At 49.4% G+C, this 80,811-nt stretch carries 70 protein-coding genes and 1 pseudogene; 38 read left to right on the top strand and 33 right to left on the bottom strand.

Annotated features, from left to right (window positions below; genetic code table 11):
- Window positions 1–44 precede the first annotated feature (44 nt).
- The 3 genes from BZG75_RS08585 to BZG75_RS08595 are packed head-to-tail and all read left to right on the top strand — an operon-like array spanning window position 45 to window position 4,839.
- Window positions 45–1,412: an NADH-quinone oxidoreductase subunit L gene (locus BZG75_RS08585; RefSeq protein WP_077576730.1), complete on the top strand. Its 1,368-nt coding sequence runs from the start codon at window positions 45–47 to the stop codon at window positions 1,410–1,412.
- Complete coding sequence (locus BZG75_RS08590) at window positions 1,412–3,859, top strand: DUF2309 domain-containing protein (RefSeq protein WP_077576731.1); 2,448 nt, start codon at window positions 1,412–1,414, stop codon at window positions 3,857–3,859. The genes BZG75_RS08585 and BZG75_RS08590 overlap by 1 nt, the downstream gene beginning before the upstream one ends.
- Window positions 3,860–3,867: 8 nt before the next feature.
- On the top strand, window positions 3,868–4,839 hold the full coding sequence (locus tag BZG75_RS08595) for an L-threonylcarbamoyladenylate synthase (RefSeq protein WP_108742905.1): 972 nt from the start codon (window positions 3,868–3,870) through the stop codon (window positions 4,837–4,839).
- 10 nt (window positions 4,840–4,849) lie between these two features.
- Here BZG75_RS08595 and BZG75_RS08600 read toward each other — a convergent pair whose 3' ends face one another.
- The 7 genes from BZG75_RS08600 to BZG75_RS08630 form a co-directional block, all read right to left on the bottom strand.
- On the bottom strand, window positions 4,850–5,260 hold the full coding sequence (locus BZG75_RS08600) for a PaaI family thioesterase (protein WP_077576732.1): 411 nt from the start codon (window positions 5,258–5,260) through the stop codon (window positions 4,850–4,852).
- Window positions 5,253–5,768 (bottom strand): NifB/NifX family molybdenum-iron cluster-binding protein, encoded by a 516-nt coding sequence (locus BZG75_RS08605; protein WP_077576733.1) that lies wholly within the window; start codon window positions 5,766–5,768, stop codon window positions 5,253–5,255. Before BZG75_RS08605 ends, BZG75_RS08600 begins: the two co-directional genes overlap by 8 nt.
- 338 nt (window positions 5,769–6,106) lie before the next feature.
- The gene (locus BZG75_RS08610; RefSeq protein WP_021023566.1) at window positions 6,107–6,388 is read right to left on the bottom strand and encodes a DUF134 domain-containing protein; all 282 of its coding nucleotides are present in this window, start codon (window positions 6,386–6,388) and stop codon (window positions 6,107–6,109) included.
- Window positions 6,389–6,515: 127 nt separating this feature from the next.
- Window positions 6,516–7,964 carry a decarboxylating NADP(+)-dependent phosphogluconate dehydrogenase gene (gene gnd / locus BZG75_RS08615; protein WP_077576734.1) on the bottom strand — a complete coding sequence of 483 codons (1,449 nt, stop codon included), beginning with the start codon at window positions 7,962–7,964 and terminating at the stop codon, window positions 6,516–6,518.
- A gap of 11 nt (window positions 7,965–7,975) precedes the next feature.
- A complete protein-coding gene (gene pgl / locus BZG75_RS08620; RefSeq protein ID WP_077460713.1) occupies window positions 7,976–8,701 on the bottom strand; it encodes a 6-phosphogluconolactonase in 726 nt (241 codons plus the stop codon).
- A complete protein-coding gene (zwf, locus tag BZG75_RS08625) occupies window positions 8,698–10,200 on the bottom strand; it encodes a glucose-6-phosphate dehydrogenase (protein ID WP_077460712.1) in 1,503 nt (500 codons plus the stop codon). The genes pgl and zwf overlap by 4 nt, the downstream gene beginning before the upstream one ends.
- 236 nt (window positions 10,201–10,436) lie before the next feature.
- The gene (locus BZG75_RS08630) at window positions 10,437–11,363 is read right to left on the bottom strand and encodes a LysR family transcriptional regulator (protein WP_077576735.1); all 927 of its coding nucleotides are present in this window, start codon (window positions 11,361–11,363) and stop codon (window positions 10,437–10,439) included.
- A 217-nt stretch (window positions 11,364–11,580) separates the two neighbouring features.
- Here BZG75_RS08630 and BZG75_RS08635 point away from each other — a divergent pair, with 217 nt between their 5' ends.
- The gene (locus BZG75_RS08635; protein ID WP_077576736.1) at window positions 11,581–13,212 is read left to right on the top strand and encodes a glycoside hydrolase family 13 protein; all 1,632 of its coding nucleotides are present in this window, start codon (window positions 11,581–11,583) and stop codon (window positions 13,210–13,212) included.
- 122 nt (window positions 13,213–13,334) lie between these two features.
- Here BZG75_RS08635 and BZG75_RS08640 read toward each other — a convergent pair whose 3' ends face one another.
- The 3 genes from BZG75_RS08640 to BZG75_RS08650 all read right to left on the bottom strand — a co-directional run bounded on the left by BZG75_RS08640 (window position 13,335) and on the right by BZG75_RS08650 (window position 16,257).
- Window positions 13,335–13,856, bottom strand: a complete 522-nt coding sequence (locus tag BZG75_RS08640; RefSeq protein ID WP_021023572.1) for a GNAT family N-acetyltransferase — start codon at window positions 13,854–13,856, stop codon at window positions 13,335–13,337.
- Between the two features lie 184 nt (window positions 13,857–14,040).
- A complete protein-coding gene (locus BZG75_RS08645; protein WP_077460709.1) occupies window positions 14,041–15,348 on the bottom strand; it encodes an ATP-grasp domain-containing protein in 1,308 nt (435 codons plus the stop codon).
- A 138-nt stretch (window positions 15,349–15,486) separates the two neighbouring features.
- Window positions 15,487–16,257, bottom strand: coding sequence for a putative zinc-binding metallopeptidase (locus BZG75_RS08650; RefSeq protein WP_199878876.1), 771 nt, complete (start codon window positions 16,255–16,257; stop codon window positions 15,487–15,489).
- A gap of 474 nt (window positions 16,258–16,731) precedes the next feature.
- On the opposite strand from BZG75_RS08650, the gene BZG75_RS08655 reads away from it, so the two are divergent.
- The 5 genes from BZG75_RS08655 to BZG75_RS08675 all read left to right on the top strand — a co-directional run bounded on the left by BZG75_RS08655 (window position 16,732) and on the right by BZG75_RS08675 (window position 24,310).
- On the top strand, window positions 16,732–18,735 hold the full coding sequence (locus BZG75_RS08655; RefSeq protein ID WP_077576737.1) for a hypothetical protein: 2,004 nt from the start codon (window positions 16,732–16,734) through the stop codon (window positions 18,733–18,735).
- 365 nt (window positions 18,736–19,100) lie between these two features.
- The gene (locus BZG75_RS08660) at window positions 19,101–20,930 is read left to right on the top strand and encodes a M4 family metallopeptidase (RefSeq protein ID WP_077576738.1); all 1,830 of its coding nucleotides are present in this window, start codon (window positions 19,101–19,103) and stop codon (window positions 20,928–20,930) included.
- A gap of 264 nt (window positions 20,931–21,194) precedes the next feature.
- The gene (locus BZG75_RS08665; RefSeq protein WP_021023577.1) at window positions 21,195–21,932 is read left to right on the top strand and encodes a substrate-binding periplasmic protein; all 738 of its coding nucleotides are present in this window, start codon (window positions 21,195–21,197) and stop codon (window positions 21,930–21,932) included.
- Window positions 21,933–21,997: 65 nt separating this feature from the next.
- A complete protein-coding gene (locus BZG75_RS08670) occupies window positions 21,998–23,551 on the top strand; it encodes a methyl-accepting chemotaxis protein (protein WP_021023578.1) in 1,554 nt (517 codons plus the stop codon).
- A gap of 27 nt (window positions 23,552–23,578) precedes the next feature.
- Window positions 23,579–24,310: a substrate-binding periplasmic protein gene (locus BZG75_RS08675; RefSeq protein WP_077576739.1), complete on the top strand. Its 732-nt coding sequence runs from the start codon at window positions 23,579–23,581 to the stop codon at window positions 24,308–24,310.
- 96 nt (window positions 24,311–24,406) lie between these two features.
- Here the strand turns inward: BZG75_RS08675 and BZG75_RS08680 are convergent, their stop codons facing one another.
- The 4 genes from BZG75_RS08680 to BZG75_RS08695 form a co-directional block, all read right to left on the bottom strand.
- Window positions 24,407–25,174, bottom strand: coding sequence for a substrate-binding periplasmic protein (locus tag BZG75_RS08680; RefSeq protein WP_158009974.1), 768 nt, complete (start codon window positions 25,172–25,174; stop codon window positions 24,407–24,409).
- A gap of 65 nt (window positions 25,175–25,239) precedes the next feature.
- Window positions 25,240–26,304 (bottom strand): efflux RND transporter periplasmic adaptor subunit, encoded by a 1,065-nt coding sequence (locus BZG75_RS08685; RefSeq protein WP_077576741.1) that lies wholly within the window; start codon window positions 26,302–26,304, stop codon window positions 25,240–25,242.
- Window positions 26,301–29,609 (bottom strand): efflux RND transporter permease subunit, encoded by a 3,309-nt coding sequence (locus tag BZG75_RS08690; protein ID WP_077576742.1) that lies wholly within the window; start codon window positions 29,607–29,609, stop codon window positions 26,301–26,303. The genes BZG75_RS08685 and BZG75_RS08690 overlap by 4 nt, the downstream gene beginning before the upstream one ends.
- A gap of 135 nt (window positions 29,610–29,744) precedes the next feature.
- Window positions 29,745–30,083 (bottom strand): ArsR/SmtB family transcription factor, encoded by a 339-nt coding sequence (locus BZG75_RS08695; RefSeq protein ID WP_021023582.1) that lies wholly within the window; start codon window positions 30,081–30,083, stop codon window positions 29,745–29,747.
- Between the two features lie 214 nt (window positions 30,084–30,297).
- Here BZG75_RS08695 and BZG75_RS08700 point away from each other — a divergent pair, with 214 nt between their 5' ends.
- The 3 genes from BZG75_RS08700 to BZG75_RS15620 all read left to right on the top strand — a co-directional run bounded on the left by BZG75_RS08700 (window position 30,298) and on the right by BZG75_RS15620 (window position 34,134).
- Window positions 30,298–30,489 carry a YgaP family membrane protein gene (locus BZG75_RS08700; RefSeq protein ID WP_077460700.1) on the top strand — a complete coding sequence of 64 codons (192 nt, stop codon included), beginning with the start codon at window positions 30,298–30,300 and terminating at the stop codon, window positions 30,487–30,489.
- A gap of 10 nt (window positions 30,490–30,499) precedes the next feature.
- Entirely contained in the window at window positions 30,500–32,200 is a 1,701-nt protein-coding gene (locus BZG75_RS08705) for an FAD-dependent oxidoreductase (RefSeq protein WP_077460699.1), read from the top strand.
- Between the two features lie 191 nt (window positions 32,201–32,391).
- Window positions 32,392–34,134 (top strand): PAS domain S-box protein, encoded by a 1,743-nt coding sequence (locus tag BZG75_RS15620; RefSeq protein WP_077460698.1) that lies wholly within the window; start codon window positions 32,392–32,394, stop codon window positions 34,132–34,134.
- A 69-nt stretch (window positions 34,135–34,203) separates the two neighbouring features.
- Here the strand turns inward: BZG75_RS15620 and BZG75_RS08715 are convergent, their stop codons facing one another.
- A complete protein-coding gene (locus tag BZG75_RS08715; RefSeq protein WP_077460697.1) occupies window positions 34,204–35,685 on the bottom strand; it encodes a putative bifunctional diguanylate cyclase/phosphodiesterase in 1,482 nt (493 codons plus the stop codon).
- Window positions 35,686–36,076: 391 nt separating this feature from the next.
- On the opposite strand from BZG75_RS08715, the gene BZG75_RS08720 reads away from it, so the two are divergent.
- Together BZG75_RS08720 and BZG75_RS08725 are read left to right on the top strand one after the other, a co-directional pair.
- Window positions 36,077–36,502: a YeeE/YedE family protein gene (locus BZG75_RS08720; RefSeq protein ID WP_077576743.1), complete on the top strand. Its 426-nt coding sequence runs from the start codon at window positions 36,077–36,079 to the stop codon at window positions 36,500–36,502.
- 15 nt (window positions 36,503–36,517) lie between these two features.
- Window positions 36,518–36,955 carry a YeeE/YedE family protein gene (locus BZG75_RS08725; RefSeq protein WP_077460695.1) on the top strand — a complete coding sequence of 146 codons (438 nt, stop codon included), beginning with the start codon at window positions 36,518–36,520 and terminating at the stop codon, window positions 36,953–36,955.
- Between the two features lie 62 nt (window positions 36,956–37,017).
- Here the strand turns inward: BZG75_RS08725 and BZG75_RS15680 are convergent, their stop codons facing one another.
- The 3 genes and pseudogenes from BZG75_RS15680 to cysM all read right to left on the bottom strand — a co-directional run bounded on the left by BZG75_RS15680 (window position 37,018) and on the right by cysM (window position 39,573).
- On the bottom strand, window positions 37,018–37,416 hold the full coding sequence (locus BZG75_RS15680; protein WP_408642360.1) for a methyl-accepting chemotaxis protein: 399 nt from the start codon (window positions 37,414–37,416) through the stop codon (window positions 37,018–37,020).
- Between the two features lie 138 nt (window positions 37,417–37,554).
- A pseudogene (locus BZG75_RS15685) lies at window positions 37,555–38,316 on the bottom strand (PAS domain-containing protein); the annotation flags it as partial.
- A gap of 366 nt (window positions 38,317–38,682) precedes the next feature.
- Entirely contained in the window at window positions 38,683–39,573 is an 891-nt protein-coding gene (gene cysM, locus BZG75_RS08735) for a cysteine synthase CysM (protein ID WP_077460694.1), read from the bottom strand.
- 226 nt (window positions 39,574–39,799) lie between these two features.
- Between cysM and cysP the strand changes: the two genes are divergently transcribed.
- The 7 genes from cysP to BZG75_RS08770 all read left to right on the top strand — a co-directional run bounded on the left by cysP (window position 39,800) and on the right by BZG75_RS08770 (window position 46,115).
- Window positions 39,800–40,804 (top strand): thiosulfate ABC transporter substrate-binding protein CysP, encoded by a 1,005-nt coding sequence (gene cysP, locus BZG75_RS08740; protein ID WP_077460693.1) that lies wholly within the window; start codon window positions 39,800–39,802, stop codon window positions 40,802–40,804.
- A 58-nt stretch (window positions 40,805–40,862) separates the two neighbouring features.
- Window positions 40,863–41,699 carry a sulfate ABC transporter permease subunit CysT gene (gene cysT / locus BZG75_RS08745; protein WP_108742907.1) on the top strand — a complete coding sequence of 279 codons (837 nt, stop codon included), beginning with the start codon at window positions 40,863–40,865 and terminating at the stop codon, window positions 41,697–41,699.
- A gap of 10 nt (window positions 41,700–41,709) precedes the next feature.
- Window positions 41,710–42,618, top strand: coding sequence for a sulfate ABC transporter permease subunit CysW (gene cysW, locus BZG75_RS08750; protein ID WP_077460691.1), 909 nt, complete (start codon window positions 41,710–41,712; stop codon window positions 42,616–42,618).
- A 4-nt stretch (window positions 42,619–42,622) separates the two neighbouring features.
- Window positions 42,623–43,750 carry a sulfate/molybdate ABC transporter ATP-binding protein gene (locus BZG75_RS08755; RefSeq protein WP_077460690.1) on the top strand — a complete coding sequence of 376 codons (1,128 nt, stop codon included), beginning with the start codon at window positions 42,623–42,625 and terminating at the stop codon, window positions 43,748–43,750.
- A 628-nt stretch (window positions 43,751–44,378) separates the two neighbouring features.
- Window positions 44,379–44,510, top strand: a complete 132-nt coding sequence (locus tag BZG75_RS15630) for a hypothetical protein (protein WP_274532497.1) — start codon at window positions 44,379–44,381, stop codon at window positions 44,508–44,510.
- 113 nt (window positions 44,511–44,623) lie between these two features.
- A complete protein-coding gene (locus tag BZG75_RS08765; RefSeq protein WP_077460688.1) occupies window positions 44,624–44,824 on the top strand; it encodes a hypothetical protein in 201 nt (66 codons plus the stop codon).
- 127 nt (window positions 44,825–44,951) lie between these two features.
- Window positions 44,952–46,115, top strand: a complete 1,164-nt coding sequence (locus BZG75_RS08770; RefSeq protein ID WP_077460687.1) for a DEAD/DEAH box helicase — start codon at window positions 44,952–44,954, stop codon at window positions 46,113–46,115.
- A gap of 63 nt (window positions 46,116–46,178) precedes the next feature.
- Here BZG75_RS08770 and BZG75_RS08775 read toward each other — a convergent pair whose 3' ends face one another.
- Window positions 46,179–46,805 carry a DsbA family protein gene (locus BZG75_RS08775; RefSeq protein WP_077460686.1) on the bottom strand — a complete coding sequence of 209 codons (627 nt, stop codon included), beginning with the start codon at window positions 46,803–46,805 and terminating at the stop codon, window positions 46,179–46,181.
- Window positions 46,799–47,668 (bottom strand): MBL fold metallo-hydrolase, encoded by an 870-nt coding sequence (locus BZG75_RS08780; RefSeq protein ID WP_077460685.1) that lies wholly within the window; start codon window positions 47,666–47,668, stop codon window positions 46,799–46,801. Before BZG75_RS08780 ends, BZG75_RS08775 begins: the two co-directional genes overlap by 7 nt.
- A gap of 168 nt (window positions 47,669–47,836) precedes the next feature.
- Here BZG75_RS08780 and BZG75_RS08785 point away from each other — a divergent pair, with 168 nt between their 5' ends.
- Complete coding sequence (locus BZG75_RS08785) at window positions 47,837–48,739, top strand: LysR family transcriptional regulator (RefSeq protein WP_077460684.1); 903 nt, start codon at window positions 47,837–47,839, stop codon at window positions 48,737–48,739.
- 55 nt (window positions 48,740–48,794) lie between these two features.
- Here BZG75_RS08785 and BZG75_RS08790 read toward each other — a convergent pair whose 3' ends face one another.
- The 6 genes from BZG75_RS08790 to BZG75_RS08815 all read right to left on the bottom strand — a co-directional run bounded on the left by BZG75_RS08790 (window position 48,795) and on the right by BZG75_RS08815 (window position 54,098).
- Window positions 48,795–49,274 carry a YaiI/YqxD family protein gene (locus BZG75_RS08790; RefSeq protein WP_077460683.1) on the bottom strand — a complete coding sequence of 160 codons (480 nt, stop codon included), beginning with the start codon at window positions 49,272–49,274 and terminating at the stop codon, window positions 48,795–48,797.
- Between the two features lie 112 nt (window positions 49,275–49,386).
- Window positions 49,387–50,460: an alpha/beta hydrolase family protein gene (locus tag BZG75_RS08795; protein WP_077576744.1), complete on the bottom strand. Its 1,074-nt coding sequence runs from the start codon at window positions 50,458–50,460 to the stop codon at window positions 49,387–49,389.
- A 27-nt stretch (window positions 50,461–50,487) separates the two neighbouring features.
- A complete protein-coding gene (locus BZG75_RS08800; RefSeq protein WP_158009975.1) occupies window positions 50,488–51,246 on the bottom strand; it encodes a MipA/OmpV family protein in 759 nt (252 codons plus the stop codon).
- Window positions 51,247–51,321: 75 nt separating this feature from the next.
- The gene (locus tag BZG75_RS08805) at window positions 51,322–52,611 is read right to left on the bottom strand and encodes a sensor histidine kinase (protein ID WP_077576746.1); all 1,290 of its coding nucleotides are present in this window, start codon (window positions 52,609–52,611) and stop codon (window positions 51,322–51,324) included.
- Window positions 52,608–53,282, bottom strand: coding sequence for a response regulator transcription factor (locus BZG75_RS08810; RefSeq protein ID WP_077576747.1), 675 nt, complete (start codon window positions 53,280–53,282; stop codon window positions 52,608–52,610). The genes BZG75_RS08805 and BZG75_RS08810 overlap by 4 nt, the downstream gene beginning before the upstream one ends.
- Window positions 53,283–53,411: 129 nt before the next feature.
- Window positions 53,412–54,098, bottom strand: a complete 687-nt coding sequence (locus tag BZG75_RS08815; RefSeq protein ID WP_077576748.1) for a type 1 glutamine amidotransferase domain-containing protein — start codon at window positions 54,096–54,098, stop codon at window positions 53,412–53,414.
- Between the two features lie 273 nt (window positions 54,099–54,371).
- On the opposite strand from BZG75_RS08815, the gene BZG75_RS08820 reads away from it, so the two are divergent.
- The 6 genes from BZG75_RS08820 (at window position 54,372) to BZG75_RS08845 (ending at window position 61,377) form a co-directional block, all read left to right on the top strand.
- The gene (locus BZG75_RS08820) at window positions 54,372–54,914 is read left to right on the top strand and encodes a copper resistance protein NlpE (RefSeq protein WP_077576749.1); all 543 of its coding nucleotides are present in this window, start codon (window positions 54,372–54,374) and stop codon (window positions 54,912–54,914) included.
- A gap of 454 nt (window positions 54,915–55,368) precedes the next feature.
- Window positions 55,369–56,556 carry a M24 family metallopeptidase gene (locus tag BZG75_RS08825; RefSeq protein ID WP_021023431.1) on the top strand — a complete coding sequence of 396 codons (1,188 nt, stop codon included), beginning with the start codon at window positions 55,369–55,371 and terminating at the stop codon, window positions 56,554–56,556.
- A 177-nt stretch (window positions 56,557–56,733) separates the two neighbouring features.
- The gene (gene doeB / locus BZG75_RS08830) at window positions 56,734–57,729 is read left to right on the top strand and encodes a N(2)-acetyl-L-2,4-diaminobutanoate deacetylase DoeB (RefSeq protein WP_077576750.1); all 996 of its coding nucleotides are present in this window, start codon (window positions 56,734–56,736) and stop codon (window positions 57,727–57,729) included.
- 10 nt (window positions 57,730–57,739) lie between these two features.
- Window positions 57,740–58,228 carry an Lrp/AsnC family transcriptional regulator gene (locus BZG75_RS08835; protein ID WP_021023429.1) on the top strand — a complete coding sequence of 163 codons (489 nt, stop codon included), beginning with the start codon at window positions 57,740–57,742 and terminating at the stop codon, window positions 58,226–58,228.
- Between the two features lie 153 nt (window positions 58,229–58,381).
- The gene (locus BZG75_RS08840) at window positions 58,382–59,941 is read left to right on the top strand and encodes an NAD-dependent succinate-semialdehyde dehydrogenase (RefSeq protein ID WP_021023428.1); all 1,560 of its coding nucleotides are present in this window, start codon (window positions 58,382–58,384) and stop codon (window positions 59,939–59,941) included.
- A gap of 32 nt (window positions 59,942–59,973) precedes the next feature.
- Window positions 59,974–61,377 carry an aspartate aminotransferase family protein gene (locus BZG75_RS08845; RefSeq protein WP_077460674.1) on the top strand — a complete coding sequence of 468 codons (1,404 nt, stop codon included), beginning with the start codon at window positions 59,974–59,976 and terminating at the stop codon, window positions 61,375–61,377.
- A 75-nt stretch (window positions 61,378–61,452) separates the two neighbouring features.
- Here the strand turns inward: BZG75_RS08845 and BZG75_RS08850 are convergent, their stop codons facing one another.
- The 3 genes from BZG75_RS08850 to BZG75_RS08860 form a co-directional block, all read right to left on the bottom strand.
- Window positions 61,453–62,997: a BCCT family transporter gene (locus BZG75_RS08850; protein ID WP_077576751.1), complete on the bottom strand. Its 1,545-nt coding sequence runs from the start codon at window positions 62,995–62,997 to the stop codon at window positions 61,453–61,455.
- A gap of 186 nt (window positions 62,998–63,183) precedes the next feature.
- Window positions 63,184–63,615, bottom strand: coding sequence for a hypothetical protein (locus BZG75_RS08855; protein ID WP_077460673.1), 432 nt, complete (start codon window positions 63,613–63,615; stop codon window positions 63,184–63,186).
- 119 nt (window positions 63,616–63,734) lie between these two features.
- Window positions 63,735–64,034 carry a DUF6916 family protein gene (locus tag BZG75_RS08860; RefSeq protein ID WP_021023424.1) on the bottom strand — a complete coding sequence of 100 codons (300 nt, stop codon included), beginning with the start codon at window positions 64,032–64,034 and terminating at the stop codon, window positions 63,735–63,737.
- Window positions 64,035–64,262: 228 nt separating this feature from the next.
- On the opposite strand from BZG75_RS08860, the gene BZG75_RS08865 reads away from it, so the two are divergent.
- From BZG75_RS08865 to BZG75_RS08880, 4 genes are all read left to right on the top strand, one after another.
- Window positions 64,263–64,868 (top strand): TetR/AcrR family transcriptional regulator, encoded by a 606-nt coding sequence (locus tag BZG75_RS08865; RefSeq protein ID WP_101494592.1) that lies wholly within the window; start codon window positions 64,263–64,265, stop codon window positions 64,866–64,868.
- Window positions 64,869–65,068: 200 nt separating this feature from the next.
- Window positions 65,069–66,226, top strand: a complete 1,158-nt coding sequence (locus BZG75_RS08870) for an iron-containing alcohol dehydrogenase (protein ID WP_021023422.1) — start codon at window positions 65,069–65,071, stop codon at window positions 66,224–66,226.
- 28 nt (window positions 66,227–66,254) lie between these two features.
- Window positions 66,255–67,277 (top strand): NADP-dependent oxidoreductase, encoded by a 1,023-nt coding sequence (locus tag BZG75_RS08875; protein WP_021023421.1) that lies wholly within the window; start codon window positions 66,255–66,257, stop codon window positions 67,275–67,277.
- A gap of 248 nt (window positions 67,278–67,525) precedes the next feature.
- Complete coding sequence (locus BZG75_RS08880) at window positions 67,526–69,505, top strand: sensor histidine kinase (protein ID WP_077576753.1); 1,980 nt, start codon at window positions 67,526–67,528, stop codon at window positions 69,503–69,505.
- 17 nt (window positions 69,506–69,522) lie between these two features.
- Here the strand turns inward: BZG75_RS08880 and BZG75_RS08885 are convergent, their stop codons facing one another.
- Complete coding sequence (locus tag BZG75_RS08885) at window positions 69,523–70,458, bottom strand: aminoimidazole riboside kinase (protein WP_077576754.1); 936 nt, start codon at window positions 70,456–70,458, stop codon at window positions 69,523–69,525.
- A gap of 27 nt (window positions 70,459–70,485) precedes the next feature.
- Window positions 70,486–71,919 (bottom strand): sucrose-specific PTS transporter subunit IIBC, encoded by a 1,434-nt coding sequence (locus tag BZG75_RS08890; protein WP_077576755.1) that lies wholly within the window; start codon window positions 71,917–71,919, stop codon window positions 70,486–70,488.
- A 284-nt stretch (window positions 71,920–72,203) separates the two neighbouring features.
- Between BZG75_RS08890 and BZG75_RS08895 the strand changes: the two genes are divergently transcribed.
- The 6 genes from BZG75_RS08895 (at window position 72,204) to BZG75_RS08920 (ending at window position 78,914) form a co-directional block, all read left to right on the top strand.
- Entirely contained in the window at window positions 72,204–73,196 is a 993-nt protein-coding gene (locus BZG75_RS08895) for a LacI family DNA-binding transcriptional regulator (protein WP_077576756.1), read from the top strand.
- 101 nt (window positions 73,197–73,297) lie between these two features.
- Complete coding sequence (locus tag BZG75_RS08900) at window positions 73,298–74,995, top strand: glycoside hydrolase family 32 protein (RefSeq protein ID WP_077576757.1); 1,698 nt, start codon at window positions 73,298–73,300, stop codon at window positions 74,993–74,995.
- A 117-nt stretch (window positions 74,996–75,112) separates the two neighbouring features.
- Window positions 75,113–76,081, top strand: coding sequence for a calcium/sodium antiporter (locus tag BZG75_RS08905; RefSeq protein WP_077576758.1), 969 nt, complete (start codon window positions 75,113–75,115; stop codon window positions 76,079–76,081).
- Window positions 76,082–76,364: 283 nt separating this feature from the next.
- Window positions 76,365–77,705, top strand: a complete 1,341-nt coding sequence (locus BZG75_RS08910) for a hypothetical protein (RefSeq protein WP_242413593.1) — start codon at window positions 76,365–76,367, stop codon at window positions 77,703–77,705.
- A gap of 4 nt (window positions 77,706–77,709) precedes the next feature.
- Window positions 77,710–78,090 carry a hypothetical protein gene (locus BZG75_RS08915; RefSeq protein WP_108742906.1) on the top strand — a complete coding sequence of 127 codons (381 nt, stop codon included), beginning with the start codon at window positions 77,710–77,712 and terminating at the stop codon, window positions 78,088–78,090.
- Window positions 78,091–78,218: 128 nt separating this feature from the next.
- Entirely contained in the window at window positions 78,219–78,914 is a 696-nt protein-coding gene (locus BZG75_RS08920; protein WP_077576760.1) for a VC0807 family protein, read from the top strand.
- Window positions 78,915–78,929: 15 nt separating this feature from the next.
- Here BZG75_RS08920 and BZG75_RS08925 read toward each other — a convergent pair whose 3' ends face one another.
- Window positions 78,930–80,168 carry a DEAD/DEAH box helicase gene (locus BZG75_RS08925; protein ID WP_077576761.1) on the bottom strand — a complete coding sequence of 413 codons (1,239 nt, stop codon included), beginning with the start codon at window positions 80,166–80,168 and terminating at the stop codon, window positions 78,930–78,932.
- Window positions 80,169–80,286: 118 nt separating this feature from the next.
- Entirely contained in the window at window positions 80,287–80,502 is a 216-nt protein-coding gene (locus BZG75_RS08930; RefSeq protein WP_077576762.1) for a TIGR02450 family Trp-rich protein, read from the bottom strand.
- Between the last annotated feature and the right edge of the window lie 309 nt (window positions 80,503–80,811).

Raw genomic sequence — 80,811 nt, forward strand, 5'->3', positions numbered from 1 at the left:
AAGTTTTCACAATGGTTTGCATAACTATTGCTGTGAGGTAAGTCATGTTATCCCTATTTCTCGTCACGCCGCTCAAACTGGTGCTGCTGGCACTGGTTGCGCTTCTTGGCGGTGTTATCTGGCGATACAGTGCCACCGCGTTTGCAGGCCAAACCGACAAACACCGTTTTCTTTTATCCTTACTGCTCACCTTGTCGGCAGTCTTATTGGTTTTAGTCAGCAATCACCTGTTGCTGTTTTGGCTTGCTTGGGTGGCGGTTAGCCTCTCATTGGGTCGCTTAATTCTTTTCTATCCGCATCGGCCTCGCGCCCAACTCGCGGCACACAAAAAAATGCTGCTCGCCCGCTTTAGCGAATTGCTACTCGGTGGCGCATTTTTACTGTTATTTTTCCACTACCAAACCGCGCAGATTGACCAATTGATGTTTCAAGTCAGCCAGCAGCCTCACACGCTGACTGTAAGCATCGCCGCCTTTATGCTGGTGGGTGTGGCGCTCATTAAGTGCGCGCAACTGCCCTTGCACGGCTGGCTCATTCAAGTGGTGGAAGCACCTACGCCTGTCTCTGCCTTGTTGCACGCCGGTATTGTGAATCTTGGCGGGATCTTATTGATGCTGTTCGCGCCAGTGCTCGCGGCGAGCCCCAGTGCCAGCTTTGCACTGCTGGTTATCGCCGGTGTCAGTACCCTGGTGGCAGGGCTGGTGAGCCTGACACGCGTGAGCATTAAGGTAAAACTGGCGTGGTCGACCGTCGCACAAATGGGTCTGATGTTAGTTGAAATCGCCCTAGGCCTTTATGAGTTGGCACTGCTGCACTTACTGGCGCACTCTTTCTACAAGGCGTTCTCTTTCCTCAACAGCGGCAATGGGGTGAATCATTGGCTAGCAACCCAACTGGCCGACGCCTCAGTTCCGCGTCGCTGCCATTGGCTTGCCGCGATGGCCACCACCGCCGGTTTGATTGTCGCCGTGCACCTGAGTGTCGGTATTTTAAATAGTTTTGCAGCCGGTTGGTTGCTGTGGATGGCGATGACCATGCTGCTATTACCGGCCTTTACCCGCCCAGGCGCTGCTCGCCCGACACGCGTGCTGCTCAGTAGCGTGTTTGCGCTTGGCCTGCTCGGGCTCTACGCCGCCATTAAACATAGCTTGATTGTGTTTGTCGCGGGTGGAAATGCCACCTATTTATTTGCCGATGCCTTTGCGCTGGTGCTGTTTATCACGCTGTTTGCTCTATCACTGGCGGTCCAGTACTGGCCTCACAAAGCGTGGGTCAACCGCCTGTTTATTTGGCTGAACGCCGGGGCTTACCTTGATGAGTGGGCGACGCGCCTAACACTCAAATGGTGGCCGAGTGCTTCTTTAATCCAACTACAAACGACCCAATGGCAACCGCATAAGGAGACGCGTTAATGATTGCGAAAACGCCCAACGTATCTGCACACCCTGAGTCCCTCGATGTGAGCGATTTTCGCGATGCCACCCAGCAAGCAGTCGTAGCGATTGCGCCAAGCTGGCCGTTGGATCAAATGATTGCGGTGAACCCATGGTGGCCGCAACGCTTTACCCCCATTGAGCAAGTCTTTGCTGAGCAAGCGGTGTTAAGTGGCCACTGTCCGCTAATGCCGTCGGCGTACTATCTGTCGCATTGGCAATCGCCCATTAGTGAGGCACACCTTGCCGAGGCCATTTCAACCTCTGGCAGCGCATTAACAGTGAGTGATTGTCTGCGTGCACTGCGCATTCATAGCAGTAACCTCCCGCGTTGGAAGCCATTGGCTGAGTTGTGTGACCGCACTCGGGAAACACAAGAAGGCTTATCGTGGCAGCAAGAAATCCAGCAGCAAGTGAGCCAGTTTCTCGCGCTTTATCACCAATACCCACAGCGCTTTGATGCCCAAGGCCAAGGCGGTGAACACCTTTATCAATGCTGGTTGAGTGTGGTGAGCCAAGATAAAGGCATTAAAACCCTCACTGGCGTGGATTTGCTCGCCGATTTCGCCGCACTGCCTATCCAAATGGATGCCCTGATCGCTGAAGCGGCCGCCTTTTGGCAACCGATCCTTCATGACCCAAACGGTAACTTGGCCTATTGCCACGCGCTGATGCATGGTTTATCAGGTTGGGCAAGCTGGCAGGCTTGGTTAGATTGGCAGCAACAGCTCAGTGACAGTGAACAACAAGATCATGGCATGGGCCTATTAGCGATTTTACTCGCTTGGGATACAGTGCTGGCACGCTGGCTTGCTAAACACCGTGAAGCGGCGTGGGCAAGCATTCGTCAGTCCATGCACCACCAAGCGGTGAATGTGCGCCATTGGTATCACCAAGCACAACAACAGCTCGCGCCACTGTGGATTTGGCAGCAAGCGCTGGAAATCAGTCAGCAGCGCCCTTGGGCACACGCCTTGTCCGCGCAGGCCAGTGTCGACACTCTCGCCACCTCGCCTACGCTGCAAGCTGTGTTTTGTATCGATGTGCGCTCTGAACCGATGCGTCGCGCGTTAGAAGCACAATCTGATCGGATTCAAACCCTTGGCTTTGCTGGCTTTTTTGGCTTGCCGATCGCCTATCAACCCACTGATAGCCAGATTCAACGCCCGCAACTGCCCGGCTTATTGGCACCGGCGATCACCGCCTCACAAACCCATGCCACCCCCGAACGCTGGTTGCGGATGACCAAGCTCGGCTGGCAACGTAGCCTTGATGCGCCCGCCGCCAATTTAGGCATGGTCGAAGCCGGTGGCATGCTGAAACTGGTGAGTTTGTTAAAGCGCGCATTGCGCATTTCTGGCACCGAAAACCCGCTAAATCGACTCAGTCATACTGACAGTGATTGGGCGCTCACCCTTGACAACATGCCGTTAAGCGCAGCAGAAAAGGCAGAGCTAGGCGCTGGTATCTTGCGCGCCATGGGCATTGCTGACCATTTAGCCGATGCCGTCTTGTTGGTGGGTCATGGCAGTGAAACCTGTAACAACCCTCATGCAGCAGGGCTTGACTGTGGTGCTTGCGGTGGACAAACCGGTGAGGTGAATGTCCGCGTACTCGCACAGCTTCTTAACGATGCCGACGTGCGTGATGCCATGGCACAGCAAGGCGTAACGATTCCCGCCAGCACCCGTTTTTATGCCGCCATGCACAACACCACCACCGACGCACTGGATGTCTTTCACGCTCCAGAGCATGCCCAATGGCAAACGTGGCTTGCCGCTGCGAGCGAGCAAGCACGTGCAACCCGCGCCAACCAGTTTGATCAAACGCCTACCCAGCCATCCAAGCTCAAACGCTTCTTTGCTACACGGGCCAAAGATTGGGCACAAATGCGCCCTGAATGGGGACTGTGTGACAACGCCGCGTTAATCGTGGGCCCGCGCACCCTGTCTCGACAGATTAATTTGCAAGGTCGCAGCTTTTTACACGACTACGACTGGCATAGAGACAGTGACTTTAGCCAGCTTACGGCAATCCTCACCGCGCCCATGGTGGTGACCAATTGGATCAACTTGCAGTACTTTGCTTCTGTTACCGCACCGGAAAAATTCGGCAGCGGAAACAAATTGCTGCACAACATCGTGGGTGGCCATATTGGGGTGTTTGAAGGGAATGGTGGTGACTTGCGAATTGGCTTATCGCATCAATCCGTGCACGATGGCCGTCGATATCGCCACCAGCCAGTGCGATTAAGCGTATTTATCGCTGCCCCTCGGGAGGCAATTGATAGTATACTTGCACGCCATAACGATATAGCCGCGCTGGCGAATCACGGCTGGCTGTACTTGATGCAAATTGATGCGCAAGGTGCAGTATGGCAACGCGATCGCTCGGGTCAGTGGTATCACCTGAACGTAGCAACATAAAACGGAGCATGTCGTTGAAAACGCAACTTCTCTCAGCGCAGTGTTCAACGGACCTAACACAAGCCGCCGAGCTGCTGAAAGCCGGCGAACAAGTCGCGGTGCCCACAGAAACCGTGTACGGTCTGGCAGCGGATGCCAGCAATCCAGACGCCGTCGCGGGCATTTTTACCGCCAAAGGGCGACCCGCCAATCATCCTTTGATTGTGCATCTCGGTGACGTCGCATCGATCACCGAGTGGGCAACGCAGATCCCTGATGAAGCATATAAGCTGGCGAATGCCTTCTGGCCAGGGCCGATGACGCTGCTGCTGCCACGAGCCGAGCATGTTTCACCGGTAGTCACGGGTGGATTGGATACCATTGGGCTTCGCGTGCCCGCGCAACCTGTGTTATTGGACCTGCTCGCCACCCATCAACTTGCCGTTGCCGCCCCGTCAGCGAACCCGTATAAAAAGCTCAGCCCCACCACGGCAGAGCAAGTGGTGCATGGTTTAGGCGGAAAAATTGCGGCAGTCATTGATGGCGGCCCTTGCCAACATGGGCTGGAGTCGACCATTGTCGATCTTACCAAGCGCCCCTTCCGCGTACTTCGTGCCGGTCCAATCACCGCCAGCGAGCTGAGCGCCGTATTGGGTGAAACCGTGGAAGCGCCCGAGCAGCACGATAGCGTGGTGCCTGGCAATGTCGGTAGCCATTACCAACCTAACACCCGGTTGCAAATGGTGGCCGCAGATCTGTCCGATCTCCCAGCGCCTAATTCTGAAAAGCGCGCGGCCTTACTTCACTTTGGCGACGCCCCAACACGGGATGATCTGGTCTGTATTGCCATGCCGGATGACGCCGCACGCTATGGGCAAGCGTTATATCACCAACTCGCCCAAGCCGACCAACTGGGCGTCGATGAAATCTGGCTCGCCCAGCCCCCTCATGGCGAAGCGTGGCTTGCGGTCCATGATCGCCTGCGCCGCGCGGTCAGCTAGTTTTTGACGCTCACAACGCGCGTGTTTGCATAAAGCTTGCCGTTGCAGTGGCACACACAGTGTCTGCAACGGTAAGTGTTGCCTCCAACTGACTCATTCCGTGTTTCGCTTTCACACACCAAGCACGTACCTCAGCCTCAACGGCAACGGGCACTGGATGGTGATAGCGAATATTAAGTGACGCTGTCACACTTTGCGGGGCAAACAAGAAGGTACAATGGGTCAACGCCGCATCCAAAAGCGTGGCAATGACCCCACCGTGCAGCTGGTTTTGATACCCCTGCCAAGCGCTTTCTAACCACACTGTTGCGGTGACGGCATTGTTATCGTCTTGATAAAATTTAAAATTAAATAGCCCGTTGTCACTGCAAGCCACACACTGATGATGGGAATCCGGCGGGATAACAGGTTGCTTATTCATGGCAACCGCAACCCTTTCCACTATCGCGACCGTCTTTACCTTGCCTCTTACCACACCCTCGATGTTGACCACCTAGACCGCTACCTTGCGCGCCACACCCTCTTCCACGTCCTGAATGACACGCTGCTTTCCGTTGTTGTGGTTGTTGCTGTTGCTTCATTCGCTGCAACGCCGGCCGCCCTTGACTGGCCTCCGTCAGTGGTTTCCAGTACGCAGGCGACAACCACTGGGTAGGATTTAAACGGCCGTTGGTCAACTGATAAACATCGACATCCGCGGCCAACAATCCCGCTAAGGCATGTTCGCCAATATGACGGGTCACCACACGTGTCACCTGGTTGGCTTTTAACATCGCTATCAAGGCGTTTTTGGCACCACAACCTTCGGCAGCGCGCGGATTAGCAAAGCAGGCTATCGCTTGGCCATCGTCGTCAAACAGCGCGAAATGTTCTGCTTTCATAAAATGTCCCGCAGGACGGTCTTGGTTCATCGCAATAGCAATTGTCATCTTCCGTTCTCTCTTTATATAAATGGCATATGCTAAAAATACGCCTGATTTATGGCATATGCAAACTATTCTGTGAGAGAAAAATGAAGAAAGTCACGTCAAGACGTGGAGAGTGTTCGAATCAAGCTGCAACGTCGTGCGACAAAATACTTTTTCGAACACGCGCTCATCCTTGCTAAGTCGCATGATGAATGACAATAACTAAATGGAAGCATTAGTTTAAAAATACCTATTTTCACGGCAATCATTGACGTGAAAATACAGTTTAGTAAACCATAAAAGCACCTTGGTTAGTCACATACAGCACAGACCTTTTTTTGTAAATGATTAACCCAACACTACTCTTCTGACTCAAACACCAGTGCTTTGCCTTCTACGAGGCAGGCGGTGGTTTTGGCGCGGGCGCGTTTAACCAGGTTGGCTAACGTTTGACGAGATACGCCCATGACTTCCGCGGCTTGCAGTTGCTGCATCCCCTGATGATCAACAAGGCGCATGGCTTCGAATTCATCCAAACCTATGGTCACCGTCTCTAGCTCACTGAGTGGAATGGCGTTGGGTTTAAAACAATTGGTATGCGGTTTTCCGCAGATACGGCGGGGCATTTTAGGGCGCGGCATAGGTTCTCCTTTTTCGCCTATGCTAAGTGAGTTTTTTGCTTATGCCAACAAAAAGGGATACCAATGCATCCCTTTTCTATTTATTGCTACGAGCAGTGACTTAGCCTGTCACGTTACACGCCGTACGTTACACGTCGTACGTCGTCGAGGCGGTGTTACCGCCAGTGCCTGTCCAGTTGGTGTGGAAGAACTCACCACGTGGCTGATCAAGACGCTCATAGGTATGCGCACCGAAGTAGTCACGCTGCGCTTGCAGCAGGTTGGCTGGCAAACGTGCTGTGGTGTAGCCATCCAAGAAGGTTAGCGCCGATGTGGTACATGGCATTGGGATACCGGTTTCCATCGATTTCGCCGCCACTTTACGCCATGCGGCTAAGCAGTTATCTAAGATCCCTTTAAAGTACGCATCTGAGCCCAAGAAGGCCAAGTCAGGATCCTTGTCATACGCATCGCGGATGTTACCCAAGAACGCAGAGCGGATAATACAACCACCGCGCCACATCAGCGCGACGTTACCGTAGTTCAGATCCCAGCCATTCTCATTAGACGCCTCACGCATCAGCATAAAGCCTTGCGCGTAAGAGATAATTTTTGACGCCAGCAGTGCTTGACGCAGCGCATCAACCCACTCGGCTTTGTCACCATCAACCGGCTGGATATGTTTTTCAAATAGCTTCTCTGCCGCGACACGCTGATCTTTCAATGCTGACAAGCAACGCGAAAATACCGATTCAGAGATCAGGGTCAGCGGAATGCCAAGATCCAGCGCGTTAATCCCAGTCCATTTACCGGTGCCTTTTTGACCCGCGGTGTCGAGGATTTTCTCAACCAAAGGCTCACCGTCTTCGTCTTTATAACCCAAGATGTCCGAGGTGATCTCGACAAGGTAGCTATCCAACTCGGTTTTGTTCCAGTCGGTAAAGACTTGCTGCATCTCATCATGGCTCATGCCAAGGCCGTCTTTCATGAACTGATACGCCTCGGTGATCAGCTGCATATCGCCATACTCGATACCGTTGTGCACCATTTTCACAAAGTGGCCCGCGCCATCACGGCCGACCCAGTCACAACATGGCTCGCCGGTATCGGTTTTCGCTGCAATACCTTGGAAAATAGGCTTCACCGCTGGCCACGCCTCTTCTGAGCCGCCTGGCATAATAGACGGCCCGAAACGTGCGCCCTCTTCACCGCCAGACACACCGGCACCAATGAAGTGAATACCTTTTTCACGCAGCGCTGCCACACGACGGTTGGTATCTGGATAGTTGGTGTTACCGCCATCAATAATGATGTCGCCTTTCTCAAGCAGTGGCGTCAGTTTGTCGATAAAGGTATCGACCACATCACCGGCACGAACCATCAGCATCACTTTACGTGGCGTTTCTAGCTTCTCAACCAGTTCTTCCAGCGAATAAGCGCCAACGATGTTAGTGCCCTTGGCTGGGCCTTCAAGAAACTCATCGACTTTGGCCGCGGTACGGTTATGTGCCACGACTTTAAAGCCGTTGTCGTTCATGTTGAGGATAAGGTTTTGGCCCATGACTGCCAAACCAATTACGCCAATATCACCTTTCATCGTGCTCTCCATTAATTCTGTCCTGGTAATTTTTTTGCTGCCGCGGCATCGAGTACCCATTCCGTCGTGCCTTTGGCACTGCGGATATTGGCGGCAGGATATGGCAGTTGAGTGGGCTCGTGCGTGGCGATCTCATTCACGATCGCTTGCTTGCCCTCACCCAACACCAGATAACTGATTTTCTTCGCCGCGCGCAGCACACGGGCGGTTTTTGATACACGCTTTTGACCCGATTCAGGATGCGAGGCCACCAGCGCCAGTGCGGTATTGTCATACTGAGGATCGTGCGGGAATAGCGAGGCGGTATGGCCATCGCCACCGACACCCAGCAAGACCCAATCAAACACAGGCGTGCCGTTTTCGCTTGGGATCAGCGCTTGCATTTCCGCACTAAAGCGCGCGGCTTCCACGTCCGGATCGTCTTCACCACGAATGCGATGAATGTTCTCTTCTGGAATGCGAATCTGGCTAAACAGTAGTTTGTCGGCTTCGCCAAAGTTGCTCTCGGCATCATCCGGTGCCACACAGCGCTCATCGCCCCACCAAAAATGCAAGTTTTGCCACTGAATCGCCGTGGCGTAGTCATCACTGGCTAAACGCTTAAACAGCATTTTGGGCGTGCTGCCACCCGATAGCGAGATGTGTACGGCACGATCTTGCTCGCTGAACGCTTGCATCGCGTCAGCTAAGTGATTGACCACCGCGTCGGCGTCATCAAAAATACGGGCATTGATCATAGTTCGCAGTATTCCGTGTCTGTGAGGTTTTTGCAGGGGAAACGCCACGCATGGTCGTCTCGCGCCAGCAAGTGGTCGGCTTCTTTCGGCCCCCAAGTGCCACAGGCATAACCATATAGCGCTTTGCCATTATCCTTGTATTGGAGAATTGGCTCAACAAACTGCCAGCAGGCTTCCACCGCGTCACTGCGGGCAAACAAGGTCGCATCGCCTTTTAAGGCATCAAGCAATAAACGCTCGTAAGCCGTCAGCATCTGGGTTTCTTCCAGCGACGTATAATGAAAATCCATGTTTACCGCTTTGGCGTTAAAGCCAGCACCCGGCTCTTTCAGGCCGAAACTCATTTGAATGCCTTCGTCGGGCTGAATACGGATCACCAAGCGGTTTTCGGGCGCATTTTTGCCGAATACGGGATGCGGGGTCTGTTTAAAGTGGATCACCACTTCGGTCACGCGCGTCGGTAAGCGTTTACCGGTGCGCACGTAAAATGGCACCCCATTCCAACGCCAGTTGTTGATAAACATCTTAAGACCAACGTAGGTTTCTGTGCGCGAGTCTTCCGCCACACCTGGCTCATCACGATAGCTGGGTAATGCTTTGCCGCCAACTTGCGATTCAGTGTACTGGCCCAGCACCAAGTTATTGTGCAAGTCGTCTTCAGAGAGCGGCTCAAGCGATTGCAGCGCTTTAAACACCTCATCACGCATTGCATCAGCATTGATCTGTGCAGGCGGCTCCATCGCCACGAGCGACAACACTTGCAATAGGTGGTTTTGGAACATATCCCGAACCGCGCCCGACTGGTCGTAATAACCACCGCGACCTTCTACGCCAAGATGCTCCGCACCGGTAATTTCAACATAGTCAATGAAGTTGCGATTCCAAAGCGGCTCGAACATCGCATTGGAGAAACGGAAAACCAACAGATTCTGTACCGTTTCTTTGCCTAAGTAATGGTCAATACGGTAAATCTGATGCTCTGCAAAGTAGGCGTGAATGTCTTTGTCTAACTGACGAGCGGAGGCTAAGTCGTAACCAAACGGCTTTTCGACCACCAAGCGTTTCCAACCGTTACTTTCATCATTCAGGCCATGTGCGGCTAGACAGGCAGGAATAAAGTTGTACAGCTTCGGCGGCGTAGCAAGATAAAACAGCGTATTACGCTGGGTGAAACCATATTGTTCGGACAATTCGTCTAAACGCCCTGTTAGCGCGCCATATTCGTGGGTGTCAGAGATATTGAACGATTGATAATGCACGTGCGCCATAAAGGCGTCGAGCGTGGCAGGATCGGTTTCTTCAAGCTCTTGCATCGAGCGACGGAGCTTGTCACGGAACGACTCGTCACTATAGAAGGTGCGGCTTGCGCCAAGAATTGCGAAAGACGCAGGCAGCTGTTTGTTCGCATACAAATGATACAGGGCTGGGATCAGCTTGCGGAAGGTGAGATCGCCAGATGCACCAAAAATAACAATACTGCTGTTTTCTGGAATTACCATCATCTTTCCTTTGATAATAAAGGTACTGCATGTGATTTGCGCCACAAATTAGCAGCGCAGTGGCCAAATTGGTAATTGGCCCTACCTATTGATGCCATTGATGTCGCCACTGAAATATGGAGCCGGCTAACTCATCCCTACATTTGCAGCCAGCACGACCAATTCAATGTGCGACAAAAGCACTCTAGTCTAGCACTTTATTCGTCAATAAGCTGCCCCACACTGGTAAGAGGTGCTCAATCGACATCGCTCGCCATCCAGTCAGTCCCGCTTTCCAGCAGACACGTAACGAACTGCGAGACTTTATCGCTTGTCGCCCCGTACGCGGTATAAACACCCACGTTGCCCCGTTTTTCTGCATTAACCCAAAGCATGTTAATTCCCTTAGCGCCGAGAAATGACGCGGCTTTATCGGTGTAAGGCATGAGAGCATGCGTACGTTGCAACAACGAGATGCTGGCTGAGAGTGAGTCGAGATCAAAGGCATGCGGGTGAAGGTTTAGCAACGGTGGTAAAGGACGAGAAAGTAAATGGGCATGGCGAGGATGATCGGGTGTCACTCGCAATAATGGCCAGTCAAAAAGATGCGCTGACAACACCGGCTGATGGTGGCGCTTCAATTGGTCAAACAAGGGATGATCCTGATGTGCAAACCAAGCTTCTGTATCTTGGAACAAAGGGGTAAAACGCACCTGACTGGTGGCAATTAGTTCACTGATTTCATGGCCAATAAAAACATCAATATCGCCATTTAAAAGCGATGACATTAATGCCAACCGATTACCAAACTCAATATGCACCGAACACTGATGCTCGGCTTGATACGCCACCACCGCCGATTCGACAAACAAAGGCCACCAGGCTTCTCCCGTCCCTAGCTTAACCTGTCCGGCTTCTCTGGCTTGTAGCACATGCAACTGTGCTTGTAATCGTTGGCGCGCAGCGTGTTGGGCCGTTGCGTGCTGATAATAAAGCTCGCCAGCAGCCGTCATACTGACGCCACGCGGATGCCTTATTAATAATTGGCTTGATAGACGCTGTTCTAACTTTTGGATTTGCGCGGTCAATGTAGGCTGACTGATCCCTAGCTTTAACGCTGCGGCTTTGATGCTGCCACTCTCAGCCACAGCCAAAAAATAACTTGCCGCTTTTTCTACGTCCATTGCATCACCGTTCACATTTTTGCTTTAACCGTTATAGTTTAAAACACTTACTCGCATCAATCATAGCCGTTAAATAGGTTTATTTTCACTCTTTGGTATAGCCATATAGCTATAACAAAGAGAGAGTTATCTATTTTTAATCCCCGTCTTGGGCAGGTACATTCATATCCATTATCGAACGCGTGTTCAAACTGATAAAAACAAAGAGGTAATGGGTATGCAGTACGCTTGGTGGCATGATGCCGTTGTTTATCAAATCTACCCACGTAGTTTTTACGACACCAATGATGATGGCATTGGCGATCTGAACGGAATTATCGAGAAACTCGATTACTTACATTGGCTCGGCGTCAATGTGTTATGGCTATCACCGGTGTACCAATCGCCGATGGATGACAATGGCTACGACATTTCCGATTACTGCGCGATCGCGCCTGAATTTGGCACCATGGAAGACATGACGCGCTTGATTGATAAAGCCGGCTCGCTCGGCATCAAAATCGTGATGGATTTGGTAGTCAATCACACCTCCGACGAACACCCTTGGTTCCAAGCTGCGCTTCAAGACAAAAACAGTCCCTATCGCGACTTTTACATTTGGCGTGATGCCAAACCCGATGGCAGTGCGCCGGATGATCAAGGCTCAATCTTTGGTGGTAGCGCATGGCAATGGGAGCCAAACACCGAGCAGTACTACTTTCACTTGTTCTCCAAACGTCAGCCCGATCTGAACTGGGAAAACCCCGCCGTCCATGACGCCGTGTATAAGATGATGAACTGGTGGATTGACAAAGGCATTGGGGGATTCCGCCTTGATGTAATAGATTTAATTGGTAAAGAGATCGACAAAGGCATCACTGGCAACGGCCCGCGCCTTCACCCTCTGCTGCAGGCGATGAACCAAGCAACATTTGGCGGCAAAGGCTTGCTCACCGTCGGCGAAACATGGGGCGCAACGCCGGAGATCGCCAAACTTTATAGCGCACCGGAACGCAATGAACTCTCCATGGTGTTCCAATTTGAACACATTACCGCGACCTGGAAAGACGGCGATAAATGGCAGCCCGTGCCGCTGGATGTCGCCGCCCTTAAACAGGTACTGTTCAAATGGCAACAAGAGCTGGCCGATAGCGGTTGGAACTCACTGTTTTGGAACAACCACGACTTGCCCCGCGCCGTATCTAAATTTGGTCACGACGGAGAGTACCGGACACGCTCAGCAAAAATGCTCGCCACAACCTTGCACTTAATGAAAGGCACGCCCTATATCTACCAAGGGGAAGAGATTGCGATGACCAATGTCGCCTTCCCGTCTATCGACGATTATCAAGACATCGAAACCCGCAATTTTTACGACTTGCGTGTTGCAGAAGGCGTTGATCCAGACACCATGATGGAGGCGGTCTACCAAAACAGTCGCGATAACGCCCGTACTCCAATGCAATGGGAGAACGCACCGCAAGCAGGCTTTACCCAAGGAACACCATGGTTACCGGTTAATCCTAACTACACCACCATCAATGTGGCACGGGCAACTGAAAATAGCGGCTCGGTGCTCTATCACTACCGTGAGCTGATTAAGCTGCGCAAGCAATACCCAGTGATTGCACATGGCCAGTTTGCGCCTGTGGAAGAAGCCCACCCTGATGTGATCGCCTACGAGCGCTTCGACGATACCCACCGTATTCTCGTGGTCAGCAACTTTAGTGAGCAAAAACAAACCATCACCCTCCCCGAACACTGGCGCTATAAGGCCTTAACCTGCCTTAGCTACAACATGGATCCGGTCAAACAGTTAAGCACCACCTACAAACTGGCCCCTTATGAGTCGTTTGCAGTGATGCAATAGCAAGGGCGTTTCGTCTGCCGATACCATCAATATAATCGGGTCGCGCCTGCAGATAGCTGCAGGCGCGAAGCCAAAGCCGACTCACCCCTCTTACACGCCATAAACGACGTCTACAGAAGGCATTAATACATATACCCAAGCCAATCCATATGCCCTGCTGGCCATGATTTGTCTGTCATCGGTTTTACATATAATTCATCGACATACTCGACCGCAACACCATAGTTAGTGTGTTCATGAATGCGTAGCCAAGAGGCATGTGACTCGACAAGCTGAAAGCCATTAGCCACATAAAAATCGTGCAGCTCAGAGATGAGAATAATGAAATCAACATCTTTGTCTTTGGCATAGTCAGTCAGTTGCGCCAGCATACCCGAGCCAATCCCTTTTCTTTGCCAAGCGCTGTCGATGCAAAAATCACTCACGCCTAACACTTTATACACCTCACCACCGACATTCACTGCCCTATAGTCCAAGCCCATACAACCAATCAGTTGATTACCTTGGTACTGCAAAGCTCGCATGTGGAGAAGCTGCTTATAGTAAGAACGGGAAACTTGGTGGTCAGGAAATGCCTTGTTTCTAAGCGCTTGAATAGCCTCATGCTGTGCGTTCGACACTTCGATTTCTGGGCAGACTTTCATATTTAAACTATTGATAATAAATCCATTTATTCAATTATTAACGAAGTCGACCATATTAATATGGTTCCAATCATCTTGGCTCATAGGTGACGGGGAAATGTGTTTTAGCTCACACAAAAAAGCCTGGGTTAGAGACGCCTCTAACCCAGGCTGCGGAGGATAAGCAAGGTTATATCAAGACGTACTAGACGTAAAAATCCAAGTCTTCTTGGGCTTTTAATAAATCCCGCATTTTAATCGGATCATCCCCGAAGAAGAACACCAGCCCCCAGTGGGTACCAAACGCATCTCGCTCTGGAACCGTCTCTTCAGCAGGCGCCTGAAGCTCATGGAAATCAAAATAGGGATGTTCTATACACTCTTTTGGCATCTCTAACTGACTGACGACACGCCGTTTGGGATATACGCCAAAGCAGCCAGCATAGCCTTTTGCATCAACAACTTCACGCGGGAAGAAAGCGTCAACTTCTTCTTTTGTGCTCTTAGGATCAAACACCAAAAATGAAGCCTGATAAGCATTAAAGCCATAAGCTCGCTCAATCAACTCAAACGCTTTAAATCCCGGTGGGCGGTAGGCGACCTCACCAAAGTACATAGTGCCGTCACTGGTCACAAAGTATTCTGGGTGGATCTGACCGAACTGGATATCAAAGGTTTTAATCAATAACTCAATTTGCTTAGTAATCGCGTCTCGCCAACTCTCGAGCTCTTTTGTCGCAGGCACAAACACCGAGTAGCCGAGTGTGACGTATTCAGAAATATTTAAGAACATGATCTTGCCATCGTGAATCCAGGCTTCAACGGCAAACTCCCATCCATCGAGATGACTTTCCATAAGCAGCGGGTATTCTTCAGCCGGGATAGCATCGATTTCGTCAACGGTTCGCAGCATGCGATGTCCTAAACAACCCGCTTTATCAAACGCTTTGACATGAATTGGATCGTCTGGATCGCCGTCAAGTTTGAGTAATGTTTGATTAACTCGCTTCATAAATCGCACGATATCTTCTTTTTCATGCGCCTCTTCAAAAATGCCGACACGAATACCGCCAAGCTGAGCTCGACGTTTCATTAGCGCTTTATCACGGAATAAAATCGATTGCCCGTACATCCGAGGATTATCAAGCAGTACAGAGTTGATCGCGCCGGACCATTCAACCGTTTCTTCAAACAGTGGCACAGCGACATCGACGCCCTCAGCCTTGAGTTTTCTAGCAAGCTCGATAGAAGTGTCATCAAGTCGAAGGAAATCCCATGACATAAACGGGATATTGTTCGCAGTACAAAAATCTCGCGCCCACTCAGGTGCAACCACGATATAGCGACGATCAAATTTCTGGGCCGCTTTAATTGCGTTGACACTCCACCCTAATAGCGCAATGTAACCTTTGTTTGGATCTTTGGGGGTTTCAGTTCCTTGGACAGAGTCCATAGAGGGATCTCGCCAGGACAAAACTTCTGGTGACATGTCTGATTTAGGCGTAATCGCCATATTTATAACTCCTTTTATTTGATACTGAGGCATCGGAAACGGACCAACGTTGATGCGATGCATCCTATTCCCATCCATCGTCTTTTAAAGACACCATTCCAAGTAGATGTTCGTTAAGGCCTTTGACCTATATAAAACTCATCGCCCCTGCGCGCCACGACGAAGCCAGTCATGTACAAACGCAAGCTTTCGATGGGCAGTCTCAGACAATACATAGGGATAAACGTCAGACAAGCCCATGGATCGATTAATATGATTTACTCGCATCACAATGGCAGAGGCCACATGAACCAGCAGCTCCGTGTCAGGCTCGGCATAGGGATCCCAGCCGTGGCTAGGCATCTCCGGCGACACAAGCCCCGAGGCCACAAAGCTATCAGTGATATCAGTAAGATGTAATAGGCTTGCTGCCGTTTCCGCCCAATCTTCATGGGGGTGAGCCGATGCATAAGAAGTGATGTACGCCTGCTCCCACCCTACCGGTGGCCCTTGATGATAATGATTTTCCAGCGACGTGGTGTAATCGATACGTTCGTCCCCGAACATCTCACGAAATGCATTAAGAAAATCTTCTCGAAGGCTTAAGCGCCACCAAAGCATATGCGCAATTTCATGGCGCATATGGCCTATCAGCGTTCGATACGGTTCATCCAAGGCTTCCCTGCGGGAGATACGCACCACAGGATCGGCCTCAGAAACGCTCATTGTTACCACGCCATCCCCATGCCCCATTGCCGCCAACGTATTACCATCAGCGAGCATATGAAAGGTAGGCCGTGTACCAGGATCTTCTGGTCGGAACCAATGCCACCGCCCTAAGTTATCGATGACCCAGCGTTTAGCCGCTTCCGTTTCTGCCCAGTAATCAATGGCGTTAGGTATGTCAGGATCTGGTGCGAGTGCTGTCATTGCGCAAGCTCGGCAAAAAGCACCTTCTTCAGGCGCTATCCAATTACATCCTATAATGACACGGTTGGCACAAAATGGTGGCATAGGCAGAAAAGCACGCGCCTGAGGATCATAAGCTACCGGTGTTCCCTCTGCAGTGGCCAAGTTGTGAAACCATAACGTGCCGGAACCTACCGGATTCGTGAAACTCATCATATTCGGCAAAACTCCAGAAAAGGCAAACGATGCCGCGGAAAAGTACTTTCCGAGCCACCCACCGTAGGCTTTGGCTGTGCTCACAACCAGCGATATTTCCCTAAAACTGCGACTGGGTCACAACAAACGGCTTTCGATTTGCTTAGCAATCCAGCGCCATGCGTGGAACACCTTGGGGAGTAGCCTAAATGTGATCTAAGCGCGCTTTCGCTTCCCCCTGCTTTCTCGCTCTTGTAGACTACGCGAGCGTTGACTATCTACTGATAAGAAAATTGATTTATGCCTGCGATTACACCGGCCTTTAAAGTGATAGACGGTTTCTCTCTCTGTGCCAATGACACGGAGCGCCTTGATGTATTCTTTACCTACCTTCGTGAAGGAGAGCCAAAGCTGGCAGAATTGCGTCTTGAGCAGCTTGTCTTAGCGTTAGCCAACTCCCCCTCTCAAGCCGCGCTCTTTGCCAACAGCGTGTGCAATGAAGCCAAAAAAATAAAGCTGTCACCGGCGTTTGTGCAGTTGGGGATTTTCTCTAAAAACGGTCTTGTTACCGATATTTTTCGTCGTCTTTATAACAAAGTCAATCCGCCGCCTAAGCGCTGTAACGATATTAACGACCTATTAAGTTACTTTGTAGGAGGGGAAGATAAAGCGTGGGTCAAAGCCATCTCTCATAAGTGCTGGTTTAAGCTATACCGCCTCTTAGTAAAAAGTGCCGCTCCCGAAACAATCCGCTCAACAGGTGCGTACATTAAAAGCGAGCTATGTTATTCGTTAGAAATGCTATCTATCTGGATTGCCGCGGAGGAATTGGATCCAGAGCTATTACGCATTGATCGACGTCTCAGCGAGGTTGATTCGCCATTCATTGCATTGCAGCGTGAAACCCACCAACTTGTGAACGCGATTAAAAACGACACGTTGGATCCCAAAGACAGGGCACATTTTTGGGTGATAATTGAGCAATGTCAGCAGCAGGTTAAGCGGATCCGAGCTCGTGGTATTAACCAAATGGGCTTCTCCGCGCACGCTTCACGTATGCTTGAACGCTTGGATCAAACGTTAAACCGAATGGTGCTACTGATCCAAATCCTAGACTTTCGGCATCCACACCAAAAAGCACGCTGCGTATTAAACCTCTGGCGGCAATTACTTATTTCAGTGACTGAACGCAACAGTGTACGCGCGATTTATCGCAAAAGTACCCGCACATTCGCACAAAGTGTGACACAAAATAAGAGCAACCATGGCGAGCATTATATCGCCAAAACCAAAAACGATTACTTTAAAATTCTGCGCGGCGCCTGCGGCGCAGGGGTGATTATTGCCCTGTTAGCATGGGTAAAAATGTATATCGAGACCCTGCAATTATCACCACTCAATAATGCATTACTGGTCAGTTTAAACTACGGCGTCGGCTTTATGCTGGTGCACATTTTACACTTTACCATTGCCACCAAGCAGCCGGCGATGACCGCGGCAAACTTTGCTGCACATGTGGAAAAGAACAAACAAGGGCGCACGCGTAGTAAAAAGCTGGCACGGTTACTGATCAATGTGAATCGTTCTCAGTGGTTTGCAGTCTGGGGCAATATCACCGCGGCAATTATCGTAAGTGTGTTGGTTAGTCTGCTTTTTAGCCATTTATATGGCAACCCGGTACTAAACAGCGAACAAGTGGCCTATCAAACCGCTGCGATTCATCCGATCCATGGTTTAGCCTGGCTTTACGCCGCTATCGCTGGGGTCTGGCTATTTTTGTCAGGTATTATTACCGGCATACTCGATAATCGGGCGGACTACATTGAGTTGAAAGATCGGTTAATCGGCCATCCGTTATTCCGCGCAATCTCGCTTCAACGACGAGAGCGGATAGCGCTGTATATTCATCAAAACTATGGCGCATTGGGGGGTAACTTTATTTTTGGTGTGCTTTTAGGCATGACCAGTTACTTAGGCTATCTTATCGACGTTCCGCTTGATATTCGCCATGTTGCCTTCTCTTCTGCCCATGCGGCCTATGCGCATATTAGCGATTACCAGTCGTGGTTGTCTGTTTTATCCAGCCTGTTTTTTGTATTGATGATTGGCTTTATCAATCTGTGGGTCAGCTTTGGCCTCGCATTATTCGTCGCGCTGCGCTCGCGTAACTGCGAGCTAGACATCGCATCGGTCCGATCCGCCGTTATCACCCAAATAAAACAACGCCCAACCTCTCTGTTTTGGCCAAATGATCACCAGCCCCTGACTAAATCACAATCGTCTAGTCAGCGTCGTACGCCATAGATAACAGGCATGACATCGACGAGGGCCACGCTCAAGTGACCCTCGCTTATCTCGTCGACCATGCTATACATTAAATTTGCGGCCAGTCTCTCATAACTAAATAGTCATTTATTCTGTAAATAATTCTGGTCATTGATGAATCAATAACCATAACCTCTTTTAGATAAACGGTTCACAGCAAGGTTGAACACGCTATTGCATTTAAAACGGTCCGACCATGTCAGTGTTTGTTTACACAACTAATTGTAACAAGCTTGTAAAGAGAGCTGTTGATAGGTCACGTTAGAGAAGTGGACTAAAACGTTCGCCTTCCTATTGTGCGGTTGGGAAGAAAGGAATCTTTCAACAACAATTAGGGCAATAACATGAAATTATCTAAATTAGCATGGCTTATCGCTTCTGGCATGGCCATTAGCACTCCCGCTGTGAGTGCCGATCTCATTAACGTTACTGACGAAACAATACTCAACCAAGTTTTGAATCAACCGACTGGCGTTTATGCACCGTCAGGATCGCAAACGAATCCTTTAGGATTTAAAGAGGTCAAGCGTGTCACCTTGCCAAATGGCAAAATCAAAGTCCGCTACCAACAAACCTTTCAAGGTGTGCCGGTTATTGACACGGCTGTTGTTGCGACAGAAAAGCAGGGCCAACGGAGCGACGTTTACGGCACCATGGCCCAAGGCGTAGCGAATGACATTGTTAATGTGTCACCCGCGCTCAACAGCCAGTCTGCGTTAGAAGCGGCCAAAGCCGATTTTACGCAAAGCCAGAAGACACTTACTTCCGCACCTTTCGAAAACGAAAACACCCGCTTGGTGGTGAGGCTCGATGATCAACAAAATGCACAACTCGTCTACCTCGTTGATTTCTTTGTAGCTGGTAATGATCCAACCCGACCATTTTATATAATTGACGCTAATACAGGCGAGATCTTAAAACAATGGGACGGCATCAACCATGCCTCGGCAGTCGGCACCGGGCCGGGCGGCAATGAAAAGACTGGTCAGTATACTTATGGCACCGACTATGATGGCCTGCCTATCGATAAAGTCGGCAGTACTTGTACACTTGAAAACGACAAAGTCAAAACGGTCGATTTAGACAATGGTACCTCCGGTAGCACTGCCTTTTCCTACCCTTGCACGGACACCGGTAATTACAACGATAAAAAATATGTTAATGGTGCCTATTCGCCGCTCAATGACGCGCACTACTTTGGAAATGTTGTCTTTGACATGTACAAGGACTGGATGAATACCGCGCCACTTAGCTTCCAACTCACCATGCGAGTGCACTATGGCAACAATTACGAAAATGCATTCTGGAATGGTCGTTCAATGACGTTTGGCGATGGCCAAAACACTTTTTACCCCTTGGTCGATATCAACGTCAGTGCTCACGAGGTTAGTCACGGCTTTACGGAGCAAAACTCGGGGCTAATTTACGCTGACATGTCAGGCGGGATAAATGAAGCTTTCTCTGATATCGCTGGCGAAGCCGCTGAATTTTATATGCATGGTGATGTCGATTGGCTGGTTGGTGCCGATATCTTTAAAGGCTCCGGTGGGCTCCGTTACTTTGAGCAGCCTTCTCGCGATGGCAACTCGATTGATGACGCCGGCCAATATCGTGATGGCATGAATGTTCACCACTCAAGCGGTGTATACAACCGTGCCTTTTATCTACTAGCCAACAAAACGAATTGGGATGTTCGTAAAGGCTTCGAAATATTTACTACGGCTAACCAACTATATTGGACCGCAAATAGTACATTTGATCAGGGTGCATGTGGCGTAGCAAAAGCCGCCAAAGACCTGGCTTATAACGAGCAAGATGTCATTGACGCCTTTAACGCGGTAGGTGTTAGCGCAAGTTGTGACGATAACACTAACAATGTACTTCTACCAAACCAGCCTATTACAGGCTTAGCCGGTGGCAGTGGAAGCGAGACTTTTTTTACATTTACCGTGGATAGTAGCCGCAGTGTCAACGTCAGCATGAGTGGTGGATCTGGTGATGCAGACCTTTATGTCAAGGAAGGAAGCAAACCGACCACCAGCAATTGGGATTGCCGCCCCTACAACAACGGCAATAATGAAAACTGCACACTAAATGCGCAGCAAAACGTGACATACCACGTCATGCTACGTGGCTATCAAAACTATTCAAACGTCAGTTTAGTCCGCGATTAACCGCTATCATGCCGCTGTAATCACAGCGGCATTTTTGTCTAGTCCACATAGGGTATTTACTGAAAAGATAGACAATTTAAGGTCTATCCTTTTTCTCTTTGATGATTTAGCTATGAATGTAAACGCTGAGCGTGCATATAAATTTATAGCTTTCATCACGTTATAGACATTAATCACACGGTTATCACAGGTAAAAAAAAGATCACGACGCTCATATTTTTTATCTCGTCTACGCTTATAAGAAGGTAAAAAATTGGAGGCACCATGCTCAAACACCTGTTCACACTCGCTTTCTCAGCATTACTACTGATCACGACACCCGCTCGTGCCGATGTGCTGACTATGCCATCTCTTGAATGGCCCCCTTATTCTGGTAAAAACTTACCGGATCAAGGCGCCTCTGTCGCTGTTGTGCGCGCAGCGGTTCAGGCCATGGGTCATGAGCTAAATGTCGAGTTTTATCCTTGGTCGCGCACCGTGTACCTGGTAAAAAACGATGCCAAATATGCAGGGTACTTCCCAGAGTATCACTATGAGACAGATGATCTCATTTTCTCTGATCCTATAGGAACCGGCCCACTGGGTTTTGTTGAAAACGTTAACCGCCCTATCGAATGGTCAACGCTTGATGATCTTGCACCTCACACGATTGGTGTCGTCCGTGGTTACGTCAACACACCGGAATTAGATGCCCGTATTGCGAATGGCTCATTAAAATCCTCCGACGTCACCAGCGATACCCAAAACCTACAAAAAGTGGGCCGAGAGCGTATCCCTCTCGCGGTGGTTGATGCCAACGTTCTGGATTACCTCAAAGAGAATGATCCTGCTCTTAGTGCAGTAAAAGCTAATCTGCAAATGAACAAAAAGCTTCTCGTCGACAAACAACTCCATATCGCATTTGCTAACAATGAGGCGGGAAAAAAGTGGCGCGATATCGTTAATCAAGGGCTCAAGAAAATCGATATCGAACAGATAATGAAAGAACGTTTGGGCGAGTAATCTCCCTTACCAATAAAAGCGATCGAAATGGATCGTGCGGCAAAGACAAATGGAAGAGTAGCGCTATGTTTAAGAGTCTTAAAGCAATATTTGTCACTCAAGTGGTTATTGCTGTTTCTATCGTGTTAGGCATATCAAGTTATATTGATTACCAGAGCACGAAAAAGGAACTGAGTAGCGCGCTTGAAACCACCGTGGCTAACGCCACCAACCGAATGAACCTCAGTCTCCCAAAAGCGATTTGGGATTTTGATTTGGAAGCAGCGAAGTTATCCATTTCTGCCGAGCTCAAAGCGCCAGATATAAAAGCGGTAAGAGTGCTTGATAAACAAGGCGAAGCCATTCTGTTTTTGCGTCTTGGCCAAGACAATGGCGAAGACGGTGAAAGGCAGGCAAAAACGATTGGTGATGGTGAAAAATCGATGTACGAATCGATGATGCTGAAAGAGAACGAGCTGTCATTCACCGAATATGGAGAAACCAATCAAGTCGGTACATTGCAAGTTTTCTACAACACTGAGCGATTAGAAGCCGCACTAGCAGACACACTGAAACGAAGCGTTATCGAACTCGTCGTGCTCGATCTTGTCATTATTGTGTTCTTAATTCTGGCACTCACTGCAACGGTGGTGAAACCACTCAATGATCTCACTGCTAGAGTTCGTGAATTGGCCAGTGGCGATGGTGATCTTTCTAAAGTTATCCCCGCGCCAAAGTATAAAGAATTTGCTCAGATAACCGAACATATTAATCATTTCACCACCTCTCTTCGTGAGATCGTCAATGAAGTGACACAGGCATCGATTAATCTCGCCAGCGTCTCAGCAGAAAGTGGACAAATGGCACGAACCAACGCCGAGCGTTTAGAACAGCAAAAACAGAGCCTGTCTACCGTCGCTGCGGCCGCAACACAAATGAACCAGTCGATCGCAACGGTTGCGGATACAGCGAATGATGCAGCGACACATGCTGCCAATGCAACCGACCTTGTCAATCAAGTCTACGGCACTATTGAAAGTTCAGCGTCTGAAATTATTAACATGCGCACTGAGATGGAAAATGTGAATACTGAAATGCACAAGCTGTTAGAAGAGGGTGAGAAAATTTCAGATGTCGTCAACGTGATCAACGATATTTCAGAACAAACAAACTTATTAGCATTGAATGCCGCGATTGAGGCGGCACGAGCGGGCGAACAAGGGCGAGGGTTTGCGGTTGTCGCCGATGAAGTGCGTAGCTTATCAGTGAAAACCAGCGAATCGACTGAGAAAATCCAATCCAACATTAAGTCACTGAGTGACGCAACGGAATCGGTTGAAAAAGAAATCAATCGTATTAGTAGCATCCTAGAAAGCACCGCAGGGCGCGTATCAGAATCACAGGAATCCGTTAGCCAAGTGCGCGAAACCATTACGGATATTTCTGAGCGTAGCGGCCAGATTTCGCAAGCAACCGATGAGCAGCGTCAGGCCATCGATGAAGTCAGCCAAGCGATTAACGAGGCCTCAGAAGCGACTAATCAGGTTACAGAAGGGGCGCAAGATAATGCCACGCGCACTGATAAAGTGCTGACGCTCAGTGAGGATATCAAAGGGCAAATGGAGAAGTTTAAAACCTAGCTCAAGCGCTAATAAAAAGGAGAACACATGAAAAAGTTAATCTCAGTTGGCTTAGGGTTATTACTACTTATACCCAGTGCCATGGCTAAAACATTGACAGCTGCGCAAGATCCTTGGCCACCTTTCGTGACTGCGGATCCAGAGCGGCCTGGTATTTCTGTTGAGCTAGTAACAGCAGCCATGGAAACACAAGGCTATCAGGTGGACTTTAAAAATATGCCATGGGCACGTGCACTGGATGCAGTGAATAAAGGGAATATCGATATATTACCGGCAACGTGGCACACCAAAGATCGCACTGAATTTTTGCACTATAGTGATGCATACATGGATAACGAGCTGACGTTTATAAAACGCTCTGGCGATGACTTCCAATTCTCTAACTTGAATGATCTTGAGGGTAAAGCCGTTGGTGTTGTGCGTGATTACGGTTATGGTGATGCCTTCTTAAGTGCCACAAACTTTGAAAAACCAATTGCCAATAATCTTGCAACAAATTTAAAGAAGTTACTAGCCAGCCGAATAGATTTGACTCTGGAAGATAGAATCGTCGCCCAATCCGTCATGCAAAAAGAAGGACTTGATAGTAACCAGTTTTCTTTTACTGATAAGTCACTATCAACCAACGCTTTGCATGTGACGAGTGGTAAGGCCAACCCAGATGGAAGAGCGATTATTGATGCTTACAACCAAGGACTTAAAGCTATCAAGGCAAACGGTACATTTGAAAAAATCGTGAAAAAATACGGTGTCGATTAATAAACAATGCACCCATGACATAAAAAGAGGTGCGATTGCACCTTTTTTATTACGATTTACGTGCATTAAGTTCGCACGTTTAATTTAAATAACCATTTAGTCTAAATAACCATCAAGTATTGATTTTAATTGACCAGACTGGCGCATGGATTCAAAGTTTTGGTCGAGCAATGCTTTTATCTCATTAGCCTCTGGGTGTTCACGCGAAATCATCATATGGAACTTATCACCCATATTGCCGGGAATCGGCTCGACTTGCATCCCGCCAGCGAGGTAATCAATGCCTTGTGCTGCTTTGAACCCTGCGAGTATCTCGTAGCGTGCTAAAAATACATCACAGCGCCCTGCTTGCGTCTGTTTTACCAGTTGCTTAAAGTCTTTTGCTGACTTCCTCACCTGGCTATCATCGACACTGAACCCTGTGTAGTTATAGCCCAAAAGGCCACACATCCGCAGCTGGTTAATATCATCCGCTGTCTCGATGTTCAGGCCATTCGGATGTTGTTGAGTTGAGTAAATATAGCTAGGCTGCAGAGTGTAATAATAGTCAGTTAAAAGAAAGTCACGATCGCGTTCTTCGCTGTAAGATGCGCTGAGCGCAATATCGTAATTGCCTGATTTTGTCTCAAAAACGCACCGCTTCCACGGCGGTAAATCTACCGATACATCTACTCCGCTGTTTTGAAAGATGGCATTGAGGACATCAATGTCATAGCCTTCGATATTCTCGCCTTTTTTATAGTGAAAAGGTGGCCAATTCGCCCCATCACCACACACTTTAAGCGATGAGGTATCGAGTGCCATCGCTGGTCCTGATAATAAGCTGCCGGCTAAGGCCGTGGCAGAGAGTAACGCAATCTTCATAGTCAACTCCTTGAGGGATAACTCACCTCTAAGTATCGTCGACATTGTTAAAAATGCGAACGCGATCAGTCAGTCTTCTGCGATTTAGGATGCAGTAATACAGTTTCGCCAGCCTTTAGCCCTTTTCGCACTCGGCCCTCTTCGGTCAGTACCACCAAGCGTCTTATAATTTGGTTGTTTTCAACCACGTTCACATAGTCAAGTTGACCAATTTGGTAACGCGCGTTAGCAGGAACCGATAAAATAGAGCTCGCCTTTTGTGACACCGTCACTTTAACAAACATACCAGGTAGTCGTGCCTGATCGTCACCGTCTGTGACAGGCAAAGTCAAAGCAACGCGATAGCTACGTGACGTCGCATCGGCGGCCGGCGTGATCGTGCGTATCGTTCCGGTCAATGTTTTTTCATAAGTTGGCAAGCGTAGTTGAAGCGTGTCTCCAATAGTCACAAAAGGCAGTGAAGACTCGGCGATGTTCACTTGTGCCTCCATGCTGTCTGGGTTGTACAACGTCAGCATCGCTGCACCCGGCGTCGCCGTATCCCCTTGATTGATAATTTTTTCGGTGATCAGTCCAGTAAATGGCGCGCGCACTAGACTAAATCCGAACTGGGTTTCGGCCTCATCCACTGCCGCGATCGCCCGGCGATATTCAGAGCGCGCGGTATTTAAGCGGTTCTCGGCATCATCGAATTGTGATTGCGGCACGAGCTTTTTCGCTAATAAGGTTTCCATCCGGCGATAATCGCTGCGCGCAGTATTCAGTTGTGACTGTGCTGAGGCCAGTGCTTGTTGCACTTGGCGCACTTTAGCACTGAGATCGGCGTTGTCTAGGCGGATCAGTATATCGCCTTGCTCCACGCGATCGCCAACATCGACCAGGACATCGGCAACCGTTGCCGTCATTCGCGCCGCCAATGTTGCGTTTTGCCGCGCCACCAGCTGCCCTGAAAAAGTTCGGGTTTGCGACTGCTCAATCGCGGTAAGCGTCAAGGTGTTATGATCGTCCGCTCCTTGCGAAGAGCTGGCCTTTGAGGTCACCTTTGCAGTAAAGACCCCAGCCATACCAAGAAATAGCACTAACAATCCAGTGCCCAGTACGACGGCCTGTAATCCTTTTTTCTTATTCATGCCTCGTCTCCTTCTGCCGGTAAGCCATGGGTAGGATGGTTTTGATACGCTAAGTTGTACGCCACAGGCACAACCAGCAAGGTAAAGACAGTTGATGCCGCAATCCCGAAAATAATGGCCCATGCGAGACCATTAAAAATGGGGTCAAGGGTAATAATCACATTCCCTAATAAGGTGGTACCGGCGGTCAGCAAAATCGGCCGCATACGTACCGCTCCCGCTTGTATTAAGGCTTCACTAAGTTCCATACCGCGCGCCAATGATTGCTGAATAAATTCAATCAATACCAGGGAGTTACGCACCACGATGCCGGCCAATGCAATCATGCCTATCATCGCGGTAGCGGTGAAAAGTGCTGGGTTTGGATAGCCGTTAATATCGCCACTTAAGCCATTAAGCAACCAAAAACCGGGCATGATGCCGATTACCGTGAGGGGAATTGCCAGCATAATCATCCCAGACACCGCCGGTAAGCCGGTTTGGATTAGCATCACGATAAAGACGCCTAACAAAGCGGCGCCGTAAGCTATACCAAGGTCACGGAATACATCAATGGTGATCTTCCACTCTCCCTCGCCGCTCCAAACAACATTAATATCGTCACGCACCTGCCAACCATCACCAGCACCATTGTCGAGGTAACTACGCGCTGCAAGCGGCCGTGGTGTATCCGTTTTTGGCTGATTAAAGTCAGCGATCACATCAGCGACCACCTCCCCAGGTACACGTCCAATTGGCTCGGCATAGACATACACCACAGACTGAAGATTTTTATGATAAATCGGTTGGTCCACCGGTTGTCGCTCAAAATGCCCCAACTCGCTTAATGCCACCAGCGGTTGCGGTGCATCGACCAAAGCGCCTTGCACCGATTGTTTTGCGACACCGGCACGGCCTCGTATATGAAGCGCTAATAAGGTATCCAGTTTATCGCGTGCATCCGGGGCTAAACGCAGCGTGACCGGTAAGGGATCGATTTCATTAGCATCCGCCAGGTGAGCCAACGTGACGCCTTGATTGGCCGCGCGCAATGCCTGGTTAATATCAGTGATAGCAACGCCAGATAATGCCGCTTTTTCTTGATTGACCACAAACTGCCAGCGCGATAGCGGTCCTTGAATACTGGTACTGACTTCCGAGACTAACGCTTCTCGTTCCAATCGCGCCGCAACCTGTTGGGCTTGCGCTTGAATATCTGCATAAGGCGTACTCGGTGCACCATAGACTTCTGCGACAAGGGTCGCCAGTACAGGTGGGCCGGGTGGCATTTCCACCAGTTGTATGTCGGCATTATGTTTGGCTGCGATCGATTCCAGATCATCACGCAAGCGGGTCACTAAACCATGTGATTGTAATTCTCGCCGCTGCTTATCCACCAAGACGACGCGCAATTCGCCCTGATAGGGGGCATTTCGCGCAAAATAATGACGCACCATGCCATTAAAATCCATCGGTGATGCAAGCCCCGCAAACCCCGACACAGAGACAACTTCCGCTTGCTGCTGAAGATAAGTGTTCATCTCACGTAATGCATTCGAGGTCTCGACATAACTGGCGGTTTCTGGCAAATCCAACACCACCTGAAATTCGTTTTTGTTGTCATAGGGTAAGAGTTTAAGCGGCACGAGACGTAGCGCCGGTAACATCGCCGCTACCACAAACAGCCCCCCTACTACCATAAGAAACCTTTTCGCACGGCGATTATTTTCTAACAGGGGAAGTAATAGTCGACGATAGCCCCGATAAAGTGGTGTCGTTTCCATACGATAGTCATCACCCTTATTCGAGGCACGAACAATTTTTTTCGCCAGCCAAGGCGTGACTAAAAACGCCACCAAGGTACTGATCACCACACTCACAGGCACATTAAATGCCAGTGGCGCCATGTAAGGTCCCATCATCCCAGTGATAAAAAACATCGGAGTAAACACAATAACAATCGCCACCGTCGACATGATCAGTGCCCGTTTGATTTCCAGCATCGCCAGTACAATGGTGCGACCCCGCGGCTTATTATCATGGGTCAGGTGACGTTCAATATTATCGATACTGGCTATTGGGTCATCGACAATCAGGCCCAACGCCAAAATCAGAGCAAACAAGGTGACACGATTGATGGAATACCCAAAAGCGAGATCAAGCCCCAGCGCCGCGCCATAGCTAATCGGAATCGCGATGGCCACGACCAAGGCACTGCGCCAGTTTAAAAACAGCCCCACAAACACCACCACGGTCAGCACGGCAATACCTAAGCTCGAGACTAAATTATTGACTTTAGCATCAGCGGTTTGACCATAGTTGCGAATAATCTCAACCTCTACGCCCTCCGGGAACTGGGTGTTCGCTAAACGATCGAGGGTGCGCGTTACATCGTCGGCCACCGTCACCGCGTTCGAGCCTTTTTGCTTGGCGACCGAGATAAATACAGCGGGATGCGGTTTGGTCTGTTGTTGCGATTGAATCCAAGTATCGGTGCTGGCCTCAGTGGGACCATCACTTAACGTGGCGACATCTTGTAAGTACACAGGCTTGCCATTCACAACCGCGACAACCAACTGGCGAATATCGTCACGGCTTTGATACCACTGTCCGGTTTCAAGGACATACCGCTGGCCTTGATGCTGAATATCACCGGCATACCGTTTTTGATGGCTCAGTGAAAACGCACGGGTTAAATCGGCCACACTGATTTGATAACTTGCCATTGCCGCCGGATCGAAAGCCACTAACACTTGACGTGGCATACCCCCGACAACGTTAACCACATTGGTTTTGGGAAGGGTTTTTAAATCCAAAGTGGCTTGCTCAGCAATACGACGCAGCGCGTAATGATCGACACTATCTGGCTTATCGCTACGCAGCGCCGCCATCACAATAGGGACATCATCAATTTCAACCGGCTTAATCGCCCACTCGCTCACCGCGGCAGGGATCTCATCTTGGTTGGCGTACAGCTTGTTATATAGCTTGACCAGCGCTGATTCGCGATCTTCTCCGACATAAAAACGCACGGTCACACGCGCCGATCCGGTTTGTGTCGTGGAATAAACATACTCCACCCCGTCTATTTGACTGACTTTTTTCTCTAGCGGCTGCGTCACCTGCTTTGCCACTTGTTGCGCGCTTAAGCCCGGTGCTTGTATGAGCACATCTGCCATCGGCACCACAATTTGCGGATCTTCCTCTTTCGGTGTAAGCCACAGCGCGGCAGCCCCAACCAAAAATGCCAACGCAATTAAAATAGGCGGAAAAAAACTGTTCATCACACGGGTAATAAACGGGCCTTGAGGTTGATCATCTCGCATAGCAGTTCCTTGTTGCTGTCGTCCGTGCGCATCCTTTACGGAATGGATATAACGTCTACATGCCTAGATATAACTTAGTGAACCATCGCCGTCTGATATGTTGTTAGCATCACAACAACGAGTAATAAATCAAGATTACGGGCAATAGATGCGTTGTAACGTGGCGATAATATCCGCGACGTTGGGATCTCGTAAGCGATAAAATACCTGCTGTGATGATTTACGTACGCTCACCAGTTGATGACGTTTGAGCACGCTTAAGTGTTGAGAAAACGCCGACTGACTGAGGCTCGAACCTTGTTGCAACTGTCCCACATGGGTCTCTCCAGCCAGTAGCTGACATAACACCACCAGGCGCTCAGGATGCGCCATTACCTTCAACAAGGTCGCCGCTTTCGATGCTTGTTGTCGCATTGCGCCAATGTCCATATCAGGCACATCATCTTTTTCATATAACCCTGTCTGAACCACCATGTTAGGCTCCTGTTGTAAGGACTTCCTTAAGCTTAGCCCCTCTTATTATTTAGTCAACTCTAATTTAGATGGATTATCATTAGACTTTTCTAAACATAGCGACTACAGTGAAACTAACGCTGGATTCAATCCACATAACAGGACACGCACCCAAAGCAACCAACGTCAGTCGAGCGGTAGCTACGGTGCAATATCAATGCAAAGGAGTCTTACAATGACAATTGAAAATGCAGTTCGCGTGATCGCTGGCAGCATAGTGCTGCTTTCTGTGGTACTTACCCTCACCGTGCACAGCCAATTTGTTTGGCTTACTGTATTCGTGGGCGTAAACCTCATTCAAAGCGCGTTTACAGGGATTTGTCCGGCAGCCTTTTTCCTGAAAAAACTTGGATTACGTCACGCTTAACGGAGTCAAAATGACCAAGATAGTAATTATTGGAGGCGTCGCCGGTGGCGCTTCTGCTGCAGCTCGTGCACGCCGTCTGACCGAGGACGCTGAGATCATTATGTTCGAACGCGGCCCCTACGTTTCGTTCGCTAACTGTGGTTTGCCTTACCATATCGGTGGCGATATCACGGATCGCAGTAAGCTCTTGCTACAAACCCCAGATAGTTTTCGTGCGCGCTTTAATGTCGATGTGCGTATTAATAGCGCCGTCAGTAACATTGACCGCGAAAACAAAACCGTTACGGTCACTCGGGCCGATGGCAGCACCTATCAAGAGAGCTACGACAAATTACTATTAAGCCCTGGCGCGGCGCCAATTATGCCGCCGATTCCTGGCTTAGATAACCCACTCACACATTCTTTGCGCAACATCCCGGACATGGATGCAATTTTGCACACCATCGAGATGAACAACCCTAGTCACGCAACCGTCGTCGGCGGAGGCTTTATTGGTCTTGAGATGATGGAAGCACTCCATCAGCGTGGCATTCAAACCACCCTTTTAGAAATGGCCGATCAGGTGATGACGCCGGTTGACCGCGAAATGGCAGGCTTTGCCCATCAGAGCATTCGTGATCATGGCATTGATTTACGCCTGGGGACGGCCTTGGCGTCGGCCGAATACATTCCAACCACGCATGTGGCCAGTGATGACGCCGGTGAACCCAGTGAACCGCAACACTTAGAAGGTTCACTGAGCCTCACGCTAAATAATGGTGACACGCTACACACTGAATTGTTGATCATGGCTGTCGGCGTAAAACCTGAAGTCACCCTAGCACAACAGGCCGGCCTGGCGATTGGTGAAAAAGGCGGGATCGTGGTCAACAGCACCATGCAGACCCAAGACCCAGATATTTATGCGGTCGGGGATGCCGTCGAAGAAATCGACTTTGTCACTCACAAGCCGACGCTGGTACCACTGGCTGGACCGGCTAACCGTCAAGGGCGCATGGCCGCTGACAACATGCTAGGAAGCACTGAGCATTATCTTGGCACCCAAGGCACCGCCATTTGTAAGATTTTCGATCTGGCCGTTGCCTCTGTGGGCCAAAATGAGAAGCAACTTAAACAGGCCAACATTGATTACCAAAAAGTCTATGTTCACGCGGCAAGCCATGCAGGTTACTACCCGGGCGCAGAAATTGTCTCGTTTAAAATGTTATTTACACCCGACACGGGCGCTATTTTAGGCGCACAAGCGGTAGGCAAAGATGGCATTGATAAACGCATTGATGTCATGGCGGTTGCACAGCGTGCCGGGATGACGGTTGAGCAACTGCAACATTTGGAGCTGACCTATGCCCCACCGTATGGCAGTGCTAAAGATGTGATCAACCAAGCCGCGTTTGTAGCAACTAACCTGATCAAAGGTGACGCAAAAGCGGTTCATTATCACGATTTAGCGACCCTAGGTGATGACCAAGTGCTTCTGGATGTGCGCAATGCCCCCGAACGCGAAAACGGTGAGTATATCGAAGGCGATATCCATATTCCGGTTGACGAACTGCGCGGGCGCATTCATGAGCTTCCCAAAGACAAAGAAATTTTGATTTACTGCCAAGTCGGCTTGCGCGGCAACGTCGCCTATCGCCAGTTAGTCAATCATGGCTTTAAAGCCCGTAATTTACTAGGCGGCTATCGCACTTACAAGTTTGCCACAGCTTAAACGCGAATCATTGCCAGTCAAAAGCGCGAGCCAATGCTCGCGCTTTTTGTTTATTGGAAAACCCGCCCAACCTGGCTTATACCTATTAAGTTACCATCATAATTTGTCAGTTTTATTGATAATCAAGGTACCGACTTAGGGCTCACACCTTTTGTCTCACAGCTTAAAGGCCATTAACAGAGAGGATCAATATGCTAGGTCGTTCTAACTCTCACCTACAAGCGCTTGAGCAAGCAATTATCGCGGTTGTCACCATTGATCACCACAATAACATCACTTTCTTTAATCAGGCAGCAGAGGACATTTGGGGATATTCAGCAAGCGAGGTGAAAGGAAAGAACGTAGCAATGCTGATCCCCACCGAGTTACAAGCCAACCACGACAGCTACGTTAACCGACACAGATCTGGGGGAGAAGATCGCATCGTCGGGCGTTCTCGTGAAGTGCAGCTCAGACGAAAAGACGGCTCATTGACTTGGGTGCAACTGTCTTTATCCAAGATACGCGTCTCTGGCAAAATTCATTACACGGCATTTGTTCGTGATGTTACCGCTGAACGAGATGCGCGAGAGATGATGACCCAAACCCTCGAACAAGCGCTTGATGCTGTGGTGTGTATTGATGAAAACAATTGTATTACCTTTTATAACAAAGCGGCCGAGCAGCTGTGGGGATACAGCAAAGAAGATGTTCATGGCAAGAACGTTAAAATGTTGGTGCCTCATGCAATCCAAGCCAACCATGATGACTATGTAAATCGCAACCGAAAGACCGGCGAAGATAGAATTGTTGGCACCAGTAGAGAAGTCGAGATCGAACATAAGGATGGTCATCGACTCTGGGGGCAGCTCTCATTATCGAAGGTACATCTTGGTAATCGAACACTTTATACTGCCTTTGTAAAAGATGTCACTGAGACTGTGCAACGCCGGGAAGAAATGCAGTTATTGTCCATGGTGGCAAACGAAACCGATAATGCGGTTATAGTCACTAACCCACAAGGAGAAGTGGTTTATGTAAACCGTGGTTTTGAGCGGATGTCAGGGTATAGCTTAGATGAGATGAGAGGCAAAAAGCCTGGTCATATTCTTCAAGGAGCAGATACCAGTCCTGAAACCGTGCAAAACATTCGTGATCATCTTGCCCGCTATGAGCCCTTCTATGATGAGATTCTAAATTATACTAAAGATGGGCAGCCTTACTGGATATCGCTTTCTATCAACCCTATTTGGGACGACAACCACCATATTACGCACTATATCTCTGTGCAGGCCAATATTACTCAGGTAAAACAAACCTACTTAGATTTCACCCGTAAATTAGATGCTATCAGCGGCGCATTAGTTATTATGGAAATTTGCCCCGACGGTAAGCTTGATTCCATAAACTCTCTATTTGAAGACGCCTTGAAAAATATCGGTACGCGATGCGAAGACGCCTCCCATGACATCTACCATAAAATCACGCACGAATTAAAAGAAAGTATCGATAAACAAGGCCATGCCTCCACCCTCATTGAGTTTAATGGAAAAGGGGAGCAACTCGCAATTGATGCGAGGATTTGTGTACTCAAAGATTTTTCCGGCAATATACTTAATTATGTCATGTTTGGTATTGATATCAGTGCTCGACGTAAAACCGTGGCAAAAACGCAAACATCAATGCAGTCCGTTTCTCAGTCAAGCCAGGAAGTGATGAAAATTATCGATACTATCAACAACATTTCCGAGCGCACCAACCTTCTGGCACTGAACGCAGCGATCGAGGCCGCTCGTGCCGGTGATTTGGGGCGTGGTTTTGCGGTGGTCGCCGATGAGGTTCGCCAATTAGCTCAAGTCTCTCACCAGTCGAGCAAACAAATTAGCGAGTTGGTGGAAAGTACGGTTCAAAGCATTGATGAGCTTGCGGTTTTATTGAACGACATTGAAAGCTAGAGCGTCAATAAGCGCGAGATAAAAACACTCGCGCTTTTTCTTTTTATACGTTGGCCAAAGTCATGACCATTAAAACGACTGGGCTACAGCCAACTGCTCTAAAGGCGCCGGATAGCCTAGATAGAAACCCTGCACGTGTTGACAATCAAGCTGCTTTAACAGCATAAGTTGAGTGTGGGTCTCTACCCCTTCAGCTACCACGTTAATATCCAGTCGTTTAGCGATATCGATAATGCCAGCGGTGATCGCTTTGGCGCGACTATCGGTTTCCATCGCTTGAATAAAACTACGATCAATCTTAATTTCATCGACGTTGATCCGGTTAAACATACCTAACGAGGTATAGCCGACCCCAAAATCATCAATCGAAAAGGTGACGCCATGGCGTTTAAGCGTGTCAACCACTCGCGCGCACTCAATAATGTCATCTAATGCGGCAGTTTCTGTGATCTCCAGGCAAAGATAACGAGCGAATTCAGGGTTGGACTGCAAATAGGTATCGATACGTGCTATCGCGTCCACACTGTTAAATTCAACCGCAGAGATATTGACCGATACCCGTTTAACCATATTACCTAGCAGCTGACTTTCATTCAGTTGTTTGGTGGCTTTTTCTAACACCAGTGCCGTTAAATCCTCGCAAAAATGCTGCTCTTCAGCGAGAGGAATGAACACACTCGGGGGTATATTGCCATATTGATCATGTGTCCATCTTGCCAATACTTCTAAACCACTTAATTGGCCAGAAACCACGTGGTATTGAGGCTGGAAAACAACATCGATTTTATTGGTATCAATCGCCTGCTTAAGATCATTAACCAGGTTTTGCCGCTTTTTAGCCTCTTCTGTTAGATGGATATCGTGATATGCAACGGCATTTTTATACTTCTTCGCTTCGTTCAATGCGCGTGTCGCCGCTGTCATTAAAGCCGTGGTGTCTTCGCCATCCGAGTCAAACACCGCCACGCCTACCGAACAGGTAATGTCTCTATCGTATCGTTGCAAAAACTGGTTACACTGACGATGTAACTTGTCAATGTATGGCGTCATTTCGCAAACATCGGACAACGTCAACAAACATGCAAATCTATCGGCGTGCACTCTCGAGGTTAGGTTTTCAGGCACGGTGGGCGTATCTATTTTACGCGCCACCCCCATCAGCAGTTGATTGGTGCGATCAAAGCCCAGCTTATTGGTTACCGACGTGTAGTTATCAATGTCGAGTACAAACAACATATAGCACGACTCAGCATTAGCACGCTGCAGTAATGTATCAGCGCGACGAATGAATACGGAGGGACTATGAAGCCCGGTAACCGTATCGATGTCACTCGCTCGCTCTAAATCACGATTATTTTTCTGTGCTAACCCCCAAAGTAACACTGAGGTAATAACGACAAACAGGTGCCCCTTGAACGACTGTGCCCAAGTATACATTTCAAGATTATCGGACAGCACGTTAACCAATTTATCGGAAAACAGTATCCACAACGAAGCAAAAAAGAAGTAAGTTAATGCTAATTTTAGTGCGTAGTACGCTGTTTTCTTCATTAAAAGCCTTTTTTATCTCTTAACACTGCTCAGTTTCTCCTCTTTGACACCTACGGCTGTGATATTCGTCGAGTATAACAGCTCTATCGCTTCACAGCTTCAAGCTATTGAATCAAATAAGTATAATTTGCCCAGTGTTGCTCAGATAACCAAAATGCAGAGAGCGTAACCTACCGACTCTATGATTGCACCTTCGGTTTTTACTGACTAAGACGGTGCGTATTGCTCAGTCTAGCTTAAATTAGATTGGAGCAACGATTAACACAGGTCAACACGTCCAACAAGCAAATAAAACACCCAACCCTAAATTAGTATTGACTTATAAATGTATTCAAGTATGCTGCCCTTCTCCTTTAGCCGTAACGTTTTTTGACTCACTGAGAGGAAAATCATGACGTTTCAAATCCCATGGGATGCCTTGTTTGGTGGCATGCTGGTTGGCACTGCCTGTCTCGCACTTTTAGCACTCAATGGCCGTATTGCCGGGATCAGCGGTATTGTGTCAGGCGCGTTATCATCACACGGCCGTGAAGCTCAATGGCGAGGTCTGTTTTTGCTGGGTATGGTCAGTGCGGGGGTCTTCATGCCATTTATCGGTTTTGAACTACCCAACTACACAAGCCTTGCGCCTGCACTCACACCTATGGTTGCCGTACTCGCGGGGTTGCTGGTCGGGATAGGCACTAAATTAGGTAACGGCTGTACCAGTGGTCATGGCATTTGTGGCATGGGTCGCTTATCGAAACGGTCAATCGTGGCAACGCTCACTTTTATGGGTGCTGCCTTTGTCACTGTTTTTGTTCGTTTACACCTTTAAGGACGTTTATCGCTTATGTTTCGCCTTGTTGCTCTACTCTCTGGCTTTATCTTCGGTGTGGGTATGATGGTGTCAGGCATGGTCAATCCCGCGAAGGTGATTGGCTTTCTGGATGTATTCGGCCAGTGGGATCCCAGCCTTGCGTTTGTGATGGGCGGTGCGCTGTTGGTCTTTGTTCCCGGCTACTTTTTGGCCGTACGTCGGCAGAAAAAACCCGTACTGGCCGATCAATTTTGTCTACCCAAGACGCAAACGCTTGATAAAAAACTCATCGGCGGCGCATTACTCTTTGGCACCGGCTGGGGACTCGCCGGACTTTGCCCAGGACCGGCGATCACGGCTATTGGCTCCGGCGCACTACCGATCGGTCTATTTGTGATTAGCATGCTAGTCGGGATGCGCGTCATAACCTATCTTCAGCAAACACGAATACCGTCACCAGTAAAAACTTAAATAGACTCATGCGAGATGATGCGCCCTGATATCCGCTTTAGACAGGGCGCCAAAGTTTAGCGCTAAGTAGCGAGACGTTGAACTGTATCAGAGACCTCTTCAGCTCCGGCATAAATATCACGCATGACAGTTTCCGCTGAGGCAATTTTTTCTCGGCTCTGCTCCGATTCTACTGCCACTTCTTCCATCGACTCACTCACACCATGGGTCAATTTTCTATTTTCATCGACAACATTGGCGATTTGTGTTGTCGATTCACTGGTGCGTTTGGCTAAACTTCTCACTTCATCAGCTACCACAGCAAATCCTCTGCCCATCTCGCCGGCACGTGCGGCTTCAATAGCAGCATTTAAAGCAAGTAAATTGGTTTGTTCAGCGATTTGATTAATCGTGGTCACAATCTCTTCAATGCTCTGTGCGTGCTCAGTCAGTTGGTGGAGTTGCTCAGCCGTTGATTGCATTTTCTCAGTGACATGGCTAGTGATATCGACCGCTTCTTTGAGCAAAGCACTACCATCCTCAACATGTTGAAGTGTCGCGGCTGACGAATGGTGGGCGAGTTCAGCGGCTTGAGAGACTGCATGGCTTTTCTGCACACGTGCAGTGATGTTGGAAGCAAATTTCACGATCTTTTCAACACGCCCACTATCACCGAATATGGGGTTATAAGTGGCTTCTAACCAGATTTCATTGCCCAATTTGTCACGCCGTTGATATTGTCCACCCTTAAATTGTCCATCTTCCAGTTCTGCCCAAAAGTTCGGATTTTGCTCATAAAAGTCAGCGTCGCAGAATATACGATGATGCTGCCCTACAATGTCATCTAACTCATATCCCACTGTGGCTAAAAAATTGTCGTTAGCATGGATAATGTTGCCTTGGGGGGTAAAAATGATGGCCGCCATGGAACGGTCGAGCGCCATAAACAACGCCTCTTTTTTGGCTTTTTCTTGGTGGACTCGCGTCACATCGGACGCGATTTTGCGAACTTTAACCACTCGTCCGGTTTTATCTTTAACTGGAAAATAAGACGCATCCATCCAAATTTCGTTACCATTTTTGTGCCGGCGTCGAAAAACGCCCTTCTGTCTTTCGCCCTGACCGAGACGCATCCAAAAATCGCGGTATTCTTGGGACTCTGTCGTTTCAGGAAAACATACTGCCGAGTGGTGCTGTCCAACCACTTCATTACTCTCGTAACCAATAATATCAAGTAATAGTTGATTGCAACTGAGCACAATTCCATCAGGAGAGAAGGTGATGGTGGCAACACCTTCTATGATGGCATCAAGCTCGATTTCTAGTTGTTCTCTGTTTGTCTCGCTTTCGGTAAGTAGGCGTCTAGTTTGATTAAACATCATGGTGGCTCCCCCGTTAACTCTAGGACCATATCGTTACTTTTTATGCTTCTTTACTTCAGTGGCTAGCCAATCCACAAGAACATTTTAAAGTATGTGAACTACGTTATTAGTCGCGTAATATCAGTAAAGCGTAGAGCATCATTATTTATCCGATAATCAGGCGTATTAATTAATAAGCATTAGAAGAATGAAAAATGTAACAAAAAATATATTACCATTAATAACAAAGAGTTAATTACCATCTGGCTTGTATTAAAAGACTTCATAATCGCCTAGAAAACCATCTACTTTTCCGTTTATTGCATTGTCCCTCATACTAAGTAATTTTTTCTCATCATTACGACCTAGATCTTTTAGCTAGAACGGTTAAGAAAACAACCCAGACGATAAATAGCGATCGCCGCGATCGCAAATAATGGCTACCACCACAGAGTCGGGTTCAGCTTTGGCAACTTGCAGTGCCGCATATACGGCCCCGCCAGAGCTCACCCCCGCACAAATCCCCTCTTCTCGCGCTAATGTTCGCGCCGTTTCTTTGGCGTCTTGCTCAGAAATATCCATCACCTCATCGATATGCTCGTCGGTATAAATGCCGGGTAAGTACTCAGCGGGCCAGCGCCGGATCCCAGGGATGGCACTGCCCTCTGTCGGCTGTAAGCCAATGGTTTTTATCGCGGGGTTTTGCGTTTTTAGGTACTTTGATGTGCCCACAATGGTGCCTGTGGTGCCCATGCTGGCAATAAAGTGGGTGATTTTTTGTTGGCTTTGCTGCCAAATTTCAGGCCCTGTACCGGTCACATGAGCCTGAAAGTTATCCGGATTATTGAACTGATCCAACACTTTGCCCTTGCCCTGTGATTGCATGGATAACGCCAAATCACGCGCACCTTCCATTCCCGACGCTTTAGAGACGAGAATCAACTCACTGCCATAGGCACGCATCGCATCTTTGCGCTCCTGGGTAGCATTTTCAGGCATGATTAAAATCAGACGATAGCCTTTAATCGCCGCCGCCATTGCTAGCGCTATCCCGGTGTTGCCACTGGTCGCTTCAATCAAGGTATCGCCCGGTTGGATATCTCCCCGCGCTTCGGCCTGCACAATCATGTTCAGCGCGGGCCTATCTTTGACCGAACCGGCCGGGTTATTGCCTTCAAGTTTAACCAAAACAGTACTCCCCGTATCAGCGCCTAGACGCTGCAAACGTACCAAGGGTGTTTGTCCTACGTAGTCTTCAAGCGTTGGGAAATCAGTCACGTCTCTTACCTCTGCCTATCTTTTTCACTGGCGTCATGCCATGGGGCACTGTCTATAAACGCCATGTTACAAGGGTTTATCACTGGCACGCAGATAAATTGTCACTAACATATACAAAATGGTTATAGTAAAACTGTTTTTTATTCCTAATGATTGCTTTTATTCTGTGACTTATAGCGACTTCTTTTGTTGAACAAGCATCAACCGGTCATTAAGGAACATTACAATGAAGGTATTCAAAACGCTGGCTCTGTCGGCCCTACTTGCCACCAGCAGCGCACAGGTATTCGCCGCTGAACAAACACTGTTGAACTCTTCTTATGATATCGCAAGGGAGCTTTTTGCCGACTACAACCCACTATTCGCAGAGCACTGGCAAGAAAAAACCGGCGACTCCGTAACGATTAAGCAATCCCATGGCGGTTCATCGGCGCAAGCGCGCGCAATTATGCAAGGGCTGCAAGCGGATGTCGTCACCTTTAACCAAGTCACTGATGTGCAGGTACTGCACGATCGTGGCAAACTGATCGATGCCAATTGGAAAGACAACTTCCCCAATAGCAGCTCGCCCTATTATTCCACCACCGCCTTTTTGGTGCGTAAGGGCAATCCCAAAAATATTGAAAACTGGGACGACCTTGCCAAAGACGATGTCGCATCGGTCTTTCCTAACCCAAAAACCTCAGGCAATGCGCGCTATACCTATTTAGCCGCGCTCGGTTATGCGCAAAAAACGTTTGGCAAAGACAACACTGAACAGCAAGATGCGTTTTTGAAGCAGTTACTCGCCAATGTGGCCGTATTTGATACCGGCGGCCGTGGCGCAACCACCTCATTTGTTGAACGTGGCATTGGCGATGTCTTAGTCACCTTCGAATCAGAGGTGAATAACATCCGCCAACAATATGGCAGTGATGATTACGATATCGTGGTGCCTAAAACCTCGATCCTGGCTGAATTCCCCGTTGCCGTGGTAAAGCGAAATGCTAAACGCAATGGCACCACTGAACTGGCGACAGAGTATTTGTCTTATCTTTACAGTGAAAAAGCGCAGCGCTTACTGGCTAACTTTAATTACCGCGTTCATCACCAAGCCGTCGCAGACGAGTATGCCGATCGCTTCCCTCAGGTTGAATTACTGACGGTAGAAGAGATTTCAGGTAGCTGGGATAAGGCGATGAAAACCCACTTTGCTAGTGGCGGAAAGCTAGACCAGCTCCAGCGCCGCTAATTGCTATTACGACTTAAATCGAGACGTTATGCCATCGTTATCGCATCAACGCCAATCTATGCCACGGGGAGTGCGTCATCAGCGCGTACTCCCAGGGTTTGGTATCAGTCTGGGCGTATCGCTATTGTTTATTAGCCTGATTTTACTACTGCCAGCCAGTGGTTTAATCATGCAAACCAGTCAAATGACTTGGCAGGAATATTGGTTTGCCATCTCAGACCCACGTATTGTCGCCAGTTATAAAGTCACGGCCGGCGCGGCGCTTATCGCTTCCTTATTTAATGGTGCGATTGGACTGCTCTTTGCGTGGGTGTTGGTGCGGTACGATTTTACGGGTAAACGCTTTATTGACGCGTTGGTGGATTTGCCTTTCGCACTGCCCACCGCAGTCGCCGGTGTCACCCTCGCTACCTTGTATGCCGATAATGGCTGGATAGGTAGCGTGCTCGCGAACCTCGGTATACAAGTGGCTTATACGCCGATAGGCATTATGATTGCGATGATGTTTACCAGCTTGCCGTTTGTCGTGCGCACCGTACAGCCCGTACTGGAAGAAATTTCTCAAGAGGAAGAAGAAGCTGGCACCTTATTAGGCGCAAGCGATTTTGCCGTGTTTTGGCGCGTTATCCTGCCGACCATCAAACCCGCTTTATTAGTAGGTATCGCCTTATCTTTTACGCGCAGTCTTGGCGAATTTGGGGCCGTGATTTTTATTGCGGGCAATACGCCTTACGTCAGCGAGATCACCTCATTGATGATTTTTGTCCGTTTGCAAGAGTTTAATTTCCCAGCGGCAAGTGCGATTGCCTCAGTGATTTTGATGGCATCATTGTCGTTACTGTTTGCGATCAACCTATGGCAAGGTCGCTACTTAAAACGTATTCACGGTCGCTAAGGATAGCTTTATGACTCCCCACACTGCCCGAATCGGTGATTCTGTTTGGATCAAACGTAGTTTGATTGGCTTAATGCTGATACTGGTTGCGCTCGTGTTGGTGCTTCCCTTATTGAGCATTTTTTCTATTGCATTTTCTGACGGTATTGGTACCTATTTTGAGCACCTTCTTGCCCCCGATACACGCCATGCGATTGGGTTAACGCTATTGGTTGCCGTTATCACGGTGCCGGTTAACTTAGTGTTTGGTGTCATGCTCGCATGGGCGGTAACTCGGTTTCAGTTCCCAGGCCGAAAACTGGTCACCACCTTGATTGATATTCCCTTCGCGGTATCACCTGTGGTCGCTGGTCTACTCTATTTGCTGCTGTACGGTAGTAACGGCTGGCTAGGCGCGTGGTTGTTTGAGCATGATTTACAAGTGATGTTTGCACTGCCTGGCATTGTTTTAGTCACCCTTTTTGTCACCTGCCCCTTTGTTGCTCGCGAGCTTATTCCGCTGATGCAACAGCAAGGACACGCCGAAGAAGAAGCGGCGGTGATTTTAGGGGCGTCTTGGTGGCAACTGTTTCGACGCGTCACCTTACCGAACATCAAGTGGGCCCTGATATACGGGGTGATCTTGACCAATGCCCGGGCCATCGGTGAGTTTGGCGCGGTGGCAGTGGTGTCAGGTAGCATTCGTGGCCAAACCAATACCTTGCCTTTGCAAGTGCAGCTTCTGTATGAAGACTATCAAACCCAAGCCGCGTTCGCTTGTGCCTCTTTGCTTGCCTTTATGGCATTGGCAACGTTAGCGCTCAAAGCCTTAGTAGAGTGGCGTCAGCAACGCGCACAGACAAACATAACGCCGCTTGATGAGCACATGGCGTCAACACCAGCCCAATTTATCCCACAAACGACCCAGAGTGAGCAGTAACATAATGCAAATTCAATTAAACAATATCACCAAACACTTTGGCCAGTTTCAGGCACTTTCGCCGCTATCTCTCACCATAGAAAAGGGTGAAATGATGGGGTTACTTGGACCATCAGGTTCGGGAAAAACCACGTTACTGCGGATTATTGCGGGGTTAGAAAACAGCAATAGTGGCCAAATCCATTTTGGCGAACGCGATGTCACCCGGGTGCATGTTCGCGATCGACGCGTTGGCTTTGTCTTTCAAAACTACGCTTTGTTTAAGCACATGACAGTCGCTGAAAACATTGCGTTCGGCTTACAAGTCATGCCGCGGCGCGAGCGCCCTTCAGCGGCCGCCATCACTCAACGAGTTAACGAGCTGCTCGAGGTGGTCCAGCTTGGTCATCTTCGCCAGCGTTATCCCGAACAATTATCGGGCGGACAAAAACAACGTATCGCTCTGGCACGTGCACTCGCGACGCAACCAGAAATTTTACTTTTGGATGAACCGTTTGGGGCATTAGATGCGCAAGTACGTAAAGAACTACGACAATGGTTACGACGCCTACATGATGAAATGGCATTCACTAGCGTGTTCGTCACTCACGATCAAGATGAAGCGCTGGAGCTATCCGATCGGGTGGTGGTGATGAGTAACGGGCAAATTGAACAAGTCGATAGCCCGGTTGATCTGTATGCTTCGCCGAAGAGTCGATTTGTGTTTGATTTTTTGGGGAACGTGAATGTCTTTTCCGGCCAATTTCAGCAAGGGGTATGGAAAAATGGTAACGCCTTTATCGAACCCGCCCTCAATGCGCAGACCAAACAATCCGGCGATTTGTATGTACGCAGCCATGAACTGACCATCACCGATAAACCGAACAGCCAGGTATCGCTGCCCATGCGCGTGGTATCAGTCAACCCTGTCGGCGCCGAGGTACGCGTATCACTGGCACCACAAGGTTGGGAAAGTGATCAATTGTGGGAGGCCACCCTAACTCATCATGCTTGGCAAGCCGCATCGTATCAAAAGGGCGATACCGTTTATGCCATGCCACATATTGGTTATTTCTTTAACCATGACGATACAGCCCCCCACCGCTTACAATGGCCATTCTTGGCGGCAGATAGCTTGGTGTATGATATTTAAATAACATTTTATGTGGCGTTGACCCTATCCTTCTCAACGAAAAAAGACAGCAGGTGTCATCACCCAAACACCTGCTAGTTATCGCTTAGCATATAACTGGGTGAGTTCTACCCCGCCGCGCCATCTGTGTGTGCTTGGTGATATTTAACAATGATCTTTCTAACACTTACCTTGTTTGGCATGCCCAGGCGGGCAAAACTTTCCAGACGATCGCGTCTCACTATCTTTTGAGTTCACTTTCACCTCTACATTATCAAGCTCGCCTTCTACACGGGTCAGCTGACAGCCTGATACCAGAGCAACAGTTAATAGCATTAACATCACATGTTTCAATTTTGGTACTCCACATAATCGAATAAATGTGAGGCTATCAACTACTATCTGACCTTGTGTTAATCCAATGACAAAATCATTAATAACCGCCACATTTTTCTATTGGTCATTTACTCACCAAGCTCTACCTTGGCTTATCAAAAAGCTGGACGTCACCGGTGATAACCACAACAATTTGCTCATCACCTACCCGCGCAATATTTAAACGGTACAGATACAGATTAAGGAGGCCCATGACCAACCCATCTAGCACAAAGTTTGCGGTACTTGGCGCCGCTCTGAATGGGATGAAGAAGTGATCGAGGACTCCGGTCTACAAGCGGCGTATGACCACCAACTGCATGATGATGAGGGCGAGCCCTATCGCGGGATAGAAATAGAAGAAAAGACCAAAACAGCCGAAGCAGAGCGCATAGATGAAAACTAATTACAAAAATGTTATTTAGTACAGATATAAAGTTTAAACTTGATCACATTTCAAACACAAACTATGCTTTGTACATACTGATATGTAATTTAGTTACACATAAGGAGCGTGCTATGTTATCAGCCATTAAGGAACTGTTTACCCCTCACAAAGACTATGCAGGTCGACACATTGATGCTGTTATCGACCGGTTAGCGGCGCAAACAGGGACAGAAGCCCATGCTTGGTCTTATCTCCGAGAGCAAGCTGTGTATGAGAATACATTAAACGGCACGCGTATTTACCCGCATGAGCTGAGAAAGAACGCGGCCTAGAACATACACTCAGGATACCAGCAGATTTTACGTCGTGTGGATGTGGGGTTCGTGCTAGACTCCACGCCATTCAGTGTCTCCACCCTTTTTATGGGTGGGCGCGCATTCATTGTTTGTTGAGTTTGCCATGCCATTTAAAAAACTGGGGTTAAGCGCCCCGCTTTGCCAAGCCATTGCCCAACGCGGCTATACCATCCCCACGCCAATTCAAGCCAAAGCCATTCCGATCATCCAACAAGGCCATGATCTGATTGCCGCGGCACAAACAGGTACCGGGAAAACCTCAAGTTTTATCTGGCCCATTATCGATAAGTTGTGTGCCGGTGAAGCGGGACGCAAAAAGCGCGCTCGCGCATTGGTGATTGCTCCAACAAGAGAGTTGGCCTTGCAAGTCGCCGAAAGCGCCCGCCAAGATACGCAGTTTACCGCGCTTAGAACCTTGGCGATGGTTGGCGGTATGGACGAGCAGGCACAAAAGCAAGCCTTGATCGACGGCGTCGACATTTTGGTCGCTACGCCGGGACGGTTGCGTGATTTACTCAGCCAACGTGCCGTCTATCTAGATGAAGTAGAAGTGCTGGTGCTGGATGAAGCCGATCGAATGCTCGATATGGGCTTTATTGATGCGATTCAGAATATTCTCGACCGATTGCCGGCAAGCACGCAGTGTCTGCTGTTTTCTGCCACCTTGTCTAATAAAGTGCGCGATCTAGCCAAAGCGACCATTGGCGATGAAGGCAAAGAAATCAGCATTGCCGCACGAGATGCCTCGAAAGACAACATTACTCAGTGGTGTATTCCAGTCGATAAAGACAAGAAGTCCGCACTGCTTAGCCATTTGATCAAAGAGAATGGTTGGGCACAGGCATTAATTTTTATCGAAACCAAACATGGCGCCGCCAAACTCGCCACCCAGCTGGAAAAACGTGGCATTGCCGCTGAAGCGTTTCACAGTGGACGCAGCCAAGCCGCGCGGACCCAATTGCTGGAAGACTTTAAAAACGGTGACATCCAATTTTTAATTGCAACCGGTGTCGCCGCACGCGGCATTGATATTGAGTCGCTTGAGCGCGTAGTCAATTACGATCTACCCTTCCCAGCCGACGAGTACGTTCACCGGATTGGCCGTACTGGCCGTGCCAGTGCTCAAGGCGAAGCGATTTCATTGGTCTCAAAAGACAACACCAAAAATTTGCGTATGATTGAAGCACGTCTCGGGCACCAACTTGAACGTCGCATCATCGAAGGCTTTGAGCCTAAAAAGCCAGTGCCGCTGACTGCACCCAAATAAATGGTACGCATACAATGATCGCAATAAAAACGGCGAGCCTGGTGCTCGCCGTTTTTGTTTGCTTTATGCCTGAGTCAGTGTTTGCCACAGCGCCTGCCATGCGTCTGGGCGGCGATAGTATTGGCTCACTGTGATGACTTGCCATTGACCGTTTTGCTCCACCAGCATGGATGGAAAACCGCGTAAGCCATGCGCTGCCATCAATTGACGGGTTTGATTCACCGCAGGCATCACGTCATTTTCGGCGCGATTCATCGCCTGTTGCCAAGCCTCTGCCGCTATCCCCATCTCACTGGCAAGCTCTGCGAGCGTGTCAGCGTCATAGACGGAGCGACCTTGCTGATAATGGCCCCGCTGAATGCGTTTCAGCATCTCCTCGCCCTGACCATCAAGCTGCTGAGCAGCGAGTATCGCTTGCGCGGTCATAAAGGAGTCCAAAACGACCGGCTGGTCGCTTGCCACGCGGTCAAGATAGGCTTGACCAAATGTCTGTCCGGTTTGATCAGCAATGGTCTGATCTGCCGCCAAAATGTGTTGACGAAAGCTGTCTTCAATCGGCGCACGCTCTCGCATACCACCCGGATGAAGTTGCAGGTTGATGTCAGGGTTGTTACTTAGGCTTTCAATCAAGGTGGCGGCGCCGAAGCACCAGCCACACATTGGGTCAAATATATAGTGGACGTTTACCATTCCATCTCTCCCATGTGCACTTTCGCACCAATTTCCAAAGCCATCGGCAAACCCGCTTCCGGATATTTCGCTTGCAGGTTTTTTATCAGCTCAGCACTGTCTTTGCTTTTGGCTTTCGCCTCGGCAAAGTCTTGCAAATACTGCTGGGCAAAGGTGATGGTATCAGCGTTTAGTGCCGTGCCTGCTTTCATATGGCCTGGGATCACCACTTCAGGTTTCAGTGCTGCCATTTCTTCTAGTTGTGCGGCCCAACCTTCACGTGCTTGGTCAGATTGTGCGTCTGCCATCCACAGGTGAACATTGCCATACACGGCGACGTTACCCAGGATCGCCTTGTTGGCTGGGATCCAAAGATACGGACGGTGAGCCAACTCGCCTTTCGCGCCGCGAATTTCAATCTTACGGCCGTCCAGTGTCAATGATGAACGGGTATAAGCTGCGGGCACCACGGGATTTTGCGGGGCATTGTCACCCATTTTTGGGGTCCAAAATGCCATTTTTCCGTCTAGTTTTTCTGCAATGGTGGCGCGCACAGCCGGTGTGGTGATCACTCTTGCGTCAGGGAACATGCCGTGCAGCACTTCCGCACCAAAGTAGTAATCAGGGTCGGCTTGGCTGATAAAGATGGTGGTCAGCGCTTTGCCGGAGTCCAGTACTTTGGCGGCAATGCGAAGCGCATCTGCTTTAGTAAAGCCAGTATCAACCACCATGGCTTCGGTTTCGCCGTACACCAAGGTTGAGTTTACGTGGAAGCTATTACCATCCGCGTTATACACGTCTAGGTTCAAGGGTTCAGCATTATTTGCTGCCATTGCGCTACCGGTCAGTAATAAAGAGGCGGCTAGGGTTTTTATCAATTTCATCGTCGTGCTCCGTTGTTTTGCATTCGGTGTTGAGATGCTGCGCAGTTTACGGGCTCGACTTGTTCGAATATATAGCTAATAATTTACATCATTATTTCATAATTCGAGCATATAAACTGATCGTACCGTGTTACGAACGGCTAGCTCTTAAGCAAAGATGAGATTGACATGGACACACTGACTGCCGCTCGCGTATTGATTGATGTTGCCCTTACACAAAGTTTTACCGCCACGGCCGAGCGTCTTGAGATGTCGCGCCCCATGGTGACTCGCCATGTCGAAGCGCTAGAAGACTGGTTAGGCGTGCGCTTATTACAGCGCACTACGCGCAAAGTATCGTTAACCTCCGCCGGCGAACAAAGCTTGCCACAACTGGAACAATGGGTTGAGCAAGCCAATGTCCTGACACAGCAATGGCAGCAAGAGGCGGGCTTAACTGGCAAAGTGCGGGTGGCGACCAGTATGTCGTTTGGTTTTGCGCAATTAATCCCCGCGGTAAAGCCCTTTATGGCCGCTCACCCCGGCGTCGATGTGGATATTGAAGTACAGGATAAGGCGATCGATTTGATTGCGGAACGGATTGATATTGCCATCCGTATTGCGTCCAACCCCGACCCTTCCTTAATTGGTCGCCCGATCGCCGCGTGTGATTCCGTCTTGGTGGCGGCACCGGATTATTTAGCCGCCCATGCACCAATCCGCTCACCAGACGATCTCACCGCGCATAGCTGCCTCAGTTACAAACAATTTGATCGGCCAATTTGGCATTTAGACAAAGGTGAGGAACACGCCGCAGTTGAGGTGCAAGGTAAGCTGTCTGCCAACGAGGCGACAACCTTACTCAGTGCCGCCATTCAGGGAATGGGCGTGAGCATGCAGCCAGTTTATTTGGCGCATAGTGCCATTGCGCGAGGTCAGCTGGAAGTCGTGCTCCCCGATTGGCAACCCAAAGCGATGGATATCTACGCCTTATACCCGTCACGTCGCAACCAACCACCGGCGGTGCGTGCGTTGCTGGATGCGCTGATTGCCCACTTCGCAGATAGCAAGTGGGCACCGGTTGCTATTTAGCCAGCAGAAAAGTTAAGTGAGAAAAGCTATTTAGTAAGAGAATAAGCGCGCCGGCTTAATCAGACGATTTTGCTTGCGCAGCATGATAACGCTGAGCTTTAACCAGCCATTTATCAAGTTGGTTGGCAAAGGCTTGTTTTTGCTGCGGGCCAAGCGGTGCGGGCCCGCCTGTGTGCACGCCGCTACTACGCATGGTTTCCATAAAATCACGGATATTGAGTCGGGCACGGATGTTTTCTTTGGTGAGCAATTCACCGCGGGTGTTAATTACCGTGACGCCTTTTTCAATCACTTCATCCGCTAAGGGAATATCTTGGGTGATCACCAAATCCCCGGCGACGGCATCGGCAACAATTTGGTTGTCCGCCACATCAAAGCCCTTTTCTACCTGACGTGCGCTGGCATAGGGCGACGGCGGCAAACGAATAAATTGGTTGGCTACAAAGGTGGCTTGAATGTGCGTTCGGTGTGCCGCACGAACAATCATCTCGCGCATCGCGACCGGACAAGCGTCCGCATCTACCCATATTTGCATGCTGGCTCTCTTAGCTTTTGCGTCAATGCCTGCATTAAACCCCAATTCGCTACAAAATGAAACGTTAGCCCTGCGTCGTGACGGCGTTTAATACGGGCTTTACATCGCTTGACTACTCAGGCGCGCAGATATTAGTCTGCCTTGGCCGTCCGCTCTCAAACTGCGCTAACCAAGACGTTAAGCATGGCATCACGCCATCTGCAAACGCTGCATCGCCTTGCCACCAAATACGGGCCAGTGTTAACCAGCGGTGATGCTCACTGTGCGCGTTGGCGATATTGTCGGTGCGCAGTAGGCTGTGATCGGCATGTTCAAACACACGCACGTGATAAAAAGGCAGCGGCGCGTTAGCAAGCCGTTGATGATAGGTTGAAGCGGTCTTATCCGAGTCGACATAAGCATCCCGCGCACCAAATAACGCTAACATGGGCACGTCGAGATCGATTAAATCATTGGTCACATCCGAGGCCCAATTACGTTGTACAAATTGCCAAAAGGCCTCGCTCATGGGCGCTTTCTCATTCTGATTTACGTGGTCTAGGTACTGTTGATACGACGCGCCGGATTGGATCAAAGCATCCACTTTCGCCTCGGCAGCTTGCTTTGTCGCACTACCTGACTCACTGTATCCGGTGGCTAATCGTCGTTGACGTCCAGAATACTGGGATTGCGCCATCCAGTTGACTGCACCGCCTACACTGATTAAAAAGTCGATATCTTCCACTTGGTGCGCCACCTTAGGGATCACCCAACCGGCTTGGCTAAAGCCCATCAACCCCAGCTTGCCATCCTTTAGCCCCAAAGCTTGGCGCAAATAGCGAATCGCCACGGCGACTTCATCGGCGCGATCTTGCATCGATTGCGACCGCCAATCCCCGCTGGAATCCCCCACGCCCGGCTTATGCCAAGACATTGCACACCACCCATTCGCCGCTAACACTCGCCAAAGTGGGAGGTAATAACCAAACGCATCGATCGGCACATCACCTGAGCCATGCACAAACACCACACACTGATGCGGTGTTTCAGTACTTTCAGGTAAAATTAACTCACCCGTGAGCTGATTATCGCCTGCGTTAAACTGAATGGCTTGACGATACAGCCCCGCGTTTGGATCATCCATGGCTATCACCACAAAAACGCCTATCAGCATCAATGCTATCAAGCCTCGCTTTAGCCACTTCATCCCCTTTCTCCCTCCACCCAATTGCCGCTAAAAGGCGTATAAATAGCCGGTATTGAACGACCAAAGATCATCTCTATCAACAATCGGGCTGTCTGATACTTCATCGCCATAGTGGCGATAGCTCACCCCCAACAACAGATGATGCGCACGGCCAAGCGTGTAATAGAGATTGAGGTCGGATTGGAATTTGCAGGTTTGATCAGGTTGGTAAGTAGGTCGGCCAGCTTTGGTATCTTGCGCTGACACGCCGACATAATAACGACTCACCGCGCGACCCACACAAGTCAGTGACAATTGTGGGTCCACCACCCACTGGCCTTGCTCTATGGGAGCGCCATAGCGAGCCACTACTGCGCCACTGTTATGATTATCCGAGATATCATGATGGTAGCCGAGCTCAAAATAGCCCACCGATGTTACCCATCCCGTGGTTAGATTAGCGGTATACACCTTATCGAGGCTTTTCATATCCTTGAGGGTTTTACTGTCACCGCGGGTATGGTCGCCAAACACATCGTCGCCCACACCCGCCGACACATACCAGCTGTCGCCCTCGGCGAGATACACACCTAGGGTATCGTTACGATAAAAAAACCCCTCCCATTGCGCCTCAACCACCAACTCAATGTCTTGGTCATCTTCACCGTCTGTATAAATCGACGGCTCGGTATAGCCGACCAGACCGACGGTTAGATAATTATCCCCAGACACGCTGCCGGTTTGCGCGTGTCCTACCCAGGGCACCAAGATCAAAACGAAACAGATAAGTGTGACAAATAGATTCACCGGCTGTTCTCCATAATGACGAAATAGTAACTGAGAGTTCGCCCTTATCTTGAAACAACCGGTATTAAGAAAACCTTAAGACACTCCCGTCATTTTGTGCGCCGCTTCCCAATTGATCAGCGCCCTCGCCACCTGAGCGTCGCACTGAAATTCAAAATGCCAGTTAAGCTGACTGGCAATGCGTTCAACAAGCTGTAGACCTAGGCCAAATCCGATCTGATTCTCGTCCACGCCTGAATCAATAGGGTTGGCAATCGAAAACTGCCCATTGGTGATCTTAATCTCAATCACGCCGGATGCGCTGTAGGTGAGCGCATTGCGAATCAGGTTGGCGCTCGCAATACGCCATAACTCCCTCTCGATAGAGATGTAGTCGCTTTGATTATCGATATGAACGGTCACCTGCTTATGTGCCGCAAGATACGCTAGCTCATCTACCAAGGTTGCGCACAGCGAGCCAAGGTCGACCTTTGATTGGCGAATTTTGTCTGGATGTTGCCTTGCCAGCCAAAGCAGTGATTCAGACAGCGCCATCATATTAACGTTGGCACGCGAGGCACGCTGCAATGCCGGATAACTGGCATCCTTGTTATCGATACGCAGCGACAAAGTATCCAAGGATGCCTGCATGATCGCCAAGGGCGTGCGCAGTTCATGGCTGGCATGCTTTAAAAACTGCTGCTCCCGTTGGTTATACTCACGCACCTGTTGCAACGAGGCCATCAAGTGGTCGGCGATTTGGTTAACTTCACGTACCGAAAAGCGCACATCGATATCTTGATCCGGGTGTGTTTTTACCCGCGCTGACCATGCCACCAACTCTTTCAGTGGCTTTAATGCGTTGTTGAACAACAGCCCAATCACGGTGACAAGCACCAGCATAAAAGCGGCAATTAACACGCTGGCATCGGCCAAAGAGCGCTCGACAATCATGGCGGCTAATGCTTCGATTTTTTCTGCCGCTTCAAATTCGACTAGGTATAATCCTTGCGATAGATGCTGGTCGGAGTACAACAAATAACCATACTCACGCGCTCCACTAGAATTAATGCGCTGAATTTCAATCGGATCATCGGGTTGTATCGGCTCTGAGGAAAACAAATCACGCACCGATTTTGGGATAGACTGCCAATCTCGATACGCACTGACAGTGTCGCTTTGGGGTAATAGATAGTTAGGATCGGCGGTCAGCTTTTGCTCTAGTTTGATAGCATCGAGCCGCATGTAGTTTTTGCCTGCCTGACTGATTTGATAAAAACTAAACACGGTGACAAGTGCCAATAACCCGATAAAGATCGCCACCGCCATCAACACAAGCTGGCGGCGCGATTGTGCCGCGAGGCTTCGAACAGGACGTTGGCTCATACAGGCGGAGCCTCGGAAAGAGACAAACCAATGCCGACATGGGTGTGGATCAGCGTTTTTGTAAAGGGCTTATCAACTACTTTGCGCAAATGGTGAAGATGCACGTTAATGGTCCCTTGCCGGACATCCTCGCTGGCCCAAATCGCCTCTTCAATATCGCTTCTGGACACCACAGTGGGTGAGCGGCGCGCGAGTAGCAACAGAATGTTCCAACCGATAGGGGTCAGTTTAAGCGGCGTGTCACCGCGCGACGCGATATGCTCTTTGGGATAAATCGTCAGATCGGCAATGGTAATACATTCTCGCACCGGGTGATGACGCCGATGCAAGGCTTGTAAACGTGCGAGCAACAAAGGCATGGTGCAAGGTTTAACTACATAATCATCCACGCCGGCACGAAAGCCCTCAAGCTGGTCAGTGTCCGCGCCGCACGCGGTCAGCATTAACACCGGGGTATCAATGCCCTGCTCACGCAGCTCACGACAAACCGCCATACCCTGTGTTTTGGGCAGCATATTATCGAGTATCACACAATCAAACGTCTGCTGGCTGGCAAGCTGAACACCGGTTTCGCCGTTATAGGCAAAATCACAGTCGATATGATGCAGCTCTAAATATTCTGAAATCGCGAGGCTAAGATCGTGGTCATCTTCAATGATGAGTATTTTCATGCGGCGTGCTCTTGTATCCGTGTCGTTTTTAATCTACACGAATCCATTGGATAAAAAACACCCCTCTTAATGTCTCCCGATACAAAAAAAGCGCCCGCAGGCGCTTTCATCGAAAGACTATCATATGACTTACTTTAACAACGCCAATACCGCATTGACGCACGCTTCAGACGATACTGGGTTTTGCCCAGTGACTAGGTTACCATCGGTGACCACAAATGAGGTAAAATCATCCGCTTTTTCGTACATACCACCGTTTTCTTTGAGCATATCTTCCACTAAGAAAGGAACGATCTCGGTTAAGCCAACCGCGGCCTCTTCACCGTTGGTAAAGCCGGTGACTCGCTTGCCCTTTACTAACGGCTCGTCGCGATCTGAACGAGTATGGCGGAACACAGCCGGGCCATGACACACCGCACCGACAGGTTTGCCCTGGTAATAGAAGGTTTCGATCAATTGACGCGAGGTTGGATCTTCCGCCAAGTCCCACAATGGACCATGGCCGCCGGGATAGAAAATGGCGTCATATTCGTAAGCATTAATATCACTTAGCTTGACGGTATTATTAACCATGTCTTGTAGCTCAGCGTCCCCGTCAAAACGACGTGTTGAATCAGCCTGCGCATCTTCCGCCTCGCTATTCGGATCAATCGGTGCCTTGCCGCCTTTGGGACTGGCGACAACAATGCTTGCGCCGGCATCTTTAAACGCGTAATAAGGGGTCGTGAACTCTTCAAGCCAAAAGCCTGTCTGGTGACCCGTATCGCCCATGGCATCGTGGGATGTTAGCACCATCAAAATTTTATGTTGTTGCATCATCGCTCCTTCTTGTCACGCGTTTGGATGATATTTCATTCATTTACTCTGTATTGTCATTAGCTAGACTAACAGGCCGAAGAGGTAAACGTAATGGGTACCCGCTTAGATCAATACAATCAATTGACGGTTTATTTACTTTCCTAGTCTAACGCTGACCTAATACTAGCTCAGGAATGACAGCCTAACCTGCGCATTGCCTACAATAGTCTCATCCATTGCAGGCCATCGCCCGCACCGTTTCAGACTTAACATCGATACAATGAGGTCAACATGAAAAAAACATACCTACTCGCCCCTCTCGCACTCGTCGCCGTTTTAGTTGGCTGTGAACAACAAACAAACGACCCTCAAGAGGGAAAGTCGCAAGTCGAATCTAGCGTAGAAAACGCCCAAACTGCAGTAAAAGAAGGCACCGAACAAGCATTAGACAGTGCGGAAACGGCTATCGACAACGCTGAGGATACGGTTTATGAAATGGCCGATCACCACAACGCCAAAACCTCGTTGGACTGGGATGGTACCTACCAAGGCGTGATCCCTTGCGCCGATTGTGAAGGTATTGATACCACACTGACGCTTAACCAAGACAATACCTACGTTCTTAGCAAAACTTACTTGGGTAAACAGGGAGAAGCATTCAAGGAAGAAGGTTCTTTTTCCTGGGATCAAACAGGCAGCGTTGTGGTGCTTGAAGGCTTAACTGATAGCCCGAATCAATTCTTCGTGGCCGAAAACCAAGTTATTATGCAAGACATGAATGGCGAGACCATCAACGGCGATCTCGCTGATATGTACAAATTGAAAAAGCAGTAATGCGTCGAGCGCCTTATCGCTCACAACAAGCGGTAGGGCGTATTTTTTCTCCTTTAGCCCTAGAATGACGCGCTCTCGCTGTTTTTTCTATCTTAATGCCGCGATTCACTCTCTTTTCTCCCCCACTGTTCGCACAATTTGTCACTTTAAGTGACAAATTTGTTGCCAATAAAACTTGACGATATTTCACTCTATGGTTTAACACTTAAATAGAGGCGAAACAAAATCTTATCCGGTTGGTGGTAAAAGCTCATATAAGAGAGCTGGACGCGGCAACCTGACACTACCTAGATTAGGACTGCGCACCAAACGAAAGCCTTCTCCGTTTGTTCGATAACGTGACCGAAAAACGGCACCTTTCTGCACCGGTAATCGTGCTTGATCCAAGTTCAATTACCGGTCAGTAGTACGTTTTATAAGCACCACCGTCGTGGGATTGAACAGGAGTCAGCGTATGAGCGACGTTGTATTGAAGTTTTCATATGAAGAATACAGCGCCCGTTTAGCCAAGGTCCGCTATGCCATGGAAGAGAACGATATCGATACCTTGCTGGTACACGATCCATCGAATATGGCGTGGCTGACAGGCTATGATGGCTGGTCTTTTTATGTGCCCCAGTGTGTCGTGATTGGTTCGACCGGCGATCCGTTATGGTTTGGTCGTATCCAAGACGCCAATGGTGCGCTGCGGACTGTTTATATGAGCGCTGAATGCATCACCTATTACCCTGACCACTATGTCATGAATCCACCGCTCCACCCTATGGAGTACCTTTGCAATTATGTCCTGGCAGAAAACTACTGGGATCGCGGCCGGATTGGGGTAGAAAAAGATAATTATTACTTCAGTGCCACCGCGTTCGAATCTCTCAAAGAAAATCTACCGATGGCAACCCTGGTGGACACCACCGGGCTAGTTAACTGGTGTCGCGCGGTCAAATCTAATCAAGAACTCACGTATATGCACACCGCTGCACGTATTGTGGAGAATATGCACCGCGTGGCCTTTGAGATGATAGAACCCGGCTTGCCCAAACATTTATTGGTAGCCGAAATAAATAAACACGCGGTCGTCGGTCATGATGGTCACTTTGGCGATTACGCCGCCATTGTGCCTATGTTGCCATCTGGCGGCGATGCGGCAGCGCCTCACTTAACCTGGGATGACCGCCCATTTAAGCGTGGTGAGGGGACATTTTTTGAAATCGCTGGCGTGCATCGTCGCTATCACTGCCCGTTGTCACGCACCATCTTTTTGGGTGAACCTGGCGATGAGTTCAAACGCGCCGATGAAGCGCTACAAGCAGGACTTGAAGCTGGTCTCGCGGTTGCCAAACCGGGTAATACCTGTGGCGACATTGCCAATGCCCTTAACGACGCGCTATTGCGGTACGGGTTCGATCGTGAAGGGGCGCGCTGTGGCTACCCTATCGGGCTAAGTTATCCCCCTGACTGGGGCGAGCGCACCATGAGCTTGCGCCCGAGCGATCAAACGATCCTGCGCGAAGGCATGACCTTCCACTTCATGCCTGGGCTTTGGATGAAAGATTGGGGGATAGAAACGACCGAGAGCATCATTATCACTCAAGAAGGGGCACAAACCTTGTGTGACTTGCCACGGCAGCTATTTGTAAAACATTAGTTGTAAAACACTGGCGTTTCGTGGATAGGTGCTACACTCATAACATCATGATTTAAAATCACTCTTATAGGCTTGGCACCTAGGCCGCCAACGGTGAAAAACGTCAATACATACCAAAAGCGGTCGCCACGTCCAAGACTGCAGCGAGAGTGAGAACGGTTATAGCAAGGAGCAGTTATGGAGCCAACAGCCATTGAAGCCACAGTCGATTTTCACGCGGACGGTGTACAACATGGATTTCTCAAACTGCCCCATTCCCACGATCAATCCGCTTGGGGCTGTGTGACGATTCCCATTACCGTGATTAAAAATGGTGAAGGTAAAACCGCGTTGCTCACTGGCGGCAACCACGGGGATGAGTATGAAGGTATTACGGCATTACTCAATACATGCCATCAGCTTATACCAAGCAACATTAAAGGTCGGGTGATTATTTTACCCATGATGAATGCCCCTGCGGTAACAGCAGGCACACGCACATCACCTTGGGATCAAGGCAACATGAACCGTGCCTTCCCAGGCTCCCCGACCGGCAGTGTCACCGAGCAAATTGCGGACTACTTTACCCGTTATTTGATCCCGCAATGTGATACCGCCTTAGATATTCACTCAGGCGGTAAAACCTTAGATCTTATTCCCTATGCTGCCTCACATCGGTTAGAAAACCTGCAACAAGCCGATGCCTGTGCCGAGGGGGCTCGCCTGTTTGGAGCGCCGTATCAAGTGCAAACCACCGAAATGGACGCCACCAGCATGTATGACACTGCCGTCGAGCAACAAGGCAAAGTATTTGTTACCACCGAGCTGGGTGGCGGCGGCACCAGTACACCTGAATCGATCGCGATTACCCAACGCGGCATTCATAATTTTTTAGTGTTTTCAGGTATTTTACAAGACGACTATCGCTATCCACCGGCTACGCCCGTCAAGCTCGAACTACCCGATAAACACTGCTATGTACAAAGTGAGCATACCGGCATTATTGAGTTCTGTGTACACTTGGGCGATACCATCAAGCAAGGGGATTTGATTGGTAAAGTGCATAATATCGAGCGTACTGGCACCGAACCCGTTCCCTACTATGCCGAACGCGATGGCATTTTACTGGCCAAACGCCATCTCGGGCGGATTTATATCGGTGATACCTTTGCAGTCATTGCCGAACCTGTATGACGGAGGTGAGATGAAGCTCGACAAATTTGACATCAAAATCCTACACATTTTGCAGCAAGATGGGCGCATCACCAAGTCGAACCTCGCGCACGCCATCAACCTATCCGTAAGCCCTTGTTGGGAAAGAGTAAAACGGCTCGAGCAAGCGGGCGTCATTGAAGGCTACGGCGCGCGTATTAACCCTGATGCCGTGATCAAGCTCAATACCGTATTAGTTGAAATCACCCTCGGCCAACATGATGTGCAGAGCTTTCAACGCTTTGAGCGCGCCATGCAAGCTTGTGACGATGTCAAAGAATGCTGGGCCACAGGCGGCGGGATTGACTATATCGTTCGGCTTGGCGTCACCGATATCGACTACTATCAACGCTTGATTGACCGGTGGCTTACTGATGATCTTGGTATTAAACAGTACTACACCTATATCGTCACCAAACAAGTGAAACGTCCCGCCCTCACGCTCCCGCTCGAGGCTCCTGACACCGCCGCGAATGGATAAGCCTGCAGAAAATTTTATTCGGTAAAAGGTAGGGTTCAGAAAAAAACACCGTTTTATCGTCGTCTAACAAAAAACCTCTTTTCGATAAGTTGCATACAGTAAGAGTAAGCAAACGCTGATAGGCAGCGTGGCGATTTTGTCAGAGGAGGGAGTATGACCGTATTCCAATCACGTGATCTTCACTACACAGGATCAGCGGCCAATACACTACGTCACGATGCGACCGGTAAAGCAAGCGCCGATGTGCTCGCGTATCTTGACGATCAGCGCCTATTTCGGCAACTGGCGTATTGCAATGGCAAATGGGTCAATGGCGAGTCCGATACGCCAGTTTTAAACCCCGCAACCGGCGAAGTGTTGGGCTACACCGCTGCCTTGACTGCCGCACAAGTGAACCAAACCATTGATGATGCCGAAGCGGCTTTTCACCTGTGGCGCGCCGAGTCAGCTGAGACACGGGCAAAACGGCTAATGCGGTGGCACGATCTGATCATGGAAAATCAACACGATCTTGCTCACCTCATGGTGCTCGAACAAGGCAAAACCTTGCGCGATGCCGAGGGCGAGGTGGAGTACGGGGCCTCATTCATTCACTGGTTTGCTGAAGAGGCTAAGCGGGTATATGGCGACACCATGCCTAGCCACATTCCCAATGCGCACCTAGCGACATTACGTGAACCTATTGGCGTGGCCGCCTTGATCACGCCATGGAACTTTCCCAATGCCATGATCACGCGCAAAGCCGCTGCCGCACTCGCCATTGGCTGCAGCGTGATAGTTAAACCCGCAGAAGAAACGCCCTTCTCTGCACTCGCATTGGCCGAGCTTGCAGAGCGTGCGGGGATCCCTGCCGGCGTGTTTAATGTCATTTTAGGCGATCCTCCCATGGTCTCAGCACAATTGTGTCAAAGTGAAAAAGTCAAAGCGCTCAGCTTTACCGGCTCTACCCGTGTTGGCCGGCTACTGCTAGAACAAAGCGCCCAAACCGTAAAAAAATGCGCCATGGAGCTTGGGGGAAATGCACCTTTTATCGTGCTGCCTGATATGGATATTCAACAAGCCGCGCGCGCCGCTATCGATGCAAAATTCCAAACGTCAGGCCAAGATTGCCTGGCGGCGAATAAAATTTTAGTGCCACGTGACAAACATCAAGCGTTCGTCGATGCCTTTGCCGCACTGATGGATGAACTTGAAGTAGGCAATGGTCTATTGCCAAGCACAGACATTGGCCCATTAATTTCACGCCGTGCGGTCGAGAAAGCGCAATCGCTCGTCGATGATGCCATTGCCAAAGGGGCAACTGTGATGGGCGGAAAATTAAATCCCAACCTGGGTGAGAACTTCTTTGCGCCTACGCTTATCACCAAGGTGACGTCGGAGATGTTGGTCTATCAAGAAGAAACTTTCTGTCCCGTCGCTGCTGTGATTGCCTACGATGACTTAGACGAAGCCATCGCCATGGGCAACGATACCGAATATGGCTTATCAGCGTATGTGTATGGCCATGATATTCGAGATATTTGGCGCTGTCTGCGCGGCTTAGAAGTCGGGATGGTCAGTGTCAATTCAGTGAAAATGACCGGCCACCCGATTCCATTTGGTGGCGTCAAGCAGTCGGGCTTAGGCCGAGAAGGAAGCCGTTACGGCATCGACGAATTTAGTGAAATCAAATACTACTGTTTAGGTGGCCTGCCCACGGTAAGCGGCAGTTAATTCAGGTTTGCTGACGGATAAGGAGACTGATCATGCGTCCAGAAACAAAAGCGTTGCTAGAAAAAGACAGAAATACCGTGTTCCATCCCTCTACGCACCTCAAGCAGTATGCGCATGGCGAAATGCCTGGCCGAGTGATCGCGTCAGGTAAAGGGATCCGGATCACCGATTCTGAAGGCATTGAGCTGATTGACGGCTTCGCGGGCTTGTATTGCGTGAATATCGGCTATGGCCGTGAAGAAATGGCAGAAGCCATCTACGAGCAAGCGAAAAAGCTCGCCTACTATCATACCTATGTTGGCCACACCAATGAGGCTTTGGTGACCTTATCAGACCGCTTAATCAACATGGCGCCTGGCATGAGTAAGGTGTACTACGGTATGTCGGGGAGTGATGCCAATGAAACCCAGCTTAAAATTGTTTGGTATTACAATAACGCCCGCGGTAAACCCGAGAAAAAGAAAATTATCTCACGCGACCGGGGCTACCATGGCTCTAGTGTGGCGTCCGGCTCACTAACCGGCCTGCCTTTGTTCCATGCGCACTTTGATTTACCGATTGAACGCATCAAACACACGATGGCGCCCTACTACTATCGCCGTGAAGACAGTGGTATGACAGAGCCAGAGTTCGCACAACACTGCGCGGATGAACTGGAAAAAATGATCTTGGCTGAAGGCCCCGATACCGTCGCCGCCATGATTGCCGAACCTGTACTCGGCACCGGTGGTATCGTACCGCCCCCCGAGGGCTACTGGGCGGCCATTCGTAAAGTGCTGGATAAATATGACGTACTGCTGATCGCCGATGAAGTGGTGTGTGGCTTTGGCCGAATTGGCAGTGATTTTGGATCGATTTATTACGACATGAAACCCGATCTTATCACAGTCGCCAAAGGGCTAACGTCTGCGTATCAGCCACTGTCTGGGGTTATGGTTGGGCATCGCGTCTGGGAGGTGCTTGAAGATGGTACCGATACGTGGGGCGCCATTGGTCATGGCTATACCTACTCTGGGCATCCATTGGGCGCCGCAGCAGCACTGTGTAATCTTGATATCATTGAGCGCGAGAATCTGACTCAAAACGCCGCAACCACGGGCGAATATCTGCAAATGAAAATGAAAGCCGCCTTTGCCGATCACCCATTAATTGGCGATAGCCGCGGAGTGGGGTTACTGCATGCGCTGGAGTTCTCGCCTGACCGCGCCCATCGCAGTCACTTTGATCCCAGCCTAAAAGTGGGACCACAAGTGGCGGCTGCGTGCTTAGAGCAAGGATTGATTGCGCGTGCGATGCCACATGGCGATATTCTCGGCTTTGCGCCCCCACTGGTGGTGACGCCCAATGAAGTGGACGATATCGTCGCAAAAGCCAAAGTGGCGGTCGATAAGGTAATGGATAAACTGGTCACCAGCGGGCAGTGGCAACCTAAATAGCACCTCCCGAGGAAGGCCAGATATAAAAAAAGCGCCGACATTCGGCGCTTTTTCTTTAAGCTATGTATGACGCCATTAATTGGCCGTCGCAGGCTCTAGCGCCAGGTTCGCTTCTTTTTCTTTTTGCATCCGCATCACGGCTACTGGGCCGGTGATAAAGGTAAATGCAATCAAGAAAGACACAGGCACTGCAGTGATCACAATGAACGACTGGAGCGCGTTCAAACCACCGTCTCCGGCGAGCAGAAGCACACCAGCGACCACGCCCATCACAATCGCCCAGAACAGGCGATGTTTACGGGTTGGTTGGTTATCACCAGATACAGCCATCGCAATCGAATACGCCATTGAATCGCCAGTGGTTGCCACAAATGTCGTGGTAAGCAACATAAACGCTGGGATCAGAATCACGCTGTAAGGCAACTGTGACAGTGACGCAATCAAAATCGCGGGTAAGCCGGCATCCGCCATGGGACCAGAAATACTACCGGGTGATTGCAACTCATAGAAGATACCGGTACCGCCCAATACTGAGAACCAGAAGTTAGTGGCAATTGGGGCACAAATCGCAACAGCGAAAATTAGCTCACGAATCGAACGGCCTTTAGAAATGCGCGCAATGAAGATAGCCATCATAGGAGCAAAACCAATAAACCAGCCCCAGAAGAACCAGGTCCACCATGCGTTCCAGCCACCATTATCGGTATTCAGTGCGAGAGTATGCATGTTGTTCAGGTAGTAGCTAAAGCCCGAGCCAAATTGCTCAAAGATAAAGCCGGTAGGACCGAGCACGATAACCGCACCAAGTAACACTGCGGCGCCGATAACGTTCATACGGCTCAGCCATTGCAAACCTTTATCCATACCGGTAAACGCAGAGATGGAATAAATAGCCACGACAGCCGCCAAGATCAGCATTTGCATCGGCATGGTATTTTCAATGCCCACAAAGCTTTCCAAGCTATAACCCAACTGGGTTGCTAAGAAGCCAATTGGACCAATGGTTCCGGCAGCTACGGCAATGATCGAACAAGCGTCGATCACAGAGCCAAGCCAGTGATTTTCTAGCTTGTCACCGAGCAAAGGGTACAAGAGTGCACGAGGACGCAAGCGTACGCCTGCCTGGTGGTGCGCATACATCAGTACAATCGTCGCCAAGGTGCCTAATACCGCCCAGGCTAAGAAGCCCCAGTGGAAAAAGCTTTGGCTTAACGCAGGGGCGACGGTCTCCATCACACCCGCTTCCATCTCACCCAGTGCTGGTGGTGGCGTCATGAAGTGATAGATAGGCTCAGCCGCTGACCAAAAAACACCACCGCCGGCAAGCAGGGTACACATGATCATCGCAACCCAACGAAAACGGCTCATTGAGACGGTATCGGTGGCGCCAAGTTTCAATTTACCAAATTTACTGCCGCCAATAGCTAGCGCCAATACGAAATTGATGACCATTAGCCACTGCCACCAATAACCAAAAAGGTTGGCAGACTCAGAGAATAGAGACTGGATCACAGAGGAAAAGTGTTTTAGGTCAAACAGGGCAAAGGCAAGAAATACAGCGACAAAGCCGATAGTAAATACGGCAACAAGTCGGTCGTTATTTTGTGTAGATTTAAGCATTAGTTCGCTCACAAGGTGTGTGAGGGATGGGACTCTATCAGTGTGGCGAATGAATGACCAGAACAAATTGACTCATAGGGATGGAATAGAAACCGTGACAGACATCACTTATTCAGATTTGGCGGGGGCTGAATAGGTTTATGACATTTTTATTAAATGCACAAAAAGCCACCAGCTTGTGACCTATCAAGCTGGTTCTGCGCTTTTTTGTTTTTTCGTCGTCTTACCTGTCTCTAGGATTTTTTTATGCAACACTATCGTCGCGCGATACAGTTTGGGGTGAACTTGTGCATCGCCTCTTTTAGCACGGTTGCAGGTAGAAATCACCGCAGCAGTAATACAAGCCGCCACTTTTAACTGCCCAAGCTGGTAGGCATAGCTAGCGACTTTAACTGCCATAAAGACGGATTGATCGCTGTGCTTATAGTTACGTACCGCGAACTTCTCAAAGCGGAGAAAATCCTTGTGATAACTTTTGAGGATCCGATTGATGTGGCGATCATAGTAATTTTTGTATTTGGCGTAGCTCCCTTTCGGATTACTCGCCACGATGTCTCTCACCCAGACAGACGCTTGCAGCTGTTCTTTTTCAAATAAGCCACTCAGCCAGGCAAACATATAACCTCCCTACTGCTAGCTTAGCCGCTTTATTCTACTTAATTTGCGCGACTAATCTATCAAAAGAAAGTGCTAAGTGGTTGAGTGGCGGTTATTTAACCAGCAGTAAGAATGGCTGTTCAGGCTTGGGTATTGATGGTGATGGTATACGTCGCATCACCTACAGGTAGCATATGGAGGATCTGCTCTCCTAACTCTGGATGACTGAGCAAATAATTTCCCTGAGGAAAGCGCGTGTCTTCAGGACCTTTTAATACCAAACTGAAATTCTCGACGTAATGGTCGTTTACTTCATCGCCATGACCAGGATGGGTATCAACACGAACAAGCGTCATAGCATATTCAGTATCTGTTCCGTCAATAAGCGTAATCGACTGATCGATCAACTCACTGACATGCTGACAAGATAGTACATTCATCGGCCCTCCCGCGTTCCGTTACTGCGTATTTACGCCTTTTCTCTCTCACCATCAAGATTAGAAGAAAAATCCGACAATGCACAACAGCTTAGTGCTTTTCGGACTTAAAATACGGGAAATATCACTCAGGCTGGGTGATGTTGCGTTAAATCCCCTTGCTGTATCCCCTGATAAAAAAATCACACACAACACTAGACGACCGGTCTAATCTTCATTATGCTACACCACATGAAATCAAGTAGCACATTAGAACACACCAGCCACAACGCTACCCACCAGCATTTGCTGGATACGGGTGTTAATGTAATGGCGCAGTTTGGCTTTAGTGGTGTGGGTCTTAGCGCAATACTGAAACAAGCCGGCGTCCCGAAAGGGTCGTTTTACCATTATTTTGCTTCAAAAGAGCAATTTGGTCAGGCGGTATTGCAGCACTATTTTTCGCGTTATTTAGCGGAAGTAAACAGTTTGCTGTCAGACACTACGCTGCCGCCTATTACGCGAGTTCATCGCTACTTTACCCTTTGGCAGGCCCAGTACTGCAGTATGGATCCCGTTCAAACTTGCTTGGTCGTTAAGCTAAGCGCTGAGGTGGCAGATCTTTCCGAGCCCATGCGGCTTGCGTTGCGTGATGGCACCGACAAACTGATTGGTAGCTTAGCGAGTGCACTCGCGCTCGACGAAAGCAATTTTAACCATGACAACGCCTTAACCACGGCGACGACGCTTTACCAGCTATGGTTAGGGGCAACACTGTTAACAAAACTGCACCGTAATGACAGCCATCTAGCGCAGGCGATGACCATTACGCAACAAAAACTCGGCTTGGCTGACTAGTATAAAAGTCAAACGAACAAACGCAGCATAAGAGGAACAACGATGAGGTGCTAGTGAGCATTTCATTTCCGGTTTTTTGATAAAACAAGCATTTCAATAAGACCCGCCAAGGCGGGTTTTAAATAAACGCTAACTAGACGACCGGTCTAATCAAACGAGAAGACTGATTGACTGACAACAATGAAAAGGAAGGATGAGCAATGAACAACTTTGAGTTCTACAATCCCACACGTATCGTTTTTGGCGAAGGTAAAATTGCCGAGCTGGATCGGCTCATCCCAGCCGCAGCAAAAGTTTTGGTTCTTTTCGGTGGCCAGAGTGCACGCAAAACCGGCACCTTAGGTGAAGTTGAACAAGCACTTGGCGAACGTCAATTTGGCCTGTTCAGTGGTATTGAGCCTAACCCACGCTACGACACGCTAATGAAAGCGGTCGAAAAAGTGCGTGAAGAAGGCTACGACTATCTGCTCGCTGTCGGCGGTGGATCAGTGATCGACGGCACCAAATTTGTTGCAGCAGCAGCGAAATACGATGGCGATGCATGGGACATTCTCACCAGCATGGGCAGCAAAATCGAAGCCGCACTGCCATTTGGCACCGTGCTCACCTTGCCTGCTACTGGCTCAGAAATGAACAAGGGCTCGGTAGTCAATCGCGAGTCAATGCAAGCGAAATTGCCGTTTATGAGCGAATTGGTGTTTCCACAATTCTCAGTGTTGGATCCGGTAAAAACCTATACCTTACCTATCCGTCAAGTCGGCAACGGTGCCGTTGATGCGTTTGTTCACGTGGTTGAGCAATACCTCACTTATCCAGCTAACGCGCCGGTACAAGACAGATTCGCCGAAGGCCTGCTACAAACCTTGATCGAGCTTGGCCCACAAGCGCTGGAAACCCCGGAAGATTACAACATCCGTGCCAGCTTGATGTGGACCGCGACTCTCGCGCTGAATGGTTTGATTGGCGTGGGTGTACCACAAGATTGGTCAACCCATATGCTTGGTCACGAGCTGACTGCCCAACATGGTTTGGACCATGCACAAACCCTCGCGGTTGTGTTGCCGGCAATGTTGAATGAGAAGTTTGAGCAAAAACAAGCCAAGCTCGCACAATTTGCTGAGCGTGTCTGGCATATTGAGCAAGGCAGCGAAGCAGAAAAGGCTCAACAAGCGATTGAGAAAACCCGCGATTTCTTTGAGCGCATGAACGTGAAAACACGCATGAGCGACTATGACTTGGACGAAAGCGCGATTGAACCATTGATTGAAAGCTTAACTCAGCACGGCATGACTCAGCTCGGTGAGCACGGCGATGTGACCCCGGATGTTTGCCGCCGCGTGCTGCAAGCCGCGCTTTAATTCCCGTACTGAATAAGGGAGGACACACATGTCATCACCAATGAACCAACGTTTTGTTCTTGCATCGCGCCCCGTAGGGGCGCCTACTGCAGAGAACTTTCGCTTAGAAGAAGTGGATATTCCTGCTCTCGGCAACCATGACGTCTTAATTGAAAACCACCACTTATCTATCGACCCATACATGCGCGGTCGTATGAGTGATGCAAAATCGTACGCCGAGCCAGTGGCAATTGATGGCCTAATGGTCGGTGCCACCGTGGGTAAAGTGCTGGAGTCTAACCATGCCGATTACCAGTCGGGTGATTGGGTACTCGCTTACAAAGGTTGGGAAACGCATTCAGTTGTAAACGGCGATACGCTGATCAAACTCAATCCGGATCTGGCGCCGGTTTCTTACGCGCTCGGCATCTTAGGGATGCCAGGCTTTACCGCTTACATGGGTTTACTGGATATTGGCCAACCCAAAGAAGGTGAAACCCTCGTGGTAGCAGCGGCAACCGGTCCCGTCGGCGCAACTGTAGCGCAAATTGGTAAGCTAAAAGGTTGCCACGTAGTAGCGATTGCCGGTGGCGAAGAAAAATGTCAATACGCACGTGAAAACCTCAACGTTGACGCGTGTATCGACCACAAAGCAGACAACTTTGCCGAGCAACTCGCTGAAGCCTGCCCTCAAGGCATTGATATCTACTTTGAAAACGTCGGGGGCAAAGTGTTTGATGGTGTAATGCCACTGCTCAACACCGGTGCTCGCATTCCAGTGTGTGGATTGGTGTCACAGTACAACAACACTGCCTTGCCCGATGGCCCAGATCGCCTCTCACAGTTGATGGGCACCATCTTGGTTAAGCGCTTAACCATCAAAGGTTTTATTATCTTTGATGACTATGCGCACCGCTACCCTGAGTTCGCGCATGATATGGCCAAATGGGTCGGCGAAGGCCAAATTCATTACCGTGAACACGCGGTGGATGGCTTTGAGCAAGCGCCGCAAGCACTGATTGATGTGCTAGAAGGCCGTAACTTCGGCAAGATGGTCGTCAATATTAAGTAAAGCTCGCACGCTTTATTTCGCAATACCGAAAACCCTGCCTCCCCTTTAGCGATGGATAGCTAAAGGGGTTTTTATATGCTTTTTACGTGTACTTTTTCACATATGCTTTTTTCTCGCCACATAAATGCACACTAAGGGCTACAATGGTGTGAGATGGCTTAATCATCATTGCTGAGCTTAGATAATACTGGCAGTAATAGGCGATCTGTGCGCACGGCAGCCAGTCGAGAAGAAAGGATGTATCTCCAATGCCCACTCCTACCCCAACAATCCGTCACCAAATTGCTTTCGGTCTCGCACTTGTTCTCGTCATGGCGCTACTCACAATCTTTGCGGTGGTCGAATGGAAAGTAAAGCCCGATCTGATTGACCAGCGACACCAAAAAATCGCCATAAGCCAGCATGGCCTCTTGGACTTGCTCGATGCCAAACTCGGACAGATCGAACTGTTAACCAGTACGATCGCCTTAAAGGGCACCAACCTTCCTAAAGACGAAGCGCTATTCCGCAGCCTCTTTCCCCCGATCTTTAACAATCATGGCGATCCCACGATTGCCGGTGGGGGGATCTGGCCGGAGCCCAACACCTTCACACCGGGCGTAGAACGACGTAGTTTTTTTTGGGGCCGCACAGGACCCGATATGGAATACTATGATGATTACAACAACCCTGATGGCAAGGGTTACCATAATGAACGCTGGTACCTAGCAGGAAAACAAGCACCTATCGATCGCTGCCGTTGGTCCAACGCCTATATCGACCCGTTTACCAAAGAGCCCATGATTACCTGTACCGTGCCCATGAAAGAAAACGATCGCTTTATTGGGGTGGCAACGGTCGACATGAAGCTGAGCGGCATTGCCGACATTCTGTCTCGTTATGGCAAAGAAAACGATGGCTATGTGTTCGCCTTGGACGCTGATAACAAAGCGATAAGCTTCCCCGAAGTAGCGGTAAGATTTAATCCTTATCGAAATACGCTGCGAACGGTTACCGAGTTAGAGCAAGCGCTCCCTTGGCTACAAGAAGCGTTGCAGGCAAGTCAATCTCTCCAAGATAGTCAACTGATCACGATAAAGAACGACGGCGTGCTAAACGAAGCCGCTTACGTTCATATTATTAAATACCCTCAAACCGATTGGGTGATCGGTCTCGTCGTGCCCAAAAGCAAAATGACAGCGGCTGCCGATAGCATGGGACTGTTCCTGATGTTCGCCATTGGCGGGCTGTTGCTCGTTGTGGGAATTATCGCCGCGATTACCGCTCGCAACCTATTAGGTAAAATTCAACAGACCACCCAGCAAATCCGAGAGCTCATTGAAGGTGAAACCACCCAAGAGTTGGCGGTAGGTAAGATGAACGAGGTAGGCGAATTGCGCCAAGCCGTTAACGCGTACGGTGAAAAACTTAAGTCACTACTTAGACGACTCGAAGCGATTCAAGAGGACTTGGTTCAGAATGAAAAGTTGGCATCACTCGGCTCGTTGGTCTCTGGCGTGGCGCATGAGTTGAATACACCCATCGGTAACGCCCGGATGTCTTCCACCTCGATACTCGATACCAAACACGAATTCGTTCACAAACTCGAGCAGCCAATCACCCGCGACGACCTCGATCAGTTTCTCAACCATGTTGAAGACGGGACACGTATTATTGAACGTAATATGTTACGGGCCTCCGAATTAATTCGTGCCTTTAAGCAACTCGCGGTGGATCAAACCAGTGACCACAGACGCGACTTTGAACTACATCTGTTGATGAACGAAGTCCTTCTCTCGATGCGACCGACACTTCAGCGCGCGCCGCACCAGCTCGAAGTCGCTATTCCAGCGGGTATTCTGCTTAACAGCTACCCGGGTGCACTCACCCAAACGTTGATCAACTTAATCAATAATGCGTTAATTCATGCGTTTATCGGGCGTGACGCTGGGCACATACACATCATAGCCACCATGGCGACAACCGAGAGTGTGAGTATCCGCATACATGATGATGGCGCAGGGATGACGCCCGAAGTACAAAAACGTATTTTTGATCCCTTTTACACCACCCGACTCGGGCAGGGTGGGTCGGGGCTTGGCTTACATATCACCTTCAACCTCGTCACCGGCATCCTCGGTGGTCGCATTGAGGTACAAAGTGAGCCCGAACACGGTAGCTGCTTCACCATTACCCTGCCGCTTATCGCCCCCGAACGCGCCCTACCCAACAGTGAGGGCGCGTCGTGAATTGCGCGGATATGGCGCTATTCAACGCTGAGCTGATCCGCTGTGGGTAATGCAGTCATTGCCCCTTTTTCTGTTGTAGCCAGCGCGCCACAACGGTTGCCTTGGCGCACTGCCTTAGTGACTGCTTCTGGTGTCTGCCACTCAGGCAACTGGGCGAGCGCAGCAAGCAAACCGCCCATAAACGCATCACCTGCGCCTGTGGTGTCCACCACGTTTGCCGGTGTGGTCGGCACCTGCCAAACAGTATGGTTGAACGCGACGCGGGCACCTTCACTGCCCTGTGTCACCACCCACAAAGACACATTCGGTGCGCGCTCAGATAATGCGGCTAACCCTGCTTTCACAGAGTTATTTTCAGTGCGTAGGTGCTTAGTGAGTATGACAAGCTCATCATCAGACACCTTAACCACATCCGCCAACGGCAAGGCTTGCCACACAATCTCTAACATCTGTGATTCACTTTGCCAAAGATCATCACGCAAATTAGGATCAAAGCTGACAAAGCCACCATTTTCACGACATGCTTGCATCGCGCCGAGTGTAGCAGAGCGTGATGGCTCGTTCGCAAGGGCAATGGAGCAAGCATGCAACCACTGCCCTTCTTCGAACAATGGGAAGTCGTACGGCTGAACAAACTGGTCGGCACTGGGCTTAACCATAAAGGTGAAGCTTCGTTCACCATGATCATCCAGCTCGACTAATACAGTTGAGGTACGTTGCGCCTCGTCGCGATGCATAAACGCAATGTCCACACCTTCATTTGCTAAGGTAGTCTGCACAAAACGACCAAGCGGTTCGCCACCAACACGGCCAATAAAGCCTGTTTGTCCACCAAGTCGACTGACTGCCACGGCGACGTTAGCCGGGGCACCACCTGGACATTTCAGGTAGTGATGCTCGCCATCAGGGATCAAATCCACCACGGCATCACCGGTAACCCATACCTTGCTCATTACGCTTGCTCCTCGTTCAAGACTCGATTACGCCGCCGCAGCTTGTGCGTATTTTTTACGGGCGCCCAATACATAAGTTACGGAAAACGCAACAACAAAGGCAATCGCCATACCAATGATATAAGGCACCACACCGTCAGGGCGAATGGAGATGATCCCTGGCAAACCCGCTGCGCCCAACGCTTGTGCTTTCACTTTAAAGAAGGTGACAAAAGCCCCCGCACAGGTCGCACCTGCAAGCGCACCAATAAACGGATAACGGTATTTAAGGTTAATACCAAACATCGCAGGCTCAGTGATCCCGAGCAGTGCTGTCACCCCTGCAGGCATCGCAATCCCTTTCGCTTTGACGTCCACGGTTTTTAGCCCAAACGCTAAACAGGCTGCACCTTGCGCCACATTCGACATCGCCGCGATAGGGAAAATAAAGGTACCGCCAGTGACTGCAATATCGGCCAATAATTGGGTTTCAATCGCGATAAAGCTGTGGTGCATCCCGGTGATCACAAAAGGTGCATACACAAAGCCAAACAAAGCACCGCCAATCATCCCTGCGGATTCATAGACCCAGTTCAGACCATCGCCGAGCAAAAAGCCGAGCTCTCGTGTAAACGGGCCTACCAAGGTAAAAGTGATCAGTCCGGTAATAAAAATCGCCAGCAAGGGGGTCAGCAAGTTATCCAACACTGAGGGAATAATGCGACGTAACCCTTGCTCCACTTGTGCGAGAATATAGGTTGCAACCAGCACCGGCAGCACCGACCCTTGATAACCGACTTTTTCGATCTCAAAGCCAAAGATTTCCCACACCGGGATATCTCCAGACACTGCCGCACCACCAAAGCCCCAGCCATTAAGCAAGTCTGGGTGAACCATTAACATGCCTAACGCGGCCCCCAAAAAGGGGTTAGCACCAAACTTTTTACTTGCAGAAAACGCAAGCAGTACAGGTAAGAACACAAATGGCGCATTGGCGAACGTATTGATCATATTGGCCAGATCACCCATTTGTGGGTAGGCCTCAATCAAGGACTTGCCATCGATAATCAAACCTGGCGCGGTGAGGATGTTGAAAATCCCCATCAACAGACCACCGGCGACAATGGCTGGAATAATGGGAACAAAAATGTCTGACAGCCCTTTTACCGCACGTTGTAGCCAATTTTGTTTCTCGGCACCGGCGGCAGCGACGTCTTTCGACGACATATCTGACTGACCCGTCAATTTGCTGAACTCAGCATAAACATTATTGACAATGCCCGAGCCGAAAATGATCTGTAACTGACCACTGACTTGGAACTGCCCTTTCACACCTTCAATTGATTCAATCGCGCTTAAATCCGCGAGGCTATCATCATGAAGTGCGAGTCTTAGCCGCGTGGCACAATGTGCCGCCGCTGCGATATTTTCTTTTCCACCCAGTTTATCGAGTAGTTGTTGTGCTATTTTTTGGTAGTTCATGGCTACTTCCCCTGCACGCTCTCACTGTCTTTGCCACCGTCGCTATTTTTTCTAATGTGGCCGTCACACGTTCCACACTTTCGGGAACGATCCCGAAAATAATGAGCTGAATCCTTTAATCCATCAAGTATCAGGGATTATGGCTGTGATACCGATCAGTAAATTATGGTGCACCCCCTGCCATATATGTGATATCAATCACTAAAAAAAGGGAGTTTGGATAGGTTTGTTTGCAAAGGAGCACTAAATGCACCGATGATGATGCGCTAAGCAAAGGAGAACTCATGGCTAGCTTGAATGATGTCGCCCGTTTGGCGGGTGTTTCCAAATCAACCGTGTCACGCGTAATTAACCAAGAATATGGCGTGAAACCAGCGACTATTGAAAAAGTGAACCGCGCCATCGAGCAATGCGGCTATGTCGTTAACCAAATCGCTAAGGATTTAAAATCCAATAAAACTAACCTTATCGGTGTCATTGTCCCACGAGTGTCATCCCACGCCATGTCAGCCAGTGTCGATGGCCTGAGTCATGTGTTTGATCAAAAAGGGAAACAAGTGCTTTTGGCTAACACTCGCCAGGACGATCAGCGTATTTGTCATTATCTCGATTTATTCAACCAAAAACGCGTAGAAGGGATCCTACTGTTTGCATCGACACTCAACCCCGCCTTGGTCCAAGCAATTAAGCGCTCGAGTGCACCAGTCGTGGTGATTGGTCAAGATGGCTCTCCTTACAGCATCCCCAGCGTGATTCATGATGATTACCGGGTTGGCTTTTGCGCCGGCGAGCAACTGATTAAAGCCGGTTGTCAACGTATCGGATTCCTAGGTGTGCAAGCCGCAGACATCGCGGTTGATCAGCAGCGCTATCAAGGACTTGAGAATGCGTTGACCACACTCAGTCAAACCGAACCTTTATTCCATTATCAAGGGCAATTCTCGATTCAATCTGGCCATGTCGCGATGACCGCTATGCTCGATCAATATCCAGAGATAGACGGCGTTTTTTGCGCCACCGACCGTATTGCTATTGGTGCCATCCAAGCCCTACAAACACATGGGATCACACCGGGTCACACTGTGAAGCTGATTGGTGTGGGTGATGATGAGCTTGCACACGTAGTATCACCGAGCCTATCCACCTTTAACTATGCCTTTGATGCGGCAGGTGAAAGCGGCGCAAAAATGTTGCTTGAATTACTGGAAACGGGACAAAGCCATGTCTCTAAATTAGTGATGGGATTTAACTACGTTAGCCGTGACACCTGCCCCTAAAAAGGCGATGTGTTGGGCAGAAGAGGTAAATTCCACTTGCACTCTTACCCTCTTATTCGCTATTTTTGGAACGTTCCCGAAAATAGCATTGGTACGGATAGATGGAAATAACCCCAGCAAGCTTGGTTGATGCGTGCGGTGGCGCAGATAATCTGCGCCGCGTATTGCGTCATCAAGGCAAAATAATCATTGAGCTCATTGAGCTTGAGCGCGTAAACCAAGAAGCCCTTTCAATCAGTACGATTGACCATTCGCTGCGCCAAATCACACTTGCTCACCCCGTGAATCAGAACACACTGACGGCTCTGGGACGCCTTATCGATCACAACCTGCGTGAGCAAGCCGCGCCCTGCTACGCTTCATTCAGCAAGACAGACTTCCATCGTCCAACTTGGCATATCAGTCCCCCTCAAGGGCTGCTCAATGACCCCAATGGCTTTATCTACTTTCAAGGGCACTATCACCTTTTTTATCAGTGGTACCCGTTTGCCTGCGAGCACAAAGATAAATTCTGGGTACATCTCATCAGCCCTGATGGGGTGCAATGGCGCAGCGTGCCCCTTGGTCTTACCCCCAGCGATTGGTATGACAGTCACGGGGTGTTTTCGGGTCACGCCATGGTAATAAACGACGCCTTATGGCTTTATTACACCGGCAACACCCGTATTGGCCCTGAGCGCCTACGCCAAACCACCCAGTGTGTGGCTCGGTCAACCGATGGCATTCACTTTGAAAAGCTTGGGCCAGTGATTGATGCCCCACCTGCTGGCGTCACCGAACATATTCGCGATCCCAAAGTCATTTATGATGGCGAACACTACCGGATGTTACTTGGCGCACAGCGTGAAGACAAAATAGGTCGCCTGGCGCAGTATTCCTCCATTGATGGCCTGCATTGGCGCTACGACGGATTGAGTGGCGACAGCTTCGGCGACCATGGCTATATGTGGGAATGTCCCGATTTGTTCCCATTAAATGACCAATGGCTGTGTATCCTCTGCCCACAAGGCAGCACAGCGCCAACACCCGATCACCACGTGCCTCACCACAATGGTTACGCCAAAGCCACACTAGAAGCAGACGGCATCAGACTTGATGACTGGCAGATACTGGATCATGGGTTTGATTTTTATGCGCCACAGACAGCTCAGACCCCTGACAATAAGCGCATGCTAATAGCTTGGATGGGTCTCCCAGACGAGGTGGATCAACCCAGTCAAAGTGCGGGTTGGTTGCATCAGTTAACCTGTCCACGTGAGTTACGCTGGGAAAATGGGCAAATTTATCAGCGTCCAGCGACCGCACTGCAACGCCTCAGAGGTCCTCAGCAACTTTTAGTGATTCGGACCGAGAGCGACGCGACCTCCGTGGATTTGGGCACCAAGCAATTTGAGCTCAGTACCAATCTACCCATTCCAAAAAGCGGACAATACACTCTGTATTTTCACAGTCGCAGTGGCATTGCTTCTCATGCGACATCGACGGAGCCGTCTGGTTGTGCCCTCACCATTGACGGCAACAATCGCACCCTAACGCTTGATAGAAGTACAAGCCTCGCCACGGAAGGAGACACGCGTCGCTGTATTCACTTGCCTGAGCAGTTGGAAGAGTTACCGCTACAAGTCCTCGCCGATACCAGCTCATTAGAGTTTTTTATCGGTAATGGCCAATGGACAATGACTAGTCGTTATTTCAGCGCTACCGACGCGACCTTTCTTGCTGTGACACGCGATCATCACGATGTCCCCCTACCAAAGGAGATTGATTGGTATGCGTTAAAGAAGGCGAGTGTGGGTTAACGTTGCCATACATTTTTTTGTTGCAAAGCTTAAAAACTATGTCATTAATACCGATCTCACGCGACGTTTGATGGGTACAGACCTCGTTCATCAACCAGTATTAATGAAGGAGAACCTATGCTGCTAGCAACACTTGCGATTATCGCTGGATTTGCGTTGTTGGTATGGAGTGCCGACAGATTTGTCGACGGCGCGGCTGCGAGTGCTCAGTACGCCAACGTGCCTCCTTTATTAATCGGCATGTTGGTGGTCGGGTTTGGCACATCCGCGCCAGAAATGGTGGTTTCGGCGATGGCCGCGATGGATGGCAACCCGGCGTTAGCGCTGGGCAATGCGATAGGCTCTAACATCGTCAATATCACCTTAATACTCGGGGTCACCACGCTGATCGCCCCGATTGCGGTGCATTCCACCATTGTCCGTAAAGAATTACCGATTCTTCTCGTCGTCACTTTGGCGGTTGGCGCCATGCTATGGAATTATGCCATTAGCTTTACCGAAGCCTTGATCTTAATCGGTGGATTTTTACTGCTGGTTGGATGGTCCATCAAGCATGCTATGCAAACCAAAGACGATCCGCTCGCGCAGGAGGTGAATGCCGAGCTAACCAATCAACCACTTTCTAGAAAACAGGCGTTGATATGGCTGGTGATTGGCCTAGTGCTGCTGATTATTAGCTCGCGGATTTTGGTATGGGGCGCGGTTGAAATCGCGCAACAACTTGGCGTGAGTGATTTGATCGTTGGCCTAACCATCGTCGCCCTCGGCACTTCCCTCCCTGAATTGGCAGCGTCTATCATCGCCGCCCGCAAAGGCGAACACGATATCGCCGTGGGCAACGTGGTCGGCTCGAACATGTTCAATGCGCTGGCCGTGATTGGTATCGCCGGCCTTATCGAGCCCATTAACGAGATTGGTAGAGAAGTCTTCTGGCGAGATTGGATGGTGATGCTGGCTGTGACCGTATTGCTGATTTTGGTCTCTGTTCGCTTTGGCAAGACACGCGAAATTAACCGCGCGGAAGGGGTATTACTGCTCGCCTGCTATGTGGGTTACACCAGCATGCTGGTTTATGCGACGTGGTAGGAAATAGATGAGGTTTCGCAAACGTTTAACACACCGAGCTTGATATAGCTCCTACCGAAACGAAAGTCAGTCCAATAAGTAAAACAATTTATTCGATACTGCTCCAATAAGTTGATCTACCTTCCCATCCGGTTCAAATTAGGCCGAGCATTTGTATCGAACTTTGCTAGCATTAGGCACTAAAAAACAGGCACAATAACCTTTATGGGGGTTAGCGCGCACGCAATACACCTGTTATGTCGCTCGTTTGTGATAACGCTCAGTTGGCTCAGAGAAAAACTCAATGAATTACTTCACATCTAAACAGTCTTATCATTGTCCATTTTTCAAAAGTCCAGAAACATGTAACTGTGCATCCTGTGTTAACCATAGATTGATGCAGGAAAGCAAGGAAGCAATCAAACGTGCAGAAGCAAAGAACTTTGCAGGCGGTGGATCGATACCAAGTGTCAGCACAGTGCCGGAACCAACACCGATTCAAGAAACCACACAGCAAAAAGTAGCACGTCAACGTAAAAATCGAATTGAGGAAACCGAAAAAGGCTGGGAGAAGATACAGGCAGCAATGTTTGACTTAGCTTGGATGCAGTCGCCCAAAACTCAATCTCAAAGTGCGCTATGGAAAGCGCTATTTACCGACGATACATCTAAGGAAAAACAACAACTTATAAAAAAAGCGAACACTCACCTCAACGAGCCTGTTAGAGAAGGAGAAATCGTTGTTATTCCAACCGCAGAGCCAAGGAATACCAAAGAGAAAGAGGCTCTAATCGCGCTCCAAGAAGAGGCGGCAATAGGCAGCCTAGAGCTGGGAAAACTGAGCGATGATTCTCTTTCATTGGTTAATCGTCATTTGGAGCTACTTGACTATTTTGCTGACGACGCCTTGTGTACCATCGATGAAAGCGAGTCCGGTAAGTATTATGATTATGCCTCTATCGGAGTGGGTATCGCCGCCGGATTTGTTCAAAAACATCTCGAGAACATTCAAGGCATCTTGTCAGAGCTCAATGAGCTCTATGTCGACGATTTGGCCAAGAACGGTAAACCCAGTGCCACGTTTTTTGCTCAACGCGCAAGCTTGTTCAAAAAGCTTGATGACTCATTCGCGCGTTTGTCCAAGCGCAGCGTAAAACTCCCCTTATATACACAAGTTAGGCGTAACCTAAAGCTTTCAACTAAATCCGTCATTCATCACGCTGACGAAATTATTAGCAAAGGCTATGTTAGTAATCTCGGAAAGCGCATCGCGAATATCTCTATTGGGGTAGATGCATCACGCGCTGGTGGTTACGTTGGATTAATGCTAGGTGGTGCAAGTGTCGCAGATAGCATTTATGAAGCCTGTAATGTTGATAGTTATGGTGAATGTGGGAGAACGACTACACGTAAAACTGTAGGATTTATAAGTTCAATCCCCGCAGGCACAGTTGGTGGTCAACTTGCTGCAGCCGGAACAGTATTACTATTGGGAGCCGTGGGGATCGCTTCGGCACCAGTAATTGCAGTCGCCGCGCCAGCAGCTTTTGTAGTAGGCGGCTTTACTGGCGGCCACTATGGTGGCCAAGCTGGTGAGTTCGCTGGCGATAAGCTCTACCAAGTCTACGAGTACATTATGGAGTAATTACATGCATGCACCTGATTTTTTGAATCTTTTAATAATGGGCTCAATACTTATTTTTGGAGGATACGCCTTTTTGTGGGCTGTACCAGCCGTCTTTATACTCGCAATCTTGGCGCTTAATGACATCAAACGCATTGAATTTATAGACCAACAACTTGCTAAAGATGTAAAACAACTTCACAGCAGGCTTGATTATCAATTATCTTATAAGATCGTGAACCGCTTTACTCTTTACTGCGTTTCCTATCCGCTTATTCGATATCGCCAAACGACCCATTCCTGGAAGTTCAAATCCTTTATGTGGTTAAACTTTTTAGGGTTTTGGAGCTTAATTTTAGCGATTATATTTTCTTACCTATCCGAATATTTAAATATACCAATCTAATCTTCGTATCTATTTCACACATAGTTACACAACGGTGCGCTGTAACGCTTTACATCAATCGCGACTAGATGAACACTGCGTGGCACAGTACAATGGCAGCTCATGTCGCGTAGAGTCAGTAAAATACTATGAGTAACACAACGGCGAAGAAGCCGAGTCCCCTGTTTGAAATCCTGTTCAACGTTTTTATCCCCTCGATCATCTTGATGAAGTTGAGCGGGGATGAATACCTAGGCACAGCCATGGCATTGGTCGTCGCTTTGGCGTTTCCTCTCATATACGGCGGGATGGATCTGGTCCGCAACCAGAAATTCAATTTTATCGCTGCACTTGGCTTTATCAGCGTGTTACTGACAGGCGGGATTGGCTTGTTGGAGCTAGATACGCGTTGGTTAGCCTTGAAAGAGGCGCTGATCCCGGGCCTCATCGGTTTAACCGTGTTGGGCTCAACCTTTACCCGCTACCCACTGATGCAAAAGTTAATATTGAATGACACCGTGCTCAACCTCTCGTTGATTAATCAGCGTTTAAAAGAGAATGATCAATCCTCGGCCTTTGAACGTTGTCTGATGCGGTCTAACTATCTATTCGCCAGCACCTTTGCGTTCTCATCGGCGATGAATTACTTCCTGGCGACTTGGATCGTGACCAGCCCTGCGGGCACGCCCGCCTTTAATGAAGAGCTGGGTAAGATGACGCTATACAGTTATCCGATGATTGCTATCCCTAGCATGTTGATGATGTTCGGTATTTTCTATTACATTTGGCGTCAGGTACGCGCGATGACATCGCTAGAAACAGAGCAAATCTTCCACCTCAAATAACAACCCTGACACGCCTTACTTTGCCCCCGGCGCTGGGCGTTTCGGCTTCGCCTGGAACTGCTTAATGCTCTTTTTCGCATTCGTGCGTCGGTTGGCTCTCTTGTCGCGAGGAGCGCGTTTGCTTTCCCCTGTCGATGGTTTGTCTGTCACCGGGAAACCGTCCAGCTCTTGCACGGGCAATGCTCTTTGCGTGAGATGACGAATGGCGTTGAGTGCGTCCATTTCACCATGACACACCAAAGACATGGCCACACCTTGTTCACCAGCACGAGCAGTGCGCCCCACGCGGTGAATATAGGTTTCGGCGTGCATGGGCAATTCAACATTAATCACCACCGGTAAGTGTTCAATGTGAATGCCACGCGCTAATAGATCGGTGGCGATCAACACGTTGATTTGGCCAGATTTGAATTGCGCCAGGGCTTGCTCTCGCTCGGTTTGAACTTTATTGCCATGCAGTGCACTGGCCGAGATGCCCGCTTTGTTGAGCTTTTTCGCCAAGCCATCGGCATTTTCTTTCGCTCCCACAAACACCAACACTTGTGACCACGCGTTTTGCTTGATGCATTCAATCAAGGCTTTCGCTTTGCTGCCTTTGTTGACCAAGTAAAGTGTTTCAGTGACCTCTTGATGGGTGCTGTTTTCTTGATGCGCGGCGAGCTGTTTTGGCGCAATCATTAGCTGGTTGGCTTTTTGCTTGAGCGCATCGGAAAACGTCGCTGAAAACATCGCGGTTTGGCGTTTACGTGCAGTTTGCATCGCAATATTTTGCACATCCGGCCAAAACCCCATATCGAGCAAACGATCCGCTTCATCCAAAATAAGATAATGTACCGTGCTCAAATCCAAACCATTATTGGCTAAATCTACCAAGCGCCCTGTCGTCGCCACAAGAATATTGGGATTTTCCGCCAGTGCTTGTTGTTGCGCCGCTTTATCAACACCGCCACACAAGCAAATGGCACTGAGATCTAAGGCGCTACCCACTTGGTTGATCGCGTCACTGACCTGCATCGCCAGCTCACGCGTTGGCACTAAAATCAGCGCTTGATGCTGAGGGTTTGCGTTTAACGCTTCCAGCAAAGGCAAACCGTAGGCAAGCGTTTTGCCGCTACCGGTGTTTGCCAATGCCAATACATCATTACCGGCTAACAGCTCAGGGATCGCCAGCGCTTGGATGGCCGTTGGTTTTTTAAACGCGGTGGGCAGTGCGTGAAGCAATGTAGAACACAAGGAGAGAGCAGAAAACGGCATGAACGAGACCTTTATTTAGCGGCAGCCAACATCACAAAGATGCGTGAAAACAGGGCGCGGACTGTACCACACTCTGCTCGATAACCTCGCCTATTTTAGATACTCACACCGCGTGTATTCATTTCCATCCTTGACGCCACTTCTCATCATTTTTGAGCTCACGCCAGTCGATCGGATACGCTTTTTTCGATAGCACCGACTCGAGCACGCATAACACCACCACACCGTCTTCATCATACTCAACGTCAGAGACTACAAAGTGCTTCTCGCGATGGATGGGTTTTACCGCCGTCCACTTGCTATTGCGTAACTTGGCTGGATTGATTTGGTTCACACTCACCCCGTTAGATATTGCATCGGTTAAACATAGCGATACCTAGTACGAACGGGGTTCGGTTTGGTTCAATGGCTGGGGTTGGTATGCTACCTCTCACGAGCACTAACTCGTTCCCACGCTCCTGCGTGGGAACGAGAAAAGTGACATCTCATCTGCTCACTTCTTGGCTGCGCTCGTGTTGAAAAAAGAGTCAGACGCAGCGCCTACCTATGCGCATTCGAACTATTTACTTAATAAAGCAACGGGGTTGTTCAACACCCAAATAAAACGTCTGCTGCGCGAAAATTATACTTATTTATTATATTT

It is taken from the genome of Salinivibrio sp. AR640, from assembly GCF_001995405.1.
GTDB classification, from domain to species: Bacteria; Pseudomonadota; Gammaproteobacteria; order Enterobacterales; family Vibrionaceae; genus Salinivibrio; species Salinivibrio costicola.

Excerpts from the sequence above, each read along its gene's own strand:
- BZG75_RS08605 (WP_077576733.1), bottom strand. The coding sequence starts at position 5,768 with ATGACAATTGCTATTGCGATGAACCAAGACCGTCCTGCGGGACATTTT.
- BZG75_RS08650 (WP_199878876.1), bottom strand. The coding sequence starts at position 16,257 with ATGACAGCACTCGCACCAGATCCTGACATACCTAACGCCATTGATTAC.
- BZG75_RS08900 (WP_077576757.1), top strand. The coding sequence starts at position 73,298 with ATGGAAATAACCCCAGCAAGCTTGGTTGATGCGTGCGGTGGCGCAGAT.
- BZG75_RS08640 (WP_021023572.1), bottom strand. The coding sequence starts at position 13,856 with ATGAAAGTCTGCCCAGAAATCGAAGTGTCGAACGCACAGCATGAGGCT.
- BZG75_RS08600 (WP_077576732.1), bottom strand. The coding sequence starts at position 5,260 with ATGAATAAGCAACCTGTTATCCCGCCGGATTCCCATCATCAGTGTGTG.
- BZG75_RS08885 (WP_077576754.1), bottom strand. The coding sequence starts at position 70,458 with ATGAGCAAGGTATGGGTTACCGGTGATGCCGTGGTGGATTTGATCCCT.
- BZG75_RS08715 (WP_077460697.1), bottom strand. The coding sequence starts at position 35,685 with ATGAAGAAAACAGCGTACTACGCACTAAAATTAGCATTAACTTACTTC.
- BZG75_RS08655 (WP_077576737.1), top strand. The coding sequence starts at position 16,732 with ATGCCTGCGATTACACCGGCCTTTAAAGTGATAGACGGTTTCTCTCTC.
- BZG75_RS08855 (WP_077460673.1), bottom strand. The coding sequence starts at position 63,615 with ATGTTTGCCTGGCTGAGTGGCTTATTTGAAAAAGAACAGCTGCAAGCG.
- BZG75_RS08665 (WP_021023577.1), top strand. The coding sequence starts at position 21,195 with ATGCTCAAACACCTGTTCACACTCGCTTTCTCAGCATTACTACTGATC.
- BZG75_RS08850 (WP_077576751.1), bottom strand. The coding sequence starts at position 62,997 with ATGCTTAAATCTACACAAAATAACGACCGACTTGTTGCCGTATTTACT.
- BZG75_RS08660 (WP_077576738.1), top strand. The coding sequence starts at position 19,101 with ATGAAATTATCTAAATTAGCATGGCTTATCGCTTCTGGCATGGCCATT.
- cysW (WP_077460691.1), top strand. The coding sequence starts at position 41,710 with ATGACTCCCCACACTGCCCGAATCGGTGATTCTGTTTGGATCAAACGT.
- BZG75_RS08585 (WP_077576730.1), top strand. The coding sequence starts at position 45 with ATGTTATCCCTATTTCTCGTCACGCCGCTCAAACTGGTGCTGCTGGCA.
- BZG75_RS08805 (WP_077576746.1), bottom strand. The coding sequence starts at position 52,611 with ATGAGCCAACGTCCTGTTCGAAGCCTCGCGGCACAATCGCGCCGCCAG.
- BZG75_RS08835 (WP_021023429.1), top strand. The coding sequence starts at position 57,740 with ATGAAGCTCGACAAATTTGACATCAAAATCCTACACATTTTGCAGCAA.
- BZG75_RS08890 (WP_077576755.1), bottom strand. The coding sequence starts at position 71,919 with ATGAACTACCAAAAAATAGCACAACAACTACTCGATAAACTGGGTGGA.
- BZG75_RS08905 (WP_077576758.1), top strand. The coding sequence starts at position 75,113 with ATGCTGCTAGCAACACTTGCGATTATCGCTGGATTTGCGTTGTTGGTA.
- BZG75_RS08770 (WP_077460687.1), top strand. The coding sequence starts at position 44,952 with ATGCCATTTAAAAAACTGGGGTTAAGCGCCCCGCTTTGCCAAGCCATT.
- BZG75_RS08720 (WP_077576743.1), top strand. The coding sequence starts at position 36,077 with ATGACGTTTCAAATCCCATGGGATGCCTTGTTTGGTGGCATGCTGGTT.
- doeB (WP_077576750.1), top strand. The coding sequence starts at position 56,734 with ATGGAGCCAACAGCCATTGAAGCCACAGTCGATTTTCACGCGGACGGT.
- gnd (WP_077576734.1), bottom strand. The coding sequence starts at position 7,964 with ATGAAAGGTGATATTGGCGTAATTGGTTTGGCAGTCATGGGCCAAAAC.
- BZG75_RS08845 (WP_077460674.1), top strand. The coding sequence starts at position 59,974 with ATGCGTCCAGAAACAAAAGCGTTGCTAGAAAAAGACAGAAATACCGTG.
- BZG75_RS08825 (WP_021023431.1), top strand. The coding sequence starts at position 55,369 with ATGAGCGACGTTGTATTGAAGTTTTCATATGAAGAATACAGCGCCCGT.
- BZG75_RS08725 (WP_077460695.1), top strand. The coding sequence starts at position 36,518 with ATGTTTCGCCTTGTTGCTCTACTCTCTGGCTTTATCTTCGGTGTGGGT.
- BZG75_RS08880 (WP_077576753.1), top strand. The coding sequence starts at position 67,526 with ATGCCCACTCCTACCCCAACAATCCGTCACCAAATTGCTTTCGGTCTC.
- BZG75_RS08870 (WP_021023422.1), top strand. The coding sequence starts at position 65,069 with ATGAACAACTTTGAGTTCTACAATCCCACACGTATCGTTTTTGGCGAA.
- BZG75_RS15680 (WP_408642360.1), bottom strand. The coding sequence starts at position 37,416 with ATGCAATCAACGGCTGAGCAACTCCACCAACTGACTGAGCACGCACAG.
- cysP (WP_077460693.1), top strand. The coding sequence starts at position 39,800 with ATGAAGGTATTCAAAACGCTGGCTCTGTCGGCCCTACTTGCCACCAGC.
- BZG75_RS08865 (WP_101494592.1), top strand. The coding sequence starts at position 64,263 with ATGAAATCAAGTAGCACATTAGAACACACCAGCCACAACGCTACCCAC.
- zwf (WP_077460712.1), bottom strand. The coding sequence starts at position 10,200 with ATGGTAATTCCAGAAAACAGCAGTATTGTTATTTTTGGTGCATCTGGC.
- BZG75_RS08695 (WP_021023582.1), bottom strand. The coding sequence starts at position 30,083 with ATGGTGGTTCAGACAGGGTTATATGAAAAAGATGATGTGCCTGATATG.
- BZG75_RS08895 (WP_077576756.1), top strand. The coding sequence starts at position 72,204 with ATGGCTAGCTTGAATGATGTCGCCCGTTTGGCGGGTGTTTCCAAATCA.
- BZG75_RS08910 (WP_242413593.1), top strand. The coding sequence starts at position 76,365 with ATGAATTACTTCACATCTAAACAGTCTTATCATTGTCCATTTTTCAAA.
- BZG75_RS08815 (WP_077576748.1), bottom strand. The coding sequence starts at position 54,098 with ATGCAACAACATAAAATTTTGATGGTGCTAACATCCCACGATGCCATG.
- BZG75_RS08590 (WP_077576731.1), top strand. The coding sequence starts at position 1,412 with ATGATTGCGAAAACGCCCAACGTATCTGCACACCCTGAGTCCCTCGAT.
- BZG75_RS08705 (WP_077460699.1), top strand. The coding sequence starts at position 30,500 with ATGACCAAGATAGTAATTATTGGAGGCGTCGCCGGTGGCGCTTCTGCT.
- BZG75_RS08820 (WP_077576749.1), top strand. The coding sequence starts at position 54,372 with ATGAAAAAAACATACCTACTCGCCCCTCTCGCACTCGTCGCCGTTTTA.
- BZG75_RS08765 (WP_077460688.1), top strand. The coding sequence starts at position 44,624 with ATGTTATCAGCCATTAAGGAACTGTTTACCCCTCACAAAGACTATGCA.
- BZG75_RS08700 (WP_077460700.1), top strand. The coding sequence starts at position 30,298 with ATGACAATTGAAAATGCAGTTCGCGTGATCGCTGGCAGCATAGTGCTG.
- BZG75_RS08635 (WP_077576736.1), top strand. The coding sequence starts at position 11,581 with ATGCAGTACGCTTGGTGGCATGATGCCGTTGTTTATCAAATCTACCCA.
- BZG75_RS08875 (WP_021023421.1), top strand. The coding sequence starts at position 66,255 with ATGTCATCACCAATGAACCAACGTTTTGTTCTTGCATCGCGCCCCGTA.
- BZG75_RS08795 (WP_077576744.1), bottom strand. The coding sequence starts at position 50,460 with ATGAAGTGGCTAAAGCGAGGCTTGATAGCATTGATGCTGATAGGCGTT.
- BZG75_RS08690 (WP_077576742.1), bottom strand. The coding sequence starts at position 29,609 with ATGCGAGATGATCAACCTCAAGGCCCGTTTATTACCCGTGTGATGAAC.
- BZG75_RS08915 (WP_108742906.1), top strand. The coding sequence starts at position 77,710 with ATGCATGCACCTGATTTTTTGAATCTTTTAATAATGGGCTCAATACTT.
- cysT (WP_108742907.1), top strand. The coding sequence starts at position 40,863 with ATGCCACGGGGAGTGCGTCATCAGCGCGTACTCCCAGGGTTTGGTATC.
- BZG75_RS08840 (WP_021023428.1), top strand. The coding sequence starts at position 58,382 with ATGACCGTATTCCAATCACGTGATCTTCACTACACAGGATCAGCGGCC.
- BZG75_RS08755 (WP_077460690.1), top strand. The coding sequence starts at position 42,623 with ATGCAAATTCAATTAAACAATATCACCAAACACTTTGGCCAGTTTCAG.
- BZG75_RS08610 (WP_021023566.1), bottom strand. The coding sequence starts at position 6,388 with ATGCCGCGCCCTAAAATGCCCCGCCGTATCTGCGGAAAACCGCATACC.
- BZG75_RS08680 (WP_158009974.1), bottom strand. The coding sequence starts at position 25,174 with ATGAAGATTGCGTTACTCTCTGCCACGGCCTTAGCCGGCAGCTTATTA.
- BZG75_RS08790 (WP_077460683.1), bottom strand. The coding sequence starts at position 49,274 with ATGCAAATATGGGTAGATGCGGACGCTTGTCCGGTCGCGATGCGCGAG.
- BZG75_RS15620 (WP_077460698.1), top strand. The coding sequence starts at position 32,392 with ATGCTAGGTCGTTCTAACTCTCACCTACAAGCGCTTGAGCAAGCAATT.
- BZG75_RS08670 (WP_021023578.1), top strand. The coding sequence starts at position 21,998 with ATGTTTAAGAGTCTTAAAGCAATATTTGTCACTCAAGTGGTTATTGCT.
- BZG75_RS08920 (WP_077576760.1), top strand. The coding sequence starts at position 78,219 with ATGAGTAACACAACGGCGAAGAAGCCGAGTCCCCTGTTTGAAATCCTG.
- pgl (WP_077460713.1), bottom strand. The coding sequence starts at position 8,701 with ATGATCAATGCCCGTATTTTTGATGACGCCGACGCGGTGGTCAATCAC.
- BZG75_RS08810 (WP_077576747.1), bottom strand. The coding sequence starts at position 53,282 with ATGAAAATACTCATCATTGAAGATGACCACGATCTTAGCCTCGCGATT.
- BZG75_RS08685 (WP_077576741.1), bottom strand. The coding sequence starts at position 26,304 with ATGAATAAGAAAAAAGGATTACAGGCCGTCGTACTGGGCACTGGATTG.
- BZG75_RS08675 (WP_077576739.1), top strand. The coding sequence starts at position 23,579 with ATGAAAAAGTTAATCTCAGTTGGCTTAGGGTTATTACTACTTATACCC.
- BZG75_RS08860 (WP_021023424.1), bottom strand. The coding sequence starts at position 64,034 with ATGAATGTACTATCTTGTCAGCATGTCAGTGAGTTGATCGATCAGTCG.
- BZG75_RS08630 (WP_077576735.1), bottom strand. The coding sequence starts at position 11,363 with ATGGACGTAGAAAAAGCGGCAAGTTATTTTTTGGCTGTGGCTGAGAGT.
- BZG75_RS08595 (WP_108742905.1), top strand. The coding sequence starts at position 3,868 with ATGTCGTTGAAAACGCAACTTCTCTCAGCGCAGTGTTCAACGGACCTA.
- BZG75_RS08645 (WP_077460709.1), bottom strand. The coding sequence starts at position 15,348 with ATGGCGATTACGCCTAAATCAGACATGTCACCAGAAGTTTTGTCCTGG.
- BZG75_RS08925 (WP_077576761.1), bottom strand. The coding sequence starts at position 80,168 with ATGCCGTTTTCTGCTCTCTCCTTGTGTTCTACATTGCTTCACGCACTG.
- BZG75_RS08780 (WP_077460685.1), bottom strand. The coding sequence starts at position 47,668 with ATGAAATTGATAAAAACCCTAGCCGCCTCTTTATTACTGACCGGTAGC.
- BZG75_RS08785 (WP_077460684.1), top strand. The coding sequence starts at position 47,837 with ATGGACACACTGACTGCCGCTCGCGTATTGATTGATGTTGCCCTTACA.
- BZG75_RS08775 (WP_077460686.1), bottom strand. The coding sequence starts at position 46,805 with ATGGTAAACGTCCACTATATATTTGACCCAATGTGTGGCTGGTGCTTC.